Origin of the sequence: Mucilaginibacter sp. RCC_168 (genome assembly GCF_041355315.1) — a bacterium.
Lineage (GTDB): Bacteria > Bacteroidota > Bacteroidia > Sphingobacteriales > Sphingobacteriaceae > Mucilaginibacter.
Genome location: NZ_JBFUPN010000021.1, coordinates 57,672 through 159,429 on the forward strand (window position 1 = coordinate 57,672; position 101,758 = coordinate 159,429).

The 101,758-nt window shown below is 43.1% G+C and carries 84 protein-coding genes and 1 other RNA gene (1 of these 85 running past the window's edge); 39 read left to right on the forward strand and 46 right to left on the reverse strand.

Annotated features, from left to right (window positions below; translation table 11 throughout):
• On the forward strand, positions 1 to 1,417 hold the 3' portion of the coding sequence (locus AB6735_RS19975; protein ID WP_370997794.1) for a L,D-transpeptidase family protein. The gene continues 128 nt to the left of window position 1, outside the view; 1,417 of the gene's 1,545 nt are visible here — the last part of the coding sequence; the start codon falls outside the window, past its left edge; the stop codon is at positions 1,415 to 1,417.
• Between the two features lie 86 nt (positions 1,418 to 1,503).
• Here the strand turns inward: AB6735_RS19975 and AB6735_RS19980 are convergent, their stop codons facing one another.
• The 3 genes from AB6735_RS19980 to AB6735_RS19990 form a co-directional block, all read right to left on the reverse strand.
• Complete coding sequence (locus tag AB6735_RS19980) at positions 1,504 to 2,289, reverse strand: murein L,D-transpeptidase catalytic domain family protein (RefSeq protein ID WP_370997796.1); 786 nt, start codon at positions 2,287 to 2,289, stop codon at positions 1,504 to 1,506.
• A 535-nt stretch (positions 2,290 to 2,824) separates the two neighbouring features.
• Positions 2,825 to 3,406, reverse strand: coding sequence for a nitroreductase (locus AB6735_RS19985; RefSeq protein ID WP_370997797.1), 582 nt, complete (start codon positions 3,404 to 3,406; stop codon positions 2,825 to 2,827).
• Between the two features lie 214 nt (positions 3,407 to 3,620).
• Complete coding sequence (locus AB6735_RS19990) at positions 3,621 to 6,053, reverse strand: thiamine pyrophosphate-dependent enzyme (RefSeq protein WP_370997798.1); 2,433 nt, start codon at positions 6,051 to 6,053, stop codon at positions 3,621 to 3,623.
• Positions 6,054 to 6,211: 158 nt separating this feature from the next.
• Here AB6735_RS19990 and AB6735_RS19995 point away from each other — a divergent pair, with 158 nt between their 5' ends.
• The gene (locus tag AB6735_RS19995; protein ID WP_076370587.1) at positions 6,212 to 6,610 is read left to right on the forward strand and encodes a DUF1573 domain-containing protein; all 399 of its coding nucleotides are present in this window, start codon (positions 6,212 to 6,214) and stop codon (positions 6,608 to 6,610) included.
• Positions 6,611 to 6,732: 122 nt separating this feature from the next.
• Positions 6,733 to 7,959: a pyridoxal phosphate-dependent aminotransferase gene (locus AB6735_RS20000; protein ID WP_370997800.1), complete on the forward strand. Its 1,227-nt coding sequence runs from the start codon at positions 6,733 to 6,735 to the stop codon at positions 7,957 to 7,959.
• A 98-nt stretch (positions 7,960 to 8,057) separates the two neighbouring features.
• Here AB6735_RS20000 and AB6735_RS20005 read toward each other — a convergent pair whose 3' ends face one another.
• Together AB6735_RS20005 and AB6735_RS20010 are read right to left on the reverse strand one after the other, a co-directional pair.
• A complete protein-coding gene (locus tag AB6735_RS20005) occupies positions 8,058 to 8,492 on the reverse strand; it encodes a carboxymuconolactone decarboxylase family protein (RefSeq protein ID WP_370997801.1) in 435 nt (144 codons plus the stop codon).
• 87 nt (positions 8,493 to 8,579) lie between these two features.
• Positions 8,580 to 10,043 (reverse strand): PLP-dependent aminotransferase family protein, encoded by a 1,464-nt coding sequence (locus tag AB6735_RS20010; protein ID WP_370997803.1) that lies wholly within the window; start codon positions 10,041 to 10,043, stop codon positions 8,580 to 8,582.
• Between the two features lie 77 nt (positions 10,044 to 10,120).
• Between AB6735_RS20010 and AB6735_RS20015 the strand changes: the two genes are divergently transcribed.
• Both AB6735_RS20015 and AB6735_RS20020 read left to right on the forward strand, forming a co-directional pair.
• Positions 10,121 to 10,762, forward strand: coding sequence for an FMN-dependent NADH-azoreductase (locus AB6735_RS20015; RefSeq protein ID WP_370997805.1), 642 nt, complete (start codon positions 10,121 to 10,123; stop codon positions 10,760 to 10,762).
• 1 nt (position 10,763) lies between these two features.
• Positions 10,764 to 11,684, forward strand: a complete 921-nt coding sequence (locus tag AB6735_RS20020; protein ID WP_370997806.1) for a DMT family transporter — start codon at positions 10,764 to 10,766, stop codon at positions 11,682 to 11,684.
• Between the two features lie 49 nt (positions 11,685 to 11,733).
• On the opposite strand, the gene AB6735_RS20025 is transcribed toward AB6735_RS20020, so the two are convergent.
• From AB6735_RS20025 to AB6735_RS20040, 4 genes are all read right to left on the reverse strand, one after another.
• Positions 11,734 to 12,126 carry a nuclear transport factor 2 family protein gene (locus AB6735_RS20025; RefSeq protein WP_370997808.1) on the reverse strand — a complete coding sequence of 131 codons (393 nt, stop codon included), beginning with the start codon at positions 12,124 to 12,126 and terminating at the stop codon, positions 11,734 to 11,736.
• Between the two features lie 70 nt (positions 12,127 to 12,196).
• Positions 12,197 to 13,090, reverse strand: coding sequence for an MBL fold metallo-hydrolase (locus AB6735_RS20030; protein ID WP_370997809.1), 894 nt, complete (start codon positions 13,088 to 13,090; stop codon positions 12,197 to 12,199).
• Positions 13,091 to 13,173: 83 nt separating this feature from the next.
• Positions 13,174 to 13,755, reverse strand: coding sequence for a Crp/Fnr family transcriptional regulator (locus AB6735_RS20035; protein WP_370997810.1), 582 nt, complete (start codon positions 13,753 to 13,755; stop codon positions 13,174 to 13,176).
• Between the two features lie 305 nt (positions 13,756 to 14,060).
• Positions 14,061 to 14,981 (reverse strand): NADP-dependent oxidoreductase, encoded by a 921-nt coding sequence (locus AB6735_RS20040; RefSeq protein ID WP_370997812.1) that lies wholly within the window; start codon positions 14,979 to 14,981, stop codon positions 14,061 to 14,063.
• Between the two features lie 276 nt (positions 14,982 to 15,257).
• Between AB6735_RS20040 and AB6735_RS20045 the strand changes: the two genes are divergently transcribed.
• Positions 15,258 to 17,657 carry an ABC transporter permease gene (locus tag AB6735_RS20045; protein WP_370997814.1) on the forward strand — a complete coding sequence of 800 codons (2,400 nt, stop codon included), beginning with the start codon at positions 15,258 to 15,260 and terminating at the stop codon, positions 17,655 to 17,657.
• Positions 17,658 to 17,680: 23 nt separating this feature from the next.
• Here AB6735_RS20045 and AB6735_RS20050 read toward each other — a convergent pair whose 3' ends face one another.
• Both AB6735_RS20050 and AB6735_RS20055 read right to left on the reverse strand, forming a co-directional pair.
• Positions 17,681 to 18,865 (reverse strand): DUF1624 domain-containing protein, encoded by a 1,185-nt coding sequence (locus AB6735_RS20050; protein ID WP_370997816.1) that lies wholly within the window; start codon positions 18,863 to 18,865, stop codon positions 17,681 to 17,683.
• Positions 18,866 to 19,081: 216 nt separating this feature from the next.
• Positions 19,082 to 19,834 carry an SDR family NAD(P)-dependent oxidoreductase gene (locus AB6735_RS20055; protein WP_370997817.1) on the reverse strand — a complete coding sequence of 251 codons (753 nt, stop codon included), beginning with the start codon at positions 19,832 to 19,834 and terminating at the stop codon, positions 19,082 to 19,084.
• A 110-nt stretch (positions 19,835 to 19,944) separates the two neighbouring features.
• Here AB6735_RS20055 and AB6735_RS20060 point away from each other — a divergent pair, with 110 nt between their 5' ends.
• From AB6735_RS20060 to AB6735_RS20080, 5 genes are all read left to right on the forward strand, one after another.
• The gene (locus tag AB6735_RS20060) at positions 19,945 to 20,307 is read left to right on the forward strand and encodes a winged helix-turn-helix transcriptional regulator (RefSeq protein WP_370997818.1); all 363 of its coding nucleotides are present in this window, start codon (positions 19,945 to 19,947) and stop codon (positions 20,305 to 20,307) included.
• A 105-nt stretch (positions 20,308 to 20,412) separates the two neighbouring features.
• Positions 20,413 to 21,474, forward strand: coding sequence for an acyltransferase (locus tag AB6735_RS20065; protein WP_370997820.1), 1,062 nt, complete (start codon positions 20,413 to 20,415; stop codon positions 21,472 to 21,474).
• Positions 21,475 to 21,561: 87 nt separating this feature from the next.
• Positions 21,562 to 21,930, forward strand: a transfer-messenger RNA (tmRNA) gene (ssrA, locus tag AB6735_RS20070).
• Positions 21,931 to 22,483: 553 nt separating this feature from the next.
• Complete coding sequence (locus AB6735_RS20075) at positions 22,484 to 22,705, forward strand: DUF1016 N-terminal domain-containing protein (RefSeq protein WP_370997822.1); 222 nt, start codon at positions 22,484 to 22,486, stop codon at positions 22,703 to 22,705.
• 1,139 nt (positions 22,706 to 23,844) lie between these two features.
• Positions 23,845 to 23,991, forward strand: a complete 147-nt coding sequence (locus AB6735_RS20080; RefSeq protein WP_370997823.1) for a hypothetical protein — start codon at positions 23,845 to 23,847, stop codon at positions 23,989 to 23,991.
• Positions 23,992 to 24,360: 369 nt separating this feature from the next.
• On the opposite strand, the gene AB6735_RS20085 is transcribed toward AB6735_RS20080, so the two are convergent.
• Genes AB6735_RS20085 through AB6735_RS20100 form a run of 4 tightly spaced genes read right to left on the reverse strand, consistent with a single transcriptional unit; the run spans position 24,361 to position 33,923 of the window.
• Positions 24,361 to 25,284: a PorP/SprF family type IX secretion system membrane protein gene (locus AB6735_RS20085; RefSeq protein ID WP_370997824.1), complete on the reverse strand. Its 924-nt coding sequence runs from the start codon at positions 25,282 to 25,284 to the stop codon at positions 24,361 to 24,363.
• 57 nt (positions 25,285 to 25,341) lie between these two features.
• Positions 25,342 to 32,328, reverse strand: a complete 6,987-nt coding sequence (locus tag AB6735_RS20090; protein ID WP_370997825.1) for an MBG domain-containing protein — start codon at positions 32,326 to 32,328, stop codon at positions 25,342 to 25,344.
• 56 nt (positions 32,329 to 32,384) lie between these two features.
• Entirely contained in the window at positions 32,385 to 33,356 is a 972-nt protein-coding gene (locus AB6735_RS20095; protein WP_370997827.1) for a methionyl-tRNA formyltransferase, read from the reverse strand.
• A gap of 27 nt (positions 33,357 to 33,383) precedes the next feature.
• Entirely contained in the window at positions 33,384 to 33,923 is a 540-nt protein-coding gene (locus AB6735_RS20100) for a phage tail protein (RefSeq protein ID WP_370997829.1), read from the reverse strand.
• 1,161 nt (positions 33,924 to 35,084) lie between these two features.
• Between AB6735_RS20100 and AB6735_RS20105 the strand changes: the two genes are divergently transcribed.
• From AB6735_RS20105 to AB6735_RS20165, 13 genes are all read left to right on the forward strand, one after another.
• A complete protein-coding gene (locus AB6735_RS20105; protein WP_370997831.1) occupies positions 35,085 to 35,510 on the forward strand; it encodes a prepilin-type N-terminal cleavage/methylation domain-containing protein in 426 nt (141 codons plus the stop codon).
• Between the two features lies 1 nt (position 35,511).
• Positions 35,512 to 36,045 (forward strand): hypothetical protein, encoded by a 534-nt coding sequence (locus AB6735_RS20110; RefSeq protein WP_370997832.1) that lies wholly within the window; start codon positions 35,512 to 35,514, stop codon positions 36,043 to 36,045.
• A gap of 149 nt (positions 36,046 to 36,194) precedes the next feature.
• Positions 36,195 to 37,463 (forward strand): GspE/PulE family protein, encoded by a 1,269-nt coding sequence (locus AB6735_RS20115; protein ID WP_370997834.1) that lies wholly within the window; start codon positions 36,195 to 36,197, stop codon positions 37,461 to 37,463.
• Between the two features lie 8 nt (positions 37,464 to 37,471).
• Positions 37,472 to 39,406, forward strand: coding sequence for a type II secretion system protein GspD (locus AB6735_RS20120; RefSeq protein ID WP_370997836.1), 1,935 nt, complete (start codon positions 37,472 to 37,474; stop codon positions 39,404 to 39,406).
• 2 nt (positions 39,407 to 39,408) lie between these two features.
• Positions 39,409 to 40,632, forward strand: coding sequence for a hypothetical protein (locus tag AB6735_RS20125; protein ID WP_370997838.1), 1,224 nt, complete (start codon positions 39,409 to 39,411; stop codon positions 40,630 to 40,632).
• 1 nt (position 40,633) lies between these two features.
• Positions 40,634 to 41,152 carry a hypothetical protein gene (locus tag AB6735_RS20130; protein WP_370997840.1) on the forward strand — a complete coding sequence of 173 codons (519 nt, stop codon included), beginning with the start codon at positions 40,634 to 40,636 and terminating at the stop codon, positions 41,150 to 41,152.
• 81 nt (positions 41,153 to 41,233) lie between these two features.
• Positions 41,234 to 42,193 (forward strand): hypothetical protein, encoded by a 960-nt coding sequence (locus AB6735_RS20135; protein WP_370997841.1) that lies wholly within the window; start codon positions 41,234 to 41,236, stop codon positions 42,191 to 42,193.
• Positions 42,194 to 42,198: 5 nt separating this feature from the next.
• Positions 42,199 to 42,705: a hypothetical protein gene (locus AB6735_RS20140; RefSeq protein ID WP_370997842.1), complete on the forward strand. Its 507-nt coding sequence runs from the start codon at positions 42,199 to 42,201 to the stop codon at positions 42,703 to 42,705.
• A complete protein-coding gene (locus AB6735_RS20145; protein ID WP_370997844.1) occupies positions 42,702 to 43,301 on the forward strand; it encodes a toxin-antitoxin system YwqK family antitoxin in 600 nt (199 codons plus the stop codon). The genes AB6735_RS20140 and AB6735_RS20145 overlap by 4 nt, the downstream gene beginning before the upstream one ends.
• 33 nt (positions 43,302 to 43,334) lie before the next feature.
• Complete coding sequence (locus AB6735_RS20150; protein WP_370997846.1) at positions 43,335 to 44,567, forward strand: hypothetical protein; 1,233 nt, start codon at positions 43,335 to 43,337, stop codon at positions 44,565 to 44,567.
• Complete coding sequence (locus tag AB6735_RS20155) at positions 44,555 to 44,929, forward strand: hypothetical protein (protein ID WP_370997847.1); 375 nt, start codon at positions 44,555 to 44,557, stop codon at positions 44,927 to 44,929. The genes AB6735_RS20150 and AB6735_RS20155 overlap by 13 nt, the downstream gene beginning before the upstream one ends.
• Positions 44,910 to 45,419, forward strand: a complete 510-nt coding sequence (locus AB6735_RS20160; protein ID WP_370997848.1) for a hypothetical protein — start codon at positions 44,910 to 44,912, stop codon at positions 45,417 to 45,419. The genes AB6735_RS20155 and AB6735_RS20160 overlap by 20 nt, the downstream gene beginning before the upstream one ends.
• A 73-nt stretch (positions 45,420 to 45,492) precedes the next feature.
• Complete coding sequence (locus AB6735_RS20165; RefSeq protein WP_370997849.1) at positions 45,493 to 46,554, forward strand: type II secretion system F family protein; 1,062 nt, start codon at positions 45,493 to 45,495, stop codon at positions 46,552 to 46,554.
• A 5-nt stretch (positions 46,555 to 46,559) separates the two neighbouring features.
• Here AB6735_RS20165 and AB6735_RS20170 read toward each other — a convergent pair whose 3' ends face one another.
• On the reverse strand, positions 46,560 to 46,820 hold the full coding sequence (locus AB6735_RS20170) for a hypothetical protein (RefSeq protein ID WP_370997850.1): 261 nt from the start codon (positions 46,818 to 46,820) through the stop codon (positions 46,560 to 46,562).
• 90 nt (positions 46,821 to 46,910) lie between these two features.
• Entirely contained in the window at positions 46,911 to 47,165 is a 255-nt protein-coding gene (locus tag AB6735_RS20175) for a hypothetical protein (RefSeq protein WP_370997851.1), read from the reverse strand.
• Here AB6735_RS20175 and AB6735_RS20180 point away from each other — a divergent pair.
• A complete protein-coding gene (locus AB6735_RS20180) occupies positions 47,073 to 47,285 on the forward strand; it encodes a hypothetical protein (RefSeq protein WP_370997895.1) in 213 nt (70 codons plus the stop codon). The genes AB6735_RS20175 and AB6735_RS20180 overlap by 93 nt on opposite strands.
• 28 nt (positions 47,286 to 47,313) lie before the next feature.
• On the opposite strand, the gene AB6735_RS20185 is transcribed toward AB6735_RS20180, so the two are convergent.
• From AB6735_RS20185 to AB6735_RS20200, 4 genes are all read right to left on the reverse strand, one after another.
• Positions 47,314 to 47,496: a hypothetical protein gene (locus tag AB6735_RS20185; protein WP_370997852.1), complete on the reverse strand. Its 183-nt coding sequence runs from the start codon at positions 47,494 to 47,496 to the stop codon at positions 47,314 to 47,316.
• Between the two features lie 781 nt (positions 47,497 to 48,277).
• Positions 48,278 to 49,036 (reverse strand): SDR family NAD(P)-dependent oxidoreductase, encoded by a 759-nt coding sequence (locus tag AB6735_RS20190; RefSeq protein ID WP_370997853.1) that lies wholly within the window; start codon positions 49,034 to 49,036, stop codon positions 48,278 to 48,280.
• Between the two features lie 13 nt (positions 49,037 to 49,049).
• On the reverse strand, positions 49,050 to 49,679 hold the full coding sequence (locus AB6735_RS20195) for an NADPH-dependent F420 reductase (protein WP_370997854.1): 630 nt from the start codon (positions 49,677 to 49,679) through the stop codon (positions 49,050 to 49,052).
• A 16-nt stretch (positions 49,680 to 49,695) separates the two neighbouring features.
• Positions 49,696 to 50,448 carry a glucose 1-dehydrogenase gene (locus AB6735_RS20200; RefSeq protein ID WP_370997855.1) on the reverse strand — a complete coding sequence of 251 codons (753 nt, stop codon included), beginning with the start codon at positions 50,446 to 50,448 and terminating at the stop codon, positions 49,696 to 49,698.
• 109 nt (positions 50,449 to 50,557) lie between these two features.
• On the opposite strand from AB6735_RS20200, the gene AB6735_RS20205 reads away from it, so the two are divergent.
• The gene (locus tag AB6735_RS20205) at positions 50,558 to 50,920 is read left to right on the forward strand and encodes a winged helix-turn-helix transcriptional regulator (protein ID WP_370997856.1); all 363 of its coding nucleotides are present in this window, start codon (positions 50,558 to 50,560) and stop codon (positions 50,918 to 50,920) included.
• 470 nt (positions 50,921 to 51,390) lie between these two features.
• On the opposite strand, the gene AB6735_RS20210 is transcribed toward AB6735_RS20205, so the two are convergent.
• The 11 genes from AB6735_RS20210 to AB6735_RS20260 all read right to left on the reverse strand — a co-directional run bounded on the left by AB6735_RS20210 (position 51,391) and on the right by AB6735_RS20260 (position 66,096).
• Positions 51,391 to 53,547 carry a GH92 family glycosyl hydrolase gene (locus AB6735_RS20210; protein WP_370997857.1) on the reverse strand — a complete coding sequence of 719 codons (2,157 nt, stop codon included), beginning with the start codon at positions 53,545 to 53,547 and terminating at the stop codon, positions 51,391 to 51,393.
• A gap of 208 nt (positions 53,548 to 53,755) precedes the next feature.
• Positions 53,756 to 54,868, reverse strand: coding sequence for a bile acid:sodium symporter family protein (locus tag AB6735_RS20215; RefSeq protein ID WP_370997858.1), 1,113 nt, complete (start codon positions 54,866 to 54,868; stop codon positions 53,756 to 53,758).
• A gap of 24 nt (positions 54,869 to 54,892) precedes the next feature.
• On the reverse strand, positions 54,893 to 55,816 hold the full coding sequence (locus tag AB6735_RS20220) for an RraA family protein (RefSeq protein ID WP_370997859.1): 924 nt from the start codon (positions 55,814 to 55,816) through the stop codon (positions 54,893 to 54,895).
• Positions 55,813 to 57,126, reverse strand: a complete 1,314-nt coding sequence (locus AB6735_RS20225; RefSeq protein ID WP_370997860.1) for an amidohydrolase/deacetylase family metallohydrolase — start codon at positions 57,124 to 57,126, stop codon at positions 55,813 to 55,815. The genes AB6735_RS20220 and AB6735_RS20225 overlap by 4 nt, the downstream gene beginning before the upstream one ends.
• 105 nt (positions 57,127 to 57,231) lie before the next feature.
• Complete coding sequence (locus AB6735_RS20230; RefSeq protein ID WP_370997861.1) at positions 57,232 to 58,443, reverse strand: aminotransferase class V-fold PLP-dependent enzyme; 1,212 nt, start codon at positions 58,441 to 58,443, stop codon at positions 57,232 to 57,234.
• A gap of 17 nt (positions 58,444 to 58,460) precedes the next feature.
• A complete protein-coding gene (locus AB6735_RS20235; RefSeq protein WP_370997862.1) occupies positions 58,461 to 58,916 on the reverse strand; it encodes a RidA family protein in 456 nt (151 codons plus the stop codon).
• A gap of 58 nt (positions 58,917 to 58,974) precedes the next feature.
• A complete protein-coding gene (locus tag AB6735_RS20240) occupies positions 58,975 to 60,507 on the reverse strand; it encodes a SusD/RagB family nutrient-binding outer membrane lipoprotein (protein WP_370997863.1) in 1,533 nt (510 codons plus the stop codon).
• A gap of 18 nt (positions 60,508 to 60,525) precedes the next feature.
• Positions 60,526 to 63,774, reverse strand: coding sequence for a SusC/RagA family TonB-linked outer membrane protein (locus AB6735_RS20245; RefSeq protein ID WP_370997864.1), 3,249 nt, complete (start codon positions 63,772 to 63,774; stop codon positions 60,526 to 60,528).
• Between the two features lie 326 nt (positions 63,775 to 64,100).
• Entirely contained in the window at positions 64,101 to 65,069 is a 969-nt protein-coding gene (locus AB6735_RS20250) for a FecR family protein (protein WP_370997865.1), read from the reverse strand.
• Positions 65,070 to 65,253: 184 nt separating this feature from the next.
• Positions 65,254 to 65,826: an RNA polymerase sigma factor gene (locus AB6735_RS20255; protein WP_370997866.1), complete on the reverse strand. Its 573-nt coding sequence runs from the start codon at positions 65,824 to 65,826 to the stop codon at positions 65,254 to 65,256.
• Positions 65,827 to 65,970: 144 nt separating this feature from the next.
• Complete coding sequence (locus AB6735_RS20260; RefSeq protein ID WP_370997867.1) at positions 65,971 to 66,096, reverse strand: hypothetical protein; 126 nt, start codon at positions 66,094 to 66,096, stop codon at positions 65,971 to 65,973.
• Between the two features lie 61 nt (positions 66,097 to 66,157).
• Between AB6735_RS20260 and AB6735_RS20265 the strand changes: the two genes are divergently transcribed.
• The 7 genes from AB6735_RS20265 to AB6735_RS20295 all read left to right on the forward strand — a co-directional run bounded on the left by AB6735_RS20265 (position 66,158) and on the right by AB6735_RS20295 (position 78,534).
• Positions 66,158 to 66,817: an adenylate/guanylate cyclase domain-containing protein gene (locus AB6735_RS20265; protein ID WP_370997868.1), complete on the forward strand. Its 660-nt coding sequence runs from the start codon at positions 66,158 to 66,160 to the stop codon at positions 66,815 to 66,817.
• A 251-nt stretch (positions 66,818 to 67,068) separates the two neighbouring features.
• Entirely contained in the window at positions 67,069 to 70,149 is a 3,081-nt protein-coding gene (locus AB6735_RS20270) for a SusC/RagA family TonB-linked outer membrane protein (protein WP_370997869.1), read from the forward strand.
• Between the two features lie 18 nt (positions 70,150 to 70,167).
• Positions 70,168 to 71,796, forward strand: coding sequence for a RagB/SusD family nutrient uptake outer membrane protein (locus AB6735_RS20275; RefSeq protein WP_370997870.1), 1,629 nt, complete (start codon positions 70,168 to 70,170; stop codon positions 71,794 to 71,796).
• Positions 71,797 to 72,295: 499 nt separating this feature from the next.
• Positions 72,296 to 73,306, forward strand: a complete 1,011-nt coding sequence (locus tag AB6735_RS20280; RefSeq protein ID WP_370997871.1) for a winged helix-turn-helix domain-containing protein — start codon at positions 72,296 to 72,298, stop codon at positions 73,304 to 73,306.
• Positions 73,307 to 73,317: 11 nt separating this feature from the next.
• A complete protein-coding gene (locus AB6735_RS20285) occupies positions 73,318 to 74,916 on the forward strand; it encodes a solute:sodium symporter family transporter (RefSeq protein ID WP_370997872.1) in 1,599 nt (532 codons plus the stop codon).
• A gap of 71 nt (positions 74,917 to 74,987) precedes the next feature.
• Positions 74,988 to 76,451 carry a hypothetical protein gene (locus tag AB6735_RS20290; RefSeq protein WP_370997873.1) on the forward strand — a complete coding sequence of 488 codons (1,464 nt, stop codon included), beginning with the start codon at positions 74,988 to 74,990 and terminating at the stop codon, positions 76,449 to 76,451.
• A gap of 34 nt (positions 76,452 to 76,485) precedes the next feature.
• Positions 76,486 to 78,534: a hypothetical protein gene (locus AB6735_RS20295; protein WP_370997874.1), complete on the forward strand. Its 2,049-nt coding sequence runs from the start codon at positions 76,486 to 76,488 to the stop codon at positions 78,532 to 78,534.
• Between the two features lie 187 nt (positions 78,535 to 78,721).
• On the opposite strand, the gene xth is transcribed toward AB6735_RS20295, so the two are convergent.
• From xth to AB6735_RS20310, 3 genes are all read right to left on the reverse strand, one after another.
• Complete coding sequence (xth, locus tag AB6735_RS20300) at positions 78,722 to 79,498, reverse strand: exodeoxyribonuclease III (protein WP_370997875.1); 777 nt, start codon at positions 79,496 to 79,498, stop codon at positions 78,722 to 78,724.
• Between the two features lie 196 nt (positions 79,499 to 79,694).
• Positions 79,695 to 81,146: a family 43 glycosylhydrolase gene (locus tag AB6735_RS20305; RefSeq protein ID WP_370997876.1), complete on the reverse strand. Its 1,452-nt coding sequence runs from the start codon at positions 81,144 to 81,146 to the stop codon at positions 79,695 to 79,697.
• A 50-nt stretch (positions 81,147 to 81,196) separates the two neighbouring features.
• A complete protein-coding gene (locus AB6735_RS20310) occupies positions 81,197 to 81,928 on the reverse strand; it encodes a hypothetical protein (protein ID WP_370997877.1) in 732 nt (243 codons plus the stop codon).
• Between the two features lie 262 nt (positions 81,929 to 82,190).
• Between AB6735_RS20310 and AB6735_RS20315 the strand changes: the two genes are divergently transcribed.
• Positions 82,191 to 82,400 carry a hypothetical protein gene (locus AB6735_RS20315; RefSeq protein ID WP_370997878.1) on the forward strand — a complete coding sequence of 70 codons (210 nt, stop codon included), beginning with the start codon at positions 82,191 to 82,193 and terminating at the stop codon, positions 82,398 to 82,400.
• Between the two features lie 123 nt (positions 82,401 to 82,523).
• On the opposite strand, the gene AB6735_RS20320 is transcribed toward AB6735_RS20315, so the two are convergent.
• Positions 82,524 to 82,889: a response regulator transcription factor gene (locus AB6735_RS20320; protein WP_370997879.1), complete on the reverse strand. Its 366-nt coding sequence runs from the start codon at positions 82,887 to 82,889 to the stop codon at positions 82,524 to 82,526.
• Positions 82,890 to 83,093: 204 nt separating this feature from the next.
• On the opposite strand from AB6735_RS20320, the gene glgX reads away from it, so the two are divergent.
• Positions 83,094 to 85,244, forward strand: coding sequence for a glycogen debranching protein GlgX (gene glgX, locus AB6735_RS20325; RefSeq protein WP_370997880.1), 2,151 nt, complete (start codon positions 83,094 to 83,096; stop codon positions 85,242 to 85,244).
• Positions 85,245 to 85,606: 362 nt separating this feature from the next.
• Here the strand turns inward: glgX and AB6735_RS20330 are convergent, their stop codons facing one another.
• Positions 85,607 to 86,224 (reverse strand): TetR/AcrR family transcriptional regulator, encoded by a 618-nt coding sequence (locus tag AB6735_RS20330; protein ID WP_370997881.1) that lies wholly within the window; start codon positions 86,222 to 86,224, stop codon positions 85,607 to 85,609.
• Positions 86,225 to 86,398: 174 nt separating this feature from the next.
• Here AB6735_RS20330 and AB6735_RS20335 point away from each other — a divergent pair, with 174 nt between their 5' ends.
• Positions 86,399 to 87,514, forward strand: coding sequence for a mechanosensitive ion channel family protein (locus AB6735_RS20335; protein WP_370997882.1), 1,116 nt, complete (start codon positions 86,399 to 86,401; stop codon positions 87,512 to 87,514).
• On the opposite strand, the gene AB6735_RS20340 is transcribed toward AB6735_RS20335, so the two are convergent.
• The gene (locus tag AB6735_RS20340) at positions 87,501 to 87,986 is read right to left on the reverse strand and encodes a DUF4126 family protein (protein WP_370997883.1); all 486 of its coding nucleotides are present in this window, start codon (positions 87,984 to 87,986) and stop codon (positions 87,501 to 87,503) included. The genes AB6735_RS20335 and AB6735_RS20340 overlap by 14 nt on opposite strands.
• A gap of 116 nt (positions 87,987 to 88,102) precedes the next feature.
• Here AB6735_RS20340 and AB6735_RS20345 point away from each other — a divergent pair, with 116 nt between their 5' ends.
• A complete protein-coding gene (locus tag AB6735_RS20345; protein ID WP_370997884.1) occupies positions 88,103 to 88,648 on the forward strand; it encodes a hypothetical protein in 546 nt (181 codons plus the stop codon).
• A 67-nt stretch (positions 88,649 to 88,715) separates the two neighbouring features.
• Here AB6735_RS20345 and AB6735_RS20350 read toward each other — a convergent pair whose 3' ends face one another.
• The 4 genes from AB6735_RS20350 to AB6735_RS20365 form a co-directional block, all read right to left on the reverse strand.
• A complete protein-coding gene (locus AB6735_RS20350) occupies positions 88,716 to 92,135 on the reverse strand; it encodes an efflux RND transporter permease subunit (protein ID WP_370997885.1) in 3,420 nt (1,139 codons plus the stop codon).
• 24 nt (positions 92,136 to 92,159) lie between these two features.
• A complete protein-coding gene (locus AB6735_RS20355) occupies positions 92,160 to 93,266 on the reverse strand; it encodes an efflux RND transporter periplasmic adaptor subunit (RefSeq protein ID WP_370997886.1) in 1,107 nt (368 codons plus the stop codon).
• A gap of 27 nt (positions 93,267 to 93,293) precedes the next feature.
• Positions 93,294 to 94,643, reverse strand: coding sequence for a TolC family protein (locus AB6735_RS20360; protein ID WP_370997887.1), 1,350 nt, complete (start codon positions 94,641 to 94,643; stop codon positions 93,294 to 93,296).
• A gap of 88 nt (positions 94,644 to 94,731) precedes the next feature.
• Positions 94,732 to 95,343, reverse strand: a complete 612-nt coding sequence (locus tag AB6735_RS20365; RefSeq protein ID WP_370997888.1) for a TetR/AcrR family transcriptional regulator — start codon at positions 95,341 to 95,343, stop codon at positions 94,732 to 94,734.
• A 249-nt stretch (positions 95,344 to 95,592) separates the two neighbouring features.
• Here AB6735_RS20365 and purB point away from each other — a divergent pair, with 249 nt between their 5' ends.
• Positions 95,593 to 96,939, forward strand: a complete 1,347-nt coding sequence (gene purB, locus AB6735_RS20370) for an adenylosuccinate lyase (protein ID WP_370997889.1) — start codon at positions 95,593 to 95,595, stop codon at positions 96,937 to 96,939.
• Positions 96,940 to 97,131: 192 nt separating this feature from the next.
• Positions 97,132 to 97,683, forward strand: coding sequence for a NifU family protein (locus AB6735_RS20375; protein ID WP_370997890.1), 552 nt, complete (start codon positions 97,132 to 97,134; stop codon positions 97,681 to 97,683).
• A gap of 184 nt (positions 97,684 to 97,867) precedes the next feature.
• On the opposite strand, the gene AB6735_RS20380 is transcribed toward AB6735_RS20375, so the two are convergent.
• The 4 genes from AB6735_RS20380 to mtaB are packed head-to-tail and all read right to left on the reverse strand — an operon-like array spanning position 97,868 to position 101,621.
• Positions 97,868 to 98,659, reverse strand: a complete 792-nt coding sequence (locus AB6735_RS20380; RefSeq protein ID WP_370997891.1) for an inositol monophosphatase — start codon at positions 98,657 to 98,659, stop codon at positions 97,868 to 97,870.
• On the reverse strand, positions 98,637 to 99,110 hold the full coding sequence (locus tag AB6735_RS20385) for a GtrA family protein (protein ID WP_370997892.1): 474 nt from the start codon (positions 99,108 to 99,110) through the stop codon (positions 98,637 to 98,639). Before AB6735_RS20385 ends, AB6735_RS20380 begins: the two co-directional genes overlap by 23 nt.
• Positions 99,103 to 100,272 carry a prolipoprotein diacylglyceryl transferase gene (locus AB6735_RS20390; protein ID WP_370997893.1) on the reverse strand — a complete coding sequence of 390 codons (1,170 nt, stop codon included), beginning with the start codon at positions 100,270 to 100,272 and terminating at the stop codon, positions 99,103 to 99,105. The genes AB6735_RS20385 and AB6735_RS20390 overlap by 8 nt, the downstream gene beginning before the upstream one ends.
• 29 nt (positions 100,273 to 100,301) lie before the next feature.
• On the reverse strand, positions 100,302 to 101,621 hold the full coding sequence (gene mtaB, locus AB6735_RS20395) for a tRNA (N(6)-L-threonylcarbamoyladenosine(37)-C(2))-methylthiotransferase MtaB (RefSeq protein ID WP_370997894.1): 1,320 nt from the start codon (positions 101,619 to 101,621) through the stop codon (positions 100,302 to 100,304).
• Between the last annotated feature and the right edge of the window lie 137 nt (positions 101,622 to 101,758).

Consider the following 101,758-nt stretch of genomic DNA (forward strand, 5'->3'; position numbering starts at 1 on the left):
CCAGAATAAAATATATGAAGATATTGATCCTGATACACTGGCCGCTACACTTAAAAAAGAGATCGAAAGTCAAAAATCAAAAATCGCCAATGAATCGGTGATCGATTCCTTCCTCAAAAGAAATGATTACCAGCCCGTTCTGGTGATGAACCATTTTTTTAATGGCGACCTGGATATACTACCCGATTATTTTGATAAGATAACCGAGCACGGGTTGAGCAAAAAACCTTACCATATTACAGCTATCAGAACCCTTGTTGCCAAACTTCATGACAAAAATGGCATCCTATCAACCAATGAAGCTTACCATGAACTTGCAAGGCTTGAATTACTTACCGCCAGCTCACTGATCAAATACTCCAATGCCCTGCAATATGGGGTGGTGAATCCCCGGAAAATATTTTCCCGGTATTTTACTGCTACCAAACGACCGGATAGTATCAGCATGAGAAACGTATTGCTAGTAAAAGATTTAAAAGCATACCTCGACAGTATACAACCGGCCGACCCTCAGTACAAGATCCTGCAAAAGGCTTACCTGAACGGTACTGTAATGGATGGTCTTTCGGCCGAGGAATCCAAACGGTATTTTTTGGTGAACATGGAACGTTTACGCTGGAAAAATAAACCAACGGAACAAAAATATGTGATTGTGAACATACCCGATTTTAAACTGGATGTAATAGAAGATGGCAAATCGGTTTTAAACATGAAAGTGTGTGTGGGCCAAGGACGTAATATGGATGCCCATGCCAGCCTGATTTCCTATGTGGATAGTGACCGGTATGATAAACCTTTCCCGCGCGAAACGCCGCTGCTAAGCAGCGTGATCCATAGCGTTGAGGTAAACCCAACCTGGAATATCCCGCGAAGCATTGCTACCAAAGAGATCATCATTGAGGCAGCTGAAGATCCTTATTACTTATCAAACAAAAACATTGATGTGTACAAGGACGGAGTAAAAATTGAAGATCCGGAGACAATAGACTGGTCGACTGTAACCGCCGATAATCTACAGTATGATTTTAAACAACGACCCGGCGAGGAGAATTCATTAGGGAAAATAAAATTCCTGTTCAAGAATAAAAGCAGTGTGTACCTGCATGATACACCCGCGAAATCAGCCTTCAGAAAAGCTATGCGTGCAGTAAGCCATGGCTGCGTACGCCTGGGTGACCCTCAGGGGCTTGCCAAGAACCTTTTTGGTGAGGGCGAGGATTATGATATCATTGCCAAAGATATGAGCGAGGATAACCCCGAACCTACCAATATCGGCCTGCCTAAAAAAACACCGATATACATTACCTACGTTACCTGCTGGGCAGATGATGCCGGTGTATTACAACACCGCCAGGATGTTTACGGGCTGGATATTGTATTGTATGATCATTTAAAACCGCTGATGGGTGTTGATTAGTATCAAGTATCACGACAGATACATCTGTTTTATAAGCATGTAAAAAGATCCTGATACTTGATACTAATTACTTGATACTAAACCTCCTACAGTCTTGCCAAATCAAAATTGGTTGAATCTGCAGATATAAAGTTCAGCGGACCACTTTCATCAAGATATTTGGAGCTGTAGCTATCATCGTTGCCATTGATAAACAATACCGTTTTGCCTTTGATGGTATTGATCACCTTATCAATAACCCTGGGCGATACCGCCGGACAGCCAAAACTACGACCTACATATCCCTTACGGTTAATAGCAGCCTGGCTAACATAGCTGGCTCCATGAATCACGATATCGCGCATGCGGGCATTACCATTAAAGCCCTCATCCAGGCCGTCTAAATGTAAAGAGCGGCCATGCTTGCCCATGTAAACATTATCGGTAAGGTAAAAGCCCAGACTGCTTTGATGCGAGTCGTTCCTGTCAGAAAAATTGGTGGCCATTTCGTCACCACTACCCTGTCCGTGGGCCACCCAGGTATTGAGCAACAGCTGCTTGCTGAAAAGATCAATGATCCACATACGTTTTTCCCGGCTCGATTTGGTAAAATCGACCACAGTTAATACAGAACTGCTTTGTGGTAATTGATGGGAGAGCTTTAAATTGGTATAACCTGTAACCGCTTTTTCAAATACATTAAACGCCAAACCGGTTTGCTGCAGGCTGGCCGTCTGGTATAAACTATTTACATACTGATTAAATAGTTCCCTTGCATTTAGAGTTGAATTTACTTTTCCGTCTGATTTGTTCGCACCTGCGGATCTCCAGCTGATGATGGTTGTAGCTAAAAATAGAACCGCGAATGTGACACACCATAAGTGTTTCCTCATACTTGTGTTGAGTTTAATTTTAAACAATAATTTAAATTAGCAACAGGTTAAGTCGGTAACTGACCGGATTAGGAGCCGACCAATTACAAATGTATAATTTTTTACTTAAGTCAAAATCATTTTAGGATATTTTTTTACTAAAATGAAAATAAGTTTAAGATAAAGCAATTAAGCCTTAATTTATACGGAGAAAAACGACTAAAAGTTAGGAATATTGTTACGAGGGGGAAAATAAGTGGCGGGGCTAATAATATCGAACACTGAATTCTGAAGGATGGATGCTGAAGTCAGGGTGTCAAAGGAGCCTGTCGAAGCATGGTGGGCAGGCCTCTGCGCGCGCCCTTCGACAGGCTCAGGGTGACAAGCCTCTTTTAAAACCACAGGGCCCTCTGCGAGAGACCCTGCGAGGACTCTCATTTGTCATTTCGAAACGATAGTGAGAAATCTTCTACAGTAGACGTATCGCAGAAGATCTCTCCTCGTACCTCGTTCGAGATGACAGAGTGTTTGTTTAGTCGTAAAGATGGTTACTATCTTATTTAACCCAGTTGATCTTTTCTTCGAGCGGAGTGTTTCTTCTGCCTTCGGGGTATTGGTCGGCGTAGCCCAGGTATAGTACACCGATTACATTATCTTCTTCGCGCAGTTGCAAAAACTCCTTCATGCCGGGTTTTAGGATGGCCCCGCCCGTACTCCAGAATGAGGCCGCGTTTAGGGCTGTTGCTCCAAGCAATATGTTTTGAATAGCACTTGATACCGCCGCGATCTCTTCAAAGGGAGGTATTTTAGGCAGATCGCCACGTTTCATGGTTACAATGATCACGTGTGAAACCTTATCACCCTGATGTTGCAGGTTGTTATAAGTAAGCTCGTTAAAATCTTCCGCATTAACACCTTGTTTGTATATTTCGGCATGTTCACGGCAAAAATCGGCAGGGTTTTCATACACGATAAAGCGCCACGGTTCTGTATAACCATGAGTTGGCGCCCAATCGGCCAGTTCCAGCAAGGCAGCTACCTGCGCGTTAGGTATTTTTTGTCCGTTCATAGCAGCCGGCTTTACAGAACGGCGCGTTTTAATGATGTTTGATATAGTAGTGAATGTTGTAGAATCCATAATGTGTATGTAGAATAGAATGCCAGCAAACTTAAAGATTTAAGCGCAGAATTAAATGGAGAGGTGAAAAAAGCGTCATTGCGAGCGCAACGTGGCAATCCCCTACTTACAGAGCGGCTCTGCTTATCGGGGATTGCTTCGTACCCTCGCAATGACGCGGAGGGTAAATCGCGAATTCAACAACTCACTAATTCGCTAATCACTAAATCGCTAATTAAAAAATCGCCGGGTATTTAGCGGGATTAGCTTCGTTCATCATGGCGTAAACCGCTTCGATCACATCATCAACAGATGGTTTGCTGAAGTAATCGCCATCAGAACCATAAGGCGGGCGGTGTTCTTTAGCAGTTAACGTTCTGGGTTGTGCGTCAAGAGAATAGTAACCATTTTCGGTTTCTACTATCTTTTGAACAATATAAGCTGATGCCGCTCCGGGTACGTCTTCGTCGATAACTAATAATTTGCTGGTCTTTTTTAAAGAGGTACCACAAACATTATCGATATCAAAAGGGTACAGGGTTTGTGGATCAATAATTTCAATATGTATCCCCATTTTATCGAGCTCAACAGCAGCTTCCTGTACAATACGCAAGGTTGATCCGTAGGACACAACAGTGATGTCTCCCCCTTCTTTCAATATTTCGGCCTTACCTAACGGGATGGTAAATTCGCCCACATTTTCGGGAAGTTTTTCTTTCAGGCGGTATCCGTTCAGGCTTTCGATCACAATGGCTGGCTCATCCCCTCTTAACAGCGTATTATACAAGCCTGCGGCCTGTGTCATGTTACGGGGTACGCAAATATGGAAACCACGCATCGAATTCACGATCAATCCCATTGGCGATCCTGAATGCCAGATCCCTTCAAGCCTGTGGCCGCGCGTGCGGATGATTAGTGGCGCTTTTTGTCCGCCTTTGGTGCGATAGCTCAAACTGGCTATATCATCGCACAAAACGGTCATAGCGTAAATGAGGTAATCCAGGTATTGGATCTCGGCAATGGGGCGCAAACCCCTCATAGCAAGCCCCATGCCCTGCCCGATGATGGTAGTTTCTCGGATGCCGGTATCGGTAATACGCAGATCTCCGTATTTACTTTGCAAACCGGCAAAGCCCTGGTTAACATCGCCTATGGCGCCTACATCTTCGCCAAAGGCAACGATGCTTTTATCGCGCTCAAAGTTGGCATCAAAACAAGCATTCAAGATCTCGCGACCATCCAGCAAGCGTGCATCTTCGCTATAAGTAACCGGTACAACAGGCACATTTAAAGGAGATTGCGGTGTTTCTGAAAATAATTTAGAATCATAACGCTCTTTATTTTTGATGGTCTCTGCTTTTAGCCAATCCAATAATACCTGTCTTTCAGCAACGCTTTCGTGCACGGTAAGGCGGAGAGCTTTGCGTACAGAACCAACAGTATCTTTGCGGCCGGCATCATAGCTCGACCGCAGTTCGGCAGCGATGTTGTTGAGCTCCTCATTGGCAGACAATGTGTAGGCCAGGTTGTCAATTAAGCGTGCGGTTTCCTCAACTTCAACCTTAATAATATCACCCAGCTCGGCGGCCGCTTCACGCTGACATTCACGTACATATTTTTTGGCTTCGGTTTCCAGCGCCTCCAGTTCGGTTTCATTAGCAATAGCCGATGAGATCATCCACTCGCGCATTTTCAGCAGACAATCGTGCTCATCTTCCCAGGCCAGGCGCTCTTTTGATTTATAACGCTCATGCGAGCCTGAAGTGGAGTGCCCCTGCGGCTGTGTCATCTCTACCACGTGTATCAATACCGGTACATGCTGCTCACGGCATATATTAATGGCCCGTTCGTAAGTTTCGCAAAGGGCGATATAATCCCAACCCCTTACTTTAAATATTTCATAACCATTGGAGCCGTTTTCGCGCTGAAAGCCTTTCAGGATCTCAGAGATATCTTCTTTAGTAGTTTGCAGTTTTGCCGGTACGGAAATAGCGTAGGCATCATCCCAAACCGAAATGGCCATAGGCACCTGCAGCACGCCAGCGGCATTAAAGGTTTCAAAAAACAAACCTTCGGATGTGGAACCGTTGCCGATAGAGCCAAAGGCAACCTCGTTACCACCTACAGAAAACTGTTTCAGGTATTCCAGCTCTTTATTCTGGCGATATAGTTTGGAAGCGTAAGCCAAACCCAGCAAGCGGGGCATGTGACCGCCCGTAGTTGAAATGTCTGACGAGCAATTCATGGTTTCGGCCTGGTTAACCCAGCTGCCGTCGGCATTAACAAAACGGGTGGCATAATGACAGTTCATTTGCCTGCCGCCCGAGGCGGGATCCTTTTCAATATCAGGGTTGGCATAAAGCTGGGCAAAAAACTCCTTGAGGTTGCTCATACCGGTGGCAAACATAAAAGTTTGGTCGCGGTAATATCCAGCGCGCCAGTCGCCGGCGCGGAAAGCTTTGGCCATGGCCAACTGGGCAACTTCCTTACCATCGCCAAAAATGCCAAACTTGGCCTTACCCGTTAAAACCTCTCTCCTGCCTATTAAACTTGCCTGCCGACTTTCGTAACCAATACGATAATCGTCAATCACAATTTTTTTGAAATCATCAAAACTTAGTTCTGCAGTATTAAATTTACTGGTTGCACGTAAGGTAGATTCGGGCATATATAATTTCGTTTAGACGGTAAAATTATAAAATTCTATTCTGTATTTTGCATACTGACGATAAAACATGGAGTTTAACTAATAGTTTTTAATTTAGGTTAAACCTTATATATTTGTTTTACGTTAAACCTTATATATTTGTATTAATCAAACAACATATGAAACAGATACTAATGATTTGCGCAGTAGTTTTAGGTTTTGCCTTTACTGCATCGGCACAGGATAGCCAAAAAGCGGAGTTTAAATTCAATGAAGAAAAACACGACTTTGGCAAAATACCTCAGGGTACTCCTGTAACCACCGTTTTTGAATTTACCAACGTTGGTAAAGAGCCTCTTATTTTGACAGAAGTAAGACCAACCTGCGGTTGTACAATTGCCGATTACACCAAAACTCCTGTAAAAGGTGGTGAAAAAGGTACTATTAAAATCACTTACAATGCTGCTGCCGCCGCACCTTTCAACAAAACTATTGTTGTAAAATCAAACGCGGTTACACCAGAAAAGTATCTGAACATTATTGGTGAGGTTGTTGCCAAACCAGCGTCGAGCAAATAAAGCTAAGCCCTTGCTTAGCGAGGGATTATAAAACTTTATAAAAAAAAGACCCTTTCTCAAGGGTCTTTTTTCGTTTAGGAAAGTATGCAACAACAATACTTTCTTTTTTATTAATTTTGCACATGCCAAAAATATCTCAAAAAGGGCAGCGCATGCCCGCATCGCCTATACGTAAGCTAACACCTTATGCTGATAAAGCAAAGCTGGATGGTAAAAAAGTTTATCATCTGAACATTGGCCAGCCCGATATTGAAACTCCTGAAGGCATGCTGAATGCCATTAAAAATATTGACTTTAAGGTTTGGGCCTATACCCCATCCGAAGGCACACTCACCTACCGTAAAAAGCTTACAGAATATTATAACAAGCTGGGTTACAACATTACACCAGATAATATCATTGTAACCACCGGCGGTTCTGAAGCCATTACCATATCTATGATGGCATGCCTTGACCCTGGTGATGAAGTGATCATCCCGGAGCCTTTTTATGCCAATTATAATGGCTTTGCCAGCCAGAATGATATTGTGGTAAAACCGATACTTTCTTTTATTGATAACGGGTTTGCCCTGCCCCCTATCAGTGAGTTTGAAAAGCTGATAACCGATAAAACCAAGGCTATTATTATTTGTAACCCTAACAATCCTACGGGTTATTTATACTCCAAAGAAGAACTCGAAGCCTTAAAAGAACTGGCCCTAAAATATGATCTGTACTTGTTTTCGGACGAGGCATACCGGGAGTTTTGCTATGACGGCCGCACTTTTATTTCGCCCATGCACCTTGATGGACTGGACGAAAACGTAATCATAATGGATACGGTAAGTAAACGTTATAGTGCCTGTGGAGCCCGTTTGGGTTGCCTGATCACCAAAAACAAAGCTGTTTTAACTGCTGGTTTAAAATTTGCTCAGGCCCGCCTGAGCGCCGGTATGGTTGAACAGATTGCAGGTACCGCCGCGGTTGATACACCCGACAGCTACTTTGAAGCCGTAAATAAAGAATATACCAGCCGCCGGGATACGCTGGTAAGCGCATTGAACAAAATAGATGGCGTTTACTGCCCAAATCCGGGTGGTGCTTTTTATGTTGTAGCCAAACTACCCATTGATAATGCCGATAAATTTTGCCAATGGATGCTGGAAACCTTTAGCTATAATAACCAAACGGTGATGATGGCTCCTGCAACCGGCTTTTACAGCAGCCCAGGCGCAGGATATAACGAGGTACGCATGGCTTACGTTTTAAAAAACGAAGACCTGAAAAACGCAATGATCTGCCTGGAAGAAGCTTTAAAAGTTTACCCCGGCCGCGTGGTGAATAGTGAACAACTTGCCGAAAGCAGATAAAAAGATATATGCACAAAACAAGAAAACCCGACTATTAAGTCGGGTTTTCTTGTTTTAACTGAAAAGACGGCCTTCACAATCAATCTATAATACCAGCTTTATGCTGGTATCAGATTGGTGGTGATGCCGATTCTGTTCCATACATTAATGATAATAATGGCTAAGATCACTTGAGCCAGGTAAGTCTCATCCAATACTTTAGCCGCTTGCGCATAGGTTTCATCCTTTACATGATTGCTAATCAAAGTAACCTCCTCAGTCAACGCTAATATCGCCCGCTCTTCTTCAGAAAAAAACGGGGTATCGCGCCAGGCATTGAGGGCATAGATTCGCTGTTCTGTTTCGCCGGCTTTGCGGGCGTCTAAAGTGTGCATGTTGATACAAAAAGCACATCCGTTTATTTGGGAAGATCTGATTTTAATCAGGTCTTTATGCGTTCTTGTTAACGGTGTGCTTTCAATGAATTTTTCCAGCCCAAGTACGGCCTTGTATCCTTCAGGTGCTATTTTGTCAATTTTAATTCGTGTTTGCATTTCTTTAAGATTTATTTGATACAAAATTAGTCTAATAACATGCTTGTTAAATATGCCAGTTACCAGATAAAGGGTAGCCCAGTGAATTTAATAAACTATTTTTTTCAGGATCCCCAGCGCCTCCGTCATTTCCTTTTCATTTAATGAAGCAAATCCCATTCTTAGCGCATTGGTAACAAAAGATTCGTTCTTATAAAAACTTCCATTGCCGATATAAAGGCCTCTTTTTGAGGCATCCTCGGCCATTTTTATTAAATCGATCTGTTTATCAAAGCTTGTCCAAACCCCAAGCCCACCCTCCGGGATCTTGAATTCTATTCTATCATTAAAGTCGGATTGGAGTATATCACAGAACAAATTCCTGCGCTGCTTGTAAATTTTTAAGGATTTCCGAAAATGCCTTTCCATCTCCCCGTCATCAAACAGTACGGCGAATGCTTCTTCCAATAAGGTGTCGCCTTGTTTATCTATCAGTTGCCGTAATGAAGACGCGGCCCCTATAAATGCCGAAGACCCTGTCATAAACCCGATCCGCAAGGCCGGGGCAAAAGTTTTAGAGATGGAGCCTATATAAATTACATTATGATGATGGTCGATACTTGCCAATGGTAGATAGGGTTTATTATCGTAATGAAAATCAAAATCGTAATCGTCCTCAATGATCGCGAAACGGTATTCTTTGGCGAGGTTTAATAATTTTAACCTGCGCTCCATGCTCATAGTTACGGTTGTAGGAAAGTGGTGGTGAGGTATAATATATACCGCCTTTATTTTCTTATGCTGTAAAGTTTCCTCCAGAAAATCCACATCCATTCCGTTGTCATCAACCGGCATCCGCAACAAATTTGCACCTGAATGTCTGAAAGTATCATCCGCGGAACCGTAATTTGAAATTCCAACCGCTATGTTATCTCCGGAATTAAGCAACAGTTGCGCAGCTAAATAGATGCCCATCTGACTGCCCTTTGTAATGAGTATGTTTTCAGCAGCAACAACTAAACCCCTGCTATGGGAAAGATAGTTACAAATAGAAGTCCGAAGATGTTCTGATCCCATAGAACTGCCATATTTTAGAAAGTTTCTACCATGAAACCTCCTGGAAAGACTTCGGTATTCGCGCATGAGTACATCAACCGGGGCCATACGCACATCAGGAAAGCCATCATCAATAGCCAGAACAGTTTTTTGAAGATCATCACTCGGGGTCGCCTTTTCAAAATTATTTGTCCATATAAAAGCTTCCTTCGGACTATTGCTTTTACCAGTTTCAGGCAATAGCGTTTTGGAACGAATAGGCAATTTGGAGAGCACAAATACACCTTTACGTTCTATAGATTCTGCCCAACCCTGGCTAACGAGTTCTTCATAAGCCAGCTTTACCGTATTTCTGTTGATACCAATCAACTCTGCCAGTACCCGTGAACTTGGCAATATATCGGCGGGCTGTAGTGTTCCATTCGTGATCAATGCTATGAAGTTATTGCATACCTGGATATGTAACGCGACAGGGGCTTTTCGCTCAACCTGGATCAATGATTTGTAAGGCAACATCTGGGCTGTAGTTTTTATGAAAATTGGTATACAAATATAACCCAACGCGCCTATACTTTTGTATAAAAATTATCGAAATGAAAAAAGTATTGGTCATCAATTCAAGCGCAAGATCGCTTAAATCTCAAAGCAGAAAATTGACAGAAGTGTTTATAAACCATTGGAAAAACATCCATAACGATGCTGTTATCAATACCCGGGAATTAGGAAATACCGATGTACCTCATATCAACGAAGATTGGATCACTGCCGCTTTCACACCAGAAACAACAAGATCCGTAGCGCAAATGGAGACTTTAAAATTAAGTGATGCTTACATTACTGAACTACACGAAGCCGATGTTATTGTGCTTGGCTCGCCCATGTACAACTGGTCAATTCCCAGCGCGCTTAAAGCCTATATCGACCAGATTGTAAGAGTTAACGAAACTTTTACGTTTAACCGGGCCGATGTGCAGAACCCTTATACAGGATTACTTGAAAATAAAACGCTATTTCTTTTGCTTTCAAGAGGTGAACCAGGGTATGAAAAAGGAGATTATAACGAGCACATGGATTTCCAGAGCACATATTTAAAAACCGTATTTAATATTATAGGCATCAGCAACATTCATGTGATCACTGTTAGCGGATTATCATACGGTCCGGAGAAACTTAAAAGATCCATTGATACATCGCACCAGGATATAAGAAACCTGATAGAGAGGGAACTGGCCTAACATGAAAAACAATGTACTCAAAGGGAGCATCTTTATCGCGCTGGGAGCATCCAGTTACGGGATGCTGGCAACCTTTGTAAAAATGGCTTATCAAGAAGGATTCAGTACCGCCGAAGTAACCCTTTCGCAGTACTGTATTGGATTTGCAGGGCTGCTTATTTTAACCTTGTTCCGTAAACGCGAGACCGTGCCGGCAGCAAAAATATCAGGTATTAAAGGCCTATTTAAGCTAATTATCGCGGGAACATCTTTGGGGCTAACCAGCGTTTTTTACTACTTCTCGGTTCAGTACGTCCCGGTAAGTGTTGCCATTGTGTTGTTAATGCAAACGGTGTGGATGGGCGTTATCCTGGAAATGATCCTACATAAAAAACCACCCGGATTACGCAAGATCGCATCAGTTTTTATCATTTTAGCCGGGACGGTACTGGCTACCAATTTATATAAACAATCTGTTACTATTAACTGGACTGGCTTTGGCTGGGGACTCCTGGCCGCGCTTTGCTATACAGCCACCATGTATTCATCAAACCATATTGAACTTCATTCTCCTCCCTTAAAAAGAAGTCTTTATATGATCCTGGGCGGATTGATCATTATCGCATTTATTTTCCATACGTCTCTAAATCAGCATTTTTCATACGAAATTTTTCTGCGCTGGGGCCCTATCCTTTCCTTATTTGGCACCATCCTTCCGCCACTATTATTTACAAGAGGAATGCCACTTACAGGCATGGGACTGGGAGCCATTATTGCATCTATAGAAATACCGGTTTCTGTATTAATGGCAAACCTGCTGCTAAAAGAACCCGTGGGCTTGCTGCAATGGGTAGGCGTTACGCTTATTCTGCTTGCAGTGGTGTTGATGAATATTGGAAACGCTAAAAAGAATACCGGAATATATAACAACAAAACCCAATAACCATTGGGTTTTGTGTTTTCAAGCTATTATTAGGGTTTATAAAGAATATCTAATTTTTCATGGCGTCATTGACGGGTTGACTATCAACAAATTGTTCAAAACTCTTGATTTTTCCATCTTTCAATTTCCATACATGAGCAACTCTGGCTGCAAATGATTTACCGGTGATTTTGTAAGTCCCCGTATAAGTACCATATGCTACAACTTTATTGTCGCTCACAACATAGTCTTCTGGTGTAAATTTATAATCAATCCATTCGCTTCCCAAACGACTGAAAACATTTTTGGCGATGTTTTCCAGGCCGATGTAATTTCCTGCATAGGGGAAACCTTTGGCTTCGGTCCAGTTGATATCTTCGGCTACGTATTTAGCTAAATTTCTCCCATTTTCTTCTGAAGTTTTGCCTTCATAAGTGCTTTTTATAATTGCAAGATCTGTCATTTTATTTTTTATTTAAAAGAACAACCTGGCCCTGCAATAAACATTGCCAGATTGAACAAGATTAATGATTTTACCATTTCATTTCGCCAGTGTTTACTTTCGCACCTATTTGTAAGGCGATGTCAAAAGTAAGCGCAGGGTATTTTGATTTTAACGCAGCTATCAAGGCTCCCGAGGTTTTATTGGTTTTTAAAGCCTCTTCATAGAACTGAATATAGCTTTTCGTGTGCTTTACGGCGCTCTCATCAAATGGACTTGCAGAATTAGCATGTGCAGGAACCACAATTGCCGGGTGTAATGCTTCAATTTTGTCTAAAACACTGATCCACTCTTTGCGGGCTTCTGTTGTTTGTGCATCAGCCATCCAAAGATGGAAAGTGGTTCCAAAAATATTAATACCGCCTACAACTGCTTTTATAGAAGGTATCCAGATAAAAGTTTTAGATGGAAATTCCTCCAAGCCTACAATCTCTAATTTCTGCCCTTCCAGATCAATGCTGTTTCCTTTTAAAACCTGGGGCAGAATAACATTTGATGTAATATTTTTACCCAATTGTGCCCCCCATACATCTAATTTCTTTTGAGCCGTCGCTTTAATATGCTCTACAGTTGCCGGTGCTGCATAAACAGTAACTTCCGGAAAGTATTTTTTAAACACTTCCAATCCGAAGTAAAAATCCGGATCGCCATAAGAGACATAAATAGTGGTTAGTTTTTTATCGGAGTTTTTGATCTCCTGGGCTACTTTTTCGGCGTCTGCTAATGTAAATTGTGCGTCGATCAATACAGCATCTGTTTTTCCGGATATGATGACCGATGCCACTCCAAAACTATTTTCTGATGCATTGTAAACCTGAATTTTAAAATTGCTTGTTTCAATAGTTTTGAAACCTTGTGCCTGTACGTTCATACTGAATAAATTTAAGATGGTTAAGAATAATAAAGTTGAAATAATACGTTTCATGATTTTGCTGTTTAATAACAGCACAAAGATGCGATCATCTCATACTCAAAAACGTTGAACAAGTTCAATAAATGAGATCGGCATTATTTTTTACCGACTATCTTTTTCCTTATTTTACTTAAAAACTCGTGGCTAATTCCCAGGTAAGCCGCTATTTGAAGATTCGTGAGGCGGTTATAATGTGCTGGATATTTTTCAATGAAGTCAAGATAACGTTGGTCTGCAGTTTTGCTTAAATTGTCTATCATTCTTCTTTGCAAAGCAACATGCGTCTTTTGGGTCATTACTCTAAAGAGCTTTTCTATTTTGGGAATATTTGTATAAGCTCCCTCTTTATCTTTTTTTGAGATGAGCAATACTTCGCTGTCATCAAGGGCTTGTATAAAAAGCTGTGAAGGTTTTCCAGTGGTAAAACTATCAATATCTGTGATCCACCAATTTTCAACAGCAAAATAGAGTACTTGTTCAAAACCATTCTGATCAATATGATAAACTCGAAAAAGCCCTTTCACCACAAATCCTTCAAACTTGCAAACCTCGCCCTCACTCAATAAAAAGCTTTTCTTTTTTATGGTTATATTTTGAAACAGATCACAAAAAGCTTCCATTTCCGGGACTGAAAGGGATATATGTGTGTTTATATTCTGCTGGAGAAGGTTTGTCATTACGCTTGGTGGTATTGAATTTTCACTAAAGATCTGACATTGCTACTGCAAAGATTTAAAAACGTTAACATTCAGTACATTTCAAATGTACAAAAAGAGGTTAATGTTGAATATATAGAAATAAAAGCCTCCGGAAATTAATCCGAAGGCCTTGCTAAACATTATTGATTTGATATAAAAAATTTCAAGCAAAGCGCAGGTATTTAGGCACTTGCGAACGATTCAGAGAGATAGAGGGATTCGAGCCTTCGTCCAATTAACATATCATCAGGTAAGCTAAATCTTTAAATTAACAACAAGCTCTATTAACTTACCTGTAAGACCACTTTTCCATTAAGGCTCCCTGCCGTAACCAGGTCCTGTGCCTCAGCAGCAGCTTCAAGGCTCAGTACTTTGACTATCTGTGGAGTAATTTTATTTTCCTCGACCAACTTTTTACCGAATGCTAATTTCTCAAGCTTTGGCGCAGAATTGATGAACTCGGCAGAGATGCCATATTTTTCAGCTTCTTCATTTGAAGTAGGCATAACTATGCTAATTAATTTACCACCCTTTTTTACCACAGCGTATGATTTCCGCAGCGTTTCACCTCCTACTCCGTCTATAACCAGGTCAACATCATGCACTAATTTGCTAAAGTCTTGTGATTTATAGTCGATTGCTTCGTCGGCGCCTAATAATTTAATGAGATCCGCGCCCTTTGCCGATGCTGTGCCAATTACATAAGCACCCAATGCTTTGGCCATCTGAACCAGCGCGATACCGACAGCACCTGCAGCTCCATGCACCAATACTTTTTGACCCGCTTGCAGATTCGCGCTCTCTATCAGTACGCTATAGGCAGTATTCAGCGGAACAGCCAGTGCTGCAGCTTCATTAAGGCTAACATTATCCGGGATCAAAGAAATATTTTTTTCATCCATCACAATATATTCAGCATAGGTACCGCCAAATGTGGTGGCGAATACCTTATCTCCTTTTTTTAACCGGGTTACATTCTCGCCGGTCTCTTCTACCGTTCCGGAGAAATCAGTACCTGGAACAAAGGGAATTGGAATAGGTATAAATTGCTGCATTGCACCCGAGCGGATTTTCATATCAAAGGGATTAATAGTTGTAGCCGCTATTTTGATGAGCACCTGACCGGTTGCTGGTGCAGGTTTAGCTATGTTTTCTATTTTCAAAACGGATGAATCTCCGTACCCTGTCATTTGGATTGCTTTCATATTTTTTATAGTTAGTTATGTACAAATGTAACCGATTAGCATTCATGCCATATCTCTTACAGGTAAATAAAAACCAACCAAAATGCTTTTTAAATAATACAATATTTTTTGTCAGGTCTATCCGTTTTTGATACACAACAAGCAATATCACGTTCGGTTCTGATACAGTACAATACCCGCAGCATCTGCATAATTAATTAAAAATCAGATATTTAAAAACATGGCATGTATTTTAGAGCATCATTTTAATTTCCTAACCCTAAGAACGTTAAACTGATGATCAAGAACTATTTTAAAATAGCGTGGCGCAATATCTGGAAGAACAAAGCTTTCTCGGCCATTAACATTATAGGTTTGGCTGTGGGTATGGCCGCCTTTATGGTGATAACAATGTTTGTTGCTTATGAAAAGAGCTTTGATAATTTTCATACCAAAAACATTTACCGTTTAAATGAAGTGCAAACGGTTGGTCAGGAAGGTACAACGCAAAAGGTTGCACTATCTATGTTTCCGATGGGGCAGGCTTTAAAAATGAAGTACCCGGAAATAAAAAATTTCACGAAGATAAAGTGGAATGAAAAATACCAGATGACCTATAACAACGAGCGCATGTTTTTGCCACAAGCATTTGCTGTCGACTCTACCTTTTTCCAGATCTTTGATTTTAAACTCATCAGCGGCGATAAAAAAACTGCGCTTGCAAAACCTAATAGCATTTTACTTACCGAAAAAACAGCTAAAAAATTATTCGGAGATGCCAACCCTATCGGGAAAACGGTAACCCATTATGGTGATGATACTGTTTCTTTTGCCGTAACCGGAGTGCTTGCCAATATACCTCAAAACTCACAATTACAATTTGATGCCCTGTTTTCATTCAGCAGTATTTATAAACCCTGGATGTTTAAAAACTGGGGTGGCAATTGGCTAAATACCTATCTTGAACTTGCGCCAGGCACCGATCAGGCATTACTGGAAAAGAAATTCCCCGCCTTTATTACAGAGCATCTGGGTAAAGATGGCACCAAATATATGAAGCTGTTTTTGCTGCCTTTGAAGGATGTACACGCCAACTCGGCCGATATAGGTTTGGATTATATCAACTATCAGAAATTTGATAAAAAATCAACCAACCTGTTTGCCATTATCGCACTCATCGTACTCATTATTGCCTGTGTTAATTTCATCAATCTTTCAACCGCCCGTTCGGCCGAGAGAGCCAAGGAAGTGGGCATCCGCAAATCTATAGGTGCTCATCGTTTCCAGCTGGCTTTTCAATTTTTAGGCGAAACAGTCCTAATCTCTTTCATCGCATTAATTTTTGCCATTGGCCTGGTTGAACTGGCCCTCCCTTATATCAATAACCTGAGCGACAGAAGCATAAATTTCAATGTATTCGGTAGTCTCGGCGCTATTTTTTTTGTGTTTGGCGGCACTGTTCTTATCGGTCTCCTATCGGGCATCTACCCTGCTATTTACTTATCTTCGTTCCAGGCAGCCAAAGTTTTAAAGGGCTCTATACAAGTTGGGAAAGACAAAGGATTACTCCGGAATATACTGGTTGTTACTCAATTTAGCAGTGCTATTTTTTTGATGATTGCCACTGTATTTGTGTTAAGGCAACTAAGATTTATGCAAAAACAGGATCCCGGATACAATCGTGAACAAATAGTCAATATCCCTTTAGATAGGATCACCACCAAAAAATACGAGCTTTTTAAAGATGAATTACTAAACAGCACATTGGTATCTGGCGTAACCGCTTCGCAGGATATTTTAGGAAGCCATCTGGATCAAACAGGAGTATCATTTAAACCTGCAGATGGACCGAAGCAAGATTTTGGTACAACCCTTTTGGTGGTAGATGATAATTATCTTGATCTGTACAAAATAAAGTTGGCTGCCGGTCAAAATTTCTCTCGGGATAAAAAGCTCAACGGGCGGGAATATATTGTTAACGAAGCACTGGCAAAATCGCTATTAAAAGATCATCCCAAAGCCCCCTTATCATCGTTAATAGGCTTACAGTTTGGCTTTGATTCATTAGGCACAATAAAAGGAGTAGCCAAAAACTTCAATTTTAACTCCTTACAATACAAAATTGAACCCATGTTTATGGTATGCGCGCATTCCTGGGATTTCAGAAATATCTCTGTTAAGATCAACGGTAATAATACCGCCGCTGCTATAGCATTTATCAAATCGAAATGGAATAGCCTATATCCTGATTACCCATTTGAATATCAATTTCTGGACGATCACTTTAACGAGGTTTACAAGGCCGACAACCAGGTAAGCCAAATAGTCGGTATCCTTGCCGGGCTGGCTATTTTCATTTCCTGTTTAGGTTTATTTGGCCTGGCATCACATTCCGCCGAAAAAAGGGTGAAAGAGATCGGGGTACGAAAAGTGCTTGGCGCATCTGTACAGCGTATTGTGCTATTGCTTTCGGGTAATTTCCTGAAACTGGTTTTGATAGCCAATATCATTGCCTGGCCATTGGCCTGGTATGCTATGGATAAATGGCTGTCGGGCTTTGCCTACCGTATCAACGTTACCTGGCTAACCTTTGCTTTTATAGCGCTTATATCGGTATTGATAGCGTTGGTTACCATAAGTTTTCAATCTATTAAAGCGGCAATTGCAAGCCCGGTAAAAAGCTTAAGGAGCGAATAATTACAATCATCAGTAAAAAAAATTTACAAATAACTCAACCACCATTTTTGTTTATTGGCCTGTTTGTATGCGTCATAGCGTTTGCATAAAGGATATAAAGCAACAACTATGGCTATCCAAATAAGGTAAGCTACCGGCAACGAAAATCCATAGCCTTTAAGATTGGTGGTAAACCAAATAGGCTTGGTCAGGAACCATATTTTCCAATCCTGTCCCGGGATAAAGGCCGACGCAATAACAGCTATCAGGTGTATTACGTAGATGTGGATAAGATAATAGAACATGGGCACCCTGCCATATACTGAAATTATGTTTACAACGCGCCCCCTTAATTTTTCGGTAAATGACAGGAATAAAAACGCCCCGCCCAGCGTCACTAAGAGGTATAATAAAGACGGCGGGTATTTACTCACTTTAATAAATGACAGGAAAGTAAAGAACGCATCTTTTTGTACGCTCCATTTTACCGGATCGCCATATAAGTTGGTATAACGCAATGTCACAAACAAAACAATAGCTAAACTACCGAGGATCAATAAATTCCGTTGTCTCTTATCGGCATCGTACCCAGCGGTATACCATGCGCCCAAACAATAGCCCATGGGCATTACTGCCATCAGCGGAACAATGGGGTAACCTACTAAAAGAATTTCCTTGTGCCAGGTAAAAAATCGCTGGTCATGGATCAGCGCCCAGCCAAAAGCAGCTACCGAATTACCTTCCACATGCACATTATCCAACAGGTTATGCCCCGCTACTATAACAATGCAAATCCCAAGGATGAGCCTTTTAGGCAGGTGAATAAATGCCGCCAGTATTACCATACTTATACCTAACGCCCAAATAGTTACAAACAAGAACATGGGGAACGCAATATTAAAATTCCAGGCAAAGTTAACCACGACCATTTCAAGAAAAACGAGCCACAGGCCTCTTTTTATAAGGAAAATTGATAATTCCTTTTTGGACTTTTTTTGCCCGATGAGATAGGCCGATGTTCCGGCAAGCAGCATAAATATGGGCGCGCAAAAATGGGTGATCCACCTGGTGAAAAATAATATGCCGCTTGTTTTTGTAAGATCAAGCGGATCAAACAGAAACGAGCCGGAGTATAAATAATCTCGCACATGGTCAAGCGCCATAATGATCATAATAGTGCCGCGAAGGAAATCAATGGAGGTTATCCGGTTCTTTACAATAGTGCTCATTCGGTTTGGGTATGATATAAAGATATCAATTTACTAAGCGAATTTTGGAAAATATCTGATCATTGACATAGTTATGAAAAAAGCGGGTAAATAACATAATCTTAATTGATGATCAGCCTAAGGCAAATAGTCCTGCCAAAAATACTATCACTACATCACTTTGCTACCCTTTTTAAGCGAAAGTGATGTAATAATAATACTCGTCATTATAAATGATCAGAAAGCATAATGACGCATTCCGCCATCTACAATATTAACAGTACCGGTGATATATTTTGCACGGGGCGATACCAGGAAAGTGGCCATATTGGCTATATCCTGCGGTTCACCAAAATCACCCAGGGGTATTTCCCGGGCAGCAAATTCCTTTCGCGCTTCGGCAGTAAATATGCGGCGTACATTAGCCGTATCCAAAAGACCAGGCTGCAGGCAGTTGATCCTGATACCATGCTTACCCAATTGTGCCGACAGCTGTTTTGACCACATCGCGATGCTTGCTTTGGCTACCGCCGAAACATTCACGCTGCGCAGTTCATACGTGCTGGTAATGTTTAAAATAGCGCCTTGCTCACGCTCTATAAAATGAGGTAATAATTGTTGGGTCAGCTGCCGGTGACGGTCAAAGTCCATCGTCATCGACTCGCTCCAGGCCTCATCCGCCCCAATAACATCCAGCGGCTGACTGCGGCCGGTATTATTGATCAATATGTCAACCTCGCCCAAATTTAACAAAGCCGCCGCTGCAATTTTCTGTGGCGCATCAGGTGCAACAAAATCCTGTATCAATATAAGCGGTTCTTCGCCCCCGGCCGCTACTATTTCTTCCTGAAGGCTTTTTAGTAATTCTTCATTCCGGGCGGTTGCCAATACTTTAACGCCTTCTATAGCTAATTCTTTGGCGATAGCCCTGCCAAGTCCCTGGCTGGCGCCGGTCACTACCGCGTTTTTTCCTTTTAAATACAGATCCATAATTTTTATGCTACTATTCGTTGTTAAAAAATTCTTTGCCAAAATTAATGGGTAACCTTAAATTTGCATGGTAAGTAATTAATTGTACGGTACTAACAAAAAAGTAACTAATGGCAGGAAGAAAGCAAACCTCAACCTATACCCGCAATGAAGTATGTGTAATTGATTGTGATTTAACCTACGCCGTTCATAAGCTTGGGGGCCGGTGGAAATTATTGATACTGGATAAGTTGTGCACTAAAAAACGAAGGTTTAACGAGATCAAAAAAGAGTTTTCTTATATATCAGAACGCATGCTAACCCTGCAACTGCGGGCCCTGGAAGAAGACGGACTGGTGAAACGAACCGTTTTTGCAGAGGTGCCACCAAGGGTAGAATATGAACTCACCGAGATGGCGCTTGAACTTGGCCCCATCCTGAAACAGCTAAGTGCGTGGGGCGGCAAACAACGGAGTTTGGTAAAGAAAGACTAATCTCACTTAGTAACCCTTCGTTTTATAATTACTGTTTTTATATTTACCCGAATTTATAAAGGATAATGTGCTCAAAGCCTAAACCAGCTATTGCAGTTCTAAAAAATGATATTTAACCAGGAGAGCGCTCAGGACACGCCGCAAAACATAACCTGGATAAATAACTTACGATTGATAGCCATGTTTGCTGTGGTGGTATTACACACAGCTTCACCCCTGCTTTTTTATCACAAAGGAAGCTCCATACAGGATTGGTTGGTGGCCGATATCTATAATGCTTTAGTACGTTTTGCTGTGCCGGTTTTTGTGATGATAACCGGCGCTTTGCTACTTCACCGGGATTATGAACTGGGTGATTTTTTGAAGAAACGACTTGGCAGGCTTATACCGCCTTTTCTTTTCTGGAGTACGGTTTATATACTTTACAGGTGTTATAATGAGGAATTTACTTTTACAAACAGCATCTGGGCCAACACCAAACTGATCTTACTCCAGTTTCAAACAGGCGCCTATTACCATCTGTGGTATGTATACTTATTGATAGGTTTATACTTATTTATCCCCATCATTGGTAAGTTTGTAAGGCAGGCATCGGAAAAAGAATTGTTATATTTTCTCGGGATCTGGCTTTTAACGGTATTGTTAAGCAAGCCATACTTAAGCAGCTTCGATACAGCTATCGACCTTCATAACTTTACCGGTTACATGGGATACCTGGTGTTGGGGTACTATTTGGCTTACAAAAAATTCCGTATCCGCGGCATGGTTTATATCGCAGCTGCGATATTTGTTGTAACAGCGCTGATCATTATTGCAGGCACCCATTACCTGCTGCTAAAGAATCATGAGCTAAGCACTTTTTTTTATGAACCGATAAGCCCGTTCATCATCCTGCTCTCGGCAAGCGCGTTTTTGATCGCAAGGTATACTGTAGTCAAGTTAAATCCGGCATTGAATAAAATAGCGCAAAATACCGGAAAATTTACGCTGGGGATTTATTTCAGTCATGCGTTGATATTAACGCTTTTTGATTTGGCAGATGTTAACTACGCCATTTTTACACCCATGTTAAGTATTCCTGTTATAGCTGTGTCATGTTTTTTATTGTCATGGCTTTTAGTTTATGTGATGAGTAAAACACCTTTTGTAAAACACCTTGTTGGGTAAAAGCGTTACTTAACTGCAAAGTATTTTCTGTATATTTGTACCCTTAACTGCAAACTGCCCACCGGCAAATGCAACTCTAATAAAAATGGGGTCGACCGGAATTGACAGGATGGAGATAAGTAAGTAAGCATGCAGCGCGTTGGGTGAATTAGCGCTTAAATCTGAACGCTCAAACTTACAAATGGCGAAAATAACTACGCCTTAGCTGCTTAATTTAGAATTAACCAGCTTTTGTCCCGCCGGTTTTCCGTTCTGTTGAATCGGCAATAGGGGCATCGAAAAACGGAACTGGCCAGCTTAATGGTGTGCAAAGCAGGCGAGATAAAGCACCTAAGGAAGACGGTACAGGTAAGCGACTGACCTTCCCCTTCCCTACAATTAAACAGAAGCTAAGCATGTAGAAAGCTTACCTTATACCATGTTTGGACGAGGGTTCGAATCCCTCCGGCTCCACCCGAAGGGATTTCCGATTGGAGATCCCTTTTTCCTTTAATTTCAAGGAGACCCTTTTCATTCATTTTCAAGTAGTTATGCGACAAGCAATTCATCATTGTAGGTGTTCGATAGACGCCATTTTCATAGTACAAGTTGCTGTCGAACACCATTGATATGAACTCACGCTTTTCAATCGTATTTGATTGATTATAAACATATTTCATATCTGTTAAGGAGCTTAAATACTGTGATAACAGTTTAAATCCACTTTTGGCATCCTTACTATATCTTTCAATAGCGGCATTTAGATCTAAAATCTCCGATGTGTAAGTTGAATACCAACGATTATAAGTTTCACGGTTAATCTGGTTACTGATCCATTTATCTTCGACTGAGTATAATTTTTCCTGAATCTTCGTCAGCTCCTCCTGTTTCTCCTTCACTATGACTTGGTTTTTTTTAAATGTTTCATTTAAGGAAGCTTCTGCCATAGTCTTTATTGCCTTTATTTGATCCTTTAGCGCATTAAAGCAAAAACTTGCCATTAAGTTACCCTCTTTAACCTTAGAAAGTCATGAAAATTAATCAATCCATCATAACAGACATTAAAACCATCATTCTAAATTCAAGGGATATAGCAATCCGCGCTGTAGATACCGAACGTGTACGGATGTACTGGCGTATCGGACAGCGAATTTTTGTAGAAGAGCAGCAAGAAAAAGATCGCGCCGATTATGGCTCACAGCTATTAAAAACTATTTCTAAACAATTGCACTTGGCAGCAGTTTATCGATAAGACAACTGGACCGCTACCGACAGTTTTATCGCACTTTCCCAATTGCGTCCGCAGTGCGGACGCAATTGGGTTGGCCACATTACAAAATGCTGAGAGCACGGAAGTCTTGCTAACTGGCTGAGGACTTACCCCGTCGGATCTGCCGTCCTTTTTACAGCTGTCTAAACATAGCAGCGAGCCTGTAATTACGACCATCAAGAGGCCTTTAATTCCGCAATTTATTTTAAATCGTTGGCGGTTAGATAATTGTTTTTTCATGTTGTAGAAATTGAATTTATATTATTTATTAATGATCTAATTAAGTGTTAATAGTACACTTATTATTAATTAAACAGACTGGTATTTAAGTAAGTATTTTGAATATCACAGCACAGTAGTAGTGTGCTGAAATCACTTAATACTCTTTCCGATTAATTTAAAAACGAACGATCAGGATTGAAACACTTTTGACTGGCTCTTTAGATGTTTCTAATAGGATATTTGCACCTGCAAATAAATTCATCTACCACTCAACTGATAGGTAATTTTTATTTCCTCACGCGAAGCAGGAACTAACTCTGTTGTACTTTGAAACATATTATCTTTATGACGGATATCAGCATTAAGATAAATAGTAAACTATTGATAAGGTATATTATCTGCCCGCCCTCTAAAATGGTTGAAGCTAACAGCTAAAACCAACGTTATTGTTATGTTTAGCGGTTTCAATGAATTGATCTAAGAACGTATATCATAAGGAAGGCAATAAGTTGTAGATATGGTTAATACTAAAGTTTCTTTTTATTTAGAATCATAAATAGCTATTAAATTAAGATTTTATCAAAAAAATGTCAGATAACTAAAATACAGTTAACAGTTGTAAGTATTATTTTCTTAAAGGTAAATTTCGATTATGAATAATAAATGAAGATTAATATCCAATATCTCATCTTTTCAATATATGATCAAATATTACTCATATAAAACGATTTATTACGATTAGAATTAATTCATTTATGCGTATCGCTTTTGAAAATTAAAGACCAACTATTAGCACATTCCCGATCAGTCTTACGTCTGCCTCCTGACGAACGATCGCTGTCGCAGCTGTAACTGTAAATGTTTATTATCTCCCCGACTTAATATTTGAAATATTAATTATGAAAAACAAACTGAATTCCGCTCATCCGCGAAATAGCAAAGCACAACAATACAGTGTATCCCCTTCCTTAACAAAAAACTGGTCAACGAATGCACCCATTGGCCTGTTTATTTCCAGCTGCCCTGCCGCACACCTGATCTGGTAATGCTCCAGTAAGGCCTTATATGGTTTCGATCAGTTTACGGGTATACAGCAACATTGCTTTAATGCTTTCGGTAATAAAGGTGCATCGACATTATTTGTTCAGCTTTTGAAGATGACATTTTTGTCGCCTGTGACGATGCCAATCTTTATTATATAATCTGCACATAACGGCACCGGTTCAACTAAATTAGATTTGGATATAACCAATTGTTTTCCAGATATTATGGACATAAAAAAAGGAAACAAAACGACATCGTTTGTTTCCTTAAGTAGCCGTAGGGGAAACTTCTTGAACTCTTTTATATATACTTTGAGGCGTTTGGCTGGTTAAAGGGAGGATGATTGATGAAGATGCTCCTTTTTAATCACTTCACCTACGGAACAGTTTCAGCTTTAAGCCCAGCTCCAACGCGCCGGCGGTATAGCCATTTAATTTCCCGGTTTCGAGGTTATAGGTAAAGTTAAAAGCTAATGCTTTTTGCTCAAACACCAAACCAAGGCCTGTACTTTGATTACTATGATATATAGCCTGTAACGATACAAAGTAATTGCTCATAGTGAAGTTAAAACCGGCATCAACAATATCCTTAGCTCCTTTAATTTTACGATAAGCGGTAAGCGGTTCAATCAGCAGATCGGTGTAGCCATTACTTACGTATATCTTATAACTGGCAGCAGCAGAAAACTCAACCCTGTCTATATCTATGCGTTCAATAGAATTCCTGAAAAAGGTTGCTTTTAAGTTAGGAAGGGCTCCTTCTAAAAATAAATTATCACTGGTATAAGCTACGCCAAAATCACCATCCACATAGGGCTTTGCCTGGTTGTATCGGGCTATCTGCTCATCCGTTTCATCCCCTACAATTTTATCAAGATCAATACGCCCATCGTTAACACCAAATGAAAGACCAAAATTCAGTTTTTGATTTCTCTCGCCGAGTGGCAGGTGATAAGCATAGGTACCCATGGCACGGGTTTGCCGAAGCAAACCTGATTGATCGTCGGTGATATTCAAACCCAAACCAACGCGGTCTGTCGCCTGGAAATCGCCTGTAAGCGTTTGGGACTTTGGCGAACCCGGGAACGAGCTCCATTGCTGGCGGTAGCCTAAATTAATGTTCAGCCCCTGATCCAAGCCCGCCATAGCAGGATTGATGAGATACCTGTTCTGGAAATACATAGATTGAAAAGGGTTTAACTGCGCCCTGCTGTACATTGAAAAGCACATAAGCAGCGTCATTAACAACAAAGACTTTTTAAAACTTATACTATGATGTTGTTGAGGGTTTTTCATTTTATTTATAATTTCTTTTGATCTGCGGTTTTTCCTGTTTCTCTGATTCTGTCTGTTTTACCTGTCGTGAATAATGGTAATAAATCCTTTGAACTGACGCTTTTGCGGACCCAGGTCAACAATATAATAGTACGTTCCTTCTGTGAGCGGTGCACCGCCATAGGTTCCGTTCCAATCGTTGGTATAACCATGCTTGCTGTAAACAGTGCGTCCTGCCTTGTCAAAAACCGTAACCGTGTTATTCGGGAAAAGCTGAATATCGGCTATCACCCAGGTATCATTTTTGCCGTCGCCATTCGGGGTAAGTATATTGCTGGCTATAATACTCCTTTGATCCTCGCCCCTGTAAATAAACAGTGTATAGGTATTTTTAGTAATATGATCCTGAGCGGTTACTATGATACTGATGGTGTTATTACCAACATTAAGCGGAATGAAGAATGATTGCCGGTCATTCGATGCTGAAGATCCGTTGATAGTTGCCGTAGCGGTTGGATCAAAAGTAAGCGTAAGGCGCACTCCCTGTATTTCATTATCTACCTGTGCGTTATAGCTGAAATTATCCGAATTAAATGAAGGTGTTAACGTACCTGACGTTGGCACCAGATTGATAAGCTTAGCGTTGCTAAGCGCTATAACCGTTAGCTTGCCGGGTACGTAATTAAACATATAGTTAGCAGATATGGCACCACTTACGGTAATAGGATATAAACCCGGTAACGAAGTAGAATTAGCTACGGTGGCCAGCACTGGTTGTTTGGTTAAAACAGCTTGAGTATCGCCATTGACAAAACCGCTGTAAACTTCGGTGAACACGGGATTTGCTACACCGTACAATCGACTCTTATCTTCAACCGTAATCGTCAGCGTAGCTTTATTAATGGTTAGTGTCCCATCGGCATAAACAATTTTATAATTAGCAATGGCTGCCCCGCTTGCTGTTATAGGGTAAGTTCCCGCTGCCGACGCCTGCGTTGCCGTCGTGGCGATAACCGGCTTGGTGGTTAAATTATTGCTGTTATCACCATTTACAAAACCATTATAGCTAACACTAAGGACAGGATTTGCCGAGCCGTAAATTTTGTTGGCGTTATTAGCCGTAATAGTTAACGTTCTTTGCGTAACGGTCAGGTTAGCGCCAACATAAGTTAATGCATAGTTGCTGTTAAGCACCAGAGTACCCTGCTGAATAGGGTACGTACCTACATTTTCACCACCTGTACGAGTTAGTGCGCCAGTAAATTTATCGGTACCTACCAATGCGCCAGTGGTGATAGTATATGTTAAGGCCGGATCGGAAGCACCGTAAACCTTGGTTTGTGCTTTGGCTGTTACCGTGATAGCTGCTTTGCCAATGCTGAGATTAGCGTCTATGTAGGTCAGCGTATAGTTACTGTTGAGTGCCAGGCTACCTTGATGGATGGCATAGCTTCCTACGTTCTCCCCGGCAACGCGGGTAAGTATTCCTGTAAATTTATCCGTACCAACTAATGCGCCGGTTGTAATCTTGTAGGTCAATACAGGATCCGCCACACCGTAAACTTTGGCTTGTGCATCTGCAGTTACCGTAATGGCAGCTTTGCCGATAGTTAGGTTTGCACCAATATAGGTCAACGTATAGTTACTGTTGAGCACAAGTGTGCCTTGCTGTATGGCATAAATTCCTACGTTTTCTCCGGCTGCACGAGTTAACGCTCCTGTAAATTTATCTGTCCCTACCAATGTTCCGGTTGTGATTGTATAAGTCAGCGCCGGATCGGCTGCACCATAAATCTTGTTTTGCGAATTGGCGGTCACGGTGATGCCAGCCTTGTCAATACTGAGCTTAGCGCCCGCATAGGTCAGCGTATAGTTGTTACTTAGGGCCAGCGTTCCTTGTTGGATGACATAAGAGCCTACATTTTCGCCGGCGGCACGGGTAAGTGAACCTGTAAATGTATCTGCAAATTTTAACGTTCCGCTCGTGATCTTATAGGTTAGTACCGGATCGGCAGTGCCATAAACCTTATTTTGCGCATCGGCGGTAACGGTGACCGCCGCTTTGTCAATGGTCAGATCAGCACCAACATAGGTGAGCGTGTAGTTGCCCCCAGGCGCCAGTGTACCCTTTTGAATAGCGTAAATACCGGCATTTTCACCAGCTGCACGGGTTAATATGCCCGTAAAATTATCTTTGCCTACCAATGCCCCACTGGTAATTTTATAAGTCAGTACCGGGTCGGTTGCGCCGTAAATTTTATTTTGTACATCGGCGGTAACGGTGATAGTTATTTTACCGATCGTCAGGTTGGCCCCTACATACGTCAGCGTATAATTGCTGCTGAGTGCCAGGGTGCCTTGTTGAATAGCATAGGTTCCCGCATTTTCACCGGGTGCCCGGCTAAGTGCGCCGGTAAAGGTATCCGCAAATTTTAATGCTCCGCTGGTAACCTTATAGGTCAATACCGGATCAGCTCCACCGTAAGCCTTGGTTTGTGCATCCGCAGTTACGGTGATAGCAGCTTTACCAATGGTTAGGTTTGCGCCAACAAAATTCAGTGTATAATTGCTGCCGAGCGTCAGGCTACCTTGCTGTATAGCATAGGTACCTGCGTTTTCACCGGCTACACGGGTAAGCGTGCCGGTAAATTTATCTCCAGGAGTCAGTACGCCGCTGGTGATCTTATAGGTAAATACCGGATCAACATCGCCATAAGTCTTGGTTTGCACATCAGCGGTTACGGTAATAGTCGTTTTGCCGATGCTGAAGTTAGCGCCTACATAAATGAGGTTATAATTACTGCTGAGGGCCAGGCTGCCTTGCTGAATAGCGTAAGTACCTGTACTTTCGCCCGCAACACGGGTAAGCGCACCGGTAAAGGTATCTGCAAATTTTAACCCTCCGCTGGTGATCTTAAACGTCAGTGGCGGATCAGCAGCACCAAAAGCTTTGCTTTGCATATCGGCCGTTACCGTGATATCAGCTTTACCAATGGTTAAGTTAGCACCAACATACGTCAGCGTATAATTGCTGCTGAGTGCCAGGGTACCCCGCTGAATAGCATAGGTGCCCGCGTTTTCGCCCGGGGCGCGGCTAAGTGCGCCGGTAAAGGTATCCGCAAATTTTAACACTCCGTTGGTGATCATGAAGGTTAAGGCCGGATCGACAGAACCGTAAGATTTGGTTTGTGGATCGGCAGTTAGCGTAATGGCTGCTTTATTAATGGTGAAGCTGGCACCTGCATAAGTCAGCGTATAATTGTTATTGAGCGCCAGGGTGCCTCGCGAAATAGCGTAGGTACCCGCATTTTCGCCCGGGGCACGGGTAAGCACCCCGGTAAAGGTATCCGTGCCTACCAATGCCCCGGTAGTGACGGCATAGGTTAAAGTAGGATCAACGTCGCCATAAATTTTATTTTGCACATCAGCGGTTACAATGATCGGAGCTTTGCCCACTGTAATGTCCCCGGCAGCATAGGTGATATTATAATTCGTCGCGTTAAAAGTACCGCCCGTGGCAAAACCCGGCACAATGGAGCCTGTATAAGTATTTACCGGCGCGCCCACTGCCGCACCCGTTCCGTAAGTGATGGTAACACTGCCTATCGTTTCGGCACCCACTAACCCGGTCGATGTAAACGCAGTAGAACCTGCGCCGCCGGTTAGGTTTTGTCCGTATATTTTATTCCGGTTGTTGGCTTTAACCGTTAAAGCAGCCGGTGTTACATTCAACGTTCCCGGCTGATAAACAATGGTATAGTTTGATGATACCGCACCGCTTGCAGTAATAGCATAAATACCAACCGGCGAATTTGGCACAGCAGCAACACTGATAGTAGGCTGTACGGTTAAACTTGATGCATTATCGCCACCGGTAAAGCCGCTGTAGCTCACGCTCAATGCAGGAATTGCCGCTCCGTAAGTTTTGGTTGCATTATTAACCGTTATTGTTAAAATAGCCTGCCCAACAGAGAGTGTACCGGCTTTATAGATGATATTATAGTTCGATGTTTTAAATGTGCCACCCGTAGCTGCGCTTGGCACTATAGATCCGGGGTATGTTCCCGCAACAGCATTGGCCGCAGCACCCGCGCCGTAGGTAATGGTCACGCTGCCTATGGTTTCTGCATTAGCCAAACCGGTTGATGTAAAATCAACAGAGCCAGTGCCGCTGGCAAGGGCCGTTCCAAATGCTTTGCCTTTATTGTTGGCGGTAACGGTGAGTGCTGCTTTATTTACTACGATGTTACCGGCTATATAATTAATAGCATAGTTGGCCGGGTTAAATGTGCCGCCGTTGGCGGCGCTAACTGTTACCATGCCGGTGTAGGTAGTAACCGCGGCATTCGCGGCAGCGCCTGTTCCGTAAACAAGGGTAACATTGCCAACGGTTTCTGTACCAACCAATCCGGAAGCGGTAAATTCTGTAGTTATTGCTCCCCCGGTAAGCGTTTGCCCATAAGTTTTGGTTACGTTCTTGGCGGTGATGGTCAGTTTTTTAGGACTAACCGTGCTGGCAACTGTTGGTACATTTATACCGCCTGCACCAGCACTGCTCAGCGCTACAAAACCTGAGTAAGTGCCCGCGTTATTGCCGGCCGCCAATCTGACCTGCACCAGTGTTGAAGCAATATTACCTCCCGAGCCGATAGTAACCGTATGGGTAAAGGTTACGTTATCGATACTCACCTCAAAGCCGGTTGGAGCGGTAACCAATATACCGGCGGTAAGGTTCGTGCCCGATACGTTGAAGGTACCAGAGGCCGATGCCGTGCCGTATGTGGTGTTGAGTGCTGGCAATGTGCCGCCAGCACTGATGGATGGCAGGACAATGCTTACCGTTTTAGTGACCGCTTTGCTGTTCGAATGACCATCACTTACCAAAAAGCTGATGGTTCTGGTGTTTACAGTTGGGACTCCCTGCGCATTCCTGTAAACAATTCGGCGCATCGCGGCCTGCCACTGTGCAACAGTGGCAGTACCACTTGGCGTTCCCAGGGCGAGAAAACCACTGCCCCCGTTATAAAAGCCGACAATATCACCCGTGGACGCATCAGGTATCAATGCCAACTGGTCCTCTGGAGAGTGAAAACCACCGCTAATGGATACTACACCAGAAGCTAAAGTGCTGCCATCATCAGTCACCGTAATTCCGGGATCAATAAAAGCATCCGTACCTGAAAATAAAGTGGTGCCCGCAGTTGCAATTACTACCGGGGCGGTATTAGCCGGCGCCAATACATGGAAAACCACCGTTGCCGAAGAACAGAAAGAAGGGATTCCGTTATCACATACCTGATAATTAAAAGTATCGTCGCCTGTAGTGCCTATATTAGGTGTATAGGTAAAACTGCCATTTGGATTTAAAACCAGTGTACCATGCGCAGGCGAAGTATTCGCTGTGATCAATAGTTGATCTCCATCGGGATCCGAGTCGTTGTTAAACACGTTCCCGCTAAATGGTGTATTTGCGGTTACTGTATACGTGTCGTTAACGGCTACTGGGGAGGAGTTGGCACGCGTAAGCGTTACCGTAATCGTGTTGCCATCAAGATCTCCGTTGTTAACCTTGTAAGTGAACTGATCGCTAGTTGCGCCGTTTGAAGTATAGGTAAAACCGCCGTTTGGATTTAAAACCAACGTGCCGTTAGCCGGGCCGGTTACCAATATGGCGCTCAGAGGACTTCCACCGGGACTCGTATCGTTACCTAAAACGCCGGGAGCCGGAATAGTTAAAGCTGTGCCTGATTGATAGCTATAGTTATCAACCACGGCTGCGGGCAGGGCAATGCTTACAGCTTTAGTAACTGCATTGCTGTTCAAAGCACCATCACTTACCAAAAAGCTGATGGTTCTGGTGTTTACGGTTGGGGACGACAGCACATTCCTGTAAACTGTTGAATGCAACGCGGCCTGCCACTGTGCAATGGTAGCCGTACCACTTGATGATTGCAAGGAGAGTACCCCGGTGAGCGGATTATAAGAGCCGTTAATATCACCTGTGGATCCATTGGCTATAAATGTAAGGCGGTCTTCTGCTGCCTGGAAACCACCGGTAACTGATATTACAGCAGAAGCTAATGTACTACCATCATCACTCAGGGTAATACCCGGATCAACAACAGCGTTCGGACCTGAAAATATAGTGGTGCCTGCAGATGCGGTCAATACCGGGGCCTGATTTGCTGCAAGGGTAGTAAAGGTTTTATCAGCACCATAAGCTGTACCAATGCCATTGGTAGCATAAGCGCGCACGTGATAGGTGGTACTGCCTGCAAGCCCCGCGGCATTTACTGAAATGGCTCCTGTACCTGCACCATTGGTTATTTTACTATTAGCTGTGGTAGGATTGGCTGTAGTAGCATAAACTACGCCCTTTTCGGTCACCAAAGTTCCTCCGTCAGATGATACGTTCCCTGTTAATGTGGCCGAGCTGGCGGTAATAGCAGCCGGGGCGCCCGTAGCTACTGTTGGTATAACCGCGCCTTGCACAATAACTATATCATCAACACCTACACCAAATGCGGCACTTTTATCAGACGTTAGCCTTACTTCATCAATATTAACAAAGGCTCCCAATTGCGACTCCGGAATATTAACCAGCGTTATTGTACCGAGGGACGCTGTTGATGTGGATCCCTGTTCCCGGCCGCCCTTGTAAGCGTGAAGCGTAATTACCTGGGCGCCCCCGGCGGCGGCACCTACCGAGGTTGGTGTAACTGATATACTCCTCAAGGTAAATAAAGACCCGGATGCGGTCAGGAAACGGGCAAAGTTAAATGTCGCATCGGTACCCACCTTTTGCATCCGAATATACGGGTTACCGCCCAGGGCCGAAGAAAGGATGCGCTGTTCGCCGGTGCCCTGGCATTGTAGTACCCAGCCATTAGCCACGCTGCAATTACCCGTGCTCAGGTTAAGATTGGCAATCCCATTGTTATCAGCCAGTATGGTGCCCGAAGTAGGAAAACACGACCAGTCGAAAGTTACGCTTTGGGCCGAAGTCCGCAAACTGGTTATGGTACTTAAAAGGGTTATACAAAAAACGAGTAGATGTTTTTTCATTTTAATAAGGTTGTTTGGTAGGGCCGATGCCTTGTGATCACCGGTCTTAAATAATTTTATGTTAGGTTTGGGTTTGTTTTTGCTGTTGTTGGAGCTAAATTAGGCGTGTTGCTTACAAAGCTTTGCCCGCTTTTAAAACCATAGGCGCCGGCAAATCTGGCCGGTACATAGTTATTACCCATTTTAAAAAAATTAATATTTAACAGTCGCTCACCTTTGCACATAACAGCAAACGTGCGTTTGTTAACAATGATAGTCCCCGACGGATAGGAGTAATGATTGATTAAACCGATGGAGGCATCCATTATTTTCAGTTCCTGGCCGTTAATAAGCGAAATGGCCCCTATATTCCAGGGGCTGCAGGCCTTAATGATATCCATAACTTCTGCTGCATCCATCTCTTGCCAGTTGATGAAAACATCTTTTAGCTCGGGCCGCGGATAATACACGGCCAGGCTTTTATTCTGTTCGGTAAGCGGTAACTTGTTGCCGCTGTTAATTCCATTCAGTATGGCCAGTACACCTTGTACCTGTAACTGACCAAACAGCTGGTAAATGTTATCGTAATTATAATGTGGTTGATTTGGGATGTTTTGCCGCCAGATAACCGGGCCACCGTCCAGTTGGTCTGTAAGTACATGAATAGCGAGCCCTATTTCATGGCCGCCCTTACGCAATTGCCAGAAAACCGGCGAAGGTCCGCGAAACTGCGGCAGGACACCAAAATGAATATTATAGGCCCCAAGAGGTAGTTGTTCCAGGTATTGTGCTTTAACGAAATGACCGTAGCCCGAAAAGAAAACGATATCGTGCTGCTGCAGCCAGTCATAAAGATCGGCTTTATTGTGCTCAAACGTAAGACCAATACCGGCGGCATTGCAATACCGGATAGTTTCTGGCGCGCTGTTCTCGGGCGCTGCAGAACTACCTACGTAAAGCATAAGCCCTGCTTTCGCCTTATAATTGGATAAGGGCGGAAGCAGGGGCATATACAGTGTCGCTGAATTGGATACAATACCTATTTTCATCAGTTTACTGTGACGTATTGTATTCTGTTAATTACGGGCTGGGTATATTCCCTCCAGCGCGATGATAAAAGTTACCGCCAGATAGGGTTGCATATTATCATGCGGCTGGGTTCCACCGGCAGGGCCAATTGCGTTAGGAGCCATTGCGGTGTTTACACTTGCTCCGGATACAAAATTTAATGGGGCACCACCAACATCAGGATCTGACGATACAGCCATTACATTAATTGTGGGTGAGGGCTTATCCCCTGTGTTTGTACTTGCGTTAAGCGCATGGTTGTGCGCGGGCATTTGGCCAATCAGCAAGGTCACGTTCTCCTCCCCCGCGCTTTCGCCCCAATTCCTGGGGGATAAGCCGCGGCCCTGACCCTGGTGTATGGGTGCACGCCCGCGCAGATCAGGTAAAGCAAAGGTTCTGACCCCGTCGCCACCATAAGCGGTGCCCACTAGAGAGAAAAGCGCCTGATTAGTTGAGATAGATAAAAGCTGGCCGTCACAAAGTGCCCAGCCGCGCGGTGCGAAATTGCCGGCGAATAATGAAATAGTGCCGATAAATGGACTTTCCATAATTTAAGTGATTAGTGATTGGTTTGGTTATTGGTTTTAAGTTATATGCTATTGCAAAAGATTGACATTATCACGCCAAGACATGCTTAATTAAGCATGCTGCAAGTGCGTAAATAGTCTTAAATAAAACAGGGGAGGTTTGAATAATTTCATGATTAATTAGGTTAGGGTTTATTATTAACAGTAAATATAATTATATTTAATATTATTATTTTCAGTTCTTTTCATTCACTTTTTTGATTGGCAATGAATGTATATGAAAGTAACACATAAAATTTTATTCGTTTAACTACTAAGAGTCTGCAAATCTAAAGGAGGCTTAGTTCTGCATTGCAAAAACAATTTTGATATTACACACTTGTAAAGTTTAACCTGTACCGGGTGATTCAGCAAAGTTATCGTGATTTTATCGAGGAAATAAAATAGCATTTCACCATCGTGAGCAACTCAGACACGCCTGGGCTGTCCTATAACAATCGACCTGTTTCCGGGAGTGAAGTGTGCCTGAGCTGTTGTATATATCACTGTGGTTATCCCATTTATAGGGCAGAGCCTTAGTCATTATACAATCTGTCGGTACTAATAAAGGCTCATCCAGGCCTGGCATCGGTAGCATTAACCAAATCATAGCTTTGGGTCCCCGTTTGAATAACGTAGAAGTCGTTAGGATCAAAAACTTATCAGATGTCGCTTTTACTAATTGTGCGATACTGACTGGCGCATTAGCAAATGATCCAAAATTGGTAAATACAATCCTGTCACTGGCAGGGAACGATGCAATAGGTGCTGGCCCATATTTGGCAAAAGAATTACTACTAATAATAATGATATAGCCGAGTCTGCTATATGCTGTATTATATGCAGGCAAAAATAACATATAGTTAAAATTGGGAATAGTAGTTACATGATAAGCGTTAAATAACTCTTAGCTGATTAACAACAGTTGTATCGCCTAGTACCGGTGGTGACAATCTGTTTGCAGGAGCATCGAGTGGAAATATATATCAACTGTTTCGTTTCGCCACCAACCAGGTTTTTCAGGTTCATAAAGCTCCGCCCCATACAAACAATCGGAATTATTGTTTGTAATAAATATTTTTGTATTGAATATATTATATTATTACTTATCTTAGTGGACATTAAGTCAATTGGGATAAATTTGTGAAGTACCTTAAACCTAAATTAAACAAACGTTTAAAAGCCTACACCCTTTCAGAGATTCTGGTCGTGCTTATTATCATCGGCATACTGGCGTTTTTGGCATTACCTTACCTGTTGACCGTGGTGACCCGGGCGAAATCGACCGAGGCCAAACTCCAATTGGAACACCTGCAGACACTGGAAAAAAGTTATTTCTACGAATACTCCAGATATACGACTGATTTGGACGAGTTGGGATTTGTTCAGGAAAAACTGGTTACCGATAGTAAAGGTGCCCGTGCCAATTACCGGATCGAGATCACCAGCGCGAGCAATACTGAATTTAAAGCACGTGCCACCTCGGTGGTTGATTTTAATGGGAACGGCGTCTTCGACGTCTGGGAAATCGACGAGAACAAAATATTGAAAGAAGTTACAAAGGACTAAGGTGCAGTTTTACCTACAAATTCTGGTGTTGTTATTATTGGGCCTCGTGTGGGTACATGATCTCCGGTACCGCGCGGTCTCCTGGATTATTTTTCCATTCTTATTCGGCGGGATCGTTCTGTTGCGATGGGTATCTGGCGAGACTTTCGCGGATGTCTGGCCGCAGTTCCTGAGCAATGTCGGCCTGCTGCTCATTATTTTGTTACTTCTTAACCTGTATATATTAGTCAAATCACGTCGCCTCGTCAATATTACCAAACAGTACATCGGCAGCGGAGATATATTGTTTTTTTTAGTACCGGCCTGCAGCCTGTCCATATTGAACTTTCACTTCTTTTTCTTGACCAGCCTGGTCTGTACCGCGTTAATCCAGGCGGTTTGGTCGACGATAAACAAAAACAAGAAAATACCCCTGGCCGGGCTACTGGCGCTATTCCTCATGCTTTTTTTATCCAGCGACTGGTGGTTCTTTCATCAGGGTATTACTAATGATAACTGGCTACTGCAATTTTATACGCCATGGATGCAAAATTAGCAGAGGCAATTGTGCTGCAGACCGCCCATCTGCACATGCTTTCCGGCGAGCAGGCCTGGCATTATCGCGTATTGCCCAAACTGGCGGACGCCCGTCTTTTGGAGCTTTATTGCGATGAACAAGCGGACAAGAATGCTCTTCAAGCGGAATTGGAGATTGTTACCGGGCTGGAGATCCGCTTGTTTCCGGTCACACCGGAGGTGGTAAGCAGGCTACTTTCCCAGTACTATCTACAAGGGGCTGGCGCCGCGGTCCAGGTGTCGGTTAACCAGAACGCGGAGGACTTTCTGATTCAGCTGATCCGGGAAGCCAAAAACCTAAAAAGCAGCGACATCCACATTGAGCGCTATGAAAAAAAATGCCGTGTCAGGATCCGTATCGATGGTAATATGGTGGAACGTCACCTCCTGAAAAAAGACGACTACCCGGCCCTGATCAACAAGATCAAGATCAAAGCGGAACTTGATATCGCCGAAAAAAGACTTCCCCAGGACGGGAGGATCAACTTCAGCTACCAGCAATACCAGTTTGATATACGGGTATCGGTCCTGCCGACGCTTTACGGGGAAAAAGTGGTCTTAAGGCTACTGAACAACGACGCTACAGGCATCGAACTGGACAGCCTGGGTTTTTCCGGGACCGACCTGGCCAATTACCTGCAAGGCGCTAAAAGACCGAATGGCTTGCTGCTGATCAGTGGTCCGACCGGTTCGGGTAAGACAACAACCTTGTATGCCACCCTTAAATTATTGAACAAAGAGACCCGGAATATCCTCACGATAGAAGATCCCGTCGAATATACACTGGAAGGGGTCAACCAGGTGCAGTTGCGTGAGTCTATAGGCCTGACCTTCGCAGCCGCGCTCCGGACATTTCTGCGGCAGGATCCGGATGTGATCATGGTTGGTGAGATCAGGGACCCGGAAACCGCCGGTATGGCTATCCGTGCGGCGCTAACCGGCCACCTCGTTTTATCGACCATCCATACCAATTCCGCCTGGGGTATCGTTTCGCGCCTCGTCGACATGGGTATTCCGGCATTCCAGGTTGCCGACACGCTCAATACAGCGGCGGCGCAAAGATTGATCCGCTTGCTGTGTCCACATTGCAAGATACAGCAGGACTTTAGCCATAAGCTTTACCCCGGCCAATTCAAGCCGTATTACGAAGTTAACCGGCATTATGTGGCCGGAGGCTGTGAACGCTGCTACCATACCGGTTACAAAGGCCGGAAGGCCGTTTATGAAGTTATCCCTGTTGACCTGGAGTTGGCACAGCGGATCAAAGCAGGACATTCGCAGATCGCGGACCTGCTTAATGAAAGAGGCATACAAACGCTGGCTGAAAACGCATTTCATATTTTCAGCCAGGGCGACACCTCCCTGGAAGAAATTTACCCGTTGTTGTTTAACTATTAACTCCCTCTATGCACAAAATATTTACCCGGACCTTATGGATATTGTTATTGAGCCTTAACACTCAGGCGCTATGGGCTCAAACGCAGCAGGGGGACCGCATGCAGGCATTGCAATCAAAACTGGACAATGCCGCCGGATTGGTACCGGGTCTGAATCAAAAGATCCAGCTCATGGTGACCGGTGTCTCCATTCAACAGTACATCGGCGCCCTGTCCCGGGCTAATGACCTCAGTATTAGTGTCGATCCCTCGTTAAATTTCCTGGTCAATGATACGTTCAACGGTGTTACCGCTGAGAACGTCCTGCTGTTGCTCGCGCAAAAATACAATCTGGATATCGGGATCGTAGGCTCGATCATTTACATCACCCCTTATCGAAACCCGGTACAGCAAGTCAAGCCGAAGGAGATCAAGGCAAGTTACGCGGCTGCCGGTGACCTGCTTTCCCTGGAGCTCGAAGGAGACAGCTTACCCGCTGTCGCACGAAAAATCACCGAAGTATCAGGTAAAAATATCATCGTCCCGGGCGCGCTGCAAAACAAACGGGTTACCGCATTTATCCGGGACGCCCCCTTTGAGGTCGCCCTGGAAAAACTGGCTTACGGCAACGAGATCAAAATGGTCCGTACCACCGATAACTTCTATCTGTTTCAGCCTTTAGGCGATAATGAGGAACTTTATGTCAACGGCGATCACCATACCGATATCCGGAAGACTTTCCGCCCCCCCGGCCCTCAGGCTCAGCCTGGAGCCAATGGTCTTTTTGTCCGTTCACAGAATGGTCAAAAGCTGATTTCAGTCGATGCCATCAACGCGCCAATCCTTGACCTGGTCAAACAGGCCTCACAGGAGACGGGGAAAAGCTATTCGCTGTATTCCGACATCAAAGGAGTGATCACCATGCATGTCAGCGATGTGAACTACGATATTTTTCTCGATCTGCTGTTTAAGAGTACAGAGTACACCTTCCATACCGAAAAAGGCGTTTACCTGATCGGCGACCGCAAACTGGAGGGCTTGCGTACGTTTAAAGCCGTACGGCTGCAAAACCGAACGATCGACACGGTTGTATCCATGATCCCGGCTGACTGGAAGCGGGGTATGGAAATCAAGGAATTCCGTGACCAGAATACCATCATGTTATCCGGTTCGGCCGCCCAGATCAATGAGGTCGAGGCATTTATCAAGCAACTGGATGAACTGGTACCGGTTGTGCTCATTGAAGTGATCATGGTTGATGTGCACAAAACACGTACGGTATCGACCGGGATCTCCGCGGGCGTCTCCGACAGTGTTAAAACGGGCGGCACGGTCCTGTCCGGCCTGAATTACACCTTCGGATCCAAACCGCTTAATGATTTTTTAAGTAGCATGAGTAAGTTTACTTCCGTCAACCTGGGCCATGTCACCCCCAACTTTTACCTGACACTGAGTGCATTGGAGGCTAAAAACAATATAGAAATCCGCTCAACCCCAAAAATGGCTACCCTGAACGGCCATTCTGCAAAACTCAATATGGGTAATAAGCGTTACTATAAAAACACCACCCAGAACCTCGTTCCGTTCACCACCAGCGCGCAGACCATCTTTACCAATGTATACCAGGAAGTGAACGCAGACTTGTCCGTGAATATCAGGCCCATTGTATCCGGGAATGACCAGGTTACGCTGGGAATCACCGTAAACAATTCCGAGTTTACCGCTATCCCAACCGACGGCTCACCACCACCACAGTCCAACAATAAATTCGAAACCAGCCTGCGGGTACATAGCGACGATACGATCGTACTCGGAGGGCTGGAACGTACAGAAGCGAACGAAAGTGCTTCGGGCATCCCCATACTGTCCCGGATACCGGTACTGAAATGGCTGTTTAGCAGCCGCAGTAAGACCAACGCTAAAATATATACCGTACTGTTTATCAAGTCCACTATAATCCGTTAAACATGCCGTTGTTGGAAAGTTATTATAGCATCACCCAGTCTACCGGGATCAATATCACCATCGGTCGCGAAGGGCAGTTGCAACTGGACGGCTGCCAGGTCCTGATCAAAAACAACAAGCTCCATCTGGAGAAAAAGATCACGGCGGTCAGTAAGGTAGAAGATCTTGGAAAACGATTTGATGCCACACTTCCGGTAGCGCTGAATCTTTGCGGAAAAGGGGTTTTGTACAAACAAATTCCAGCTGTGGATGATATCGGCCCGGAGGAGTTCGCGGCGCTCCTGCCACGGGCCGAGCTGACCGATTTTTATGTACAGCATTTCCGTTCCACGGACAGTTCGTTCGCCGCGATCATCCGGCGTTCTGAGGCGGACGAGTGGCTGAGTTTACTGGCCAAACAAGGCTTCCGTGTACTGATGCTCAGCCTGGGCCCATTTCCGGTTCAGCATATCCTCCCGCAGTTGAACATTTATAATGAAGAAGTAGTTTTCAATGGGCATACCATCTCGCGGGATGTATCCCTGAACTGGACCGGTGTCCGGTACCAGGAGCCGGATCTTGCCCCCGCAGCTTTTCCCCTCAAGGTAGAGAACGAACCCATCGACCAAAGGCTGATCATACCGTACGCTTCGGCTTTCCAATTGGTAATGGCTACGCGGCTCCATCCTACCAGAGCGATGGTCCCTGTTCTGGAGACCGCTTTTAACCAGGCCGTGGAAATGAAAAAGATCCGGGTTAAGGCCTTTATTGTCCTGCTGATTTTCTTTATTGTACTGCTTTGTAATTTCCTGGCTTTTTCCTGGCTGCAACAGACTAACGATACCCTTTCGGGTCAAGTGAGCAGCAGCGCGCAAAACAACAACCAGCGGCAGCGCATGGTCACCAAGATCAATAAAAAAGAACACCTGCTCCGCGAGTTGGGCTGGGATGAAGGCGGCCGGAAAAGCGTGCGGATAGATGAGATCGCCTCGCTGTTGCCACCAGAGATCACCTGGCAGGAAGTAGCTGTCAACCCCATTGATGAGCGAAAAAGCAAAGACAAACACACACTCGACTTTGCCGACCGCCGTATGGTGGTCAAAGGCATATGTCCCCAGATCATACCGGTTAATGAATGGCTTGCCCGGATCAAAAGCCGCAAATGGGTCAAAGATGTGCAATTGGAGAGTTATGATTATAACAATGAATTAAACACCGGGGTGTTTACCCTGTTTATTACATATTGATATGTGGAAATACTGGCCATTTCGAAAAGATTACCTGGTATATGCCGGTGCCGTGCTCTTGTTTTTTATATCTTACCAGCTGGTAATCTCCAGAACCCTGGATGAGTGGCACCTTTACCGCCAGTTGAACCAGGAATTGGCCGCGACCAATGACCTGAGTTACCAGCCTGGCTATATGGAGCGTAAATCGAGGAACCTGGAACGGGCATTGGCGCTTTACCGGTCGGATACCGCTTTATTTCGGAGTAACACCCTGAGCGAGATCGCCATACTGGCGGAAAAACAGCATGTCCGGTTAATCGGTGTACCCGCTGAGCAGGATATCTTTCATACGGACCGCGCCATCCTGCAAAAGCTTCGTTTTGCCGGAGATTTTTTTTCACTGAACCGCTTCCTGTATGCATTGGAATCCGCCAAAGGTATTGGCCTTCCCCGGTCTGTCGTCTACCGAACAGACCGAAAGAACGTTGCTTCTGTATCAGGACCGGTTCTGGAGATCTTGTTGGAGATCAGCAAATGACCTTTGCGGGTAACATTTTTAACGTTAGCTTATTACCTATGTATATATTATTTTTGAATGCGATTAATAATTCGTCGGCGAATGAAACTTAAATACTTATCCACTTGCTTGTTCCTTCTGCTTTTACTTACGGAAACGCTGTCTTCCTGCAAAGAGTTTATTGAACCATCTATCAGTAAAAGGACGGTCAAGCTCAACGCGCCTGTCGATAATTATCAAAGTACGAGCTACGGCGTAACTTTCTGGTGGGATGGCGTAGAAGACGCTTTGTCCTATCGTCTCCAAATCGTTTCCCCAAAATTTGACTCCATTGGCAGCCTGGTGCTGGACACCCTGATCCATAGCACTAAATTTTTACAGACCCTGGATCCCGGAACCTACCAGTGGCGGGTCAGGGCGGAAAACGGCAGCACACAGACCGGATATACCGACCCCAGGAACCTTACCATCCTGGCATCCTCTCTAACCAACCAGACACCCGTCCTGTCCTCCCCCGCAAATAACGCGGCGACTACCCAGAGCACCGTTATTTTCAAATGGGGCAGCCTGTATAAGGCAACCCGGTATCACCTGCAGATCGATACCAACAATTTTGCGGATGAAAGCGTCCTGGTCAAGGATCAGTTAACTCCGGCGCAGCAGTTCTCCTTCCAGCTACCCAGGGACCAGGTTTATCAGTGGCGTATCAGAGCAGAAAACGATTCCAGTCAGTCTAAATGGTCGGTTATTAACCAACTGAGCTATGACTCCACCCCGCCCGGCACGGTTACCCTTGTCCAACCCCAGGACAATACCATCCTGAGCAAACCGGTCACGCTATCCTGGAATAAAACAAACTCAGCCGCGAGTTACAAACTATATGTATATAAAAACGACCAAAGTACCCTGTATAGCAGCACTTTTCCTTTGTCCTTAACCGCGACCAGCTATTCCTTTAACCTTGGTAACAGCGGCGAGCGGATCTACTGGCAGGTCAGCGCCCTTGATGCGATCGGGAATGAAGGAAAAACCAGCGAGCTCAGGAGTTTCACACTACAATAGCAGGGATGAAAAATAAAAAGATAAATTATCTGCTGGGACTGTTGGTCGTGATCATTTGGGGGTCGATCATTTACCGCGTCGTTGCCGCCCTGAATGGCGACAGCGACCTCCCTCCTCCACAAGCAAAGCCCCGTGAGACTTATAATGATCACGCGCTTACGAGCGACACGGCGCGCCTGCATACCGGATACCGGGATCCCTTCGGGCAGATCAAGCTCCGGGATACGACGGGCAGTATACCTGTAAAAAAGCTGGTACTTTCGAGTGCCAACGTCTCCCGGCCTGCTGTCAAACCCCTGATTAACTGGGATATGATCAGCTACCGGGGCTTTATCCGCAATCCCGGATCAAAAAAGCTGATCGCCATTATGATGGTTAACGGCAAACCGGTCATGCTCGCCGAAGGTGAGCGTTCGGGAGCGATCAAACTGCTGCGGAACCTCCGTGATTCCGTTAGCGTCGAATATCAGGGGCACCATAAATTCATACAGATCAATCCGGCCGCATTATGAAACAGCTTCCGCTCATTTTACTACTCTTATGTTCTGCCTTAGGACGGGCGCAGCAGATACCCGGATATGGCACCAGCCAGGTCCGGATTAACGATACGGACAGGATGGTACGCGCCGGAATCTTAGCCATTTCCGCCACACCAAAAGCCAATCCCGATCGACTGTATTATTGGTACGGAAGCGGCGGAATCCATCAAACGCAGGGTGGTTACAGCGGGCATCTGCTCCACGGCGTTTATGAAGAATACTTTCTCAATAAAAATCTGCGGACTCAGGGAACCTTCGCGGAGGGACTGAAGGACGGTATCTGGAAAGAATGGAACGAGACCGGAAAAATGAGCCGTCTGGTCACCTGGGTCCGGGGTGAGCAAAACGGGCCGTTCCAATGGTACACTGGGGATGGCAAAGCCAGCACCTCAGGATATTATAAACATGATCTGCTGGATGGCCCCGTTACTTTTCATATGGGAACGGACTCCGTTAAAACGCTACGGTATAAAAAAGGGAAGGTCGTGCCACCGGGAAAAGGAAATATACTGAAACGGCTGCATTTGTTCCAAAAGAAAAAAACATCCGCGGTGAAACCGGCGGCTTAACGTTCAGCTATGCTCAAAGCGTCTTCCCTATATATGGTGATCATCATCGCGTTGGTTATAAGCCTCATTTGTTCGGCGCTGATCAGCGCGGCTTATTTTTACCGTGCGCAATATCAGCTTCATTTTCAATACGACCGCCTGATGAACAATTGCAATTCCGGCATTCAGATCCTGCTGAACAATGGTGACAGCAGCTACCGGGAACCACAAGCTCTTTCCCTGTCCGGGAACCCGACAGATTCCATTATCCTTCAGAAGTATCCCTGGGGTATATTCGACATCGGTGTCATCAAAACCTTTAGCCACCGGGATACGCTTTGGCGTGTTTTTAGCATTGCTAATCAAATCGATTCAAGCAAATGGTCTTCTGTTTACCTGATCGATGAAGACCGGCCACTCTCCCTCAGCGGAAAAACAAGCATATGCGGCGACGCGCGTCTTCCGAAAGCCGGTGTTAAAACCGCGTATCTGGATAACCAGTCCTACACCGGTAATGAACACCTGGTAAAAGGGCATATCTTTGACAGTGACCGGCAGCTGCCCCCACTCGCCGGCCCGCGGCTGGAACTGATCAGGCGTCTTTTCCGGCAACCTGAAGAGACAGGCCGGCGCCCAGCGCCTTCAGGGGGAACCACCCGGTCTTTCCGGCTGTCCACGCGGGTGATCCGCCTGGATGATCTAACCACCCTGCAAAACGCAAGTTTTAGTGGAAATCTGATCTTATATTCGGATACTACACTGACTATCGACAGTACGGTTTCCCTACAAGATGTCATCGTTGTGGCGAAATCCATTCAGGTCAAAAGCGGGTTTCATGGTCATTGTCAACTTTACGCGACCGACTCCCTCAGCGTAGGCAGCGATTGCCATTTTACTTACCCCTCCTGCCTGGCCTTATTCCGGAGCACGGCTGGCGTCACCGACCTACCCGGAAGAATCAGCCTGGGTGAGCATAGCCATGTGGAAGGACTGATCTTTACATATGAAAAACAGACCGGCAAACTGCCACCGATAATCCGCCTGGCCAAAAACACCATGGTTTCCGGCCAGATATATTCCCAGGGAAGCCTTTCATTAAAGGAAGGGGTAAATATTCAGGGCGGCGTCATGACCTCGCGTTTTCTTTACGCAAGCAGTATCACGCTTTACGAGAATTACCTGGTCAATACCCGCATCGATCTTACCACCTTATCCAGGTATTATCTGAGCAGCCCCTTAAGCCCCTCCGCGGGCGCCACCCAACACATACTGCAATGGCTAAAATAAAAATCAAGTTTCGGGGCAGGTTATCCGCTTCCAGCCTGATGGAAGCGGTCATCGCGATGGTGATTATGGTATTGGTCTTCGGGATCGCGATGATGATCTACACCAACGTAACCCGCTTATCCCTTTCTGTCAGAAAAATCAGGGCACAGGCCATTTTGCAGGAATTCTTATATCAAACCGCTAAAAAAAGCAGCAAAGATAACCAGCATATCCAGGTCGACGAGTTCGAGATCGAGCAAAAGGTCAGCCCGTTCGGACCGGGGACCGGACTTATTCAAATTGAGCTGACCGCATTCGGCGAAAACCACCAGCAGTTAGCGCAATTACAGCAAATCATCAGCGATGCAAACGAAGCTCATTAAACTTCCCGCTTTTACCATTATGGAAACCATCCTGGTGATGGTTGTTACCGCTATCCTGATCGGATTTTCCTATTCGGCTTACCTGCTCATCAGCCGTTCTTATCAATCCTTTAACACCAAAAACAAGCACATGATGACGGTGTTGCAGCTGGATAAGCTTCTCCAAAAAGACTTTATACAGGCGAGACTGATCACTCTGGAAGACCGGCACCTGATCTTTCACGCCGACAGTGTGGTTACCGACTACGAATTCCGGCCGGATTATATTACCCGGACCCGGGGACTGACTGATACATTTTATGTACAAAGTACAGTTCCGGTCACAGCCTTTGAAGAGCTCAGGTCGGACAGCACCCTGACCGGACCAGATAATAAAGTTGACGATCTGCGATTGACCGTACTCCTGCAAAAGCAAAAAATTCCGTATCATTACCATAAGTTATACAGTTCCGAAAACCTTTTTCAACCCAGCACCGATGCCATCCATTGATCTCAGCAGGTACGAGCGCAAAAGAAACACCGCTTCCTCCCCCACAAACAGGAGAAACAGCTTTCATGACCTGATGAATAAAGATATCAGTTTCGGGAGCAAGGAACTGAACGATAAGAAAAAAGAGGCCCTTTACCTGGAACTGAGCTCCCTGCTCCGGGCAGGTATCGACCTGAAGAGCAGTATCGAACTGATCACCAGCGGACAAGAAACCGAAAAAGACAAACAGTTATTTCAAAGCGTCCAGGACAAAGTACTGAAGGGCGCCCCTTTCTCCCAGGCGCTGCAGCAAAGCGGAAAATTTTCCGCCTATGAGGTTTTCAGTCTCGAGATCGGTGAAGAAACCGCCCAACTGACCGAGGTGCTCGAAGACCTGGCCAACTTCTATCAAAACAAGATACAGCAAAGGCGCAAGGTCATATCCGCGCTGACCTACCCCTGTATCGTTATGAGCACTTCCTTCGGCGCTGTATTCTTTATGCTCAAATTCGTGGTGCCCATGTTCGGCGACGTTTTCCTGCGGTTTGGCGGGGAACTGCCCTGGATCACCCAGCAGATCATAGGTCTGTCCAAAGCGGTGCAAGCATATTTTTTGCCGTTCCTGCTGACAGCTATGATCCTGGGCGGGTTGCTTTGGTACTTCCGTAAGCACGAACGGTTCCGGAAAACCGCCGCCGCGCTGGTCCTTCGTTTACCGGTCATTGGTAATCTGGTACAAAAAATTTACCTCGCACGCTTTTGTAATTCCATGCGCCTGCTATTGGGCGCCCGCATTCCCCTGTTGAGAGCTATCACGCTAAGCAAAAAGATGATCGGCTACTATCCGATCGAATCGTCACTCGGGCAGGTAGAAAACGCCATTCTGAGAGGCCGCTCCTTACACGAAAGCCTGCGTGAGTTTAAGATCTACCCCGCCAAATTGATCATGCAGCTGAAGATCGCTGAGGAAGGCAACAAACTGGACGTTTTCTTTGGGCGCTTGTCTGACCAGTACCTCAAGGAGGTGGAATATAAAACTGCCACGCTTAACAGCGTCATGCAGCCCATCTTTACCCTGGTATTAGGCCTCATTGTCGGCATCATCATGGTGGCCATGTACCTGCCAATGTTCCAAATGAGCAATACCTTTCAGTAGAAAAATCATGCTTTGTTTTGTGACTGGAAATTCCGCGAGGCTAGATCACCACGTTCCGGAAATAGCATACAGTTGACTCCGGAACACTTTGACCACCCTAATTTGCTTATTATCAATAGCGACTTATCTGTACAGATCATCTTTAGCGTTACTTTCAGTCTGTCCAGCCCGGTTAGTTTGATACCGCCCAGGATAGTGATGTGTAGCTTACCTGCCATGTAATGCAACAGTTCGGGATTGTCTGTGAGTAGCTTGTCCTTGATCATCTATTTAACCTTTACTATGTAAGTATATTCAATAGAGCATCTCATAACAAACCATATTGGGTACTTATACTATCATTTAAGTTATTATCTTTACCCTGAGGCTACCTTTAAGGGTAGAATCACTACAATCATGATAACTTTTGGCAACCGTTTAACTTTGGTCAGGAAAGAACGTAAGGTATCACAAAGCGATTTAGGTATCAAAGTGGTGTTCATGCTAACCTTATAGGTAGGTACGAAAGGGATGAAGCTATTCCCTCTGTCGAGGTTGCCGGTAAGATTGCTGATACTCTTGGTGTGTCGCTGGATTACCTGGTAGGTAAGGCTGATAAGCAGATAGATCAAGCTCTCATGGATAAAGTACTATCTATTCAGCAACTCCCTAATGAGGACAGAGAGCACATCACGTATGCCATTGATGGCCTCATCCAGCATGCTAAAACCAGGATAGCTTATAAAAAGTAAAAGCCTGGCACTTTACCAGGCCCAGCTGTTAGCATAATCCTGCTTGCTTCAGAATAGCATCGATTGTTGTCCTATCAGTTAAGTCTACTTCTCTGAGGATAGATTTAATCTTTTCAACATCTTTCTCTTTTACAGCTTTGTCAAACTCATTAATTAAACCGCTTACATAGAGCCGTTCGTTTAATGTCATTCCTAAATATTTGTTTTCCATAGTTAAAATGCGGGATTAGCGCCTGACACTCTAGTTTTCTTCACATCTTTTGGATTTATAATGAACTCTGATAGGCCGTCCTCATTGCCATCTAATGGTAATGCTGACCTTCGCTCAAGAATCTTACTCATATCTACGGTACCTTCTATTACAAACTGTCCGGTATTTGTAGAGCCACTTGCGCCCCCCGGATGGCAAACCTGCCGCGTCCCTAAAGTTACTGACACTATTGGGATTGTTTGGAGTCCAAGAAAAGCCATCTGCCTTTGCATCTCCACCAAATACTCGGAACACCTTACTTTCTATAGATACTTCTTCAGCAACTTTTGGATCTCACCAATCTTTGCCGCCTCACCCATTATTATTCACCATTTCACAATAAGAGGAGCGTAATTCGGTGACTAAATTTTGGATACTCCTTAACCACTAAAATAGATTATTGATTTGATAATCAATTTGTTAAAATTTTAAACATCTTGTACAGATGTGATTGCGAGCTTAATTTTGTTTCACTTTCAAAAACAGAAAACAAATAAGCTTAATATTTCATTGCAATCGGTCCGAAATACAAAGTCCCCCTCCACTCGCTGTTGGGGACTTTCACCTAAGTATTATGATCTGAAGAGCACACTGGTTCATAAAAAAGTATGTGATAAGTTAACACCAGAAATATTTATGAAACAAAAAATCCCTGCCTCCGGAAGAAACAGGGATTGAATGAAAATTATACTTTTGAAACCATTATTTTAATGTGTTTTGGCATTTTCTTGAGTTTACGAATTTAAAAACCATACATACCACCCGAAACGGAAATTTGCTCGCCCGTGATCCAAGCTGCATCATCGGAAGCCAAAAAGACGACAGCTTTCGCGATATCTGCGGGTTGGCCCCTGCGGCCAAGCGGTGTTTTTTCGACAAACATTTTTTCATAGTCGCTGCCCGGAGTGACGCCTGCATTGGCGGCACCCTCCGTATCTGTAGCGCCCGGTAAAATAGAATTGATCCGAACGTTTTTAACACCCAGCTCCTTAGATAAAGCAATAGTGAAGGCATCAAGCGCTGCTTTAGTTGAAGAGTATAATGACGCGTTCGGAAGAGGATACTTACTCGCACCGGAACTGATATTGATAATGTTTCCGCCCTTATCGCCGAAAAGTTTCAGCGCCGCCTGAATAGTCAATATAGGCCCTAAAACATTGACATTGAAACTTTGATGAAATGCCTCCACCGAAATCTGTTCAATAGGTGCGTATCCTTGAGCTACCGCATTATTTACTAAAACGTCCAATGCGCCGAAAGTCTTTTTGGTTTCTTCAAACAGCCTGGTTACATCGGCTTCATTCGAAACATTGGCCTGTACAGCGATGGCCGTGCCGCCGTTATCCGTAATCTCCTTAACTACTTTATCTGCACCTTCTTTACTTGTGGCATAATTCACCACTATCTTTGCGCCGGCTGCGGCAAAGTGCTTGGCAATTGCTGCGCCTATTCCTTTTGATGCACCGGTAACTACCGCTACTTTGTTTTGTAATTTATTCATTGTTTCTATTATTTTAAGATTTAAACTTGATCAGGTCCTGGAAGATTAGCTGTCCCCAGGTATTTCCCTGCGCTTGTACCAGCAGTCCGCCTTCCGACAGCCCGCCAAGTTTAACTGCCGCGAAACCAAGATCTTCCGCAAGCGCTGCGATCTCCTCAGCTGCACTCTCATCGTCGCTTGCCAGGAACACGACTCTATTGCCGCCATGTACGGCCGGATCCTTGTCAAGGATAGCAGCGCCTAAATGGTTGAAGCCTTTAACGAGTTTCCCACCGGTGAAGGCCTGTGCTACAAATTTGGCAGAAGGCAGCCCTCCCAACTTTTCGGAGGGTACGCCGTAGGCATTGGTCACATCTACGATGATCTTTCCCTGCCATTCAGGCAGCGCCTTTGCGACGTCCGGGTGCGACTCAAAACGCACCGCCAAAAAGATGACGTCCGCCTTGACGGCATCCGCCAGTGTTGCTGGAATGATCCCGGTTCCCATCTCGGCGGCCTCGGGTGCAAAGCTTCCCGGGTTACGCGTTGTAGCAACGGATACTTTGATGCCTCTACGGGCGAATGCCTTTGCCAGGGCCTTGCCAATCTTGCCAAAACCGATAATTGCGTAGCTTTTTGCTACCTTGTTTTGTGAATTATTCATTTTGAGAATTTTTAAATTATTTTGATAAATAGGTCATGCCGCCATCCACAAGGAGTTCGGCACCCAACATAAACGAAGAATCATCAGAGGCCAGGAAAACCGCTGTTTTACCAATGTCAGTCGGTTGCCCGATCCTGCCTATCGGCATTTGATCAGCGAAGTGTTTTTTTACCGCTTCCATTTGTTCTGCGGGAACAAACTTGTCAAATGCTGGTGTATCTGTGGTGCCTGGGGTGATCACATTTACCCTGATCTTTCTTTCTAAAAGGTCGCTTGAAAATCCTTTCGCTAAATAGATCACCGCCGCTTTTGCAGCGCCATAAAGCGTAAAATTCGCATACGCCCGATGTGCTGCATTTGACCCTATCAAAACAATAGAACCACCGTCATTCATATAAGGCAGTGCTTTCTGAACAGTGAAGTAAACACTTTTCAGGTTTAGATCAATGGCCTTGTCAAACGCGTCTTCATCAAAAGTTGCTACAGTTCCTGCGGCTCCAGCACCTGCATTGGCAACAACGACGTCTATCTTGCCAAATTTTTCGGCGGTTGCTGCAAACACCCTTTCCAGTTCGGCCAGGTTGGTCACATCGGCGTTGATGGCGATAAAGTCATCTCCCAGTTTCACCACAGCGCTATCCAACGTTTCCTGATTTCTGCCGACGATAGCTCCCTTTGCACCTTCATTCTTGAATTCCAGTGCAATGCCCAATCCAATGCCGCTATTACCACCTGTAATTACGGCTACTTTATTTGTTAATCTGCTCATTTTTAATTTAATATTAAATTTGTTTCGCAAAGTTACTATCATTAGTTTATATTTGTAACTAACATAGTTCATTCTGGTTACTGCGAGGTAACTACAAAAATTTGAAAATATGAGAGACGAGAGATTTTGCGCTTCGAATTGCCCCTTTACGAGAGCTATCGGCACTATTGGCAATAAATGGAAACCGATCATCATTAATGTGATTGGCACCCGTACTGTTCGGTTTGGTCAGTTGGATTCCATTATACCGCTCATTTCAAGGAAAGTACTGACCGAACAACTTAAAGAGTTGGAAGAAGACGGACTATTGGAAAGATTGGCCTATAGGGAACTACCACCCAGGGTAGAATATAAGTTGTCTGAAAAAGGCTTAGCTTTTTTGCCAATTCTGGAAAGTATAAAAGAATGGAATTGCAAATATGAGATAGCTTTAACACCCAAAGAGACTGATAAAGTAACTTATGCCCAATAGTGTAAGATTAAATTGGGAATGAAAAAGTTCCGGGCATCTGATCCAAATGGCGAGTATACAAGCAGTATATAGACAATATTAAGTGTTGACAGCCTCAGCGGTATTGGCCGGCCGACATTCATTCGCCTGGCCTCTGAAATCTATTAACCGTTGAAATGGAAACTGCTAAACACCCTAAGTAGCATGTGGGGCGATTGTTTTAAATCGTCCGGCTTTGCGGCTGAAAGTCAAAAAACACGTACACCCGTTTGAACCATACAGCTACGGCAGGAGGCTTCATTGCATCTGGAACTATCGCACAGGGTTTCATTAAGCCGTTGGCCTCGCTGCCTCTGGCAGGTGTGAAATTCGTTCCTCATATACACCTGCCTTTCCCATCACTCAAAATTATAATCCCATTTCACCACGTCGGCAAAGTTACCTACCGGCGTAAAGCAACAATTAACATCAATTAATAAGTTATGAGTTTATTATTTAGTAATGATCTCAATTCTGTCCCCACTATTAAACAAGCTGTTTGGTACAAAATAACCCTTAATTTTTTTGCCATTTACTTTTATAGCTGTTAAGATTCTCCCTTTTCCAGGTTTTGTTATAGTTAGTATTTTACCTGTATTTGTTTTCCATTTTATTTCATCAAAAAGCGGAACGGTAACAATATACTCCGGATCCGTTGCCGAAAACGGATAAAGACCCAACGCGCTGAATACATACCATGATGACATCTCCCCTGCATCATCCATACCGCTCAGCTCCAACCCGTTATTACCTATGCCATATAAATTATTTAATATATGATCTATGATCTTCTGCGATTTCCAGGGCTTCCCGACAAAATAATAGGCAAAGGGCGCTTCATGATCCGGCTGGTTACCCTGGCAATATTGCCCTATCATAGTTTCTACATTTCTGGCAATGTAATGAGGGTTCCATGGCACGGTAAAAAACGAATCCAACTTTGCTTCAAAGTTTTTTGATCCGCCATACAGCTTAACCAATCCCGCCATATCGTGCGGCGCAAAGAAAGAAACCTGCCAGGCATTTGCCTCCCTGTACATATACTCATAATAGGGATATTGTGGATTAAAATTTTTAACCCATTCCCCATTTTCTAACCGGCCTCTCATAAATTTGGTAAACGGATCAAATACATTTTTATAGTTTCCGGATCTTGCCATCAAGATTCTATAATTGGCCGTATCGCCCAATTTTTTTGCGATCTGGGCAAGGGAATAATCATCATAGGAATATTCTAAGGTTTTTGATACGCCGGCTTTACCTTTGGTCTCTACATTGGGTTCGGCAACATCAGGATCCGATATATATCCTTTTTTAATGTATTCCGCTATAAATGGACGCGTTCCTCCTTCTACATTCGCATTTCTTAACAGCAATTGATAGGTACCTTTAATATCAAAGTTGTTGATACCTCTGAGATAAGCTCCTGCAATGGAGGATGCGGCATGATCTCCATGAAAAAAGGTAGGTATAAAACCAGTCTTATCACCTTTATCTTTCAGTGATTTAATAACATTAAGCGTAACATCAGGGCTGATAAGCTCCAAAAGTACATCCTTATTACGGTAGGTATCCCATAACGAGGGTTCTGTGTAATAGGTAATGCCGGTTTTTACTACATTCTTTTTAATATCTGTAAATTCTCCGTTTACATCACTGCGTAATGCCGGCCACAGAAATGATCGGTACAGGCAAGAATAAAACATCTGTTTCTGTTTATAGGTTCCGCCTTTTACCTGGATAGATGACAATAATGTCTCCCACTTTTGGTTTGCTTCTTTCCGAACAACTTCAAATGTTTTATTGCCTATTTCTTTTTCCAGGTTTTTTTTTGCGTTTTCTACGCTTACAAATGACAAGCCTATTTTAAGTTCGACCGGCCTTGTACCTCCGTTCGCTAAATGAACTATGGCAAAGCCTGTTTGCTGACCTTCATCTTTCTTTTCTAATTTTTCAATCCGGGTATTTAGTAGCGCATAAAAATAAACGTTTTCGCCACTTTGAAAGCCTTGTAAAGCAAAGTCGCCCACCTGTTTAATCTTCCAGGTTGATACCCTGCTAAGGGCTTTTGACAAATCAAAAAGTATCTGCCGGTTGGTATTGTTTTTATATTCATATCGATGATAGCCGCATCTTAAAGTAGACGTCAAACTCACATTAATGCCATAATCATCAAGATATACCTGGTAAAAGCCGGGAGAAGCGCTTTCCTTTTTATGCGTAAACTTTGAACCAAATTGAGCACCCGGATTTGAAAGAGGCAGGATTGGGATATTACCCAAATTCCAATGCCCTTTGTTGGTATGCGTAAAGCCCACAATAACCGAGTCTTCATATTCATATCCAGCCCCGGCAGGCTGAAATTTTGTCATTGGACTCACCTGAACCATAGCATTTGGCAACGAACTACCAGGAAAGGTAAGTCCTGACCACGCGCGCCAGCCTTTTGGTAACTCATAACCCAGGATTTTAGGATCAGTAACTCCCTCCGAGCCAATAAATGTATTTACATATTTTGTATAAGCCGTTGAGGTTTGGCTTTTACTCGCTGTAGATGCAAGCAGCACTATCAGTATTATATTTAAAATGCTTTTAGCAAAATTTCTCATTCTTTAAAAATAAGGTGATTAAATGAATAGATCCAAATTGTAATCATTCTTTTGCATAACACAGTAATATATGCATTCTTCCTCCTCAATTTTTAGCATTCTATTTTCTTCGAATTCTAAGCTAAACCCATTTAAATTCAAATAAAAAGCCTGTAAATGACGACTTACAGGCTTTTATTCCTAATTTGATCTTAATCTTTGATGGTCATTAGGTAACCACTTGTGTTTCTTTGACGGCTGACTGGGCGATCGGTTTACGGTGCCAATAATTAGCCAGCAAGGAGCCGGTGATATTCATCAACGGACCAAATACAGCCGGGGCCAAACCAACGGTGGCTATTTTTCCCATTTCTTTTGCCAAGCCAGACGCCAGTCCCCCATTCTGCATTCCAACTTCAATGGCCATGGTACGGCAGTCTCGTTCATCCATTTTAAACAGGCGGCCGGCCCAGTAGCCCAGCGTATAGCCCATCAGGTTATGAATGAGCACCAGTAAAACCAGCATAAAACCAATATTAAGCAAGCTGCTTCTGCCTGCAGCCGTAATGATCACAATGATGAACGCAATACCGAACATGGAAACCATAGGCATAGCATATTCCAGCCACCTTGCTCTTTTAAGCAGGTATTTATTAAACAAAATGCCCGCGCCAATAGGCAGAATCACCATTTTGGTAATGTCCCACATCATTTTGTACATATCTATCTGGATAAAGGTACCACCCAAAAACTTCATGAGCATGGGTGTAAAAACAGGCGCCAGCATGGTTGAAACCGCGGTGATAGTAATTGACAAAGCCAGGTTGGCTTTTGCCAGGTATGATATCACGTTTGAAGCCATACCATTTGGAGAACAACCGATAAGGATAATGCCCGCCGCAATCTCTGGTGGGAAACCGCTCAGTTTGGCAAGTGTAAAGCCCAGTGCAGGCATGATCAAAAAATGGCTGAACACCCCAATAAACACGCCCTTTGGCATTTTTATAACACCGGCAAAGTCCTTGATACTCATAGACGTGCCCATACCAAACATAATCAACTGTATAAGCGGCGTAATGAGCGCCGCGAGTTTAAACCCGCTCAACTGTATAAAATGCTGCGGATAATACAAGGCCGTGGTAACCGCCGCGAAAATGATAAGCGTATAAGAAAAGCCTTTAAGCTGCTTAAATCCTCTGAACGAAATAGCCAGCGTTATAAAAAAAGCGATCAGGAATGGGCCGGTTTGTTCAATGCTTCCACGGAAAAAAAACGTACCTGCAACAAGCAGGCATATCGCCGATAAGCCTGCGGTTGTTTTATAAATATTTAAATTATTCAATTCATTATGGTTTAAGGTGAATAATTACCAGGTTCTTTTCTCCATAAAAGCATCCAGCTGCGTGCGGGTCATTTTTACTTTGCTGTCGCTTTGAACAAGCCATTTCAAAAATGCTTCCCTGATGGCGGGTGTCCACTGGCTGTCAATCTCGCCGGTACTGTAGGTACCCGATTTAAGCATAGCGTGTCCAAACTCATCACGCAGGGCAATAAACTCGGCTGTAGCAACCACTTTTTCTGCTAAATGCGCAGGAATGAACAGTACCCCCTCCTTTTCAGAAATAACCAGGTCGCCGGGCATTACAATGGCATGCCCTATTCTAATTGGTGTGTTCAGCCCCATTAACACCATTTCTTCCAAATAGGATGGATCAAAATCGCGGACAAAGGCATTAAACCCAGGAATACTTTTTAATCCCTGCAAATCGCGCGCGGAACCATCAAAGATAACCCCGTTACCCGATTTATTGAAGATAGAATTACCCAGGTTATCGCCTATTAACGTCCCTCCTTTTATTTTGCCAAAACCATCGGCCACATACACATCGCCTTTTTTCAGCACGTCAATTGGCCAGGCGTTGGTATTGCCTTTCCTGCCCTCTTTTACTCCCTGTGCCTTGATGTTTTTTTCCAAATCGGGCCTGCTGGGCATAAACATAGCTGTTACCGCCCTGCCAATTACAGGTACATCATCATTTACTAATTTCCAGTTGCCCTCAAACTGGTTGTTGTAACCTTCGTTCTTTAGCACGGTCCAGGCCTCTTCAATACCGATGTGCCTGGCCCGCTCCAACAGCTCGTCGGGTATTTTGGGTCGGCCATCGTCAAAGCGTTCGCCTTTCCATTCAGAAGTATAAAATATCAGTTGTTCTTTTGATATGGTTTGGGCCCTTACGCTTACAGCGCATAGCAACAATACCGGAAAACAGATCTTTAAAATGTTTCTCATTTGTTTATAGGTTTATCATTGGTTACAGAACTCTCCCTGGCAAGCGGCCTGCTATTAGGTATCCTTGGCGCTATTATCGGCGTGGCAATACCATTCAGATCATACACTATTCTACCCGCCCGAACGGTCATTTCACATTCCAGTTTCTTATCGGCGGTAATTTTGTACCCGGTATAATCAAACAAACCAAATTTACCTTTGCGAACACTTAAAATAGCAATATCGGCATCTGAACCTACAGAAAGATTTCCCAGTTCCTCATGCTTAATTTCGTTGGCTGGATTTGAGGTGCTTACTCTGATCACTTCATAAAGGGGCATACCTATATTCAGGAATTTAGACATGGTAGTGAGCATATCCTTCATGGCATTATTCATACTGCCGGTATGAATATCCGTACTGATAGAGTTTGGAAAAAACCCATCCTTTACAGCCGGTATGGCCTGTGAAAACGCAAAGCTGATACCGCCATAACCCACATCAAAATAAATACCGCGCTTACGTGCTTCCCATACAAAGGGCTTTATTTTTTGCGTATTCTGGTCAACAATATACTCCCTGTTATCTAATTGTCCAAAACAGTGCGTAAAAATATCACCGGGGCGCAGATGTTTCATAAACAGCTCCTCGATAGACAGTGGTGGGTTACTCCCTCCAAAATCAATCATTACCGGCAAACCGCCAGCCATATTACCGGCTTCTACAGCATGGTCAACCGGGGTCCATTCATGCCCTTCATAGTGCGCTACTTTAAACCCAACTACAATGTTCCGGTAACGACGGGCAACCAGCGCGGCCATTTTGGAGTCCATATCATTGGAGTTTTGCTCGTAACCACCACGCATGCCCTCGCCTACAATATTGATAAAGGCCAGCACCCGCGTTTGCGATTGATCGATGGTTTGGGCCTTAAATGTAGGAAAAGTACGCCAGCCCGAACTACCTGCATCAACCACGGTAGTAACACCATTGCGAAAGGTAAAACCATCCGGCGGCAAAGCCAGGTTGCCGTTTTCATACTGATGATCGGGCTCGGTACCATAAAAATTGTGGGTGTGGATGTCGATGAGGCCAGGTGTAACATACATACCGGTAGCGTCAACAACCTGCAGACCCAGTTTAGGGTTGATGTTTTTGGCCACCAGCGCTATTTTGCCATCCTTTACTGCCACATCCATTTCGGCATCGATGTTATTTTTAGGGTCCATAACGTAGCCTCCTTTGATAACCACATTATAGAGGGATTGTGCTTTTAATGTTGTAATAGCCAGGCCTATGGCTGCTATTACCAGGAATATTCTTTTTTGCATTTCAAATCATTTTTAATTTAGGTAATGCAGGAAACCTGGGGCAATAGTTATCCTGTCGGAGCAGAAATACCTACTCCGTAAAGCAATAAATAATTGTAAGTCAGCTTAAACCGCCTGTTGTAAAATAGCCTTTACGCGGCTGGCAACTACATCGATCTGGTCGGGCCGTAACAGCACTACTCCAATAATCAACGTGTCATCGTGTCGATTGGCAACTATACTTGGCGTGCCGCTTTTGAGGGCGACCAGTACATCTTTAGGGTTAGTCTTTATTTTGGTTTGATCCCAGGTAACATTTAAGCTCGGAAAAGCATTGGCCGGCCCGGGGTTTACCACTACCTCGGTTTTTACCGTAACTACTGTTTCCAACGTGCTGCCAATACGCTTTGCACGCTGCAGCCAGTCGTCCCATTCTTTATGGTGGTCTTTTTCCAGATAAGCCTTTAAAGCCGCGTACATGCCAAACATTTCCTCCTTGTTTACCTTCATAGGTCTGCCAATCGGTGCTTCATTGGGGCTGTGGTTCAGCCGTGCAGCGGTGATCAGATCTTTCCGGCCAAATAATAAACCGGCGCTTTGAGGCCCGTGGATCATTTTACCACCCGAAAAAGTTATCAGATCGAAGCCCATTTTTTGAAACTTAAACAGGTTCTCTACCGGCGGCACGTCTGCCGCGGCATCAATAAATGTAGGGATGTTGTGTTTTTTGGCAATCTTTACAAACTCCTCATGCGTAATGCTGCTTTTCTTTTCGCTGGCATTAAAAAACAAGGCCATCACGGTATTGCTGTTGATCGCGCTCTCCATACCCTCAGGTCCATCAACCTCAATAATTTTGGCTCCTGTGGTGCTTACTGCCTGGTCAAACAGGTAGCGATGCGTTTTCTGCATAATAACCTCGGGCCTTGGGCCGGGCAAATTGGGCAGTTGCTTGATTTTATCCTGATTGGTACCAGTTATAGCCGCTGCTGTACCTAAAACGATGGCGCATGATGCACCTGATGTTACCATGGCCGCTTCCACATGCAGCATTTCTGCTATCTTACCTCCTACCTTATCCTGCAGCTCGTACATATTGGCAAAATCATGTGAGGTTGAATTAATGGCCTCCAACACTTCCGGCAGCATCAGCGAACCTGATAAAAAGGTCATGGTTACCCCGGCGTTTATAACCGGGGTAACATCAAGTTCCTTAAAAAAGTCGCGTTTGGGCGCTGTTTTTGGTGTAGTAAGGGTATGTAAGGAGGCCGCTTTGCCTATAAATCCACTGGTTAAAGGGAGTATGGTAAGGCCTTTTAAAATATCTCTGCGTTTCATATAAATCTATGTAATTTCTATATGTAAGCGATACAATCCATTTCAACCAGGGAGTTTCCGGGTACGCCGCCTTTGGCTACGGCTACGGTTGTGCGTACCGGCGGATTTTTACCAAACCTGCCTTTGTACACATCATTCATGCCCTGGTAATCGGCAATGTCATTCAGAAAAACGGTAACTTTTAATACCTTTTCCATTGATGAGCCTGCTTTTTTCAATTCTTTCTCCAGCTCCTGCAATACGATTTCGGTGTGCGCCTTGATCTCGAAAGGCTCCACGTGAGCGCCTTTTCCAGCTATAAAAATCATATTGCCCAGTTTGGTGGATCCCGAAAACAGGGGTACATCCTGGTGTTTGGTAATGTTGTTTACTTCTTTTTCGTCGTTGCTTACAACACTCGCTTTTGCAAAGCCAAATATTGAAATGCCTGCCGCCGAAGCCAGCAGTTTTTTTAAGATCGATCTTCTTTCCATGATTATGTTGTTTTTAGGTTATGTATAATTTTAAGGTGTAAATGATACTCGGCCGGTATTAAGGACGATCCCACCACATGCGCGTCAGGAAATCGTCTGGACCCTGACGGGCAATGGCCGCGTTATAATTAGCTTTATTTAAATTTTGCTCGGTAGTGGGGTATAACATTCTTCTGAATATTTTGCCTCCTGTAGCATTACCCACATAGTTATTAGGTACTAATGCCGGGTAACCTGTACGCCTGTAGCTGGCAAATACTTCCTGTGAGTTAGGGAATACCCCAACCCAGAATTGTGTATAGATCTGTTCCATTTGAGCATTGAATGAGCCTGTGGTATTTAGCCGGTGATAGCTCAGGTAAGTTTGGATCTGGTTACTGCTGATAACACCTTGCGCCCCAAACAACGCCCATTGACGCATAGACGCGCTGATGCCATTTTCATACAAAGTACTCGTACTTGATGCGGTGTACCAGCCACGTAAAGCCGCTTCGGCCAGCAGAAAGTTGGTTTCGGCGTTGGTGAGCAATAGATACGGGCTATTTAGTTGTAAAATAGTATTGGGATTGGGTTCTGAATAAGTTACAAAAACGGCATCGGCGGGTTTAGCGCTCAGGCTTGATGACATACCTTTTTGTATCACTGCCGTGGTATCCGCAGCTTTATTTAACCAAACCACAGAAACGGCTGCCAGGCGGGGATCATTATTGGTTTTTAGATAGTTAATAAACACATCCTGGTATTTACCACCTTCGGGATTGGATGTGCCGTTTGCACCTATAAAGTCGGCATTAAGCATATTGAGAGCAAGTGGGTTTTTGTTAATATCCTGACCGGCAGAAACGTAACCATTTACTTTAGCGATATCGACATCCGCGGTGATCACACCACCGGCGATGGCTTTTTTTGCCCATGTTTCGGCACCGGCAATATCTACTTTGGTCATGCGCATGGCACAACGCAGCATCAGGGAATAAGCAAACTTTTTCCATTTATCCACATCGCCGTTATAGATCAGGTCGGCTGCACCAAATGTTGGTTTTGCCGCATTAAAGGAGGTCGCGGCTTCACTTAATTCCTTCAGTATATCGGCATAGATGTTCTTTTGCTCATCATACGCGGGCATGTAAATCGCATCAGTGAACCCTTTACCAGCTTGTGAATATGGAATATCACCATAAAGATCTGTAATACGGCTAAAGCAGTAAGCACGCCATATCCTGGCTGCCGATAACAGATTAACCTGATCCGGCTTACCGGTAACTGAAGTAATTACCTGAGTTATCTCATTGATCTCTTTTGGGTAGGCGGTGTTAAACACCACCCATGATTGTGAGCTTTGGCTCAACACATATTTTGCGCCAAACCCGGCTACATCATTATAGCTGGTGGTATATTGCATGGTACCCTGAAGAAGCACCTGAACGTCACCTGCTCCATCCAACACGGCTTTAGTAAATACAAAAGCCGGCGTAGGGTTAGCTGATGAATTGGGGTTGGTATTGATAGCCTCAAAGTTTTTGTCGCACCCTTGCAGGCCAATACAGGCTATCAGCAGGGTTAACAATTTGGGAATAAAATATTTTTTCATGATGGTGGTTTTTCTGAATTAAAATTTAACCATGAGGTTTAAACCATAGCTTCTTGTTCTGGGCAGGCCGAATGATTCGAAACCCTGACTTGAGCCATTGGTAAAGCTCGACTCCGGATCGAAATTGTCTGTTTGCTTATAAATGGTTAGCAGGTTACGCGCGACAAATGAAACAGAGGCATTTTGTACATTGATAGCCTTCAGGAGATCGGCCGGAATATTGTAACTGAATATAACCTGGCGAAGCTTTACAAAGCCCCCATCGTGCAAAAACAACTCTGAGTAGGACTTATAATTATCATAATAGCTGCGCAGGTTTGATATGGGCACTGTTCTTGAATATGGATTACCAGCCTGATCAACACCACTCAGCTGCAAACCGTTATCCCTGCCCGGCAGGGTTGTTTTCATTAAACCTAAACGGGTACCGTAAACTTCCATTAACGAGAATATCTTATTCCCAAACTTACCATCAAGCAATACATTCAGGGAGAACCGCTTGTAACGGAAATCATTTGACCAGCCCATGGTTATGGGCGCTACGCCTTTGCCCAAAGTTTGCAATCCTGTTGCCACAGGTAAGCCGGTAGTGGCGTTAAATACGGTTTGGCCATTGGCATTTTTAAGGATACGGGTACCTACTATAGTACCATACGACTGACCAACAATGTTATTGATATACGCCCAGCCATTAACAGACGAAGCCATCTGGATCTGATCGAGCCCGGCCGCCAATCGTACCACCTCATTCTTGTTATAAGCAAAGTTGTAACTGGTATTCCAGCTAAAGCCTCCTGTTTTTATCGGAGTTCCGCTTAATAACACCTCAATACCCTTGTTGCTGAGTTCGCCTACATTTAAAACCACATTATTGTAGCCTGTAGTTCCGGAGATAGCTGTAGAAACGATGTCATTAGTAGTTTTACGATCATACAGGGTTATATCAAAACTTAAGCGGCTGTTAAATAATTTGGCCTCAATACCCGCCTCTGTTGTGGTAGAGGTGTAAGGGCGAAGTGTTGAATTAGAGATGGTTGTGCTGGAAACATTTTGTATGGGTTGCCCCGAACTTGGCACCATGGTAAATGCCTGGTTAATTTGGTATGGATCTGGCGCACCACCGCCTACTTGTGCAAATGAGGCCCTTAACTTGGCGTAGTTGATTACCTGTGGTAATTTAAACGCCTCCGAAAGTACAAAGCTACCACCCACCGAAGGATAAAAGAGACTATTGTTTTTTGGGCTTAAAGTAGAGAACCAATCCTGGCGACCGGTAACGGTTAAATAAGCAAAATTCTTATACCCAATATCAGCCGAGCCCATCAATGAATTGATAGCCGTTTTATTATTTTTAGGCGTTGTGGAAATGGTTGAAAGATTGGTTGAGCTGTAGAAATAAGGGATAATATAATTACTGCCTGTAATATTGCTTTCATTATAAACAGAACGCTGCTGATTGCCCCCTACAAATGCAGTAAGAGCAAAATCCTTAGTTACTTTGCCGTTGTAGTTGAGTGTTAATAAACCGTTTGTTTCAGAAGCATCAACCTTCAATTCACTATACTGACCGTTTGGGACGTATAGAGTACCGGTGGGCAGGATATACTTGTAGTTGTAATAATAAAAGTCGCGGCTCACAACACCTTTTAACGACAGATTCTTAATAATCTCATAGGTAAGCCCGGCCTGACCAATGAACCTGTTTTTGATATCATTCTCCTTAAACTTGTTGACTACAAAATAGCTGTTTGAGGCAATGGAGGCATCATTCCAGGCAATTTCATTACCATTGGCATCATAACCTGGCTTTAGCCATCTGATATCAGCGGTATTGGCGATCATATAGGGCGTCCAATTGGGGTTACCCAAAGCATCACCGGCAGTGGTTCTGTTATGGGCGTTTTCAACGTTATATTGAGCTAATGCTTCCAGGTTGATGCGTTTACCCAGCTTGCTGTTAATGCTCAGGTTACCTGTTTTACGGTTATAATCTGTATTGGGAAGTACACTTTTACTATTGAGATCAGAAGCCGAGAAGCGATAATTAATAGCCTCGGTACCACCCGTAAAAGCCAGTGTGTTGGTAAATGTAGAGCCGGTTTGATAGAAATTTTTGATATTATCCCGCTGGGCGCTATATGGGTGTGTCAACCCATCAGCGGCAACATATGGCGAACCGTCAATTTTGGCACCGAAAGACCGGCGGCCTGTTTGTATAGCCTCTCCCTGTGTGGTTGGCTTTACACCGTTATCGCCCTGGCCGTACTCATATTGCCAATCCGGGAAAACAGCCGGCGTTTCCATCGTGTAGGATGAATTGTAATCAACACCGATACCTTTTTGCGCGCGCCCCTTTTTGGTAGTGATCAATATAACACCGTTAGCGGCCCTTGCTCCATAAAGCGCGGCAGCAGTACCACCTTTAAGTACACTGATAGATTCAATGTCATCGGGGTTAATCCCTGCTATGCCATCGCCGCGGTCAACGTTACCTGCACTGCCGTTTGTTGTGGCACTGCCCCCCGGTACCGAGTTTTCCAGGGGCATACCATTAATTACATACAGTGGCTGGTTACCGCCCGACAGCGAGCCGTTACCCCGGATAATAACCCGGCTTGATCCGCCCGGGCCGGTCGATAATCCTGTGGCATTTACACCGGCAACTTTACCGGTAAGGGCGTTAGCCACGTTGTTTTCACGAGCCTGTGTAAATTCATCGCCTTTTACTTCGGTAACAGAATAAGCCAAGGCCTTACGCTGACGTGAAATACCCAAAGCCGTAACGATTACCTCGTTAAGCTTGCTTGCTTCCTCTTGTAAATGCACGTCGATGGTTTTACGGTTGCCTACCGCAATTTCCTGGGTCAGATACCCTATTGACGAAAACACGAGCACCGTATTGCCATCAGGTACATTAATACTGTATCTGCCATCGGAGCCTGTACTGGTTGCAATTGCCGCGCCTTTAATCCTTACGGTTACACCCGGCAATGCGCCGGTTTTATCGGTAACCTTACCCGTTACCTGAAATGCTAACGTTTTTTGCATTACCAGAATAGCGGAGGTGTGTTTCCTTTCTATCAGGATCATATTGCCTGATAATTGATAATCCATGCCCAGGGGATCAAATATCTTGGATAATACCAGGCTCAATTTTTCGTTTTTTACATCAATGGTTACTGTTTGGTCTGTAACTATTTCGTTACTAAAAACAAAACTTAGCTTAATTGCCTTATTTATTTGCTTTAGTACATTTTTTACAGGCATGTTTGTCACTTTTAACGAAATTGGAGTGTCTAAGTCCTGTATAGAGTGAATGACCGCGCTGGTTTTAAAGAAACAGACAGATAAAAAACCTGTAGTTATGACTATCCTGTTGACAGCTTTGCGCAGCCGATTAGAGGACAATATTTTTTTTGTCATATATTTGAAGAAAATTTATAGTGAATAAATGCCCTTGCGGGAGCTATGAATTATCTGAGCTTTGGCTCGGTGAGGTTGGATGTGCTGGAATCACATTCAACCTTTTTTTATGTCGTCGTTGTATATTTCTATAGGCAATCGGTTTTAAAAGTTATCATTCTGTTTATTTATTAAAAGAGTGTGTATACATTTTTATCAATCCGGTATTTGGTATGTGTAAGCCTGGTGATCCCATTCAAAATATCAGGCAGGGTTTGATTTTGGAATATGGCTGTAATATGCCTGGAGGCGACACGAGGGTTATCTATCACAATATTCACCGCATATTTATTGCTTAGTGCAATAGCTACATCAGCCAACGTAGCATCCTCAAACATCATTTTATCATCCATCCAGGCGATAGCATCTGTTGGATCGGCCATCCGGCTAACCGTTAGGGTTTTATTCTTTTGATCGGTTACGGCACATAACCCAGGTGTAAGTATAGCGTGTGCTTTGCTGCTTTGGTCAATAACACCCACCTTTCCGGTTAAAACAGTTACTTTTTGAGGTCTCTGTTCATTGTAGGCACTAACCGTGAAAGTTGTACCTAAAACCTGTGTTCTTAACGCGCCCGAATAGATGATAAATGGTTTCTTACTATCATGTACTACTTCAAAATAAGCTTCACCTTTTAAATAAACTATCCTTTGTCCGTTACTAAATTTTTCCGGGTAACGTAAAGAGCTATTGGCATTCAGGGTAACCTGGGTACCATCGGCTAAAGTGACTACCTTGGTTTTGGCGGGCAAAGACTGAGCGGTTAAGTATTGGATGCTGTTAGCCGTCTTTTTATAAAAGCCTATGGTACCTATCAGCAAGGCCAATGCAAAGCACGCGGCATATTTAAACAATACACGGGTATTAAAACGTTTGGGTGTTTTTTCTTTGATCCGGGCAGAAATATCGGTCCAGCTTAAATTGTTTTCAATTGCAGACTGCGCCGATTTTTCCCAATTGTGTTTTAACACCTCATCAAAATCATCATTATTGGGCGAAGCTTTGAGCGTCAACATCAACTCATCAAATTCCTCGGGTGTGCAGGCATTGTTGATGTATTGGTTTAATAAGTATGATTTTCTTTGCTTATGATCCATCATTAACTGTGTGATTACATTAAAGACACAGCAAACACACAAACAGACTAATGCAAAATGAAAATTTTATTTTTTTTATTATAACATTCTAAAAATGTTATTCTATCCTACTGTGAAATACAGAATATAACCCATCAATAGTTGCTCTTTGGTAAAATTAAAATCAGCCAACAAAATAATGCTTCCTTTAATACCTATATTTAATGAGCACGAAAATAAGAATGAGCGTTGGATCGATACCGTGCTGGGTAAGATATCCTTTTATGGATGCCAAAGCCGAAAGCAGATGATTTTTGACCGTATGTTTTGATAAGTTTAACTGAGATGCGATGTCGTCATAGCTCAGATCGTTGTTTTTGCTCAGCTCATAAACCAACCTGCGTTGCGGGGATAGCTTGCTCACAGCCGCATGGATCAGTTTTTTATACTCAGACAACTGTACTGCCGATTCCGTATCATTATAACCCACCACAGCAATTTGCATTAAATGATTAGTAAGCCGCATATCGCTTGCCGCCTTTCTTAAATAATTTAATGAGTAATTGCGAACTACAGTATATATGTATCCGTCCAGATTTTTTACGTCACTTAACGCTTCGCGATTCTGCCAGATCTTAATGAATATCTCCTGGGTAATTTCTTCTGCTGCGTAATGAGATTTTGCTAAAGCATAAACCTGGGCATAAACCTGGCGGTTGTATTCCTCAAATACCCGTCTGAATTCAAACTCTGAATATGTTTTCCGGATATCGCTTTTCATTAAATCAGCAACAAGGTTCTTGTAATGTTTTAATAGTGATAAAAATTTTTATCTAATATAATGAAGGTTTTATTCATTCCAACAAATCATTACAAATTTCCTAACCTTTTGATGATGTTATATTAACTTAATGGAGTTCATGCTCTATCCAGCTACTTTTCTCTCCAGGTAAAGTTTACCGACCATATCCCGGCATTTACCGGGTAGCAGCCCGGTTTCTCCGTTTTTGCTTTGCGGCAACAGGGCCATCAGGATAGTTTTGCCATACATCAAGCTGATCTTGTTTTGTGTCTGCTTAAAATGTTTTAATGCCTTAATCGTCTATACTATCATGGAAAATGATCAACTCATACTGAATCCTACCTTTGATTCGCCTGACCGGGAGCAGGAATTGGCTATCTTATTTTTGGATATCCGGAACTTTACCGGCTTGTTGGAAGCACAGGCTGGCCAAACCGTTATCCAGGTGGTTCGCCGTTTATTCACCGCCTTTAACCAGATCGTTAAGAATTTTGGCGGCAAAGTGGTGGAGATCGCCGGGGATAGTTTATACGCTGTGTTTGGTTTACAAAGCGAATTAAAAGAATCGGTGAACAATGCCTACCAGGCCTCTAAAGTTATGTTCCAGACTGTCAAACTTTTTAATGACGCCTATGCAGAACCTTATTATGGCGGCCCCTTGCAAATTGGTGTAGGTTTGCACGCGGGGAAAGTATTTGTAGGTGAATTCGGCCCGGATAACGAGCCGCAATTATCTGTTACGGGTTTGCCTGTTAATATCGCATCAAGACTTCAGGCTAAAACCAAGGAGCTGAACAACGATATGATCATTTCTGAAGATGCATACCAGTTATTAACCGGAAATGAGGGCATCACCCTTCATCAAACCGTGAAACTGCAAGGCATTAGCCAGGATCAGCAGATCCGCTTAGCCGGCAAGCCTTATCACACACATCAGGAGCTTGACTATTTACTGGCCATTTCGGGATAGATACAACCAGACTAAACCAGATTTTTCGCTGTTCTCCTTTCCTCCAGAAAACCCATCTGTAGGTTTAATTACATTCTGTATACCTTCTCTCTCTCATTTTCCTATAATTAAACCCTTGCCTTCAGAGGCCGCTTTGGCTATAGGATCTGTCTGCATTTATAATTATGCAAAAATAAATTTGTTTGTATCTAAAAAGTTACTATTTTTATTTTTAGAATAGACCAGAATAGACCAATTAATTTAAATCAATTATGAAAAGAAAAGTACCTAAGAACCTGGGACTTGTTATGCTTTGCTGTGTTTTGCTGCTCAGCTTTCAACAAGCTTTTTCCCAACAAGTTAAAACCATTTCGGGTCACGTTAAAGATGAGCAAGGCTTGCCTATGCCCTCAGTCAGCGTTAGTCTTGCCGGTACCACTCAAGGCACCACCACCGATGTTAATGGATCTTACAAAATCAACGCGCCCGAAAACGCCACCCTGGTGTTCTCCTTTTTGGGCTATGAGAAGAAGACAGTAAAGGTTACCGGCAGCTGGGATGGAAATGTAACCATGACCGAAGACAAAAAGGCCAGGAACCTCAACGAAGTAGTGGTAGTAGCTTATGGAACTCAAAGAAAGGCAAACCTAACGGGCTCGGTAGCGGCAATTGGAGCAAAGGAACTTCAGGACCGCCCGGTTACCAACCTTAATGACGCGCTGCAAGGTACTATGGCTGGGGTCACCGTTACTACTACCGGCGGACAGCCAGGTTCAACCGGCAGCATTAATGTACGTGGCATTGGCACACCAAACAACAGCACCCCCATGGTGGTGATTGATGGTATCATTGGTAACCTTTCTGATGTAAACCCAAATGACGTACAATCGGTTTCTGTATTGAAAGACGCAGCCTCGGCAGCTATATATGGATCCAGGGCGGCCAACGGTGTTATACTGATTACCACCAAACGGGGTAAAAGCGGTAGAATGCAGGTAAATTATAACGCTTATGCGGGCAAGCAAAAGCCTACTAACCTACCCGATTTTTTGCCTTCCTGGCAGGCAGCCACACTGTATAATCAGGCTTTGGCAAACGAAGGTCAGGCTCCATACTGGACAGATAACGATATCACCTTATTTAAAAACCAAACCGCCCCGGATACACACCCCAATACCGACTGGCAGGGCTTTTTGTATAAAGGGAGCGGTTTTCAACAAAACCATGCCGTTAACATCAGCGGCGGAGATGATAAAACCCAATACGCTTTTTCGCTGGGCTATTTTCAGCAAAATGGTATCATACAGAAATCAAATTATAAAAGGTATTCAACCCGTATGAATATCAATTCGGCCATCACCAAAAACTTTAGCGTAAATGCCAATCTATCATTTTTATACGCCCCTACGCAGGCACCTGATGGTTTAGGAGGCGGAGATATAGGCGGTATTATCGGTACAACAGCTGCCATGAGCAGCACGGTTGTAAATCAATACAAAAACGGTGTTTACAACTACCTTTCTTTTGGCAATCCGATTTCCTGGCTTAATTCACCAGGCTATAATAACAATCAAAATTCTCTTTTTACAGGTAATACGGGGCTTGATTGGGAACCGATCAAAGGGCTTCATTTTAAGCCATCATTCTCCTACCGGTATAATACAAACCCCGCGCAGGAATTTAAACCAGCGGATACTTATTATGATCCCAAGAACCCAACTGTAGTTTTAACAACTATCAGTCAAAGTTCAATAGTCAACACCAACTCTACCAATAATTACTATAATCTGCAGGCATTATTGGAATACGACAGGCACTTTGGCAAACATAGTATCAACATATTGGGCGGTAGCTCGCAGGAATTGACTACCTACCGGTACCTGTATGCTTACAGGCAAAATTTCCTTAACAGCTCCCTATCAGAAATAAACGCGGCGCCGTCGTTGGGTCAGCAAAATGCCGGTACTTCCAGTCAGTTAGCGCTGCTCTCTTATTTTGGCCGTGCCAGATATGCCTATGACGACAAATATCTGTTCGAAGCCAACCTGCGCGATGATGGTTCGTCCCGGTTCACCAACGGGCAACGCTGGGGGCTTTTTCCATCGTTTTCTGCCGGTTGGAACATCTCGAAAGAGCGCTTTTTCGGCTCTTTATCAGAGGCTATTCCCATGCTTAAACTGCGGGCTTCCTGGGGTAAGTTAGGTAACCAAACACTTGGTACTACAAATGGCCTTAATATTCCCTTCGCCTATCCGGCAATTTCGGTTGTATCAAGCGGGCAAAATTATTCATTTAACCAGACCCTTGCCCCTGGCATCGCGTTAAACAACGGCGCCAATGCATCCATTATCTGGGAAAAAACAACAACTAAAGACGTAGGTATAGATATGGAGCTACTGAATAGCAATTTGAGTTTTACGGCCGATTATTTTGTAAAAAACACCAACGACATATTATTACAACTGCCGGCCAGCAATGTATACGGCTTTACAACACCTTTCCAAAATGCCGGTGCGGTACGTAATTCGGGCTGGGAACTGGCTGCCTCATACAGAAACAAGATCGGGAATGTATCCTACAACGTTGCGGTTAACGCTTCATTCATCACCAATAAAATAACTGATCTGGCAGGTACCGGATCTATTTCCAGTGGAAGAGTAGTGGGTTACCCTCTCCAGGCATTTTACGGATACCAGGCCGAAGGTATTTTCCAGACACAACAACAGATAAATGATCACGCCAAACAAAGCGGCGGCGTTATTGGCCCCGGCGATTTAATGTATAAAGACATCAGTGGCCCAAATGGCAAGCCCGATGGCGTTATTGATGGTAATGACCGGGTGTACCTGGGATCGCCTTTTCCTAAAACCACCTTTGGTTTTACGCTGGGTGCAGGCTGGAAAGGATTTAATATAACCGGCTTTTTCCAGGGAGCATTGGGGGTAAAGAATTATGTTCAGGGTTTTGAGCTGGGTTCATTACAGCAAGCCAACATAGGCAACCCTACCACAGCTTTACTGGATGCCTGGACGCCGACCAATACCTCGGCCACTTTCCCGCGCCTGTGGTCAACGTATACGCAAAACAATCCGCAAAGCTTTATATCATCCTTTTGGGTACGTAATGCCTCTTATTTAAGATTAAAGAATTTATTGGTGAGCTATACCCTGCCTGCTAACACGCTCGCTAAACTGGGTGTAAAGGGTGTCAAGATTTATTACAGTGGTCAGAATATCCTCACATTCACCAGTTTTTACAAATGGGTTGACCCCGAAACCACTACAGGGAACAACGCTTACGGATCATATCCGCAGTTAAAAACAAATACCCTTGGTCTCGAGGTAACATTTTAATTATTAAAAAATTAGTACATGAAAAATCTATTCATAACCTTAATTATTTTAGGCTCGCTGGCATCATCGGGCTGTAAAAAGGATTTCCTGGACCGAGCTCCTTTAGATTCTTATACCAATACTGTGCTCTGGAAATCATCAAATGATGTACTTGCAGCACTCAATGGCTGCTACTCCAAATGGGGAGGCGGCAATAATGGCTATTACGGAGTTTTTGCTGATAATAACTCCGATAATACTTTTGACCAGTTTCCATGGGAAAACTGGCTGGCCCTCTCGGCGGGTATCGCTACACCAACTAATCCGGGATACACAAAATGGCAGAGTACTTACACCTGTATTCAAACCTGCAACTGGTTTTTAGATAATGTGGGCGCTGCCAATATGGATGCAACGCTTAAAGCCAGGACAATAGGCGAAGCCCGTTTTTTAAGAGCCTATGAGTATTTTATGTTGAGCCAATTGTATGGTGCTGTTCCACTGGTTGAACATAATTTAACAACTGATGAGGCCAATAAAGTAACACAAGCATCAAAAGCTGATGTGGTTAAGTTTGTATTAAACGAGCTTACCGCTATTGCCCCCAATCTGCCTGTTAGTTATTCCGGCTCAGATCTTGGGCGCATTACCCAGGGTGCTGCTATCGCCTTAAAAGCAAGGATCGAATTATTTAATCAGATGTATCCTGAATGTATAGCTGATTGCCAAAAACTAATGACCGCGCCGTTTACTTACAGCATCTATCCAAGCTATGTTAACCTTTTCCGTCAGCCTTTTGCTGATAATCAGGAAGTAATACTGGATGTTCAATTTAAACCAAGTGATAATAATTTTGGATGGGCCAGAAACATGACCATCAATTCGTTGGGTGGTTATAATTCTATCGCCCCTACTCAAAGTCTCGTAGATGCTTATGAAACTACCAATGGTAAAACCATTGATGATCCGGCATCGGGCTACAATCCGGCACAACCCTATCAAAACAGGGACCCGCGGCTTAGCGCCACTGTTTTTTATCCGGGTGCGCAATACAGCAGCAAATTGCCTTATGGCTTTTATTATGATCCTATTTCAAGCAATCCAAAAACTTTAGACCATTGGGGCGATAACAACTGCAGCCCTTCTGCATACGGGCTACGCAAATACACACCTTTTATTGCCGACTTCCCGAATCTTGACCAGGTAGGCATGAATGTTATCCTGATACGTTACGCGGAAATAAAATTAATGGATGCCGAAGCAAAAATTGAAAGTAATAAAATAGATGCATCGGTTTATGATGACATCAATGCGGTACGGAAAAGAGCAGGCGTAAATATGCCCGCTGTAGATCAGTCAAAGTATAACGATCAGGCAAGTCTACGTACTTTATTACGCAGGGAAAGAAGAGTAGAACTGGCGGTGGAAGGTCTTCGCTGGTTTGATATACAACGCTGGCAGATAGGCCAACAAGTGATGAACGGCCAGGTATCTGGCAGTTTGCTTGGTACTGTGAATCAAACAACCGGTGCGATTACCCTAACCCCTGGAACAACCATCAAAGTGGGAGCTGCACGCGTATTTGACCCGGCGAAAAACTACCTGTGGCCGATTCCGCAGACAGAGATAGATCTGAATAAAAGCCTGAAACAGAATCCTGGTTACTAATTAAAATGATAACGTGTTTTGTGCTTAAAAAACATGAGCATACGATGTAATTTGTAACACGGGCAAATATTTCGTATATTTATATAAATCACAGCCCGGGTATCTTTTAGTAGAGATCCGGGCTGTTTGGTTAAAGTAAAACTGGGGACAAAAACCGACCATCTTGCATACAGTTATTTGACAATCAATAAATTAATACTTTTTAAAGTTTTAAAAACCACTCGAAACAGAGTTAAAATTTGTTAAAAAGTGTTAAAATCGATGGTTTTGAATCAATTTTTGATCGTTTTTGGCCGGTTTTTGAACCGAAAAGTGTTAAAATTCAGGGTTTAAAAAGTTTTTGGGGTGCTGATTGGAGCGGTGGTCGTACATCATTTATCCGGCTTTAATAAAATTATGGTTGAATAAAAAAATAAACCCAACCCAACTAAATTAATAAGGAAACAGTGCAATCAGCTTGCTGCGTTTTTTCTTACTTTGGCTAAAATCTACACGTGAAATGGATAGAATTTTTCAGGAAATAAAAAAGCTTACAGATATACCGTCTTATTCAAAGCATGACCGTTTTGTGCAGGGGATCATCAACGCTATCAATGAAAAAGTTATTGGGCAGGATGAAACGTTGCCCTCAGTAAACAGGCTGATCAAAGAATTGGGATTTTCGAGGGAAACGATCATCAAAGGTTATAAAGACTTGATTAGCAGGGGAATTGTAGAATCAAAAAACAGGCTGGGCTATTTTGTTGGCAATGGCAATACAGAACAAGTTTTGAATGTGGCCCTGCTCATGTATAACCTGGATACTTTTGAAGAGCAATTCTACCGTAATTTCCGTCATGAACTGGGTCAAAACATCCGTTTAAATCCCTATTTCCATCATGGTGATATTGAGATATTTGAAACTATCCTTACCCAGATCAAAGGAAAATATGGTATGTATGTGATAGCGCCTATCCCCCACCCGAAAACCAAAGAACTGCTGGATACTATCCCACGCAATAAATTCCTGATGTTTGACCGTTACGAACCATTGGAGGGCGACTTTAATCATATTACCCAGGAGTTTGGCCAATCGTCCTATAAGATCTTCTCCCAACTGGCGTCCAAAATAAGCCGGTTTGATGAAATGATATTTTATCATTCGCCCAACTCATTGGATCCAAAAGAGATGGTCAAATCATTCAAAAAATTCCTGAAGGATTTTAATATCAAGGGGCGCATCGTAAACGAATACACACCCGGTACGGTGGAGAAAGGAAAAGTTTATTTTACACTGGACAACTTTGCACTTTGGCAGATCATGCGCGATTGTAACAGTCAGAAATTAATACCGGGGAAAGATCTTGGCATACTGTCTCACAACGATGAGCCGGCTAAAGAGATCATCGGGATCACCACCTTTTCTGCCGATTTTTCGAACATGGGAAAATTGGCCGGCCAAGCCATATTGAATAAAGAAAAGATCAGTTTAACGGTTCCGATGCTCCTATTTGAACGGAATACGCTTTAAATTACGCAAAGGTGAATTGGGTTATTTTTATCAGCTTTCTTTTCTTTACCAGCATTGTGGGCTTGGTGTCATGGTATAAATCAAGAAAAAGCAAGCTCAACACCCTAAATGGTTTATTCCTGGCCGATCGCAGTCTTAGCTTTTTACTGGTAGGCGGAGGCTTGTTATTTACCAATATCAATACAGCCACCATTATAGGCGAAAACGAACTTACCTATACGCACAATATGTCGGTGATGGCCTGGGGAATGACCTCTGTACTGGCCATGTTATTGGTTTCTGAGTTTTTAATGCCTATGTACCTTAGGCTGGGGATAGCCACCACACCCGATTACCTTACGGCCCGATACGGCCCTGGCATAGGGAAACTGGTTTCTTTTATTTTTTTGATCAGCTACATTATTAATCTATTGCCATCCGTACTGTACAGTGGGGCGGTCGCATTTAACGGGTTGTTTCATTTTTCGGAGATCTGGCATACAGATTACTGGACAACCATTTGGATCCTTATCTGGGTTATGGGGACTGTTGGTTGCCTTTACTCTTTATTAGGAGGATTAAAGGCTATTTCTATTTCGGATACTTTGCTTGGCCTGGGCATTTTTGCAGGCGGGCTTTTACTGCCTTTTTTTGGACTCAGGTATCTCGGGCAAGGCAGTATCATGCAGGGCTTACATATACTATTGAACACGCACAAAGAACATCTGAATAGTATAGGCTCAGCATCAGACCCTATCCCCTTTGGCACCTTGTTTACAGGTATGCTATTGGTGAACTTATATTACTGGGGTACCGAGCAATATATAGTTCAGCAGGTGCTGGCTTCAAAAAATCTTAAAAGCTGCCAGAAAGGGATTGCTGTAGCCTGTTTGGGTAAGTTGATATCACCCTTGCTTTTAAATGTTCCCGGTTTAATTGCCGTACATATATTTACGCATCTGGATAATTCAGCCGAAGTATTTCCCAAGCTGGACAGCCTCGTATCGCCGCCCTTCATAGCCGGATATATCGCCGCCATCATTTTTGGCGCAGCCCTTACAACTTTCAATGCGGGTTTAAACAGCTCAAGCACCTTGTTTGTACTAAACATTTATAAACCATGGAAGGAAAAGCGCTCCCGGCAAACTACCGAGAAGGACATGATCAAAACAGCTAAAAGATTTGAGATCATCATCTGCTTAACCGCTATGCTCATTGCGCCATTTATCATTTTTGTAAAAAATGGCTTTTATACCTATGTACAAATTGTGAACGGTTTTTTTAATGTGCCCATTTTTACTATTATGTTTATGGGTTTTGTGACTAAAAGGGTGCCCGCACTCGCAGCCAAAATAGGTCTGGTATTTTTTATAATAGCTTATGGCATTACGCAATTGGTAATCGACACCCATATTCATTTCCTGCACATTTTGGCCATACTATTTGTGATAACCTGCGGACTCATGTTTGTTATAGGTAAGCTTTACCCAATGCCTGTACCTTATCAGCAAAAGCTTAATAATGTGGTAGATATAAAACCCTGGAAGAACCGCCATATTTATACCGGTATACTATTACTTCTCATGATACTGATGTTTATTTTGTTTTCGCCGCTGATACTTGCAAAATAAGTTTGGACAATAAATAAAAATGTTTATTTTTATAAAATAGACCAGAATAGACCAGAATACATAATTTGAATATGAGTACGATTGTTTCTTTAGCACGCATGATATTTATATTTGCAGCGGCACTTGGCACTGTTTCCTTTTCTGCCGCTATGGCTCAGGATAATGGTGTACAGTTTTCTTCATCTGATAAAAAAGTAGAACAGGCTTTTGCATGGGCAAAAGGTATGGCTTTGCATTATAAAGGTCATCCAAAAGACTCAGTAGGTCCATGGTATGAATCGGCCTTGCCCCCACGTGATGCATTTTGCATGCGTGACGTATCACATCAAAGTATTGGTGCCGAGATATTAGGTTTAAAACAGGAAAATCGCAACATGCTTACCTTGTTCACAAGCAATATATCGGCATCAAAAAACTGGTGCTCCTACTGGGAGATCAATAAAGCTGGGAAACCAGCTCCTGAGGACTACAGGAACGATCACGAGTTCTGGTATAACCTGCCTGCTAATTTTGATGTACTATATGCCAGCTGGCGGCTTTATTTATGGACGGGCGACAAGTACTATATCAATAATCCCGCTTTTGTACATTTTCAGGAAAAAACGGTAACCGATTATATAAACACCTGGGTACTATCAGCCGATTCTATGTTAACAAGACCCGCTCACCCCAATGCACCGGTTCCTTTTAATGAAAGCGATTCTTTCCATCGCTGCCGTGGCTTACCTTCATACTCTGAGGGGGTTGCCAATTTAAAAACTGGTGCTGATCTGATAGCGGCATTGTACAGGGGGTTACTTACCTATTCGGCCATATTAGTAGAAAAAGGCAGGCTAAAAGAAGCAGCCTTATATAGTCTGAAAGCCGAAAAATACCGCCAACAACTGGAGACCCACTGGTGGGACGAAAAAGATAAATTATACTATACTTACTACAGTAATGACAACCATTTTGGAAAAGATGAAGGCGAAACCTTTTTGCTTTGGTTTGATGCGTTGAAAGATGCCAGCCGTGTAAATCAAACATTATCCCATCTCAGCTCCAAAACCTGGAATGTGGAGAATACTTCATACTTACCGCTTATATTTTATAACAAAGGCTCATGGGATAAAGCGAGGGATTACATCCTGTACCTGTCCAATGAAACTACGGCAAGGAGAGAATATCCGGAAGTTTCTTTTGGAGTGATAGAAGGTATTGTACAAGGACTGATGGGTATTACACCCGATGTACGCATGCATAGTATCAGCACTATTTATAAAACATCAGCGGCCGGTAACGCGACTATAAGTAACCTGCCATTGTTGAACACAGTGGTGGATGTGGCACATCTTAATGCTCGTCAATCATCATTGACCAACCATGGAAAGCAGCCATTAAAATGGAAGGCTTTGTTTTACGGTAGTTATCATCAGGCTTATACTAACCGTAAGCCTTTGGCTATCAAACAAGAAACAGATTCGCAGGGGAAGGTAATGTCCTTTACCGAAGTAACTGTTAAGCCCGGTCAACAAGTAAAAGTCAACGTGAAATAATAAAAGCACTCATCGCACCATACAAAAACATTTAATGAAATCTTGCTCACATAAACTCCTGTTCTCAGCATTAGCATTTCTTATACAATGCACCTCATCCTACGCTCAAAAACAAGCTTTGCCGCCACAAGCTGACAGGTGGCTTTTACAACCGGATGGCAGCATCACCTGGAATATCAAAGACCGCTTGCCCCATGCAGACCATATAGAAATGTCGGGCGAGAAAGTATCGTTATGGGTTGCTTATAGTGTAGATTCTTCCAGGACTTGCCATGTTAGCCGTACCGTGGTTTTCCCAACTTTTCGTATGCTTCCTGATGATACGCGCAGCCATATCGCTTATACATTTGATGATAATACCTTACCAAGAATACGTATAAATGGCAGGCTATTACGTCCAGATGTTTCGGAAGGAAATATAAATGTACTGGCAAAAAGTATTAATCAACATGGCATTATGCGTATTATGGAACAGGCTGGCGATTCGAGATACGTTAAAATAGAACGTGCATTTTTTCCATCTGTAGATAAACCCCTGGCTATTGAAAAGTATACATTTACGAATACCAGTAATAAACCGGTCACTATATCTGTGGAGCATTTGAAACGGGAGGTAACTACCGATACCCTGAGAAGTAAAGGATCGCCTCATACGGTGATCATGCAGTCGATAAATGATGGCAGCAGGATATTGCAGCCAGGACAGGTATACACCTTTTCCGTTTGTTACCGAGCTACTGATCATCCCTCATCTCTGTCCTCTGTTGACCCTCAATTTGAAGAAAAGGCGCGTGAAAACCGGATAGCTGAAATTGAGGCGCCTTTGCAGTTACAAACACCGGATAGTATCCTGAATACGATGTTTGCTTTTGCCAAGATCAGGGCTACAGAAAGCATTTTTAAAACTAAAGGTGGCTACATGCACGGACCTGGGGGCCTATCCTACTATGCCGCTATCTGGGCCAATGACCAGGCAGAATATATCAACCCCTATTTTGCCATTTCTGGCGACAGGATAGGAAATCTTTCTGCGATGAATGCTTACCGGTTGTTCGCTAAATATATGAATCCGGACTATAACGCCCTCCCAAGCTCCATTGTTGCCGAAGGGGATACGATTTGGAAAGGTGCCGGCGACCGAGGTGATCAGGCCATGATAGCGTACGGCGCATCAAGATATGCCCTTACTTATGGAAATGCCGACTCTGCAAAAGTCTTGTGGCCACTCATCTCCTGGTGTTTGGAGTATAGTCGCAGGCATATCAACGCTCAAGGCGTTGTAGAATCACAAAGCGATGAATTGGAAGGCCGGTTTCCTTCGGGTAAAGCCAATCTTTCTACCAATTGCCTGTATTATGATGCATTGGTTTCAGCAACTTTACTTAGCAGGCAATTACAGTTACCCAAACAACAAACCGATCTGTACACGAAACAAGCGGAACAGCTTAAAGAAAATATTGAAAAATATTTTGGTGCTGATATAGCCGGATTCCATACTTACAAATATTACGAAACCAATGATGTGCTGCGTGCCTGGATCTGTATACCACTCACTATGGGTATATATGACCGGAGTAAAGGTACTATCGACGCGCTATTTTCGTCTCAGTTATGGACAGCCGATGGTTTAGCCACACAAGCTGGTAAAGAAACCTTCTGGGACCGTTCCACCTTGTATGCCCTCCGTGGTGTTTTGCAAGCAGGGGCAACAGAGCGGGCTATGACTTTTCTGCGTTATTATTCGCGCCGCCGGCTTTTAGGAGAACACGTACCCTACCCTGTTGAAGCTTATCCCGAGGGTAACCAAAGACATCTTTCTGCCGAAAGTGGTTTATACTGCCGGATATTTACAGAGGGGTTGTTCGGTATCAGGCCTACAGGATTTCGTTCATTTACTTTAAGTCCATGGTTGCCGAAAGGCTGGGATTTCATGAAGCTGAAAAACATTAAAGCTTTCGGCCGTTCCTTCGATATTACCGTAACACGGAAGGGTGTCAATGAAACGGTTACCGTTACACCTGTCGGAGGCAAACCCATTCAAAAAACATGGGCGGGAAAAACTCCAATGGAGTTTAAGTTGTAATAAGGTAAGCAGATAGCTAAATTGCATAAATACCTTGCTTCAGCATGGCGATCATCGTACAAACAACATTACCCGAATCGAGGTGTAAACTAAACTTTCGAGTAAAAAATGTTCTATATAGTTATTTAATCAATATATTCTAAGCTAATACCGCTGAAACAACAGAGATTGAACCAGGCGACGATAACTAAATGCCATTAAGTTCAATCCAGACAGGTGCATGGTCGCTGCTTTTTTCCCAGCCCCTGACTTCTTTGTCAACTCCACCCGACACAAGCCGGCCCCGGAGGTTAGGACTTAGCAGGAAATGGTCAATCCGCAACCCGGCGTTCCGGCCATAGGCATTGCGGAAGTAATCCCAAAAAGTATAAATTTGTTGACCAGGATAAAGTTTCCTGATCGCATCCTCCCAGCCCTGCTTTAAAAGCTTCTCAAAGGCAGAACGGACTTCAGGTCGAAACAGTGCATCATCCAGCCAGCGTTCAGGCTTATATACGTCTAACTCGGCCGGCATTACATTAAAATCTCCGGCAAGTATCATGGGCACATCCTGTTTGATCTTCCTTGCAGCATGTTCCTGTAGCCGGTTGAACCAGGCCAATTTGTAATCAAATTTTGGGCCGGGTGCCGGATTGCCATTGGGAAGGTATAGACACGCAATAATGATACCACCAGCAACAGCTTCAATATATCTGCTATGCAGGTCGTCCTCATCGCCAGGCAAGCCACGGCTTAGTTCTTTGAAATCATCCAACCGCGATAATATGGCTACACCATTCCAGCTTTTCTGGCCATGCCATATGGCGTTATACCCAGCCTCTTTAATAGCTGCTTCCGGAAATTTTTCATTGGGGGCTTTTAGTTCCTGTAAGCAAACAATATCTGGCTGTGATTCCGCCAGCCAGCGAAGCAGTACCGGTAACCTGCCGTTGATGCCATTTACATTGTAAGTAGCTATTTTCATTGATGTTAGTTTGGTCCTAAATATACATCCACGCTGTAATAAAGTTTTGCAATAACCGCTAAGCGCGCAAAACTTTGCCTTTTAATCCAGGAAACTGGGTAACCCGTCTTCCAACAACTTTGAGGCAGCGTCTTAACACCCTCTATAATTGGTGAAGGTTGAAATAATAGTTTCAAGTGTTTCGTTTTTACATATATTAGTGAACCCTAAAATTCCATTTGGAATTATCACTGTACATATCAAACTTGGAGAGTGTCGGTGTGCTGTCGCCAGAAGACACTAAAGCCAGCTGCTCCTTCGAGTTTGGGACCACCTTGGGCATAATCCTATAGGTTCCATCAGTCAACTGATCGATTCGCCATAATTGTTCCGGCGCGCCGGTAAACGTCGGAACTGTTATCAGTTCAGCATCGGCTGTTGCTGCTAATGCACGGTCTGTTCCTGCAATTGTTATCTTATAATATGGTCCGCCTAAATATCCACCTGCACCAGGAACTTGTGAAATTGTCCATTTTTGATGAGGGCGAAACATATAATCACTTACCCGTAAGCCAATGTTTCCGGTTGGCCAGGTTTTAATCACATCTGCTAACTCCTGTGATGGCACTGGCTTTACCGGTTCATCATTATTTCTGTTAAATCGCATTCCACCTGGCATTCTTATAAAATCAACATTCAATTGCAAGGCGTACCCTCTTCGCTCTGACTCAATCTCGTAAGTTCCATCTTTAAAGTTATCACCTGCAACAGGCCATCCATTTTTCCATAGTAACGGGCGGATGCCTAATACGCTACGACCACTTTGGTCCAAATCAGCCTCGTAATGACAAGACATCTTCTCAACGCCGTCGGCAACTACTACACGTCCAAAATGTCCTGGCCCAATCAGCCTGTCGCCAGCTGCAACTACCATCTTACCACCTCCTTTCAACATACTTCTTCCGATGTTATCAATGTATGGCCCCGTTATCTTTCTGGAGCGGCCAACAACAATATTATAGGTTGAGTTTGGGCCGTCACAGCATGTGCCGTGTGTTCCAAGCAAATAGTACCATCCATCCCGGTATAGCAGATCTGTAGCTTCACAATCAATGGCTATATTTAATGCTTTATTACCTTCCACCCGCTTACCCGTTTTGGGGTCAAGTTCCACCAGTCGTATATACCCAAAATAGGTACCATAGGATAACCATAACCTGCCATCGGTTGGGTCCAGAAGAAGCCCCGGATCTATCGCATCATTATCCTCAATACCATCAGATGAGGCAACTTTGACAGGATCTGAATATTTAAAATCCGGAGATTTTGGATCAAGCGACTTATTCCACATGCTAAGTATAGTTCCGTTATGACCGCCCGCCAGACCACCGCCAGTTGCACCATACACAATAAGATAGCGGTCTCCAATTTTTAAAACATCAGGAGCAGCTCCGCCGCCGGGCCTCACTCCACCTCCATTCCATGTCCAGCCATCTTCAGATATTAATCCGCCTCCAAATGTTCCAAATGTGTAAAACTTCCCATCACATGCTGCGATAGTTGAGGGATCATGTATAAATGGCTTACCAATCTGTGCTATCGTCTTTCCGGCTGACCACAATAAAAACAGGGTTATAGTGCTTATGACCTTTAATATTAATAATTTCATAATAAATAATTGCTGTTCAAATTCAACGTTAAATGAGATGATAAACTGACTTATTGCAGGCTGATGGTGAGACCTTTTATCGGATCCCCTTTTTCGTCAAGCAGGCGAACGCAAAAGTCACTAAGGCCGGGACCGTTGATTACCGCTCCACGTATTATATTCTTCCCTTTATTGAGTGTTAGTCGGGTGGAGGTACAATCGTCCATCACCATGCGTCTGTCGCCATCCAGAATCACTGCTTCTTTTCCGTTTAGCCACCATATTGATCCCCCGTTTGATCCTACTGCCAATCTTACATTTTTTATTTCCCGAGGACTGTTGATTATAGTTACCGCCCAAAACAAAACAGCATACGTCTGTTTTCTTAACCCATAGGCAAAACGAAATAATTTGACGTTAAAATCCGGACTTTCTAATGCATGCCATAACAACTCCTGCTCTCCAACTTTTACTTTTTCCTCATCCTTCGGAATAACCGTAAACTGGTTTGGAAAATAATTGGTTTCAAATTGTGTTTTCAGGTAATTCTCTGTAAAAACAAGATTGCTCCGTATTGATTTGTTAATGGGTTCTAAAAGTAACCACCGTTGAATAAACCCCTCAGTATTTGGTGTCTTTTTTGATGCTGTTGCCGGGACAAAGAATGGTGCCAGACTTCGCGTGGTATCATTTTCGGTTATAGGATCAATCTTGCCTGAAATAGCAGATTGTCCTTGTGATTCTAACCCGGCCAAAGTTAAAAAGGCCGCTGCCAGCAATACTACATTGCATTTAATATTCATAGTAGGTGCTTTGACTTAAACAATTTTGATAAATAACATATTGTCGAAAAAACAGGCCGCCTGCCGATGGGTTGTATAGAAATCATTCGCCAATGAGACATCAATCGCCTAATATCTTCAGATCTTAGTGGTGATCATCAGCAATAACAACAAAATATATTTCTCCAACTTTAAAAACGGCTGTAAACATTAATCCAAAACTATACTTTCAGAAAAGCACTTCATCACACTATTCAGCAATAAAAGTCAACATTTGTCAATAATGCCGTATAAAGGATATACTACGTCATGGAAATTCCTGATCAAAGATTATCGGGATGTAAAGCGACAAAAACAAATGGTGATAGATCATTTTAGCACGAAGGACCGGTATATAGTGCCTAAATCAAAAAAACAGCTTTGGCTGCAAACCGCGATGCTGCGCGTGATGCTTAAACTACCGGGAAAAGAAAAGTTATTAGTGGCTTCCTGAAACAAATGAAATGCACCGTAGATGAAGCTGCCAACGCCATAGAATTAAAAAACTACAATCATTACAAACTACAGACCATAAAAAGCGGTCAATTTGATCAGTCCTCACTCATTTAATTTATAATTAAACTAGGTGTCTCAGATGCTTATCAACAGCTTCAATCAGCTGGGTCATTTCAAAGGGTTTGCTTAAGTAGGCATCGGCCCCGCAATCCCGGGCAGTATTTTCCAGATTTGCCCATCCAGACATCAATACAACAGGAATATGACTGGTTAAGGGATGATTTTTGATAGATACACATAGTTCACTGCCAAAGCCATCTTTTAACCTGTTATCAACCAATACCAGGTCGGGCATGTGCAATATTACCCCTTTTATGGAATTTTTATCCAGCGAAGCAGCAGTATCATAACCCTCCTCACGCAGAATCAGTTGTATAGCTTCAGACAGATCAGCATCGTCTTCCACAATAAATATTTTCTTCTTCATAGGTTTATTAATGTAGATAAACAAATTTACATAGTACATTATTAATAATCAATTACTAATTAAGTTATTTAAAAATAAAGAAATGATTTTGATACTGTTTTTACATTATCTCTTTTAATAATGCAAATAGACTTGTGCGTAAAACAATTTTCTTTAATTTCAATTTGAAAGTACTGACGACAAAACATAATTATCTGACACCCTATGAAGATAGTAACATATCCCGGACAACCATTTCCACTTGGCGCTACCTGGGATGGCGAAGGAGTTAACTTTACACTTTATTCTGAAAATGCTACCGGGGTCGATCTTTGTTTATTTAACGGTGTTCATGATGAAGTAGAATCGGCACAGATACCTATTACCGAGTATACCGAATTGACATGGCACATTTATATCCCCGGTTTAAAACCCGGTCAATTATATGGTTTCCGGGTATATGGGCCCTATGAACCTAAGAATGGCCATCGTTTTAACCCCAATAAATTACTGGTTGACCCTTATGCGAAAGCCATTGCCGGAACCATTGACTGGAACGATGCCTTATTTGGATATGAAGTAGGCAGTCCGGAAGAAGATCTTAGTTTCAGCAAAACAAATAGCGCAGCTTTTATACCTAAATCTGTAGTAATCGACCATAATTTTGATTGGGAAGGTGATAAAAGCCCTGATATACCCTATTATAAATCGATAGTATACGAGGCCCATGTAAAGGGGTTCACTAAATTGCATCCGGAGATCCCTGAAAGCATCAGGGGCACATACGCAGCTATTGCGCATCCGGTAGCTATTGCTTATTTGAAAGACCTGGGTATTACCGCAATTGAGTTAATGCCCGTACATGATTTCCTTTCAGACAGGCACCTTGTTGACGAAGGCATCAGCAATTACTGGGGCTATAATACGATAGGTTTCTTTGCCCCCGATGCACGTTATGCTTCATGCAGTGTGCTTGGCGAACAGGTTAAGGAATTTAAAAACATGGTTAAGGAGCTCCATAAGGCGGGCATCGAAGTTATTTTGGATGTAGTATATAACCATACAGGCGAGGGCAGCCATCTGGGCCCTACCTTATCCTTCAGGGGTATTGACAATGTATCTTACTATCGACTGGTTGATGACGATAAAAGGTATTACATGGACTATACCGGCACGGGAAATACGCTAAATGCCAATTTGCCCAATGTTTTGCGCTTAATGATGGATAGCCTCCGTTACTGGATAGAAGAAATGCACGTTGATGGTTTTCGCTTTGATCTGGCGGCTACTCTCGCCCGCGAACTTCATGAGGTGAACCGCCTAAGTGCCTTTTTTGACATCATACATCAGGACCCCACCATATCGCGTGTGAAGCTGATAGCCGAACCATGGGATCTTGGTGAAGGTGGATACCAGGTAGGCAAATTTCCGGCCGGCTGGGCAGAGTGGAATGGTAAATACCGCGATTGTATCCGCGACTACTGGAGCGGCGCCGAAAGTACCCTGGCCGAATTTGCAAATCGCATCACCGGCAGCTCCGATCTGTACAAATCATACAGAAGGCCTACCGCCAGTATCAATTTTATTACAGCTCATGATGGCTTTACGCTAACCGACCTGGTTTCATACAACGAAAAACATAATGAAGCCAATGGCGAAAACAATAAGGACGGAGAAAGCCATAACCGTTCATGGAACTGTGGTGTGGAAGGTCCAACCACTGATGCCGTCATTAATAGCTTACGCGCAAAACAAAAAAGGAACTTTTTAACAACGCTCTTTCTTTCGCAGGGTGTACCGATGATTGTTGCCGGTGATGAAATGGGCCGAACCCAGCAAGGAAATAATAACGCATATTGCCAGGATAATGAAATTTCATGGATAAACTGGCAAAACATGGACAAGGATCTATATGCCTTTACCCGCAACCTCATTAATTTACGAAAAGAACATGCAGCATTTTCGCGTAAGAACTGGTTCAATGGGCAGCCGGTTCAAGGTAACGATATTGCTGATATAGCCTGGTTTTTGCCTGATGGTTCTGAAATGAATGAGGACAACTGGAGCCATGATTTTGCCAAATCTGTCGCCGTATTTTTAAACGGCTTGGGCTTGCATAGCGTTAATGCGGAAGGCGACAAAGTTGTGGATGACAGTTTTTACGTCATCTTTAACGCCCATGATGAACCATTGAGCTATAAACTGCCCCCTGAAAAATACGCACTTGATTGGGAGCTCCTGATTGATACCGCCAACCCTGATAATAATGGAGCCGTACGTACATTTAAAGCGGAAGATACTATTCAAATAGACGGCCGGTCGGTAGTATTACTTCAACATCAGCTAATTCATGATGCAGGAACAAAACAGCAATAGTCTTTAAGTAATTTAACTTCTCTCGTTGTCTGTGTCCTCACAGACAACTTGCATAAACAAGAGAAAAGAAAATTGCCGGTGAAGACACAGGCAATGGAAAAAGGTCAAAAGGTCCGAATAATTTAATCCGAATAATTTAAACACAAAAAAGCAGAATGGATATACTCCATTCTGCTAAATCACTCTAAAACAATCACCTCTTATTAAATAGGAAGTTTCTTTCAATAATCAGGGTATTAATTAAATATACTTCTGATTATTTGTACAAAACAAAGTTATCTATAATAAAATTCGTGATTGATCATTTACCTATATTTTGACTAATAACTGACAGTAAATCAGCCCCATTAGTTAAGGATGACTTAATACATCAAGCCTTTTATAAAAATATCTATCAGCAATAATCTTTTGGTATGTATTTCATCCAGATGTTCTTTACGCGGAAAGTTTACCTTCTTTTGTGATACAGCGCTAACTTTAATACCGTGCAATGCATCCAATAACAGATCGATAATTTCCTCTGGGTTTTCTACAGGTTTAATGGCTCCCCGCTCTATTTCGGTTTTTATGGCTTTGCTCAATAAATTCAGTTCCGCCAGGTGAACCTGCTCTACTATATCCCAAATCGTGTCCGGAAGGTTTTGTTCATTAAGTCTGAAAAAATCAAAGAAATTGTAATTGCTTACAATAAAGTCGTGATTGGTATTGATCTGAAAAACAAAAGCGTCTTTTAAATTAGCAAAAGTGTCAATATGGTCTTCCAGGTTTTTGATGTAATCATTGGCCAGTTTACGCATTACTGCCATGTACAACTGGCTTTTATCAGGAAAGTAGTAATAAAGCAAAGCCTTTGACATAGATAGGTCACCAGCAATTTCATTCATGGTTGTTTTCGAATAACCATAATGTAAAAACCGTTGATGAGAGGCGTCTAATATTTTTTCCCGCTTTATATCCTGATGGTCATTGCCTGCAGCCATTTGATCTATAATTATATAAAACCCTAAGTCAGATCACATTCCTGACTTTTTTAACAAAACTATCAAAAATTCTATAAATATAAGTACCAAGGCCTGCCGCATGTGTTATTGCCAAAACAATTTTACATTCCAACTATTTTTAAGGTAGATTTTACAAACACATCTGCTACAAACATGGAAAATAAATTGCCGCCTGGTCTGCTTGATCTGTCACAACGTATCCCATCCTTAATATGGAATCTGGCCATTGCGATAATAGCCATTTTAGTGGGCCTTATTATAAAATTTATAGTTACCCGCCTGTTCAGACTGTATGCCAAGAAAGAAACCTCCTACTCATTCTTCAGATCGGTGATCATTAACCTTGGGCGGGCTATCACTTATTTCATTCCTCTTTTTCTGCTTAATTTGTTTATTCCCTTTATGCGGATGGATAAAGTTTACATAGCCCCGCTTGATAAAACCATAGAAATTTTGCTGACCATCTCCTTTGCTGGCATACTTGTTCGGTCGGTGAGGATATTAGAAGATTATATTTACCACACTTACGATCTGAATAAAGCTGATAATTTAAAAGAGCGGAAGATCCGCACGCAGATCCAGTTTATGCGTAAGCTGATAGTTGTGGTTATTGTTTTTGTGACGATAGCCATTATTCTGCTAAGTTTTGAGAGTATGCGTAAAATCGGCACTGGGTTGTTAACTGGTGTTGGCATAGGGGGTATTATTGTGGGTTTCGCTGCCCAAAACTCTTTAGGCAATTTGCTGGCAGGTTTCCAGATCGCGTTTACACAACCTATACGTATTGATGATGTGCTGGTAGTTGAAGGAGAATGGGGGCGCGTTGAAGAAATTACGCTTACTTATGTTGTTTTAAAAATATGGGATGAGCGCCGGCTTATTTTGCCCATTAACTACTTTATACAAAAACCTTTTCAAAACTGGACACGCACCTCTGCTGATATACTGGGTACGGTGTTTTTATATATGGACCATACCGTACCGATAGATGCCATCAGGGAAGAGTTTGAACGACTGATCGTAAAAACGCCTTTATGGGATAAAAGAGTAAAAGTAGTACAGGTAACTGACGTAAAAGAACAGGTTATCGAGATCAGGGTATTGATGAGTTCGCGCACATCATCTGATGCCTTTGACCTGCGTTGTTATATCCGCGAAAACCTCATTACTTTTATACAGCAAAACTATCCCGGCAGCCTGCCCAAAACCAGGAATGAGTTAGGCAATCTGGAAAAGTTTATACAACAACCAGACATTAAGCGCTCATAGATAAACCTACGCCAGAGCCAATAACCAGGGCATCTTCAATGGCCCCAACAATCGGATCAACAAGATGGCTGGCCTTAACTACGCTTTTGCGCAAATAAAAACTGCCAAACGTTGAAACCAAGGCCGCTGAACCGCCGATAACAGCGCCAATAAAAGCGTTGTTACCAGTCGCCTTATAAATACTTGCACCTGCTAATGCTCCAGACAAGGAGCGCGCTAATACGCTAAAAGGTTTGATCCGGTTAGGTGTTACCGGTAATTTGTCAACCGCAAGTTCGCTAAGGGCCATTACTTTGAGCGTATTGGCCACCCCGGTTGATTGCATGAATTTAAAATTTGATTGTTCCAGGCTTTTTGATTGATGATGGCTTAATATATGACTGGCAATAACAGGCGCCGAAGAGGTACGCATACCTGCCAATGTACCCAAGCCTATTACCTGCCATAAAGGGTTTGATATTTTGAGTTTCATATGGTTAGCAATGATGTTTCCTGATAAACCAATTGAGCTGTAATTATGTTCTAATTAAAAAATATAAATCAATAAGAAATTTTAACTGTTATTATAGTATACCAATAAGCATAACTATGAAACTACGTGAAAACAATATGCTGGATGAACTTGGCGGCGCAATTGGTAAAGGTCTGCTGGCTGGTTTGGCAGCAACCGCTGCCATGACTCTGTCGCAAATGATCGAAATGAAGATCACCAAACGTAAACCGAGTGAAGCCACACTCAAAGTTGCCGGCGAAGCGGCCGGGGTGAAACCGGTTGGCCAGAATGAAAAACAAAAAGTTTCTCAGGAGATCCACTGGTCGTACGGAACAATATGGGGAATATCGCGGGGCTTAATATCACTTACCGGATTAAAGGGCCTGCCTGCCACTTTACTCCACTTTGGTGCGGTTTGGGGTACATCCATGATCATGCTGCCAAGATTTAAAGCCGCCCCTCCGGTTTATCAAGAAGATTTCAAAACCATTGCCATAGATGGCTTGCACCACGCGGTATATGCAACAACCGCGGGTATTGCTTATGACCTGCTTGACAGGGGCAGCAAACATGAAAGGAAATTTGACAAACTGGTTAAACGACTTCGTTTGCAAGGCTTCATCAGGCGATTTAAACGCTAACAAACCGATTATCCAAATACAAAAAGCCGCGCTCTTTTCAGAACGCGGCTTTACCTGTCATATTTAATTAAACCGTTTCAGCTTCCAAAAGCTCTTTATGAGGCTCAACCGACTTTTTACCAAAGAAATAGGCTTTCATATTATAGCGAATGATGTACATACAAGGAACCAATATCAGGGTAATAACTGTAGCGAATCCAAGTCCGAATATCATTGTCCACGCTAATGGCCCCCAGAAAGCTACGTTATCACCACCAAAGTGAATATGAGGTTTAAAATGGGTAAAAAGTCCCACAAAGTCGATATTAAAGCCAACAGCTAAAGGTATCAAACCTAATATAGCGGCAGTAGCTGTCAATAATACCGGCGTCATACGGGTGTGACCCGCTTCTACTACGGCATCATGCAGATTTGCACCTTGCTCTATCAGCATATCTGTAAACTCAACCAGCAATATACCATTACGTACTACCACACCTGCAAGGGCAATGATACCAATACCAGTCATAACGATAGACATGGTCATACCAAAGATACTCACACCCAGAAATACACCAATAATACTCAGAAAAATTTCGCTGATGATAATAAATGTTTTTCCAATGGAATTAAACTGGATCATGAGAATGATCAATATCAACCCAAATGATGTGGCCAAAGCCCCTAACAGAAAGTTCATAGCTTCCGCCTGATCTTCCTGACCACCACCCTGCCTGATACTTACATTATCAGGTTTCTTAAAGTTATTGATGGCCTGTAGAATATTGGCATTAACCTCGTTGGGGTTAAACGGCTTTATAACATTTGATCCTAATGTAAGCACCCTGCGCTGTTGTTTACGCTTGATATTACTGAACGTATTGGTATACCTTATATCGGTAAAAGCTGATATAGGCACCTGGCGTATAGCGCCTCCGGTTGCTAAATCGCGATAGGTTATTTTTAAATTACGCAGTTCATCAAGATTACCCCGCTGACTTTCCAATGCCCTTACCTGGATTTTATAGTCGTCTTCTTTGGTGTTCCTGAAATCACCCGCCGGTGCGCCAAATACGGCTGCCTGTAAAGCGTCGCTTATTGTTTTAGTACTTATACCTTCACGGTTAGCGCGTTCCCTGTTGATATCAAATACAATTTCAGGTTTATCGCTCTGTACATCGGCTATTAAGTTTTCAATACCTGCAATATTTTGTTTGGCCAGATAGGCTTTTAAACGATCTCCGGTTGATACAAGCGTATCCAGGTTATCGCCAATGATCTCGATACTGATATCTTTTTGCACCGGAGGACCACTGGCTTCCTGCGCAACGGCTATTTTAGCACCCGGGATACCTTGTACAGCCTTACGGATGTTGGCCAATACCGCTTTAGTGTCCTTGCCATTTCGCTTACCAAATTCAACAAAAGCTACTGTTACTTTACTTTTATTTTCATAATCGCCCTGGTCTTCGTCCTGAGGATCAGTTACTCCTTTAGTAACGTTTGATATTACGGATGATACTATATCTTTATCAGGCGCAACTACTTCAGCTACACGTTTTTCAATTTTCTTGGTGATTTCATTAGTATAAGCCTGATCTGTACCGATAGGCATGGTTAAATACACATATACAAAGTTAGGATCGCCTGAAGGGAAAAACTCCGGTGTTTTACCTATAGTTACCAATAAAACAATGGACAGGATAAACAAGCCAATTGTTCCCATGAGCATGGTAACCGGTCTTTTAACAGCCTTTTCAAGCCATCTGGCGTACCAGTCTTTAAATTTTGGCCAGGCGTTCTTCTGAAACCTATCTATCACTCTTAGCAGAATGAAATGGTTTAACAGGTACAGCGCCATAATAAATACTACCAAATTACCAATGCCAATATTGATCAGATATCCCACTACCGCGGCTACAGCCAGATATATGAGGGCCCGCACGGTTTTTTTATCAAATTTGGGATTATCGTGTTCGCCATCATGATGCGGTTTCATAAAGTCAACCGCAAAAACGGGATTAATAATATAAGCCACTACTAAAGATGCCAACAAGGTGATGATCAGCGTAATAGGCAGAAAGAACATAAAGTGCCCGATAATGCTATTCCAAAATGCTAAAGGTACAAATGGAGCCAGAGTAGTCATTGTTCCTGAAAATACGGGCAAAAACACCTCGCCTGCCGCCATTTTCGCGGCCTGTTTAATAGGGACCTTACCGTTATCGAAAATACGGTGTGTATTCTCGATCACCACAATGGCATCATCCACTACAATACCCAATGCTAGCAGGAAGGAGAACAACACAATCATGTTTAGCGTAAACCCAATAGCCGGCATCACTAAAAATGCGATAAAGCATGACAGTGGAACCGAAAGCGCTACAAATATGGCATTGGTTGTACCCATAAAAAACATCAGGATAACCGTAACCAGGATAAAACCAATTACAATGGTATTGATCAGATCGTTGAGCGTAGTACGTGTTTTATCAGATTGATCGCCGGTTACCACAATATCCAATCCCTTAGGGAATACTGTTTTCTGTTTCAGCTTGATCAGTTCATTAATTTTGTCTGATGCCTCAATCAGGTTCTCTCCTGATCTTTTGCTTACGTTAAGCGTAATTACGTTTTTAAAATTGGGATTGTCGTTGGTTTTTAAACGGGCATAGCTTTCCTGCTCCAGAAATGAATCTTTTACATCGGCAATATCCCGTAAATAAACTGCCTGACCTTTGGGATTTCTGATAACCATAGCGGCAACTTCATCCGCGTTTTTGAAATCCCTTTTAATATCTATGCTCCGCCTTACCCCATCAGATTTAACAGTCCCGGCAGATGTCAGGATATTTTCGTTGCCAACCATTTGGATGATATCAGTAAAGCTAACCTGTGCAGCGGCCATTTTATTCAAATCAACATTGATCTGAATTTCGGGCGTTAATGCACCCACCTCGTCTACTTTTGAAATTTCCTTGTAGCTTTCAATCTCGTCCTTTAAAATATCGGCATACTCCTTCAGTTTTTTCAGGTCATAATCACCAGATATATTGACGTATAAAATAGGCTGGTCGGCAACGTTAATATCCGATATGATTGGCTCTTTATAATTAGCATCATTCTGCGGCAAATCCTGTTTGGCTTTGTCTACGGCATCTTTAACATCTATCTTTGCATCCCTGGTCTTAACATCGGTGTTAAATTCGGCAGTGATGATGGATACATTTTGAACCGAGTTTGAGGTAACCTTTTTTAACCCTTTTAACGATTTTAGCTTTTTTTCGATTTGCCTGGTCACCAGATTTTCTACATTTTGCGGCGACTGACCTAAAAAAGTTGTGGTTACATAAATCTTAGGTATCGCTATATCCGGAAAGTTTTCCTTGGGTAAGCTATTGTAACTTATCAATCCCAGTACCGTAATCATAAATATGAGCACGTATATGGCCGTTTTGTTGTCAATGGCCCAACTTGAGGGCCCAAATTCTTTATTCAGATCTTTCATAATCAACAGATCAAACGTTTATAATTAATTAGCAGACTGTAATACCTTAATTTTGTCGCCATCCTCAATTTCGGTAGCGCCTTCGGTAACCAGCTCATCACCATCTTTTAATCCTGATAATATCTCGGTATTACCGCCATAGGTTGCTCCTGATTTTACGTTAACTTTTTTGGCAATGCCATTTTGGTTTATAAACACATAATCACCGGTTTCTGATTTCAGGATAGCTTTAACCGGAACTACAATAGTGTTAGCTTTAGAGTAATTAGCTATCTGGATAATGGCCGTCATGTTTGGGCGCAAGCTTTTACGAACAGGTAATTTTATTTCCACGCCAAAACTACGCGAGGTTGGGTCAATAACCTTAGCAGCAAAAGTTACTTTAGTAACCAGGGAGTCATTGGCATCCGGCACTGATATTTTTACCTGATTGCCTGTATTTACGCTGCCTGCATAAGATTCGGGCACATCGGCCTTCACTTTTAAAACATCTGCGTTCACCACACGGATACCTGTTTGGCCCGGTGAAGCAGCCTGACCCAATTTGAGATCCATCTGATCAACAGTTCCGTTAATAGGAGATACAATGCGGTATTGGCTTGCCTGCTGTTTTAAAGCCGCCAATGCTTTTTTACTACTCTGCAGTGTTGTTTGCGCTTGTAAAAATTGTACCTCGGTGCCTATTTTTTGATCCCAAAGATTTTTTTGACGATTGAACAATGTTTGGTTCAAATCAACCTGGGCCGCGCTTTGTGCTATGTTTTGTCTCAGTACATTATCATCCAACTGGGCCAGTGTTTGTCCCTTGCTTACATGCTGCCCAACTTTTACGTATATAGCGGTAATAACAGCCGAGGCCTGCGGATAAGCTGTTACATTGTCCTGGGCGTCAATCTTACCTTGTATTTGTACATAATTGGTAAACTGAGCCGGCTTTATAGCAATTGTACTTACATCTGTAGTTTTAGATGAGTCTTTTGAACCAACTTCGGCCTGTAATTTGACGATCTTTGAATTAAGATCGGCCTGTTGTTTTTTCAAGTCGGCCAGCTCTGCCGATTTATCTTTAGGTTTATTGGAGCAAGCCGCCAAAAAAATGAAAGCCGGTATGTATAATAATATTCTTTTCATGTCTTTTTTATATAGTTGGTTTAGTAATTATTTAATGCGGCCATATGCCTTATCCAGATCAACTTTGCTTATTAAGGCATCATAAAGTCCTTGTATATATTTATCGTTTGCATCATCAAGAGATGTTTGGGCCTGGGTTACTTCGATACTTGAACCAACCCCCTGCTGATATTTTATTTTAGAAACACGTAACACCTCTTCGGCTAACTCGCGGTTTCTTTTCTGATTATTAAGGCTTTGCAGACCGTTAACATAGGCAACATTGGCTCGATTAGCTTCCAGCTTCAGCCCGTTTTTTGCATTTTCCAAATCATTCTGGGATTTTAAAACCGCTATTTTTGATTGTCTTACCTGGTTTAAACGCTGCCACCCATTAAATATGGGAACGTTGAGGGTAAGTCCTATGTAACTGGATGGAAAATTCATTTTGTACAAGTTACCAAAACTGTTATTCTGATAAGATGAGGTATAGCTTGCATTGGCTTTCAGCGTTGGTAAATACTGTGATTGTTGACGCTTCAGATCAAGCTTCTTAAGAGCAACACCTGTTTCTGATAAGCTATATTCAATACGGTTATGATAAAATGAGGTATCTGCAGCCAGATCAGCGGTATCGCCCAATTTAATATCCTCCAGTTTATCCTTTAAAGAAAGTGCATTCTCTATAGGCATGCCCATTTGGAACTTTAAAACCTGATAATTTAAGGCCAGGGAACGGATGGTATTCTCGCGGGTGGTTACTAAATTATTATACTGAACAGCTATACGATCTACATCTATTTTTTCAACGGTGCCCTGTTTGTTTTGAGCTACAGTTTCATCATACTGCTGCTTTAATTGTTTAAGATTGGCATCCGTTAACCTTAACTGCTCATTACTAACCAGTACCTGGTAGTAGGCTTTGGTAACTGATACGCTAATTTGGATTTTATTACGGGTCAGGGTCTTTAATGAAAGCTCCTTATAGGTTTTAGAGGCCTTTAAACCCACCAAATAACTACCGTCAAAAAGTATCTGGTCGGCTGTTGCACCAATGCTTGACTGATATTTAACCCCAAACTTTACAGGAATAAAAGTACCAGCTGGCTGACCAAATACTTCGCCGGGCAACAATGTTGTTGGAATTTTCAAGTAATCCTGAAAAGTAGCTGATCCGCTTATCTGGGGCAAACCAATACCTCTTGTTTCTTTAACCTTATACTCCGCGCTTTTAACATCAAGCCCTGCATTTACAACAGAATCCTGATGCTCGTAGGCATAATTGATGCAATCCTGAATACTAAAACTAAAAGTTTGACTATTAGGTGGCGCTTCCTGCGCGTAACTTTTGAAAGCTATAGCGCAAAATACTGTTGCCGTAAAAAGTAAATATTTCATTGTTATTTTATATAATATAGTTGGTATTATTATTCAGTTATTTATCCTTACCGATTCAAAGATTATATCCGCCAATAGCGCTAATAATTTACTCTTCGTGTATGTTTTTGTATTGGTTTAATAGCTTGTATCCCTTAAGAGTGCACACACCATAATTAAAATGATCCTCAAACTGTACCTGTACTTTCCAGGTATTAAATTCTCCAATTGGAAAAATATCGGTATTGAAGCCCAATTCTATCTGGCTTACCCGCATCCGCGCTATTATCTTTACGTCGATATCCTGACGGATGTAACCCTGCTTCATTCCTTTTACCAAAAGATCTTCCATAGTGTTGATCAATACTCCGGCTTTAAATTTTTGAAATTCAGCCCAGGCCTCCGGATGATATTTTTGCATATCATGTACTGCAGTCGGGTTCATCTCGGCAAATATTTCTTCAGAGCATTTCATCATATTGATCATCGCATCTACTACATCGTTTGATTTACTGATGATATCATTTATTTGATCCTCATCTTCTTTCAACCGGCCTTTAAGCACCGCGGTAACCAATTCATTTTTGTCTTTAAAAAACTGGTATATGGTTTTTTTTGACATGCCAATATGTTTGGCTATATCATCCATAGTGATGCTCTTGATTCCTGCTCTTAAAAACAGTTCCAGGCTTCCACGCAATATTCTCTCTATTTGACTCATTGACTTTCCGGGTCAAAACTAAGGAAACATTTTTTGATTTCAAAGTTTCCATTAGAAAATACAATTACCTGACAAAGCACTCATTTAATACCCTTTGTTTTAACTATTTCCCTGCTTTTTATTATATAACCATTGACCATCCTAAAATAGGACATCGGAATGCAAGTATTTTATAGTTCTAATTCGCGCCGCAACATATGGAGTATCTGCCCGTCTATTTTCTTACCTTTGCCAAAATTTATAAAGAACATGACGCTTTCTCCGCTTTCAGCAATTTCGCCAATTGATGGCCGTTACCGTAATACCACCGCTGAACTTGCCAATTACTTTTCTGAATTCGCTCTGATCAAATACCGCGTATTTGTTGAGATAGAGTATTTTATAGCCTTGACGGAAAGTTCCCTGCCTCAATTACAACATTTTGATGCCGGCGTTTCTGAAAAGTTACGCCATATCTATAAAAACTTCAGTGAGGCTGATGCCGAAAGCATAAAAGAGATCGAAAAAACTACTAACCATGATGTAAAAGCGGTTGAGTATTTTATAAAAAAAGAATTTGACAAATTAGGCGGACTTGAGCCTTATAAAGAATTCATACACTTCGGCCTCACCTCTCAGGACATTAACAATACCGCCATACCCTATACCTTTAAACTGGCTGTAAACAATATCTATTACCCCGCTATAAAGGAACTGGTAGACATCCTAAAAAATTACGCCCGCGACTGGGATCAGATACCGATGCTGGCCCATACACATGGGCAACCAGCCTCACCAACCCGTTTAGGTAAGGAGATCCAGGTTTTTGTAGAGCGTTTAGAGGCTCAGCTTGAATTATTGGCAGCAGTGCCCTACTCGGCCAAATTTGGCGGCGCAACGGGTAATTTCAATGCACACCATATAGCATATCCTAAAAATGACTGGAAAGCTTTCGGCAACCATTTCGTTAACGATATATTAGGTCTTAACCGCTCTCAATTTACCACGCAGATAGAGCATTATGACAATTTTGCTGCTCATTGCGATGCCCTGAAAAGGATCAACAACATTATCATGGACCTGGACCGCGATATGTGGACCTACATATCCATGAATTATTTTAAACAAAAAATAAAAGCAGGCGAAGTGGGCTCATCAGCCATGCCGCACAAGGTTAACCCGATCGACTTTGAAAATTCCGAAGGCAACCTGGGTATTGCGAATGCTTTGTTTGAGCACCTGGCCGCCAAACTTCCGGTTTCCAGATTACAGCGCGACCTGACCGATTCAACCGTTTTACGGAATATTGGCGTTCCGGTAGCTCATACGCTTATCGCTATTAAATCAACTATAAAAGGTTTAGGTAAACTGCTTTTAAACCAGGATGCCATTAATGCCGACCTGGAAGCTAACTGGCCGGTTGTTGCGGAGGCTATACAAACCATATTAAGGCGCGAAGGATACCCCAACCCATACGAGGCATTAAAAGACCTTACCAGGACCAATCAACAAATTAACGCCCAAACAATAGCGGCCTTTGTTGATACGTTAAATATAAGTGAAGCTATTAAACAGGAGCTAAAACAGATAACACCGGCAAACTATACAGGTATTTAATGTGCGGATTTCAGATGTGCAGATATGCGGATGAAAGCATTATTGTTTGATTTATCATTTGCACATTTGAAATTTGCACATCTGCACATTATAGAGTCATCTATCATCTATGTGTCATAACTAATTAATAGCTAACTTTAAACAAAAAAGCTACCTAAATTTGTTAATTCAAGATTTAATCAGAAAGCTAAAATGAATATCAACGTATATACAGAGTTAACGCCAAATCCGGCAACTATGAAGTTCATTGTGAACAAGTTGCTTATTAATGGCAGTGCCGATTTCGCCACAAAAGAAAGTGCCGAAAAATCACCTTTTGCTAAAGAGCTTTATAAATTCTCGTTTGTGAATGGTGTTTTCTTTGCCAGTAATTTTGTTACCATCACTAAAACCGAAGGCAGCGAATGGGATGATGTAGAGCCTATTATGAAAGAGTTTGTAAAAGGCGCTGTTGAGTCTGAACTCAAAATACAATTAGAGGAAGAAGCCGAAGCAGCAAACTTTGAAGGTTCTGAAACCGAAGTAAAAATACAACAGATATTACATGATTACGTTCGTCCGGCTGTGGAGCAGGATGGCGGGGCTATTTCATACCGTTCGTTTAACGAAGGTGTGGTTACTGTTGAACTACGTGGTTCATGCAGCGGTTGCCCATCGTCAACCGTCACCCTAAAAGCCGGTATCGAAAACTTGTTGAAACGCATGGTTCCTGAAGTTACCGAAGTAGTATCAGAAGCTTTATAATATTGACACGGATTTCACTAATTGATTCGAATTACACGAACTAACTAGTATCATTGATAAAATAAAGATGGCGCTAATCAAGTAATTAGCGCCATCTTTATTTTGTGTAATTCAAAAAAATTAGTCTAATCCGTGTCTAATCAATTCGTTTAATTCGAATCAATTCGTGAAATTAGTGTAAAATCTATTTAAAGTATTTCTGAATATACTGTACCAGCTCCCGTGTTATCTTTCCGTTGGTTGCTACAACTTCCCTGGCTTCCAGCACATCGCTGCCACCGTTAAAAGTAACTACCTCGCCCCCGGCCTGTCTTACGATGACTATACCGGCGGCTACATCCCAGGAATTTAAATTATACTCGTAGAAAGCATCAAACCGGCCACAGGCCGTATAAACCAGGTCGACAGCCGCCGAACCCAAACGTCTGAGGCCATGGCAATTCTTCATTAAATCGGCAAACAGGGCAATATAGGCGTCCTGCTTTCCAAAGTCATAGTATGGAAATCCGGTAGCCAGTAAACTGTCAGCTACCGTTTGGTTGTTACTTACCCTGATCTCGGTACCGTTCAGATACGCTGGCCCACCTTTCCAGGCATAAAAGCACTCGTCCAGATTTACCTCATATACTACCCCAGCCACCAATTCATCATATTCCTTAAGTGCAATACTTACCGAAAACGAAGGAATGCCGTGTATAAAATTGGTGGTACCATCCAAAGGATCGATGATCCAGTTATACCTTTCGCCAACGGTTGTTGTAGTTTTTTCTTCGGTAATAAAACCTGCTTCCGGTAGTATTTTGCGTAAACCTTCCACAATCAGTTTCTCGGCGGTTTTATCTACGTATGATACCAGATCGTTCAAACCTTTGTATTCGATTTTATCGGCATTAAAGGTTTTACGCTCCTGCCTTATAAAATCTCCGGCTTGTTTTGAAACCTCAATTACCTGTTCAGTTATGTTTTTGAGTTGCATGTTTGCGTAATGATAAGCTGAATGAAAATGCCTTATGTACAAAAAAGCTCGCGAAGAATAAGCTTAACGCTGCCCCTATCCTGGCCACCGGTGGATAAATGCCAAAGTCTTGTATCAATATTTTTATCACCGCTAAATTGGCGAAAAACCCAATGAAGGCGACCGATGCAAAGCGGATAAATTGTTTGTATACCGATAATTTTGATTCGGTAAAAACCATATACCGGGTGATCAGGAAGTTTACTACCACTCCCATACAAAATGATAAGGCAAGGGATAAAGTGGAGTTGCGAACGGTTAACGAGAATATCTGGTAAGTATGCCGTACCAGCAAATTATGATAAAAAAGGTAAAATGCTGAAACGTCAACTAAAAAACCTGCTCCTGCAGAGATCACAAATCTGAACACCTGGTTATCCAGTAATTTATTGGCTTGCTTAATATTAGCCATGCTTTAAAACAGCTGATTTTTTGTCCTTATTTAACCCGTTCATAATTAATATGGCCCCGCCAACAACCATCAGCAACGAAATAAACTCGGCTTGGGTAAAGCTGATACCGGCAACGTGGTATTTAGTGTTTACACGTATCAATTCAATAAAAAAACGTTCCACACCGGCCAGAATCATGTAGATACCAAACATAACGCCTGCAGGCTTTATACGGTCGCGAATGCTCCATAAAAGCCAGAACAGCAATAAGCAAACAATCACTTCATAAAACGATGTAGGATAAACCGGGTACTGTAATTCATGGCAAAATTTGCCAATACAGCCAGGAATGGCCACACCTTCGTCATTCACATTATGCGGAAATTTAAAGGCCCACATCCAGTCGGGGGCCCAACTCAACCAGCCAGGTTTTGGAGCGGTATTGGTTATACCCCAATCACCATCGCCCGACATCTGGCAGCCTACCCTACCTAAAGCATAGGCCAGCATCATACCAGGCCCGCCAATATCCAACATATCCAGAGGTTTAATATTATGTTTGTTGGCAATATATAGTACTGCTGCACCACCGCATATTAAACCACCATAAAAGGTTAATCCGCTAAAGCCTACCAGCATCCCTACGGGATCCTTCATAAATTCGCCCCAGTTCTCCAGTGCGTTAAATACTTTGGCACCGGCAAAGCCAAAAATAGCTGCCCAAAGCAAAATATTGCCCATAAGCTCATGCGGATGTACTGTTACTTCCTTGGTTACCGGTTTGGGTTGTTTTTGCTTTTCGGCCTCATGATAAGCCCAATAAGCAAACGCGGCGGCACCAATGATCCCGCCCACCCAGCTGCCGCGTAAGGACAATAAAAAATCCTGCGGGGCATCTAAAAGCATACGGTAGTTCAGTATACAATCTACCAGTTTATAACCTAAAACAAAGCCAAAAACACCATTACCAACCAATTCATTAACCGAGGCGGGTTTACCTATAGTAACTGTTTTCTTGAACGAATGGATAATGCCTAATTTTTCTTTCCGTTTAAATTCCTGTGCAAAAGCCCAGTAAGCGCCCATAAATGCTATAGCCACAAAAAACCCAAACGTTTGAACAGGCAAAGGAATATTTATACCAAAAAGATATTGTAAAAGCGATGTAATGGTTGGAAACATAGGTTATAGTTTGAAGCGAATATAGCGTTTTAATGCACTAATATTTCTTCGCTTTCTGTTATATCGACATCACCATCTGGTGAAATATTTGTTAAGTGTACCTTTTTAAGTTCGTTGATCAGCACGGGGTCATACTTGGTACGTACCTTCACATAGTTACGGGTAAAACCGTGCATATAGCCCTCTTTAATATCCCCCTCAAATAAAACCTCTTCTGTTTTATGCAGCTGGCTCTCATAAAACGCCCGGCGTTTTTTGTCAGACAGGATATGCAGCATTTTACTACGCTCACCACGGGCCGAACCCGGTACCGCGCCGGTCATCTGACTGGCCAGTGTATTTTCCCGCTCCGAATAGGTAAACACATGCAGGTATGAAACGTTCAGCTCATTCAGAAAATTATAGGTCTCCACAAAATCTTCACGGGTTTCGCCGGGGAAACCAACGATCACATCCACACCGATACAGCAATCGGGCATCAGTTCTTTAATTTTAGCTACCCGGTTTATGTACAGATCACGCTTGTAACGGCGACGCATCAAGCCTAATATCTTATCAGAACCCGACTGTAAAGGGATATGAAAATGCGGCACAAAACGCTTTGAAGCAGCTACAAAAGCAATAATTTCGTCGGTAAGCAGGTTGGGTTCGATGGACGAGATCCTGAAACGATCTATCCCCTCTACATCATCCAAAGCCTGTACCAGGTCAAAGAATTTATCTTCGCGTTTACCATTGCGGATACCAAAATCGCCCAGGTTTACACCGGTCAATACAATTTCCTTTACACCCGATGCCGCTATCTGCCGGGCCTGTTCTACCACATTTTCGATGGTATCACTACGACTACTGCCACGGGCCAACGGTATGGTACAAAAAGTACAGGAATAATCGCAGCCATCCTGAACTTTCAGAAAAGTACGGGTACGGTCGCCAAAAGAATAGGCAGGTACAAACTCGTTGGCTTCTGATACCGGCTGGTTAAACACCAAAGCCTTAGGTTTCTTGGTCAGATCGGTAATATGTTCAATGATCTGAAATTTTTCGGCGGCGCCCAGCACCATGTCTACACCCGGTATTTCGGCTATTTCCTGTGGTTTTAGCTGTGCATAGCAACCCACAATGGTGACATAGGCGTTCGGCGATATTTTGAGCGCCTCCTTAACTATTTTCTTGCACTTTTTATCTGCGTTTTCGGTAACCGAACAGGTGTTGATCACAAAAACATCGGGGGTATTCGTAAACTCCACCGTATCGTAGCCAGCCTGATTAAACAGGCGCCCGATAGATGAGGTTTCCGAATAGTTGAGCTTACAGCCCAGCGTATAAAAGGCAACTTTTTTATTCATCTTTAAGGGCGCAAAGATAATTAATTATTGAATTACTGAGTTAGTGAATTATTGAGTTATCAGGGCTGACGCATTAGGAATTTGATTTAGCGATTAATGAAAGTAGAAATTTGTGGTTCCAACCGGCCATTTTCCTT

Coding starts and splice junctions, on each gene's coding strand:
- AB6735_RS20075 (WP_370997822.1), top strand. CDS start 22,484: ATGAAAATTAATCAATCCATCATAACAGACATTAAAACCATCATTCTA.
- AB6735_RS20375 (WP_370997890.1), top strand. CDS start 97,132: ATGAATATCAACGTATATACAGAGTTAACGCCAAATCCGGCAACTATG.
- AB6735_RS20350 (WP_370997885.1), bottom strand. CDS start 92,135: ATGAAAGATCTGAATAAAGAATTTGGGCCCTCAAGTTGGGCCATTGAC.
- AB6735_RS20035 (WP_370997810.1), bottom strand. CDS start 13,755: ATGACAAACCTTCTCCAGCAGAATATAAACACACATATATCCCTTTCA.
- AB6735_RS20360 (WP_370997887.1), bottom strand. CDS start 94,643: ATGAAATATTTACTTTTTACGGCAACAGTATTTTGCGCTATAGCTTTC.
- AB6735_RS20210 (WP_370997857.1), bottom strand. CDS start 53,547: ATGAGAAATTTTGCTAAAAGCATTTTAAATATAATACTGATAGTGCTG.
- mtaB (WP_370997894.1), bottom strand. CDS start 101,621: ATGAATAAAAAAGTTGCCTTTTATACGCTGGGCTGTAAGCTCAACTAT.
- AB6735_RS20345 (WP_370997884.1), top strand. CDS start 88,103: ATGAAACTACGTGAAAACAATATGCTGGATGAACTTGGCGGCGCAATT.
- AB6735_RS20240 (WP_370997863.1), bottom strand. CDS start 60,507: ATGAAAAAATATTTTATTCCCAAATTGTTAACCCTGCTGATAGCCTGT.
- AB6735_RS20260 (WP_370997867.1), bottom strand. CDS start 66,096: ATGTATGGCAAAACTATCCTGATGGCCCTGTTGCCGCAAAGCAAAAAC.
- AB6735_RS20085 (WP_370997824.1), bottom strand. CDS start 25,284: ATGAAAAACCCTCAACAACATCATAGTATAAGTTTTAAAAAGTCTTTG.
- AB6735_RS20295 (WP_370997874.1), top strand. CDS start 76,486: ATGAAATCTTGCTCACATAAACTCCTGTTCTCAGCATTAGCATTTCTT.
- AB6735_RS20100 (WP_370997829.1), bottom strand. CDS start 33,923: ATGGAAAGTCCATTTATCGGCACTATTTCATTATTCGCCGGCAATTTC.
- AB6735_RS20040 (WP_370997812.1), bottom strand. CDS start 14,981: ATGAAAGCAATCCAAATGACAGGGTACGGAGATTCATCCGTTTTGAAA.
- AB6735_RS20165 (WP_370997849.1), top strand. CDS start 45,493: ATGAATAAAGATATCAGTTTCGGGAGCAAGGAACTGAACGATAAGAAA.
- AB6735_RS20335 (WP_370997882.1), top strand. CDS start 86,399: ATGGAAAATAAATTGCCGCCTGGTCTGCTTGATCTGTCACAACGTATC.
- AB6735_RS20195 (WP_370997854.1), bottom strand. CDS start 49,679: ATGAATAATTCACAAAACAAGGTAGCAAAAAGCTACGCAATTATCGGT.
- AB6735_RS20305 (WP_370997876.1), bottom strand. CDS start 81,146: ATGAAATTATTAATATTAAAGGTCATAAGCACTATAACCCTGTTTTTA.
- AB6735_RS20200 (WP_370997855.1), bottom strand. CDS start 50,448: ATGAGCAGATTAACAAATAAAGTAGCCGTAATTACAGGTGGTAATAGC.
- AB6735_RS20235 (WP_370997862.1), bottom strand. CDS start 58,916: ATGGAAAGAAGATCGATCTTAAAAAAACTGCTGGCTTCGGCGGCAGGC.
- AB6735_RS20365 (WP_370997888.1), bottom strand. CDS start 95,343: ATGAGTCAAATAGAGAGAATATTGCGTGGAAGCCTGGAACTGTTTTTA.
- AB6735_RS20010 (WP_370997803.1), bottom strand. CDS start 10,043: ATGTTGCCTTACAAATCATTGATCCAGGTTGAGCGAAAAGCCCCTGTC.
- AB6735_RS20290 (WP_370997873.1), top strand. CDS start 74,988: ATGAGTACGATTGTTTCTTTAGCACGCATGATATTTATATTTGCAGCG.
- AB6735_RS20095 (WP_370997827.1), bottom strand. CDS start 33,356: ATGAAAATAGGTATTGTATCCAATTCAGCGACACTGTATATGCCCCTG.
- AB6735_RS20065 (WP_370997820.1), top strand. CDS start 20,413: ATGATATTTAACCAGGAGAGCGCTCAGGACACGCCGCAAAACATAACC.
- AB6735_RS20390 (WP_370997893.1), bottom strand. CDS start 100,272: ATGTTTCCAACCATTACATCGCTTTTACAATATCTTTTTGGTATAAAT.
- AB6735_RS20225 (WP_370997860.1), bottom strand. CDS start 57,126: ATGCAAAAAAGAATATTCCTGGTAATAGCAGCCATAGGCCTGGCTATT.
- AB6735_RS20150 (WP_370997846.1), top strand. CDS start 43,335: ATGGTGATCATCATCGCGTTGGTTATAAGCCTCATTTGTTCGGCGCTG.
- AB6735_RS20355 (WP_370997886.1), bottom strand. CDS start 93,266: ATGAAAAGAATATTATTATACATACCGGCTTTCATTTTTTTGGCGGCT.
- AB6735_RS20155 (WP_370997847.1), top strand. CDS start 44,555: ATGGCTAAAATAAAAATCAAGTTTCGGGGCAGGTTATCCGCTTCCAGC.
- AB6735_RS20245 (WP_370997864.1), bottom strand. CDS start 63,774: ATGCCTGTAAAAAATGTACTAAAGCAAATAAATAAGGCAATTAAGCTA.
- AB6735_RS19990 (WP_370997798.1), bottom strand. CDS start 6,053: ATGCCCGAATCTACCTTACGTGCAACCAGTAAATTTAATACTGCAGAA.
- glgX (WP_370997880.1), top strand. CDS start 83,094: ATGAAGATAGTAACATATCCCGGACAACCATTTCCACTTGGCGCTACC.
- AB6735_RS20230 (WP_370997861.1), bottom strand. CDS start 58,443: ATGAAACGCAGAGATATTTTAAAAGGCCTTACCATACTCCCTTTAACC.
- AB6735_RS20080 (WP_370997823.1), top strand. CDS start 23,845: ATGAAAAACAAACTGAATTCCGCTCATCCGCGAAATAGCAAAGCACAA.
- AB6735_RS20125 (WP_370997838.1), top strand. CDS start 39,409: ATGCCGTTGTTGGAAAGTTATTATAGCATCACCCAGTCTACCGGGATC.
- AB6735_RS20000 (WP_370997800.1), top strand. CDS start 6,733: ATGCCAAAAATATCTCAAAAAGGGCAGCGCATGCCCGCATCGCCTATA.
- AB6735_RS20190 (WP_370997853.1), bottom strand. CDS start 49,036: ATGAATAAATTACAAAACAAAGTAGCGGTAGTTACCGGTGCATCAAAA.
- AB6735_RS20205 (WP_370997856.1), top strand. CDS start 50,558: ATGAGAGACGAGAGATTTTGCGCTTCGAATTGCCCCTTTACGAGAGCT.
- AB6735_RS19980 (WP_370997796.1), bottom strand. CDS start 2,289: ATGAGGAAACACTTATGGTGTGTCACATTCGCGGTTCTATTTTTAGCT.
- AB6735_RS20005 (WP_370997801.1), bottom strand. CDS start 8,492: ATGCAAACACGAATTAAAATTGACAAAATAGCACCTGAAGGATACAAG.
- AB6735_RS20145 (WP_370997844.1), top strand. CDS start 42,702: ATGAAACAGCTTCCGCTCATTTTACTACTCTTATGTTCTGCCTTAGGA.
- AB6735_RS20140 (WP_370997842.1), top strand. CDS start 42,199: ATGAAAAATAAAAAGATAAATTATCTGCTGGGACTGTTGGTCGTGATC.
- AB6735_RS20380 (WP_370997891.1), bottom strand. CDS start 98,659: ATGCAACTCAAAAACATAACTGAACAGGTAATTGAGGTTTCAAAACAA.
- AB6735_RS20060 (WP_370997818.1), top strand. CDS start 19,945: ATGGCAGGAAGAAAGCAAACCTCAACCTATACCCGCAATGAAGTATGT.
- AB6735_RS20130 (WP_370997840.1), top strand. CDS start 40,634: ATGTGGAAATACTGGCCATTTCGAAAAGATTACCTGGTATATGCCGGT.
- AB6735_RS20020 (WP_370997806.1), top strand. CDS start 10,764: ATGAAAAACAATGTACTCAAAGGGAGCATCTTTATCGCGCTGGGAGCA.
- AB6735_RS20055 (WP_370997817.1), bottom strand. CDS start 19,834: ATGGATCTGTATTTAAAAGGAAAAAACGCGGTAGTGACCGGCGCCAGC.
- AB6735_RS20220 (WP_370997859.1), bottom strand. CDS start 55,816: ATGAGAAACATTTTAAAGATCTGTTTTCCGGTATTGTTGCTATGCGCT.
- AB6735_RS20160 (WP_370997848.1), top strand. CDS start 44,910: ATGCAAACGAAGCTCATTAAACTTCCCGCTTTTACCATTATGGAAACC.
- AB6735_RS20270 (WP_370997869.1), top strand. CDS start 67,069: ATGAAAAGAAAAGTACCTAAGAACCTGGGACTTGTTATGCTTTGCTGT.
- AB6735_RS20385 (WP_370997892.1), bottom strand. CDS start 99,110: ATGGCTAATATTAAGCAAGCCAATAAATTACTGGATAACCAGGTGTTC.
- AB6735_RS20015 (WP_370997805.1), top strand. CDS start 10,121: ATGAAAAAAGTATTGGTCATCAATTCAAGCGCAAGATCGCTTAAATCT.
- AB6735_RS19985 (WP_370997797.1), bottom strand. CDS start 3,406: ATGGATTCTACAACATTCACTACTATATCAAACATCATTAAAACGCGC.
- AB6735_RS20030 (WP_370997809.1), bottom strand. CDS start 13,090: ATGAAACGTATTATTTCAACTTTATTATTCTTAACCATCTTAAATTTA.
- AB6735_RS20315 (WP_370997878.1), top strand. CDS start 82,191: ATGCCGTATAAAGGATATACTACGTCATGGAAATTCCTGATCAAAGAT.
- AB6735_RS20265 (WP_370997868.1), top strand. CDS start 66,158: ATGGAAAATGATCAACTCATACTGAATCCTACCTTTGATTCGCCTGAC.
- AB6735_RS20320 (WP_370997879.1), bottom strand. CDS start 82,889: ATGAAGAAGAAAATATTTATTGTGGAAGACGATGCTGATCTGTCTGAA.
- AB6735_RS20280 (WP_370997871.1), top strand. CDS start 72,296: ATGGATAGAATTTTTCAGGAAATAAAAAAGCTTACAGATATACCGTCT.
- AB6735_RS20090 (WP_370997825.1), bottom strand. CDS start 32,328: ATGAAAAAACATCTACTCGTTTTTTGTATAACCCTTTTAAGTACCATA.
- AB6735_RS20340 (WP_370997883.1), bottom strand. CDS start 87,986: ATGAAACTCAAAATATCAAACCCTTTATGGCAGGTAATAGGCTTGGGT.
- AB6735_RS20170 (WP_370997850.1), bottom strand. CDS start 46,820: ATGATCAAGGACAAGCTACTCACAGACAATCCCGAACTGTTGCATTAC.
- AB6735_RS20185 (WP_370997852.1), bottom strand. CDS start 47,496: ATGGAAAACAAATATTTAGGAATGACATTAAACGAACGGCTCTATGTA.
- AB6735_RS20330 (WP_370997881.1), bottom strand. CDS start 86,224: ATGGCTGCAGGCAATGACCATCAGGATATAAAGCGGGAAAAAATATTA.
- AB6735_RS20120 (WP_370997836.1), top strand. CDS start 37,472: ATGCACAAAATATTTACCCGGACCTTATGGATATTGTTATTGAGCCTT.
- xth (WP_370997875.1), bottom strand. CDS start 79,498: ATGAAAATAGCTACTTACAATGTAAATGGCATCAACGGCAGGTTACCG.
- AB6735_RS20045 (WP_370997814.1), top strand. CDS start 15,258: ATGATCAAGAACTATTTTAAAATAGCGTGGCGCAATATCTGGAAGAAC.
- AB6735_RS20135 (WP_370997841.1), top strand. CDS start 41,234: ATGAAACTTAAATACTTATCCACTTGCTTGTTCCTTCTGCTTTTACTT.
- AB6735_RS20310 (WP_370997877.1), bottom strand. CDS start 81,928: ATGAATATTAAATGCAATGTAGTATTGCTGGCAGCGGCCTTTTTAACT.
- AB6735_RS20250 (WP_370997865.1), bottom strand. CDS start 65,069: ATGATGGATCATAAGCAAAGAAAATCATACTTATTAAACCAATACATC.
- AB6735_RS20255 (WP_370997866.1), bottom strand. CDS start 65,826: ATGAAAAGCGATATCCGGAAAACATATTCAGAGTTTGAATTCAGACGG.
- AB6735_RS20050 (WP_370997816.1), bottom strand. CDS start 18,865: ATGAGCACTATTGTAAAGAACCGGATAACCTCCATTGATTTCCTTCGC.
- AB6735_RS20275 (WP_370997870.1), top strand. CDS start 70,168: ATGAAAAATCTATTCATAACCTTAATTATTTTAGGCTCGCTGGCATCA.
- AB6735_RS19995 (WP_076370587.1), top strand. CDS start 6,212: ATGAAACAGATACTAATGATTTGCGCAGTAGTTTTAGGTTTTGCCTTT.
- purB (WP_370997889.1), top strand. CDS start 95,593: ATGACGCTTTCTCCGCTTTCAGCAATTTCGCCAATTGATGGCCGTTAC.
- AB6735_RS20025 (WP_370997808.1), bottom strand. CDS start 12,126: ATGACAGATCTTGCAATTATAAAAAGCACTTATGAAGGCAAAACTTCA.